Source organism: Pseudomonas sp. 22490, assembly GCF_052044465.1.
Taxonomy (GTDB): domain Bacteria; phylum Pseudomonadota; class Gammaproteobacteria; order Pseudomonadales; family Pseudomonadaceae; genus Pseudomonas; species Pseudomonas aeruginosa.
Genome location: NZ_JBQENS010000001.1, coordinates 1 through 115343, shown reverse-complemented (window position 1 = coordinate 115343; position 115343 = coordinate 1). Strand labels below are relative to the sequence as shown.

Genomic DNA, 115343 nt, shown 5'->3' with positions numbered 1-115343 from the left:
AACACTCTTTAAAGCTTTGAAGATGACTTGCCCGACGACCACGGCATTTAATTCTCAGATTGGGCAAGGATAATCACGAATATCGGTCACCTGAGGTATCCCACCCGCCGAAACCAAAACCAATCGGTAGGTATTTTCTTTAAAAGCATGAAATTACTGCAGGCTTATCCTCTTCCCTAAGTAAAACCTTTAAATACAATCCCACTTCTTGCCATCCCCCTCCCGCGTCATCCCCAAGCCATTCCCGTCGACGAGTAAAGAAAATGTGCGGTATCAGTGGATTTATCCAAAGACACACTGAAAAGACCCAAATGGTACAGATCATTGGCCAGATGACGGACAAGATCATTCATCGTGGCCCCGATGACAAAGGATATTGGTTGGATCATTCCATCGGCCTGGCGCTCGGCCACCGCCGCCTGGCCATACAGGACCTGTCGACGGCCGGACATCAGCCCATGCCGTCTGCATGCGGACGGTACGTCATAGTCTTCAATGGGGAGATCTACAATCATCTGGCACTCCGTGCCCTGCTCGGACCGCATCCCTGGAGGGGGCATTCCGACACCGAGACGCTGCTTGCCTGCTTCTCCGTCTGGGGTATGGAGAAAACCCTATCCAATATCACTGGCATGTTTTCCCTCGCACTTTTCGATAAAGAAACGAGTAAAATCTTCCTCATTCGTGACCGGCTAGGAGAAAAACCTTTATATTATGGGTGGCAGGGAAACTGTTTCCTGTTTTCCTCCGAGTTAAAGTCTCTGACCGTACACCCAGAGTTCCAAAAAGAGATCGACAGAGACAGCCTTGCAGCATTTCTACGTTTTGGATATTGCCCCACTCCCAACAGCATCTACAAAGGTATAAAAAAACTTCCGCCCGGGCATTACATTCAATTGAACCTGGCTAATGCTACGCCAGGTGAACTCATGGATCCGCTCCCCTACTGGTCTCTGAGCAAGGTCATCGCACAAGGGATCCATCAGCCATTCCAGGGAAGTGACTCAGAGGCCGTGGATGCCCTGCACCGGCAACTGTCCGCCAGCGTTACTTCGCAAATGCTCAGTGACGTACCTCTTGGCGCCTTCCTTAGCGGTGGCGTCGACAGCAGCACAATCGTGGCCCTTATGCAGGCTCGGCATTCCCGGCCCGTACAGACGTTCACCATTGGCTTCGACGAGCCCGGCTACAACGAAGCGGAACACGCCAAGGCTGTCGCCCAGCATCTCGGCACCCAGCACACCGAGCTTTACGTCAGGGCCGAAGACGCACTCGCGGTGGTGCCGTGTCTTCCCGGCATCTACTGCGAGCCCTTCGCCGATAGCTCACAGATACCGACCTACCTGATCAGTCGCCTGGCCAAGCAATCCGTAACGGTCGCTCTCACCGGCGATGGTGGCGATGAACTGTTTGCCGGCTACAATCGCTATCTCACGGCATGCCAGGCATGGAACAGGTTGCAACAGCTTCCACTGGTTGCCAGGATGACGCTCGCAAAACTGCTGAGCGCTCTGCCACCGGCGATGTGGGACAGCCTGTTCTCTCTCGCAAGCCCCTTGCTACCCTCGAAGTACCGTTTGCGCACACCAGGAGACAAGCTTCAGAAGCTCGCCGGTCTCATGGCGTTTTCCAGTGAAGAGGACTTCTACAAGGATCTGGTCAGCCACTGGAAGAAGCCTACGAACCTCGTCATCGGCAGCGAGGAATCGGCTTCCGTCTTTTGGAATCTTGACAGCCTCCCCGAGATGGAAAGCTTCGAACAATGGATGATGGCCATGGATACCCGGACCTACCTGGCCGATGACATACTGGCGAAGGTCGACCGCGCCGCAATGGCCACTAGCCTGGAAACCCGCGTCCCGCTCCTCGATCATCGCGTGGTCGAACTCGCCTGGAAAATGCCACTGAACCTGAAGATCAGAAATAACGACGGCAAGTGGTTGCTGCGCCAGGTTCTTTACCAGCACGTTCCCCGGGAACTGATCGAGCGTCCCAAGATGGGATTCGCCATCCCTCTGGACACCTGGCTGCGGGGACCGTTGCGGGAGTGGGCCGAAAGCCTCCTGGCTGAGGAACGCTTGAGACGCGAGGGCTACCTGCGCCCGGAGCCGATTCGGCGAGCCTGGCAGGAGCATCTCAGCGGAAAAAGAAACTGGCAAGGCCCGCTCTGGAATGTATTGATGTTCCAGGCTTGGCTGGAACATCAATGATCCAGCCACAGGGCCAGGGGTCGGCGTGAAGCGGGAAGAACCTGCTAACGGGAATCAGCGCTGGCGGATCTTCTCGACGATGGCGGTGGTGGAGCTGTTCTCCACTAGGCCGAGCACCCGTACCTCGCCGCCGTAGGCCCTGACGATCTGCGCGCCGACCACCTGCTCGACGCCGTAATCGCCGCCCTTGACCAGCACGTCCGGACGCACCTGCTCGAGCAGGCGCTCGGGAGTGTCTTCGGCGAAGCTCACCACCCAGTCCACCGCGCCGAGCCCGGCGAGTACCGCCATGCGCCGGTCCACCGAGTTGATCGGCCGGCCAACGCCCTTCAGGCGAGTGACCGAGGCGTCGTCGTTGACCCCGACGATCAGGCGGTCGCCCTGGGCGCGCGCCTGTTCGAGGTAGGTCACGTGGCCGGCGTGAAGGATGTCGAAGCAGCCATTGGTGAAGACGATCTTCTCGCCGTGGGCGCGGGCGTCTTCGATTGCCAACAGCAATTGCTCCAGGCCCAGCACGCCACGCTCGGAACCCTGCTCGCGCTGCACCGCGCGACGCAGTTCGGGCGCGCTGATCGCCGCGGTACCCAGCTTGCCGACCACGATGCCGGCGGCCAGGTTGGCCAGACCCACCGCGGAAGGCAGCTCCTCGCCGGCGGCAAGCGCCGCGGCCAGGGTGGAGATGACCGTATCGCCGGCACCGGTGACGTCGAACACTTCCCGCGCCCGCGCCGGCAGGTGCAGGGCCGGCTGGCCATGGCGGAGCAGGGTCATGCCATGCTCGCCGCGGGTCACCAGCAAGGCACCGAGGTCGAGTTCGCTCATCAGCGCCTGGCCCTTGGCGACCAGTTCGGCTTCGTCGGCGCAACGGCCGACGATGGTCTCGAATTCGGACAGGTTCGGGGTGATCAGGCTGGCGCCGCGATAGATGGCGAAGTCCTTGCCCTTGGGATCGGCCAGTACCGGAATGTTGCGCGCCCGCGCCGCCTGGATCAGCACCTGGTGGTTCTGTAGCGCGCCCTTGCCGTAGTCGGACAGCACCAGCACCTTGACCTTGGCCAGCAGCGACTCGACGTCCACGGCCAGGGCCGCCGCGTCGGTGCGGAACGGTTCCTCGAAGTCGACCCGCAGCAGTTGCTGGTGGCGACTCATGACCCGCAGCTTGACGATGGTCGGCTGGCTATCGATGCGCTGGAAGCGCGCGTCCACTCCAGCGGCCTTGAGGCTGTTGGCCAGGCTGTCGGCGGCCTCGTCGCGGCCGGTGACGCCGACCAGCAAGGCCTGCGCGCCCAGCGCGGCGATGTTCAGCGCGACGTTGGCGGCGCCGCCGGGGCGGTCCTCGTGCTGTTCGACGCGGACCACCGGCACCGGGGCCTCCGGCGAAATGCGCGAAGTCGCGCCATGCCAGTAGCGGTCGAGCATCACATCACCGACCACCAACACCGGGGCCTGGTCGAAACGGGGCATGGACAACTTCATGGGAACTCCAAACAACCTCTCGGGGCAGACGCCCAGTTTATCAGCCGACAGGCGCCGGCGCCTGCTCATCCAGTCCCATCGCGTGCAGCCGCGCATAATGGCCGTTCTGCGCCAGCAGCTCGGCGTGGCTGCCGCGCTCGACGATCTGCCCCTGGTCCATCACCAGGATCAGGTCGGCCTTCTCGATGGTCGACAGGCGGTGGGCGATCACCAGGGTGGTGCGCCCCTTCATCACTTCGTCCAGCGCCGCCTGGATATGCCGCTCCGACTCGGTGTCCAGCGCCGAGGTCGCCTCGTCGAGGATCAGCAGGGGCGCGTCCTTGAGCAGCGCCCGGGCGATCGCCAGACGCTGGCGCTGGCCGCCGGAAAGCAGCACGCCATTCTCGCCGACCTCGGTGTCGAAGCCTTGCGGCAGGTTGTCGATGAACTCCTTGGCGTTGGCAGCCTTCGCCGCCCGCTCGATTTCCTCGCGCGGCGCGCCAGCCAGGTCGCCGTAGGCGATGTTGTTGGCCACGCTGTCGTTGAACAGCGTGACCTGCTGGGTCACCAGGGCGATGTGGCGGCGCAGGTTGCGCAGGCGATAATCCTCGACTTCAACGCCATCAAGGAGGATCTTGCCGTCATTGTGCTGGTAAAAGCGCGGAACCAGGTTGGCCAGGGTCGATTTGCCGCTACCGGAACGGCCGACCAGGGCGATCATCTGCCCGGGCTCGGCGATGAAACTGATGTCATCCAGCACCTGCTTGTCGGTTCCGGGATAACGGAAGCTCAGGTTGCGCACTTCCAGGCGCCCGCTGACCCGCTCCTTCTCGACGGTACCCTGGTCTTCCTCCGCCGCTTCGTCGAGCTGCTCGAAGATGCTCTCGGCGCCGGCGACGCCGCGCTGGACCGTGGAACTGACCTCGGAAAGCTGGCGGATCGGCTTGGGCAACAGGCCCGCCGCGGTGATATAGGCCACCAGGTCGCCGGCCGAGGCGTCCCCGCGCAGCCACAACACGAGGAACATCAGTATCGCCATGGCGACGTAGATCACCAATTGCAGCATCGGCGTGTAGACCGCGCCGGTCTTGGTCATCCGCAACTGCTTGTCGGTATTGCTCTGGCTGGCGTCGAGGAAGCGCTTCTCTTCATAGGCTTCGCCGCCGAAGCTGCGCACTACCCGGTAGCCCTGGATGGTTTCCGAGGCGACGTGGGTGACGTCGCCCATGGCCACCTGGATCTTCTTGCTCTGCTTGCGGAACTTGCGGCTGGCGGTAGTCACCATCACCGCGATGACCGGCAGGATCGCCAGCATCACCAGGGTCAGCTTCCAGTTCATCCACAGCAGGTAGAGGAACAGGAAGACCACGGTCAGGCCCTCACGGATCACCACCTTGATGGCATCCGTGGCCGCTCCGGTGACCATGGTCACGTTGAAGGTGATGCGCGAGATCAGGTGGCCGGAGCTGTGCGTGTCGAAATAGCGGTTCGGCAGCACCAGCAGCTTGTTGAACAGGGCGACCCGCAGGTCATGCACCAGCCCCAGGGAAACCTTGGCCAGGAAGAAGTTGCCGAGGAACGAGCCCAGCCCCTGCCAGGCAGCGATCAGGATGATCAGCAACGGCACCGCGTAGACCAGGTGCAGGTCGCGCAACCAGGGCCACTGCACATTCGGAAACAATGCCGCGTCAGGATTGGAGAGGCCGTCGACGAAATACTTGAGGATGCCCGCCAGCATCGGCTGGGTCGAGGCGAAGATCAGGAAACCGACGATGCTGAGTAGGAACATTCCGATGTAGGGCTTTACGTAACCCAACAGGCGGAAATAGATCTTGAGACTGGAAGGTCCGGGATTCTGAGGACTATCGCTCATGGTTTCTTACATGCTGAAAAGGTCCCGGAGTGTAGCACAGGACCTCCATCACTCCGCCTGGAAGGCGTGTTGGGGTAAGATGGCGGGCCGTTCGTTCAGGAGCTCGCATGCGAGTCATAGACTACCCCTCCTACTTGCAGTTGCGTGACAACGCAGAAGTGCTGGAAGCCGATGGTCATGGGGACAAGGTTCTGCGTCTGCGCGACGGGTCCTTCCTCAAACTGTTTCGCCGCAAGCGCCTGATTTCCTCCGCAGCCCTGTTCCCCTATGCGGAGCGCTTCGCCCGCAACGCCAGCGAACTGGCGCGGCGCGGCATCGTTTGCCCGAAGGTGCTGGACGTATTGCGGATCCCACATATCCAGCGCGACGCGGTGCACTACGAGCCGCTACCGGGGCAGACCCTCCGCCAACTCGACCGCAACGACCCGGAGTGCGGCGACGCAGTCCGGACGCAACTGGGCGAGCTGATCGCCGCGCTGCACGCCAAGGGGGTGTACTTCCGCTCGCTGCACCTGGGCAACGTGGTGCGCACGCCGGAAGGCCGGATGGGCCTGATCGACATCGCCGACCTGCGGGTCCAGCGCTCGGCGCTCAGCGCCGCCCAGCGCATTCGCAATTTCAAGCACCTGCTGCGCTACGAACAGGATCGAACCTGGTTCCTCGACGACAGCGAGCACCTGGTGCTCAAGGCCTATCTCCGCAGCAGCCAGGTCCACTGGACACTCGAGCAGCTCCTCAAGCAACTGCAACTGGATTGAGCAAGGAATGTTCGCAGCTACCCGACTGACCCGTCTTCGTCACGATACCAGCCGCATCCTCAGCCACTGGATCCTGCCGCTGGGCTGGCTGGCCCTGCTCACCGGAATGTTCTGGGTCGGCGACCGTTCCGACTATCACCGGCTTTTCTATATCTTGCTGGCTGCACCGACGCTGCTGTACGTGATACTGCAACCGCGTCTGCTTCGCCCGCTAACGGGCTCGCCGCTGTTCATCGCCTTCCTCGCCTTCAGCAGCTACATGATGCTGAGCCTGTCCTGGTCGACCCCCGAGAACTCCACCGGCTCGCTGCTCAAGCGCCCCCTGTACATCGCCCTCCTGTTCTTCTGCGCCGCCATCCTGGCGCTCGAAGCTCCCCTCCGCCTCAAGACCGCGACCTGGCTGGCAGCCCTTGGCGCGGTGATCTCCGCGGCAGCCACCTTGCTGCAATACTACTGGGACGCCAACCCGCTGCGCCTTACCGGTTATGGCGCTCTCTATAACCCATTACTGAGCGCCCATGTCTATGGCGCCTTCACGGCACTCTGGCTGGCCTATTGGATGCAATCCCGCCCCATCCTGGCCCCCTTGCCACTGATATCTCTGGCGCTGCTCGGTGGCCTTCTCATCGCGACCGGTTCACGTACTCCCCTGGTAGGGCTCACAGCGGCCCTTATGTGGCTGGTCCTGGCCGGAGACAGGAAAAAAGCCCTCATCGCCCTGGCACTCGCCCTGGCTGGAGCGCTACTGGGCTACATCCTGTACCCGGAAGTGATCACCCAGAGAGGGGCATCGTTCCGCCCGGAAATCTGGGCCGACGCCCTACGCCAGATCAGCGAGCATCCATGGCTCGGACACGGCTACGATCATCCGATGCGAATCGTCCTGAGCAACGGCATGCTGCTCGCCGATCCGCACAACATCGAACTGGGTGTGCTTTTCGCTGGAGGGATCATCGGGCTCCTGCTGTGGGTAGCGATCTACGCACTGGCCTTCGGCTTCTCCTGGAAAAACCGGAAGTCTCCAGCCGTTCTGCTAGCCTCGACCTGGCTGGTGTTCGGCCTGGCAGCCGGACTCACGGAGGGCAACGCCTTCCTGCCCCGTCCCAAGGAACACTGGTTCCTGATCTGGATTCCCATGGCGCTGCTGTATGCGCTGTGGATCCAGCAAAGGTTCGCCGCCAGCAGGCGCGGTGAGGATATCGCCGCGCCTTGAGTGCGGCGATATCAGCGATCAGGAGAAAAACAGCCGCGCAATGCCACGGAAGGTCTTCTCGTTCCAGTACTTCAGCGGCAAGCCGGAGAGCAGCTCCCGGGCCAGTACCTTGTCCCGGTTCGAGCACTTGAGGAACATCGAATTGCGGAAGCGCATGATCACCTGCTCGTAATCGGGGTGATCGCTGAACTGGCTGTACGTCTTGAATACGTTGTCCACCATGAAACGGGCGTTCTTGTACGTATTGGTGGGATGCTTGCGGTACTGGGCGAGGACCTCGCCAAGAATGTCGATGACGTAGCCAGCCTTGGTCACCGCCAGTTCGATATAGACATCTTCCAGGCGTATGTCCGGATCGAAACCGCCGACCTTCTCCAGGGCTTCCCGCCGGAACATCAGGGTGGGCGCCATCGGGCCCGGCTTGCGGTCCAGGAACAGGTCATCGAAGTCGAGACGGCGGAAAGGCAGGTCGCGTTTGCGCTGCTCCTTTCCCGGCATGACCCGGCCATTGGAGTCGATGATCTCGATATTGCCCGCGCAGATACCTACCTCGGGCTTGTCCCACATGTGTGCCACCTGTTTCTCCAGGCGTTGCGGCAACATGATGTCGTCCGAACCGAAAGGCACGATGAGATTTCCCCGGGCCCTGGTGATCGCCTCGTTGAGCGTTCTCGACAGTCCCTGGTTCTGCTGGACCCTGAGGTCGAAGCCGTACTTCGCCTGGAGCCCGCGCAAAAGCTCGACGCTGCCATCGCTGGAACCATCGTCCACCACCAGCAGTTCCACGTTGCGGTATGTCTGCGCAGCCACGCTGGCGATGCTCGCTTCTATGTACTTTTCGTGGTTATAGGAAGCGATGATCACGGAAACCAATGGCTGCGAACCATCATCGACGAGCGCCATAACTACAACCTTACCTGTCCTTCACGTCCCCATTCAAAGCGCCAGACATGCATGAGCGATCCTGCGATCTTCATCGGTCCTACACCTCCCCCCAGCCCGGAAAAACAAGCTGAACAATAGCAAACACGCCTGAAGCCCCAGCTCTTTTCGGCTGCTACTCTCAGGTAAAAATACGTCGCCAGGTCTTCTCCAGCCATCCGGGACGCTCCGGCTCGCGCAACGCGGGCCGCATGGCCTCGACGATACTCTGACCGACAGCGGCGAAGCTGAATCGTTCGATGGCCAGCGCCTGGCCGCTTCGCGCGATCCGCTCGGCGAGAGCCGTATCGAGGCGCAGGATCGCGAGCTTTTCCTGGATGTCCGCCACCGAGCGATACAGCACGATATTCTCCATGTCCCGGAAACCCAAGGCCTCGTTTTCCCGCTCGCCCTGGTCGTAGGCCAGCAGTACGCAACCGCAGGCCATCGCCTCGAAATTCTTGATCATGTATTCGCCCATGCCGACATCCGCGCTGACGAAGAAACGGATGCGGTTGAGCGTGCGCAGGTACTCCTCGCCGGACTTGGTCTTGGTCACCAGCAGGTTCTCCACTCCGCCCAACTCGTCGAGCAGCGCCTTGCGTCCACTGTAAGCCACGCTGCCGGTACTGCCGACGAAGCCCAGCTCGATATCGCGCGCCAGGCCCAGGTCATGCAACAGGGTCTGGTCGTAGCCCTTGGGCACGAATACCGCGTCGAATCCCTCCTGGCGCAGGCGTTCGCTGACCGTATGGCCCGAACTGATCACCCGTGCCCAGGGCAGGCGCCGGTAATGGGCGCTGAACTTGCCGGTGTACTTGCAGGGAATGTAGTTCTGGTAGGCATCGTGCTCGAGGATCACCAGGTTGGGCACGCTGCGGATGAAGCGGACCTGGCGCATTTCCTTCTTGAAACGGAGGAAGAACAGGATGCGGTCGTAGCGCGAGACATCCACGTGCTTGCGGAAGTAGCCGCGCAGGTCGGCCTGCTCCTCGCTGCTCAGCCAGCGGGTATCGCACTCGCAATGGGCAGCGATGCCGTCGTACAGGCGATCCAGGATCGCGCGCTGCTCTTTCTGGACCAGAAACAGAACTTTCATCAGACCTTCATCCTCGCGGCTGCTCCGAAGCAGCATGGCGGCTCGAACCTTGCCGAACGCTCGACCCAAGCATCACGCCTCCCCATCCAGCGACTCCACCCAGAACAACTCGTGCCGACGCACCGCCTTGCGCATGAACTCGTCCTCGCCGTAAGCCGGCCAGCGACGCCCGGCGAGCCAGCCCTGCAGACGGCGGCGCAGACGGCGCTTGAACGGCGGCCTGGGTTGCAGGTCGTGCATCATGCCCAAGGCCATGGCCTTGTCCACCTGGCGCGTGCGCTCCAGCGCCAGCGTCCATGGCAGCAGCGGCGAGCATTCTTCGGTCAGCGGTGGCAGGCTGACCCCCATGTGCGCATCGCCCATCGGCCAGCGATCGTTGTCGTGCAGGTGATTGGCATAGTGCAACAATGCCTGCGGCTGCCAGTCCAGGCCCTGGAGCGCCTCGCGCACAGCCTCCTGGGCGCGGACATGGTCCGGGTGCGGATCGAAATGCGGATGAGGCAGGACGATGACCTCGGGACGTGCCAGCAGGATCAGCTCGCGGAGATCGGCCAGCAGATTGTTCCAGGTCGACAGGCCGTCGGCATCGCTGGCCAGGCGCAGGCGGTTGAACTGGCGGAACGGACGGATATCGGCGAGATCGGCCTCACGGGACGGCACCACCTCGCCCGGGTTCGCCTGCATGGCAGGCAATTGCAGGCAGAAATAACCCAGTTGCACGCAGCGCTCGGCCGGCACCCCACCCCACGTCGGCACGGCCTGGCTATCCCAGGCGCGCAGGCGGCCCTTCAGGCGCGCCGCAGCTATTCCGTCGAGGCCCATGCGGCGGTAATGCTCGGTTTCGATCTCGCCGGCGGTCAGGGTCACGATCCAGGCCTCGCGAGCCTGGCTGTAGAGGCCGAAGGCGGCCAGCTCGGCGTCGTCGGCATGCGGAGCGATGACCATCACCCGCCGATCACGGTAGTCGGGATGGCGCGCACGCCACAGGGTCGGTTCGCCGACCAGCCGGCAATGCCGGCCGCGCAGGCGAATCCGGCCCTCGCCCAGCGGCCCGGCCAGTCCCGTCAGGTTCAGGTAGCGCAAGCCGTTCACCCCACGTTCGAAAGCCTGGGCATCGGCCTCCGCGCCACCTTCCAGCAGCACCGAGGGTTCGAGGAAGCGCCCCAGCCAGCCAGCGCGCACGCCGATGCCAAGCACCAGCGTATCGCCTTCGCGCAGCTCACCGTCGACTCGCAGACGGCCATCCGCCAGGCGTACCGGCAGCGACTCGACCCCTTCCGCGAAACGGTAGCGGTAGTCCTCGCCCGGCGAATAGAACAGGTGATCGGCGAACCAGGCTTCGTGGGCGACCCACAGGGCCACGAGGAGGATCGGCAACAACCAGGGGCTGACCAGCAGACCGATGGCCAGCAATGCCAGCAGCGCAACCAGTAGGCCGATCCGCTTGTTGCGTCGATGACGCTTGAGCAACTGCTGCTTGCGTGCGCTCATGCTTCAGACCTGGAAGACCGGAGAAGGATGGCACCAGCGATCCTTGTATTCGCGGTCGGCGCGACCGAACGAATAGCGCAGGGGTTTGCCCAGCGCTCGCGCATCCTCCCAGGCGGCCTGGGTGTTCAGGTAACTGAGCACGCTGCCAGGGCTGAACTCGCGGGTCTGCGGATCGACGCCGCCGTTGATGTACTCGACGCTGAGCCAGCCCGGCGCTTCGGCGCGATACAGTACCTGGACCGCGATGGGCTGGTCGTTGAGCAGCAGGACCGAGCCGCGCAGCAATTCGCGCAGCCGCTCGAAGACCTCGGCCATGCGCTCCGCGCCGGTGGCAGGGAAACCCCAGCGACGCTGGAACAGTTCAAGATAGATGGCAGCGAACTCGGCCGGGGCGAAGCTGTCTGCCTGGCGCACCTGGCCACCGGCCTCCTCCACCAGGCGCACTTCGCGCCGCTGGTTATAGCGGAACTTCTTGGAGAAATCCTCGGGAGCACGAGCGAAAGCCAGTTGCTCGGTCTGAGGGCGCAGCGTGACGATGTTCCGCTCATGCAGCGCCGACAGGTAGCGTCCCGCATGGCGGAGGGCGATGCGGGCATCGCCGGCCACCGGCAGGATCAGTTCGGCGTTGCCCAGGTCGTACAGGCCCTTCTTGCCGCGCCGCTTGAGCACGTCCTTGGACAACGCCAGGTGGCGGCCCCAGGTCGGGATCGCCGCAACCAGTTCGCCAGCGCTCTCCCAACCCAGGTAACGCACCGGGATTCCAGCCATTTCGGCGAGCTGCTCGACCACCAGCGGGTGGGTCGCGACGCTGCCGCCGAAACGCTGCCAGGCCTGGGCGTAGGTCGGCGCGTCCACTTCGCGCCAACCGCGTTCGCGGAAGGCGCGCAACCTGTTCAGCATGCAGACTCCGAAGCGAAGCCGGCAATCGTCGGCAGGCGCCAGAATTCGCGGCGCACCGCAGCGTCGGAGAAGCGTGTCTCCAAGCGCTCGAGCATGAGCCGCGCACAGGCCTCGCGCTGGCGGCGGTCAAGCGCCGCCAGGTGGGTCAGGCCCTCGGCCAGGGCCGTCTCGTCGCCCAGCGGGAAGAGGATGCCGACCCCTTCCACCACTTCGCGGGCGCCGCCACAGGCGGTGGCGATCAGCGGTACACCGGCGACCATGGCCTCCAGCAGGACCATGCCGAACGGCTCGTGGTCGGAACTCAGGGCGAAGGCGTCGAACGCCTTGAAGTAGCGCCGTGCCTCTTCGACCTGGCCGAGGAACAGCACGCGCTCGCCGATACCCAGTTCGCAGGCCAGGTCCTTGAGCTGCTCTTCCAGGCGGCCGCTGCCGAGGATCGCCAGCAGGCTGTTCTGCGGCAGGCGCGGCAGCGCGGCGGCAAAGCCGCGCAGCAGGGTAGCCTGGTCCTTGTCCGGATGCAGGCGGCCGACGTTGCCGACCACCCAGGCCTCGTCGGGCAGGCGCAGTTGCCGGCGCGCACTCAGGCGCTCGACCTGCTCGGCCTGCAGCGCAGCGACGTCGATGCGGTTGTAGAGCGTCTCGATCCGCTCCGCCGGCCACTTCGGCAGGCAACGGCGGATATCGTCGCGCACCGCGTCGGACACCGCCAGCAGGCTCAGGCGCTTGCTCATCAGGCCGGCGAAGACCTTGCGCGACAACCGCTGGTAATCGCCGAAGGCGTGGTGCACGCCAACGATCGGCAGACGAGTGGCCAGGCTGGCGATCCAGATCGGCTTGAAGCGGTGCGCGATGCAGAAGCGGAAGTCGCGCGAACGGGCGATCTCGCGCAAGTCGCGGATCGCCTTCAGCTTGAGGCCACGGATGTCCCTGGAGCCGTACTCGAGGAACAGTACCTCGTCGGAGGCGCAACGCGCCGCCACCTCAGGATCGGAACGCCCGGTGAGGAACACCGTGGTGACCTTGTACGGGGTTCCGGCGAACAGGCTGGCGTACTGACGGGCACAGTCGAGGAAAGGCCCGTCGTAGCCGTGACAGAACTGCAGGACGCGAGGTTCAGCCGACCGAGTCATACCAGTCCACGCCCTCCTTCACGACCAGGATGTCCTCCATGATCAGGTACTGCAGATCGGAGCCGAAGAACATGTTCAGGGCGTCGGTCGGCGAGCAGATCATCGGTTCGCCACGGCGATTGAGCGAAGTGTTCAGGGCCACGCCGTTGCCGGTGAGGTTCTCCAGTTCCTTCATCAGGTCGTAGTAGCGCGGGTTGTACTCGCGCTTCAGCACCTGGGCGCGGGAGGTACCATCTTCGTGCACCACTTCCGGCACTCGCTCCTTCCACTCTTCGTTGACTTCGAAGGTGAAGGTCATGAACGGGGCCGGGTGGTCGATCTTGAACATCTGCGGGCCGACGGTATCCAGCATCGACGGGCAGAAGGGCCGCCAGCGCTCGCGGAACTTGATCTGCGCATTGATCCGGTCGGCCACGCCCGGCACGCTCGGGCAGCCGAGAATGGAGCGGCCACCGAGGGCACGCGGACCGAACTCCATGCGTCCCTGGAACCAGGCCACCGGGTTGCCGTCGGCAAGGATCCTGCCGATACGCCGGCTGCGGTTGTCGATCTTCTGCCACTGCGGCCTGGCCTCGTGACGGGCGCAGGCGGCGATGACGTCCTCGTTGGAATACTCCGGGCCGAGGTAGACGTGCTCCATCTTCTCCACCGGCACGCCGCGCTGGTGCGACACGTAGGCCGCCGCGCCGACCGCGGTGCCGGCGTCGCTGGCCGCCGGCTGGACGAACAGCTCCTTCACTTCGGGGCGCGAGATGATCTTCTGGTTGAGCTTGACGTTCAGCGCGCAGCCGCCGGCGAAAGCGACCTTGCCGGTCTCGCGGATGATATCGCCGAGGTAGTAGTCCATCATCTCCAGCGCGAGCTTCTCGAACAGCGCCTGGATGCTCGCGGCGTAATGGATGTAGGGATCGTCGGCGATGTCGCCTTCGCGCTTGGGCCCCAGCCACTCGATCAGCTTGGGCGAGAAGTAGTAGCCCTTGCCTTTCTCCTTGTAGCGGCGGAAGCCGATGACGTTGGCATAGTCGGTGTTGATCACCAGTTCGCCGTTCTCGAACTTGGCGAGACGGGAGAAATCGTACTTGCTGGCGTCACCGTAGGGCGCCATGCCCATGACCTTGAACTCGCCGTCGAGCATGTCGAAGCCGAGGTACTCGGTGATCGCGCCGTACAGGCCGCCCAGCGAATCCGGATCGTAGAACTCCTTGATCTTGTGGATCCTACCGTTCTCGCCCCAGCCGAAGAAAGTGGTGGCGTACTCGCCCTTGCCGTCGATGCCGAGGATCGCGGTCTTTTCCTTGAACCCCGAGCAATGGTAGGCACTGGAGGCGTGGGCAAGGTGGTGCTCGACCGGCTGGATCTTGATTTTCTTCAGGTCGAAGCCGAGTTGCTGCAGGCACCACTCGATGCGCTTGTAGTAACGCTTGTAGCGGCGGTTGCCGAGCAGGATCGCATCCAGCGCGCGATCCGGCGCGTAGGCGTAGCGCTTGGCGTAGTGCCAGCGGGCCTTTTCCATGATGCTGATGGGAGCGAAGGGAATCGCCACCACGTCGACATCGGCCGGCTCGATCCCTGCCTGCTCCAGGCAGAACTTCGCCGATTCGTAGGGCATGCGGTTCTTCGCGTGCTTGTCGCGCACGAAGCGCTCTTCCTCGACGGCCGCGACCAGCTTGCCGTCGATGTACAGGGCGGCGGACGGGTCATGGCTTACGGCGCCAGACAGGCCTAGGACGGTCAATGCCACGGTAGAACCTCTTCAAAGCAGCTCGCGGTTGCGGAGTGGGACCGACAACCGCGGCTTTCGTTTAACTCGTCGACCGCCGCAGGCGGTGGTCGTCGCTTGTCGTTCAAGCCCCGGCGGCGTCGCCGAGGCGGGGAATCCGTTGCTCCAGCAGCCGGTAGAGGCCGCTGTCCTGCGGCCAGTTGCGCAGGAAGCGCGCGCGGTCGCGGGCGTAGGCGCGGGCAAAGGACGCCTGGCTGTGATGCTTGCGCATCGCGTCCAGGTCGATCAGCGCCCATTCGCCGCCTTGTTCATGGGCCTGCCAGAACAGGTTGTGTCCCTTCAGGTCGCCGTGGCTGATGCGTTCGCGGATCAACGTCGAAAACAGCCGATCCAGTGCCGCCAACTCGGCTTCCGGTGGCGAAACGGCGCCATCGGGCATGTCCAGGCAAGGCTTAAAACGAGCGATTATATCCTGACCGCCGAGATAATCGGTAATCAGGTAGGCGCGCCCGCGCAGCCAGCACCAGCGCCGCTCCAGCATCGCCAGCGGACGGGCGGTGGCGATGCCGAGGAATTCCAGGCGGTTGCCTTCGCGCCAGGAGGCCCAGGCCCGGCTCGGCCGCCAGAAGCGCTTCAGCCAATGGACCCAGCCCTTGATGTTGTAGCGCTTGATGATCAGCGTGCGGCCGTTCGCTTCGACCCGGGCGACGGTGGCCGCGCCGCCGTCCTTGTAGACGTGGCCGGCGGCGATCAGGCGGTCCGCGTCCGCCAGCAGGGGCGCCATCGTCTCGGCCTCGCTGCGGCGGGCGGCGAACAGGCGGAACGGACCGCGCACGACGCTGAACAGGCTACAGTCGCGACCGACCTTCCTCAGCAGGTCGCGCACCCGCCAGCGGCGAACCTTGGCGATTTCCTTCTGCAAGGCTTCGAGCGGCAGCGCATGCTCGCCGTTGGCCAGCAGGTAATGCACCAGCAACTCCTCCAGGAAAGGATCGAGGAGCGCCGGCAACTGGGCGAAGAACACCCCGAGGTTTTCCAGCACTTTCTGTCGCGACAGCGGCTGGCCGGGAGTTTCCGCACGCACGCCGCCACCGTCGATGAGATACAGGCGGCCGGCGTGGCGCAACAGGTTGTCCAGGTGCAGGTCGTCCTGCCAGAGGCCCTTTGCATGCAGCTCGCCAATGGCTGCCAGGGCTTCGCCGAGCACCGCTTGCTGGGCATCGCCCAGCGGCGCCTGGGCCTCCACCGCACGCCAGGCGTCACCGAGGCTCTGCGCCGCGTCGAGGTAGTCGAACAGCAGCCAGCCGCCCTCGCCCTGCTGCAGCCCGTCGGCCAGCAGCGCCGGGGTGGTCAGCCCCTGGGCCGCGAGCAGACGCGCCCCTTCCAGTTCGCGCTGGAAATGCCGTGCGGCCTTGCCGCCCACCAGCAGCTTGGCCAGCACCTTGCGCCCACGCCATTCGCCGGCACCGACGTAGCGCTGCCCGGGCAGCACCCGCAGCAGACTGTCCAGGCGCAGTTCGGCAGCGCCAGCGCCATCCGCCAGGGTCACCCGCAATGGCAGTTGCGGGTGGCGCCCGGCGGCTTGCAGTTCGGCCAGTCTCATCGGCGCGACTCCTTGCGCCGACGGCGCTGGTCGAGAAGGCGATACCACTGCTCGACCTCGGCCGAGTCGAGGGGTTCGTCGACATAGGCGGAGATGAATTCGTGCACGTCCGCTTCGCTCCAGTCCGGGGCACGGCGCAGCATCGGCTCCAGGTCCTTGACCTGGTCGCGGCGGCCGAACCAGATCGGGCGGGTCTTCTCCAGGTCGATCAGGCAGGCCTCGAAGACACCATCGGCCCCCTCGCGGAGGAATACATGCTTGGGATAGAAGCAACCATGCATCTGTCCGGCGGCGTGCAGCTGGCGCGCCAGCCTGCCAACCGCCCGGAGAATCGCCCGGCGCCGCTCTTCGGCCAGGTCGTGCCAGGACGCCAGCCAGGTGTCCAGGTCCTGCCAACCGTCCAGGGCACGGGTCAGGAGGATCGCCTGGCGCTCTCCGCCGACCGCCTGCTGGGCGAAGAACGCCGCCTGCAGGGCGGGAATGCCCAGCGCCCGGTAGCGCTCGATGTTGCGGAACTCGCGGGCGAAGGTCGGCTCGCCCAGCGGATGGCGCAGGCTGCGGGTCAGGTGGTTGCTCTGGCGCTTCAGGTAGTAGGCGGAGTCGCCCAGGTCGAGGCGGTAGACGCTGCTCCAGCCACCCCGCTCGGTATTCGGTTCGTCCACGGCGTCCAGCTGCAAGGCCCACAGGGCGTCGAAGCTGTCCAGACGGTTGCGCTGGAGCAGGTCGTGGTCCTGCGCGGCGATGAAAACGCTCATTCGCGCCCCTCGAAGAAAGCCACCACCTGGCGAATACGCTTCTTGTCGGATTCGTTCAGGTGCCGGCGACGGCGATATTGCAGGTAGAAGCGCAGGCGCTGGGTGCGCGACAGGTGGTACTTGGCCACCTTGTCCAGGCAGGCCAGGTCCTTGGTGATCCGATAGCGCAGCATGAAGCTCCACCAGAACGCGCCGTTCGGGCAGTCGATGAAATACACCAGCGGCTGGTCGTCCACCAGCAGGTTGCGCCACTTCAGGTCGTTATGGGTGAAATGCTGGTCATGCATCAGGCGCGTAGCCTTGGCGATCTGCCGGCTGACGCCGTCCACCCAGCGCGGGTCCTTCAGGCGCGGATCCCGGTTGCAGGCGAGCACCGACAAGTCCTCGGTGCCCGGCAGCTCGCGGGTGATCATGGCGCCGCGCTGGAAGGCGCCGGCCTTGCGCTCCAGCCCCCAGGCGACCACTTCGGCGGTGGGAATGCCCCACTTCTCGAAGCGCTTGAGGTTCTGCCACTCGGCCTTGATCCGCGGTCGCGCCAGGTAGCGGCGCAGGCCCTTGCCGGCGCTGCGGTAGCGCTTGACGTAGTAACGCACGCCGTCGCGCTCGATGCGGATGACTTCGGACAACGGGTCGCGGGTCAGGCGCTCGCCCTCCAGGGCGAACACGCTATCGAGGCTACCGAAGTCGGCGGCCAGGTGACGGTAATCGGGTTCGAGGGTCCACCCCGCCATCAGAGCAGGTCTCCGTAACGCTGCTTGCGTTCGTAGAGTTTTTCCGCCTTGCGTTCCATCCAGGCCAGCAGGCCGGCCTCGTCGCGCAGTATCTCGCGCAACGGCCGGCGGAAATAGGTGCGCAGGAAGCGTAGCTTGTCGCGACGCGTCAGTCCGATGTCCAGCGCAGAGAAATACAATGCCGCCAGATCCTTGTTACGCCAGCGTTTCGGCGTGGCGTCGCGGGTCTGGGCACGGTGCAGATCGATCACCGAGAGGCGGAAATCGTCCGCGCTCACCGGCTTGTCGGTGTGCAACAGGAAATGACAGATGTAGCAGTCGCGATGGTTGACTCCGGCACGGTGCATGTCGCCGACCATCCGCGCCACCGCCTCGACCAGCGCGCGCTTGAGCCGCGGCGGTGGAGGACGTTCGCGCCAGTCCTGGGAGAACACCTCGAGGTCCACGGTCGGCGCCAGTTCCTCGGTGACGATGAAGGAATGCTGCCGCGCCGGATCGCTGCCGCGCTCGCCGTAGGCGACCGCGGTCATGGTCGCTACGCCGGCCTCGTGCAGGCGCCGGATGGCCTGCCACTCCTGGCGCGCGCCGAGCACCGGGAGCTTGGCGGTGAGCAGGTTCTTGGCGATCTCGCCCCAGCCGATGCCACGGTGGATCTTGACGAAGTAGCCACGCCCGTCGACCTCGGTGCGCAGGGTGCGGCGCCCTTCCAGTTCGCGGTAGACCTTGCCTTGCAGCGCCTCCACCGCCTCGAACGGGTCGCGCCCGTTCCACAGGCGCTTGAACGGCTCTTCCAGCACCAGCCTCATGAGGCCTCCCCGAGGATCAGATCGGCGGCGCGCTGCGGCATGCTGTAGAGGTCGGCGTGATCGGCGTAGGCCAGGCCATTGCGCGACCAGGCGGCGCGCGCCGGAGCGTCCTCCAGCATTTCCGCGAGCAGGCGGTTGAGACTGTCCTGCTCGAAGGGACTCGGCAGCACCCGCCCGGCGTCGGCCTCGGCGATGTAGTGGGCATAGCCGCAGACATCGGTCACCAACACCGGCAGGCCGGAGACCATCGCCTCCAGCAGCACCGTACCGGTGTTCTCGTTGTAGGCCGGGTGGATCAGCAGGTCGGCGCCGAGCAGGAAGCGCGGGATATCGCTGCGCCCCTTGAGGATCTGTACCTGGTCGTTGAGACCGAGGGCGGCGATCTGTAGCAGGAACGGCTTGGGATCGTCCTGGCCGATGGCGATCAGCCGGGTACGCCTGCGCAACGCCTTGGGCAGCGCGGCCAGCGCCTTCAGGCTGCGATCCAGGCCCTTGGTCTTGAAGCCGGAACCGATCTGCACCAGCAGCAGGTCGTCCTCCTCCAGGCCGAACTCGCGGCGGAATTCCGCACGCACGTCCGCGGCGTTGGCCGGCGCCCGGCGATCCTGGCTGATCCCCGGCGGCAGCAGATGGAAACGCTCGGCCTGGGTGCCGTAGTGCTTGACGAAGAGCGGCTGCTGCACCTCGGAGATCATCAGGATCTCGGTCTTCGAGGCCGGGTCGAACACTGCCCGTTCGTAGCCGGCGAAGTGGCGGTAGCGGCCCCACTGGCGGTACAGCGGGTTGCGCAAGGTCTGGGCCTTTTCCTCGAAACAGGCGTCGGCGGCGTAGTAGACATCCAGTCCGGGCATCTTGTTGAAGCCGATCACCCGCTGCACCGGGCGCCTGTCCAGGTCGGCGCGGACCCACGCGGTGAACTTCTCGTTGCGCCGGTGGTTGAAGATCGAGCGCACCGGGGCCACCAGCACTTCGAAGCCGTCCGGCACGTCGCCCTCCCAGATCAGGGTATAGACGCGGATGTCGTGCCCGCGCCGCTGGCATTCCAGGGCGATGCGCATGAAGTCACGCTGCAGGCCGCCGAAGGGGAAGTATTTGTAGAGGATGAACGCCAGGGTCATCGGAGGGTCTCCGGGGCCAGCAGCATGGCCTCCAGCTGGGTGGCCACGCGCTGGGGATTCAGCCGGGTGAAGCACAGCGGCTGTTCACGCTTGAGATCGAACAGTTTGCGATCCTCTTCGGTCGGCTGGTAGGTACAGGTCTTCTTCAGGCACGGCGCACAGGGGAAGTCGCTGCCCAGGTGGACCTGGGAACGCCCGTAGGCGCCGGTGAAGCCAGGATTGGTCGGGCCGAACAGCGACAGCGTCGGCACGTCCAGCGCCGCCGCCAGGTGACCGAGGCCGGTATCCACCGCCACGCAGGCGCGCGCGCCGGCAAGCACCTTGGCCATGCCGGCCAGGGATAATCTGGGGAGTACCGCGGCATTTTCCAACCCCGCCGCCAGGCGCCCGGCCCGCTCCCGCTCGGCGGCGCTGCCCCAGGGCAGGCGCACCGACCAGCCGCGCTCGCACATGCGCTCGGCCAGTTCGCGCCAGTAGGCTTCCGGCCAATGCTTGGTGTCCCAGGTAGTACCGTGCAGGAACACCAGGTACGGCGCGCCAGGGTCGGCGTCGGCCAACTGCTCGCGATCCAGGCCATAGTCACCGACCGACTCGGGCAACGGGTAGTCCAGCGCCTGGGCGAACAACTGGCGCGTGCGCTCCACCGCATGCTGTCCCCAGGCGACCGGATAGGCACGGCGATAGAAGCGGCTGGCGAGCGGCTCGCGCGCCGAGTCGCGATCGAGACCGGCGACCGGCGTCTTGCCCACGTAGCGGGTCAGCCAGGCACTCTTCAGCAGCCCCTGGGCGTCGATCACCAGGTCATAGTCGACTTCCTTCAGGCGCTGCTTGAAGCGCCGCCATTCGCCGTTGCGCAGGGTCTGCCAGAGGTTCTTGCGCCAGCGCCGGATCGCCACCGGGATCACCCGCGCCACCGCCGGATGCCAGGCGGGAATCTCGGCGAAACCTTCCTCCACCACCCAGTCGAACTGGATGCCGGGAATCGCCCGGGCGGCGTCGGTAAGCGCCGGCAGGGTGTGGATCACGTCGCCGAGGGACGAGGTCTTGACCAGCAGTACCCTCATCCGGCGACCTCGGCAGGGTCGCCGACCAGCCGCTCCAGGGCTTGCAATACCAGGCCAGGCGGCAGCTCGCGGAGGCAATTGTAGTGGCCGAAGCGACAGGTGCGCTCGAAGCACGGGCTGCACTCGAGACCGAGGCGGACGATCTCCACCCGGTCCGCCAGCGGCGGAGTGAACTGCGGCGAGGTGGAGCCATAGACGCCCACCAGCGGGCGATCCAGCGCGGCCGCCACGTGCATCAGGCCGGAATCGTTGGACACCACCGCGCCAGCGCAGGACATCAGGTCGATGGCCTCGGCCAGCGAAGTCTCCCCGGCAAGATTGAAGGACTCCTCGCGCAACCCCGGAATCAGGCGCTGGCGAATCTCCTCTCCACCGGGATGGTCGTTCTTCGAGCCGAACAGCCAGACCTGCCAGCCGGCACGGATCTTCGCCTCGGCGACCGCGGCGTAGTGTTCCGCCGGCCAGCGCTTGGCCTCGCCGAACTCGGCGCCGGGACAGAGCGCCAGCACCGGGCGGTCCAGGCTCAGGGCGAACTTGTCGAGCGCCGCCTGGCGGCTGCCGTCGTCGATCCGCAGGCGCGGCTGCGGATAGGGCTTCGGCAACTCCACGCCCGGCTCGAAGGCCAGGGCCATGAAGCGTTCGATCATCAGCGGATAGCGCTGCTTGTCGAGCTTGCGGATGTCATTGAGCAGCCCGTAGCGCATCTCGCCGCGCCAGCCGGTGCGCTTCGGTATTCCGGCGAACCAGGGCACCAGCGCCGACTTCAGCGAGTTGGGCAGCAGGATCGCCTGCTCGTACTGACCGCGCAGGCCGCGTCCGATCCGGCGCCGTGTGGCGACGTCCATCACCCCGTGGCCGAGCGGGAAGCTCAGGGCCTGACGCACCTCGGGCATGCGCTCGAGGATCGGTCGGCTCCACTCGGGCGCCAGCACGTCGATCACGCACTCGGGATGCCGCTGGCGCAGACACTGGAACAGGGTCTGCGCCATCACCATGTCCCCCACCCAGGAGGGACCTACGATCAGAATTCTCATTCAGGCTCCGGAAATGATCAGGGAGGCTTTCGCCTCCCTGTCACACCCTTCTTCGGTGCTTACTTGACCAGGGTACGCCACTCGGCGTGGGCCTCGGTCTTGCCGCTGACCAGGTCGAAATAGGCTTTCTGCAGCTTTTCGGTGACCGGGCCACGGCGGCCGGCGCCGATCTTGCGACCGTCCACTTCGCGGATCGGCGTGACTTCCGCGGCGGTGCCAGTGAAGAAGGCCTCGTCGGCGATGTACACCTCGTCGCGGGTGATGCGCTTCTCGACCAGTTTAAAACCGTGTTCGGCGGCCAGGGTCAGGATAGTGTTACGAGTGATGCCGTTCAGGCAGGCGGTGACTTCCGGGGTGTAGATCACGCCATCCTTGATGATGAAGATGTTCTCGCCGGAGCCTTCGGCCACGTAGCCTTCCGGATCGAGCATCATGGCCTCGTCGGCGCCGCCGGAGATCGCTTCCTGGAGGGCCAGCATCGAGTTGATGTAGGCGCCGTTGGACTTGGCGCGGGTCATCGAGATGTTGACGTGGTGGCGGGTGAAGGAACTGGTGCGCACCTTGATGCCTTGCTGCAGGGCTTCCTCGCCCATGTAGGCGCCCCAGCTCCAGGCGGCGATGATCACATGGACCTTCAGGCCGCTGGCGCGCAGGCCCATGCCTTCGCTTCCGTAGAACACCATCGGGCGGATATAGGCGCTTTCCAGGTTGTTCTCGCGCACGGCGGCGCGGGTCGCCTCGTTGATCTCGTCGCGGCTGTACGGGATCTGCATGTTCATGATGTGCGCGGAGTCGAACAGCCGGTCGGTATGCGCCTGCAGGCGGAAGATCGCCGTGCCCTGCGGGGTGTCGTAGGCGCGCACGCCCTCGAACACGCCCATTCCATAGTGCAGGGTATGGGTCAGCACGTGCGTGGTCGCGTCGCGCCACTGCACCAGTTCACCGTCATACCAGATCACGCCATCACGATCGGCCATCGACATAGTTGCCAGCTCCTTCAGATATTCGTTACGTACTTGCGTTACGTGCCTGAGTGGATCAGCCGAGCCGCAGCTCGCGCCAGATCCTGATCACTTCTCGCCGCTCCGTCTGGAAGTGCTCGCCGCTCACGACCCCGGCCTCCTTCTGTAGTGCCAGGCGGTGTGCGGCTGCGCGATAGGCCTTGTAGGCCTCCTGCAGGAGACGGACGTCCTCGCTGGCGATCAGGCCAGCCCGTTCCAGTCCTTCCAGAATGCGGATGTTATCGGTGAATTCGAGCAGCGCCGGGTGTTTTCCGGACCAAGCTAGAACCGCATATTGCACCATAAATTCGATATCGACGATACCACCGGCATCGTGCTTGAGATCGAAGGCTGCCGTGGCCTCGAAGGCATTCGAGGCGGTACCGGCGGCGGTCGCGCGGGTTCCCAGGTTGTCGCGCATCTTGGCGCGCATTTCGCTGACTTCGGTGCGCAACGCGTCGAGATCGCGCGGCCTCGCCAGCACCTCGGCACGTACCGCCTCGAAGCTCGCCTGCACCCGCCGGCAACCGGCCAGCACCCGGGCGCGGACCAACGCCTGGTGCTCCCAGGTCCAGGCCTCCTGCTCCTGGTAGCGCTGGAAGGCGCCCAGCGAACTCACCAGCAGGCCGGCCGCGCCGCTCGGACGCAGGCGCATGTCGACCTCGTAGAGGGTGCCGGATGGCGTCTGCGCGGTGAGGAAATGGATGATCTTCTGCCCCAGGCGGGTAAAGAACTGCGCGCCATCGATGGATTTGCCGCCATCGGTCTCGCAGTGGGGGTCGCCGTCATGGATGAACACCAGGTCGAGGTCCGAGCCATGGCCGAACTCCAGCCCGCCGACCTTGCCGTAGCCGACGATGACGAAGTCCGGATCGCACGGCGTGCCGTCGGCGCGCAACGGCCGGCCATGACGCTGCACCAACTGCCGCCAGGCCAGTTCGAGGACCTCGACGAGGATCGCCTCGGCCAGCCAGGTCAGGTAGTCGCTGACCTTCATCAACGGCAGCGTGCCGGCGATCTCCGAGGCCGCCACCCGCAGCCCGTGGGCCAGCTTGAAGTGACGAAGGGTCTCCATCTGCTGCTCGAGGTCGTCCTCGGGAATCCGCATCAGCCGTTCGCGCAGCTCGGCGGCCAGCTCGGCGGCCTGTGGAGGACGGAACAGGCGCCCCTCGTTGAGCAGCTCGTCGAGCAGGATCGGGAACCGCGCGATCTGCTCGGCAACCATCGGGCTGGCCGCGCAGAGGGTCAGCAGGCGCTCCAGCGCGCCGGGGTTCTCGGTCAGCAACACCAGGTAGGCGGAACGCCGCGCCACCGCTTCCACCAGCGGCAGGACCCGCTCCAGCACCAGGTCCGGCTGGGGGTTTTCCACGGTCATCGCCAGCAGGCGCGGAACGAAGGCATCCAGGCGCTCCCGGCCGAGACGCTGCATCGCTCGCACCTGGGGGCCGTGGCGCAGATCGCTGAGACGCTTCCAGGCCGCCTCGGCATCGACGAAGCCGGCGTCGGCCAGTTGCCGGCTGGCCGACTCCTCGTCCAGCGCCTCCTCCCACAGCGGGATCCACTCGGCGCCGACGCTGCCGCAGGCCGCCTCGCCGCTTTCGTCCTCGTCCGGGTCGGCGATCACCTGGCGGAAGTGCCAGTCGATGCGCGCCCGCCAGTGGCTCAGGCGCTCGTGGAATGCGGCCCAACTGGCGAAGCCCATGATGAAGGCCACGCGGATGCGGTCGTATTCGTCGCTGGGCAGCATTTGCGTCTGCCGGTCGGCCAGCGCCTGGATGGCATGCTCGGCGTAGCGCAGGAACTCGTAGCCGCCGCGCAGCTCCTCGACCACCGCCGGCGGCAGGTAGCCCTGCCCCTCCAGGGTCGCCAGCACTTTCAGCAGCGGCCGTTGCTGCAAGCTCAGGTCGCGCCCGCCATGGATCAACTGGAAGGCCTGGGCGATGAACTCCACCTCGCGGATACCGCCTTCGCCCAGCTTGATGTTTTCCGACATCCCCTTGCGCCGGACCTCCTGCTGGATCAGCTGCTTCATGGTGCGCAGCGCCTCGATGGCGGAAAAGTCCAGGTAGCGCCGATAGACGAACGGCCGCAGCATGCCGAGCAGTTGCTCGCCTGCCTGCTGGTCGCCGCCGACCACCCGCGCCTTGATCATCGCGTAGCGCTCCCAGTCGCGCCCCTGGTCCTGGTAGTACTGCTCCAGCGCGGCGAAGCTGTAGACCAGCGGTCCGCTGGAGCCGTAGGGACGCAGGCGCATGTCGACGCGGAAGACGAAGCCGTCGACGGTGATCGCATCCAGCGCCTTGATCAGCTTCTGCCCCAGGCGGGTGAAGAACTCCTGGTTGTCCAGCGAACGCTTCGCCCCCTCGGTCTCGCCGCCCTCCGGGTAACCGAAGATCAGGTCGATGTCCGACGACAGGTTGAGTTCCACCGCGCCCAGCTTGCCCATGCCGAGGACCACCATCCGCTGCGGTTCGCCGGAGCGCCGGCCGATCGGCGTGCCGAACTGCTCGCACTGGCGCCGATGGAGCCACTCGCAAGCCAGGTCGATGCAGGCGTCGGCCAGGGCCGACAGGTCGCGACAGGTTTCCGCCAGCGCGGCGCGGCGGGTCAGGTCGCGCCAGATGATGCGCAGTTGCTGGCGTGTGCGGAAACGTCGCAGGCGCCGACCGAGTTCGTCCTCGTCGGCGCAATCCTCCAGCCGCGCCTGCAACTGACTGCGCAGTTCGCCGGGCGCGTGGGGGTTCTCCAGCTCGCCGCGTTCGGCCAGTTCCAGCAGCATCGCCGGGTCGCGCACTGCCTGCTCGGCGACGAAATCGCTGGCCGCGGCGACCCGTCGGAAATCCTCCAGGCGCTCCTCGGGCCAGGCCTCCAGGCGGGCCAGGGCGGCGGCATCGAGGGCGGCGACAGCGGAGCGGAGGGCAGTCCCGGCGCGTTCGGCGGCGGGCAGCAGGGTGGCCGGCAGATTCGCCAGCGAAGGCAGGCTCATGGTCTATCCTGTTTGGGCTTCCGACCGAAGACCACAGGCTCGACGCACAACGTCGAAAAGGCTCTACATCGGGCCTTATAGCCTGACAGCGACAATCGAAATGTAGTTTTACTACTAAAAATTGTATCCAGAGGGCTGTTTCTCAGACTGATCTGTAGTAAAACTACAAGTCGCCGGGTACACCCCCGGAGAACATCCAAGAATTAGCTGCGGTCGCCCACGAGGCCGGCCGCTCACCTATGGCATCCGATTCTGGAAGCCTTTCCGCCCTGGAGCAAGCCATGCAAGACCTCGATCCCGTCGAAACCCAGGAATGGCTGGACGCCCTGGAGTCCGTACTCGACCGCGAAGGTGAAGACCGCGCTCATTACCTGATGACCCGCATGGGCGAGCTGGCCAGCCGTAGCGGCACCCAACTGCCCTACGCGATCACCACGCCCTATCGCAACACCATTCCGGTAACCCACGAAGCACGCATGCCCGGCGACCTGTTCATGGAACGCCGGATCCGCTCCCTGGTGCGCTGGAACGCCCTGGCGATGGTGATGCGGGCGAACAAGCACGACCCGGACCTGGGCGGCCACATCTCCACCTTCGCCTCCTCGGCGACCCTCTACGACATCGGCTTCAACTATTTCTTCCAGGCTCCCACCGACGAACACGGCGGCGACCTGGTGTTCTTCCAGGGCCACGCGTCCCCCGGCGTCTACGCCCGGGCCTTCCTCGAAGGCCGCATCAGCGAGGAACAACTGGAGAACTTCCGCCAGGAAGTGGACGGCAACGGCCTGTCCTCCTATCCGCACCCCTGGCTGATGCCAGACTTCTGGCAGTTCCCCACCGTATCCATGGGCCTTGGCCCGATCCAGGCGATCTACCAGGCACGTTTCATGAAGTACCTGGAAAGCCGCGGCTTCATCCCCGCCGGCAAGCAGAAGGTCTGGTGCTTCATGGGCGACGGCGAGTGCGACGAGCCGGAATCCCTCGGCGCGATCTCCCTGGCCGGCCGCGAGAAACTCGACAACCTGATCTTCGTCATCAACTGCAACCTGCAGCGCCTCGACGGCCCGGTCCGCGGCAACGCCAAGATAATCCAGGAGCTGGAAGGCGTGTTCCGCGGCGCCGAGTGGAACGTCAACAAGGTCATCTGGGGTCGCTTCTGGGACCCGCTGTTCGCCAAGGACACCGCCGGCCTGCTGCAACAGCGCATGGACGAGGTCATCGACGGCGAATACCAGAACTACAAGGCGAAAGACGGCGCCTACGTGCGCGAGCACTTCTTCGGCGCGCGTCCGGAACTGCTGGAAATGGTCAAGGACCTTTCCGACGAGGAAATCTGGAAGCTCAACCGCGGCGGCCACGACCCCTACAAGGTCTATGCGGCCTACCACCAGGCGGTCAACCACAAGGGCCAGCCGACCGTCATCCTGGCCAAGACCATCAAGGGCTACGGCACCGGCAGCGGCGAAGCGAAGAACATCGCGCACAACGTGAAGAAGGTCGACGTCGACAGCCTGCGCGCGTTCCGCGACAAGTTCGACATCCCGGTCAAGGACGCCGACCTGGAGAAGCTGCCGTTCTACAAGCCTGAAGAAGGCAGCGCCGAGGCCAAGTACCTGGCCGAGCGCCGCGCCGCGCTGGGCGGCTTCATGCCGGTGCGCCGGCAGAAGAGCATGAGCGTGCCGGTTCCGCCGCTGGAAACCCTGAAGGCCATGCTCGACGGCTCCGGCGATCGCGAGATCTCCACCACCATGGCCTTCGTGCGGATCATCTCGCAGCTGGTCAAGGACAAGGAACTCGGCCCGCGCATCGTCCCGATCGTCCCGGACGAGGCCCGTACCTTCGGCATGGAAGGCATGTTCCGCCAGCTCGGCATCTACTCCTCGGTCGGCCAGCTCTACGAGCCGGTGGACAAGGACCAGGTGATGTTCTACCGCGAGGACAAGAAGGGCCAGATCCTCGAGGAAGGCATCAACGAGGCCGGCGCCATGTCCAGCTGGATTGCCGCCGGTACCTCCTACAGCACCCACAACCAGCCGATGCTGCCGTTCTACATCTTCTATTCGATGTTCGGCTTCCAGCGCATCGGCGACCTGGCCTGGGCCGCCGGCGACAGCCGCGCGCACGGCTTCCTGATCGGCGGCACCGCCGGTCGCACCACGCTGAACGGCGAAGGCCTGCAGCACGAGGACGGCCACAGCCACCTGCTGGCCTCGACCATCCCGAACTGCCGCACCTACGATCCGACCTACGCCTACGAACTGGCGGTGATCATCCGCGAAGGCTCGCGGCAGATGATCGAAGAGCAGCAGGACATCTTCTACTACATCACCGTGATGAACGAGAACTACGTCCAGCCGGCCATGCCGAAGGGCGCAGAGGAAGGCATCATCAAGGGCATGTACCTCCTCGAGGAGGACAAGAAGGAAGCCGCTCACCACGTGCAACTGCTGGGCTCCGGCACCATCCTGCGCGAAGTCGAGGAAGCGGCCAAGCTGCTGCGCAACGACTTCGGCATCGGCGCCGACGTCTGGAGCGTGCCGAGCTTCAACGAGCTGCGTCGCGACGGCCTTGCCGTCGAGCGCTGGAACCGCCTGCATCCGGGCCAGAAGCCGAAGCAGAGCTACGTCGAGGAGTGCCTGGGCGGCCGTCGCGGCCCGGTGATCGCCTCCACCGACTACATGAAGCTCTACGCCGAGCAGATCCGCCAGTGGGTTCCCTCCAAGGAGTACAAGGTGCTCGGCACCGACGGCTTCGGCCGCAGCGACAGCCGCAAGAAGCTGCGCAACTTCTTCGAAGTGGATCGTCACTGGGTGGTGCTGGCCGCGCTCGAAGCGCTGGCCGATCGCGGCGATATCGAGCCGAAAGTGGTGGCCGAGGCCATCGCCAAGTACGGTATCGATCCGGAGAAGCGCAACCCGCTGGATTGCTAATTCGCTCCATACTCCCCTCGGCAGCGAGGGGTTTCGAGCACGCCGGCGCCGGCTCACAACGAACCAAGGACCAAAAGTCTTTGTTTTGCGCGCCGCACAGCGGTGGTGGCACGTAAAAGGAGAGGAATGTGAGCGAACTCATTCGCGTACCCGACATCGGCAACGGTGAGGGTGAAGTCATCGAGCTGCTGGTCAAGCCCGGCGACAAGGTCGAGGCCGATCAGAGCCTGCTGACCCTGGAATCCGACAAGGCCAGCATGGAAATCCCCAGTCCCAAGGCCGGGGTAGTGAAAAGCATCAAGGCGAAGGTCGGCGACACCTTGAAAGAAGGTGACGAAATCCTCGAGCTGGAAGTGGAAGGCGGCGAACAGCCTGCCGAAGCCAAGGCCGAGGCAGCGCCCGCCCAACCGGAAGCGCCGAAAGCCGAAGCGCCTGCTCCCGCCCCGAGCGAGAGCAAGCCGGCCGCCCCCGCCGCGGCCAGCGTCCAGGACATCAAGGTCCCGGACATCGGCTCGGCCGGCAAGGCCAACGTCATCGAAGTGATGGTCAAGGCCGGCGACACGGTCGAGGCCGACCAGTCGCTGATCACCCTGGAATCCGACAAGGCCAGCATGGAGATCCCCTCGCCGGCCTCCGGCGTGGTGGAAAGCGTCTCGATCAAGGTCGGTGACGAAGTCGGCACTGGCGACCTGATCCTCAAGCTGAAGGTGGAAGGCGCCGCTCCGGCAGCCGAAGAGCAACCGGCAGCCGCTCCGGCCCAGTCCGCGGCGCCCGCCGCCGAGCAGAAGCCCGCCGCGGCGGCCCCTGCGCCAGCCAAGGCCGATACCCCGGCTCCGGTCGGCGCACCCAGCCGCGATGGCGCCAAGGTCCACGCCGGCCCGGCGGTGCGCATGCTGGCGCGCGAGTTCGGCGTCGAGCTGAGCGAAGTGAAAGCCAGCGGTCCCAAGGGTCGCATCCTCAAGGAAGACGTCCAGGTCTTCGTCAAGGAGCAACTGCAGCGCGCCAAGTCCGGCGGTGCCGGCGCCACCGGCGGAGCCGGCATCCCGCCGATCCCGGAAGTCGACTTCAGCAAGTTCGGCGAAGTGGAAGAAGTGGCGATGACCCGCCTGATGCAGGTCGGCGCCGCCAACCTGCATCGCAGCTGGCTGAACGTGCCGCACGTGACCCAGTTCGACCAGTCGGACATCACCGACATGGAAGCCTTCCGCGTTGCCCAGAAGGCCGCGGCGGAGAAGGCCGGGGTCAAGCTGACCGTACTGCCGATCCTGCTCAAGGCCTGCGCCCACCTGCTCAAGGAACTGCCGGACTTCAACAGTTCGCTGGCCCCCAGCGGCAAGGCGCTGATCCGCAAGAAGTACGTACACATCGGCTTCGCCGTGGACACTCCGGACGGCCTGCTGGTCCCGGTGATCCGCGATGTCGACCGGAAGAGCCTCCTGCAACTGGCCGCCGAGGCCGCCGAGCTGGCCGACAAGGCCCGCAACAAGAAGCTCTCGGCCGATGCCATGCAGGGCGCCTGCTTCACCATCTCCAGTCTCGGCCACATCGGCGGCACCGGCTTCACGCCGATCGTCAACGCGCCGGAAGTGGCGATCCTCGGTGTGTCCAAGGCGACCATGCAGCCGGTATGGGACGGCAAGGCCTTCCAGCCGCGCCTGATGCTGCCGCTGTCGCTGTCCTACGACCATCGCGTGATCAACGGTGCCGCCGCGGCGCGCTTCACCAAGCGCCTGGGCGAGCTGCTGGCGGACATCCGCACCCTGCTCCTGTAATACCTGCGCCGCTCCCCACGGAGCGGCCAGCCCCTCTCGCGAGCATGCCACGCTCGTCTCTCGGCCCCACCGGATGGTGGGGCTTTTTTTGCCCGCCTGACGGCTCGGCGAAACTGCGTCCTGTCGTACCGCCAGCGAATGCCACAGGACCCGCAGGCGCGAGTTCGGCGCGCACGATGACAGGCGCTCGACGCCAACCCTCCCGGCGAAGCCAACCCTACGAAAAACAGGGCTTTTCCAGCGGCACCGCAGACCTCCGACCGTCCAGCGGTTTTTTCCCGGATACGCTTAACTTGGGCCCTGCCGGGCCGATACAGAGTTACTTGTCAGACCAATCGGCATAATGCACCCTTTGCCTGCACCCCATCGAAACGGGTCGAGGCCTCCCCCTCGCTCAGTACCTGGAATCAGCCTCGCATGAAAAGTCATCCCGATGCCGCCAGCCGTTCGGCGGCCGAGGTTGTCACGCAGCTACCCGTGCCGTCGCGGCTCGGGCTGCTGCGTTTCGAGCGGCTGAACGAGCCGAGCTGGGCACTGCTGTTCCTCGATCCTGCCTGCGAGCGCCAGCTCGGGCTGCCGGCGACTACCCTCTGCGCACTGCTCGATGCGCCTTACGCCAGCCTGATGGAACCCGAGGCCCGCCACCGCCTGCACGAGCAGATCCAGCAGCAACTGGTGAAGCGCCCGCACTACCAGGTGAGCTACAAGCTGCACACACCCAACGGCGTGCTGACCATGCTGGAGTTCGGCGAAGCCTTCCAGCAGCATGGCCGCCAGTTGCTGCACGGCTACCTGATGGTCGAGGAGCGAGCGGAGAGCGCCGAGCGCAGCGAACAGTTGCTCGACCTGGAATCGCAGAACCTGCGCCTGAAGGCGTCCCTGGACCTCTACCAGCGCTCCCAGGACGACCACCTGCAACACCTGCTGCGCTCGCGCACCCAGCAGAACCTGATCGTCCGCCTGGCCCGCCATCGCTACCTGTCCAGCGACCCGCTGCTGGAGGCTGCGCAACTGATCACCCAGGCCGCCTGCGAAGCCTACGGCACCGCGCGAGCCGGCATCTGGCGGCTGCTCGACGACCAGCGCCTGGAAGCGGTGACCGTCTACCGCCGCGACCTCGACCAGTACGAGAAGCCCCAGAGCATCGACGCCAGCCGCTACCCCGCCTACCTCGAGGCGGTACACAGCGGGCGCGCCATCGACGCCCACAACGCCCAGCGCGACCCACGCACCCAGGAACTCTACAAGGACTACCTGAGGCCGCTGGGCGTCAACGCCCTGCTCGACGCCACCATCCGCATCGGCGGCGAGGTGGTCGGCGTGCTGTGCCTGGAACACGCCGGCGAGAACCGCATGTGGCAGAGCGACGAGATCGCCTTCGCCGGGGAACTCGCCGACCAGTACGCGCAGGTCCTGATGAACCACGAGCGACGCAATGTCTCCAGCGCCCTGCACCTGTTCCAGCGCGCGGTGGAACAGAGCGCCAGCGCCTTCCTGCTGATCGACCGCGACGGCGTGGTGGAATACGTCAATCCGAGCTTCACCTCGATCACCCAGTACAGCGCCGACGAAGTGCGTAACCGACGCCTGTCCGAGCTTCCGGCGCTGGAGAACCTCAGCGAGCTGCTGTTCGACGCGCGTTCCGCGCTGACCCAGCAGAACAGCTGGCAGGGCGAGTTCCGCAGCCGCCGCAAGAACCACGAGCCTTACTGGGGCCAGTTGTCGCTGTCGAAGGTCTACGACGATCTCGGCGAGCTGACCCACTACATCGGCATCTACGAAGACATCACGCAGAACAAGCTGGCCCAGCAGCACATCGAGAAACTCGCCTACCGCGACAACCTCACCGGCCTGGCCAACCGGCACTATTTCATCGGCGCCCTCGAGGAACGCCTGGAAAGCAGCGGCGACCGCCCGCTCAGCCTGCTGCTGGTGGACATCGACAACTTCAAGCGGATCAATGACAGCCTCGGCCACCAGACCGGCGACAAGCTGCTGGTCAGCCTGGCCCGGCGCTTGCGCAGTTGCCTCGGCGACGGCGCCACCCTGGCGCGCTTCGCCAGCAACGAGTTCGCCGTGCTGCTCGACGACACCGCGGTGGAAAAGGGCGAAAGCATTGCCGCGCAGGTCCTGCACATGCTCGACAAGCCGCTGTTCGTCGACAACCAGTTGATCAACATCACCGGCTCCATCGGCCTGGCCAGCGCCCCGCAGCACGGCTGCGACCCGCAGACCCTGATGAAGTACGCCGGCCTGGCGCTGCACAAGGCCAAGGCCAACGGCAAGCACCAGGTCCAGGTGTTCACCGAGGCGCTGACCGCCGAGGCCAGCTACAAGCTGTTCGTCGAGAGCAACTTGCGCCGCGCCCTGGCGCAGAACGAACTGGCGGTGCACTACCAGCCCAAGCTGTGCCTGCGCAGCGGCCAGTTGCTCGGCCTGGAAGCCCTGCTGCGCTGGCAGCATCCGGAAAAAGGCATGATCCGCCCGGACCGCTTCATCAGCGTGGCCGAGGAAACCGGGCTGATCGTGCCGATCGGCAAGTGGGTGATCCGCGAAGCCTGTCGCCAGGCCCGCGAGCTGGCCGAGGCCGGGCTGGGCGAGCTGCAGATCGCCATCAACCTGTCGCCCAAGCAGTTCACCGACCCGGACCTGGTCGGCTCGATCGCGGCGATCCTCCACGAAGAGAACATCCCGGCCAGCCAGCTGGAACTGGAGCTCACCGAAAGCCTGCTGCTGGACGCCACCGACGATACCCGCCAGCAACTCGAACGCCTGAAGAGCCTCGGCCTGACCCTGGCGATGGACGACTTCGGCACCGGCTACTCGTCACTGAGCTACCTGAAGAAATTCCCCATCGACGTGATCAAGATCGACCGCAGCTTCATCAAGGACATCCCGGACAGCCAGGACGACATGGAAATCACCTCGGCGGTGATCGCCATGGCCCACAACCTCAAGCTCAAGGTAGTCGCCGAAGGCGTGGAGAGCGCCGAGCAACTGGCCTTCCTCCGGCGCAACCGCTGCGACATCGGCCAGGGCTACCTGTTCGACCGGCCGATCCCCAGCGACCTGCTCAATACCAGTCTGCTGCGCTATCCTTGCCGCACCCTGCACTGATCGCCCAGGCCTCCCCCGCCGGCGCGGAAAGGCTGTACTCTCTGTGCTCATCCGCGAGTCATTCGCCTACCCCCTGAGCAGGAGACGAGAGCCATGGTTCTGCGTTCTGAAATCCTCACCAAGAAAAGCGAGCTGCCCACGCCGGACCAGGCCCTGCCGGGTCGCGAAAGCGCCATGCCGGTGCCCGAAGCGCACTTCGTCAACGGCCGCCCGCTGACCGCGCCGTTCCCCGCCGGCCTGCAACAGGTGCTGTTCGGCATGGGCTGCTTCTGGGGCGCCGAGCGTCGCCTCTGGCAGCAACCGGGTGTCTGGGTGACCGCGGTGGGTTATGCCGGCGGCTACACGCCGAACCCGACCTACGACGAAGTCTGCTCCGGCCTGACCGGCCACAGCGAGGTCGTGCTGGTGGTCTACAACCCGCAGGAGACCAGCTTCGAACAGCTGCTCAAGGTATTCTGGGAAGCCCACGACCCGACCCAGGGCATGCGCCAGGGCGGCGACATCGGCACCCAGTACCGCTCGGTGATCTACACCTTCGACGCGGCCCAGAAGGCCGCGGCCATGGCCAGCCGGGAGAGCTTCCAGGCCGAACTGGCGAAAGCCGGCTACGACCGCATCACCACCGAGATCGCCGACGTCCCGCCCTTCTACTACGCCGAGGCCTACCACCAGCAGTACCTGGCGAAGAACCCCAACGGCTACTGCGGCCTGGGCGGCACCGGGGTGTGCCTGCCGGCCTGACGACTATTCCGCCACCAGCCAGTCGAGACGCCAGCCGCCCTGGCTCTGGGCCATGACCTCGGCCAGCCAGGGCAGCAGGTCGCGCAGTTCGTCCTCCAGCGGCCACGGCGGATTGACGATGGCCAGCCCGGAGCCGTTGAAACGCTCGGCGTCGTCGATCGGATGCACGTGCAGCTCGGCACGCAGCAGCTTCGGCGCGACGCTACGTTCCAGGGCCTGGTAGAAACGCTTGAGCTGGCGCTCGTCCTTGATCGGATACCAGATCACCACCACCGTCTGGCGCATCCGCCCGATCGCCTCGTCGAGCGCAGCGACACAACGCTGCAATTCGTCGGCCTGCTCGAACGGCGGATCGATCAGCAGCACCGCGCGCTTTTCCGGCGCCGGCAGGAACGCCCGCGGCAGCAGCCAACCGTCGCCCTGGTGCACGGCGACCCGCCGTTCGCCAGCCATGTTGGCCTTGAGCAGGCGGCCGTCCTCGGGATGCAGTTCGTTGAGCAGCACGCGGTCCTGGGCGCGGGTCAGGCGCCGTGCCAGTTCCGGCGAGCCCGGGTAGTAGCGCAGGGAGCCGTCCGGATTCAGGTGACGGATCACGTCCAGGTAATCGTCCAGTTGCTCGGGCAGGCCTTCGCGCTCCCACAGGCGGGCGATGCCCTGCTCCCACTCGCCGGTGCGGCTGGCCTCGTCACCCTGCAGGTCGTAGAGGCCGACCCCGGAATGGCTGTCCAGGTAGGCGTACGGCGTGTCCTTGCGCCCCAGCAGGGCGAAGATCCGCGCCAGCACCAGGTGCTTGAAGACATCGGCATGGTTGCCGGCGTGGTAAGCGTGACGATAGTTCATGATGACTGCTCCTTGGACAGCGCCAGGCAGCGCTGCTAGCCGGACCGCCCGGCCCCGGCGGATTCGCGCCGACCCCGCGTCGGCACAGGCCCTCGCCCATGGGCGAGGGGCGCGGATTCTACCAGCCTCCCGAGGCTTCGGCAGCGGTCTCGCCGTCGCAGGTTTGGCCCTTGTATCACGCATATCGATGTTGGTTGGCGACCTTCATTCACCAGCCTAGACTCGCTGGCACCCTGGCACCGCCTGCGACGGTCGATGCCTTCGCCGCGCCGCCCCACGATCCCCTTTCGCCGAGGTCGTCATGTCCGAAACCCTGCTCAGTTCCCGCAACCTGGCGTTCGAGCTGTACGAAGTCCTCGATGCCGAAGCCCTGACCCAGCGCCCGCGCTTCGCCGAACATAGCCGCGAAACCTTCGATGCCGCCCTCGGCACCGCGCGGAGCCTGGCGGAAAAGCTGTTCGCCCCGCACAACCGCAAGGGCGACGAACACGAGCCGCTCTATGAGAATGGCTCAGCCACGCTGATTCCGGAAGTGAAGCCGGCAGTGGATGCCTTCCTCGACGCCGGCTTCCTCAACGCCACCCGCAGCTTCGAGCAAGGCGGCATGCAGTTGCCGACCCTGCTGTCGCAGGCCTGCTTCGCCCACTTCCAGGCGGCCAACGTCGGTAGCTCGGCCTATCCGTTCCTGACCATGGGTGCCGCCAACCTGATCGAGAGCTTCGGCAGCGAGGAGCAGAAGCAGCGCTTCCTGCAACCGATGATCGAGGGCCGCTTCTTCGGCACCATGGCCCTCACCGAACCGCACGCCGGCTCCTCCCTCTCCGACATCCGCACCCGCGCCGAACCGGCCGCCGACGGCAGCTATCGGATCAAGGGCAACAAGATCTTCATCTCCGGCGGCGACCACCCGCTCTCCGAGAACATCGTGCATATGGTCCTGGCCAAGCTGCCGGATGCACCGCCGGGGGTGAAAGGCATCTCGCTGTTCATCGTGCCGAAGTTCCTGGTCAACGCCGACGGCAGCCTCGGGCCGCGCAACGACGTGATCCTCGCCGGCCTGTTCCACAAGATGGGTTATCGCGGCACCACCTCCACCGCGCTGAACTTCGGCGACAACGGCGCCTGCGTCGGCTACCTGGTGGGCAAGCCGCACCACGGCCTGGCCTACATGTTCCAGATGATGAACGAGGCGCGCATCGGCGTCGGCATGGGCGCGGTGATGCTTGGCTATGCCGGTTACCTCTATTCGCTGGAGTACGCCCGCGAACGCCCGCAGGGCCGCCTGCCGGACGGCAAGGACCCGAGCGCGCCACAGGTGGCGATCATCCGCCACGCCGACGTGCGGCGCATGCTGCTGACCCAGAAGGCCTATGTCGAAGGCGCCTTCGACCTGGGCCTGTACGCCGCGCGCCTGTTCGACGACAGCCAGACCCTGGAAGACGACGAACAGCGCCGCCAGGCCCACGACCTGCTCGACCTGCTGACCCCGATCGTCAAGTCCTGGCCCTCGGAGTTCTGCCTGAAGGCCAACGAGCTGGCGATCCAGATCCTCGGCGGCCACGGCTACACCCGCGAATACCCGGTGGAACAGTACTACCGCGACAATCGCCTGAACCCGATCCACGAAGGCACCCACGGCATCCAGTCCCTCGACCTGCTGGGACGCAAGGTCGGGCAGAACAATGGCGCCGGCCTGCGCCAGCTGACCCGCCTGATCCAGGATGCCTGCCGGCGCGCCGAAGCCCACCCATCCCTGGTCGCCCTGCGCCAGCCGCTGGAACGGCTGGTGGCGCGGCTGTCCGAGGTGACCCTGGCACTGCTCGGCGACCTGATGCAGGGCCAGGTCAACCAGGGCCTGGCCAACTCGGCGCTGTACCTGAAAGTGTTCGGCCATGCGGTGATCGGCTGGCGCTGGCTGGAGCAGGCGATCCGCGCCGAGGAAGGGCTGGCTCGCGGCGACTGCACCGACGCCGACTTCTATCGCGGCAAGTTGCAGGCCGCACGCTACTTCCTGACCTGGGAAGTGCCTGGCTGCCACCACGAACTGGCGCTGCTGGAGGCCCGCGACGACGTGTGTTCGAGCATGCAGGAAGAATGGTTCTGATCCTGCCTGCCCTTTCCCGCCCCGGTCACGTCCGGGGCTTTTTTATGTCCGGGCATGGACGCCGGGTTGCCGTTGCCTGGCGGCCACGCCGGCGAGTCCGCGCGCACTCGCCCGGACAACGCGAAAGCCTTGGAATTCCTTCGAAAAAAACCGCAGCCGCCCCTTTACAGTCCGCCAAATCCGCAGGTTAGAATCACTTGGCATGCGGCCTGCATCCTGTCTACGTAATTCCCCTACGTAAAACCGACCCGTAGCGTCGCCTTCCCCCTGTCCCGCCGCGAGGAGGCCGACCTTGGACGCCGTCACCGTCAATAATTTCTTCCTGATCGGGGCGGTGCTGGTCGGCATGAGCATCCTCGTCAGCTCGCTGTCCTCCCGCCTGGGCATCCCGATCCTGGTGATCTTCCTCGCCGTCGGCATGATCGCCGGCAACGACGGGGTCGGCGGCATCGTCTTCGACAACTATCCGATGGCCTACCTGGTGGGCAACCTGGCGCTCGCCGTGATCCTCCTCGACGGCGGCCTGCGCACCCGCGTCTCCAGCTTCCGCGTGGCGCTCTGGCCGGCATTGTCGCTGGCCACCCTGGGCGTGCTGGTGACCACCGGCCTGACCGGCATCGCGGCAGCCTGGCTGTTCGACCTGCACTGGATGGAAGGCCTGCTGATCGGCGCCATCGTCGGCTCCACCGACGCCGCCGCGGTGTTCTCCCTGCTCGGCGGCAAAGGTCTCAACGAGCGGGTCACCGCGACCCTGGAAATCGAATCGGGCAGCAACGACCCGATGGCGGTGTTCCTCACCGTGACCCTGATCGAGATGCTCGCCAGCGGCCAGACCGGCCTCAGCTGGGGCTTCGCCCTGCACCTGGTGCAGCAGTTCGGTCTCGGCGCCCTGCTCGGTCTTGGCGGCGGCTGGTTGCTGCTGCAACTGATCAACCGCATGCACCTGGCCGGCGGCCTCTACCCGTTGCTGGTGATCAGCGGCGGCCTGCTGGTGTTCGCCCTGGCCAACGCCGTCGGCGGCAGCGGCATCCTCGCCATCTACCTGTGCGGCCTGCTCCTCGGCAACCGCCCGATCCGCAGCCGCCACGGCATCCTGCACATGCTCGACGGCATGGCCTGGCTGGCGCAGATCGGCATGTTCCTGGTCCTCGGCCTGCTGGTCACCCCCCACGACCTGTGGCCGATCGCCCTGCCGGCACTGGCCCTGGCGCTGTGGATGATCCTGGTGGCACGACCGCTGTCGGTACTGATCGGACTGATCCCGTTCCGCGCCTTCCACGACCGCGAGAAAGCCTTCATCGCCTGGGTCGGCCTGCGCGGCGCGGTGCCGATCATCCTCGCGGTGTTCCCGCTGATGGCCGGCCTGCAGAACGCCCAGCTGTTCTTCAACGTGGCCTTCTTCATCGTCCTGGTCTCGCTGCTGGTGCAGGGCACCAGCCTGCCCTGGGCGGCCAGGCTGCTGCGGGTGGTGGTGCCGCCGGATCCGGCACCGATATCCCGCGCCGGCCTGGAGATCCACCCGACCAGCGAGTGGGAGCTGTTCGTCTACCACCTGAACAAGGAAAAGTGGTGCATTGGCGCCGCCCTGCGCGAGCTGAAGATGCCCGGCGGGACCCGGATCGCCGCGCTGTTCCGCGGCACCGAACTGCTCCACCCGTCGGGCAGCACCATCCTCGAGGCCGACGACATTCTCTGCGTGATCGGCCACGAACACGACCTGCCGGCCCTCGGCAAGCTGTTCAGCCAGGCGCCCGACCGGGGCCTCGGCGCGCGCTTCTTCGGCGACTTCGTGCTGGAAGGCGATGCCCAGCTGTCGGCGGTGGCCTCGCTCTACGGCCTGAAGCTCGACGGCATTGACGGCGAGCAAGCGCTGGGCCGCTTCATCGCCCACGAGATCGGCGGCGAAGCGGTGATCGGCGACCAGGTGGAGTGGAACGGCCTGACCTGGACCGTGGCCGCCCTGGAAGGCAACCGTATCCGCAAGGTCGGCGTGAAGTTTCCGGAAGGCCGCCCAGGGCCCGGACTTTTCCTCTGATTTCCTGTCGAATTCCCGTTCCGAGGCGCCTTGCGGCGCCTCGGAGCCACCACTAACCTGCATTCACCCTTCTTCGAGTCTCTTCTCGACCATGCCTGCCCTTCGCTCCCTGATCGCTATTCTTTTCCTCGGCCTCTGCCTTGCCAGTCCGCCGCTCCTCGCCCAGTCCGAGCCGCCCTCGGCCGAGGCCGTCCAGCAAAGCCTCGACAAGCTGGCCGAGCGCAAGCTCGCCGAAGCCGACCAGAAGGTCGCCAAGGCCAGCCTCGAACAGACCCTCAAGTTCCTCGCCGCGCGCGACGAAGCGCTGCAGAGCCTGGAGGACCTGAAAAAGCGCCTGAGCGACGCGCCCCGGCAGATCGAGGAAAACCAGCGCGAACTGGAGCGCCTGAAGAAGACCAAAGAACGTCCGGTCAGCGAACGCTACAGCGGCGAGAGCGCGGCCCGCCTGGAAATGCTGCTCAACGACCGCACCACCCAGCAGGCCGAGTGGCAGAAAGCCCTGGGCGAGGCCAACAGCCTGTCGATCACCGCCGAGACCCGTCCGGAACGAGCCCAGGCCGGCATCAGCAGCATGCAGGCACGGATCCTGGAAATCGGCTCGCTGCTCAAGGCCGGCAAGGAAAGCGGCAAGACGATCAACGCCGACCGTCGCGGCGAGCTGCTCGCCGAGCAGGCCGCATTGACCGTGCAGAGCCAGCTGTTGCGCCAGGAGCTGGCCGGCAACAACCTGCTGCAGGACCTCGGCAAGAGCCAGCACGATCTGCTCACCGAGAAGATCTCGCGCCTGGAAAAGGAAACCCTCGACCTGCAGGCGCTGATCAGCGAGAAGCGCCGCGAGCAGTCGGAAAAGACCGTCGCCGAGCTGTCCAAGGAAGGCGCCCAGGGGGCCGGCACCGACAGCCTGCTGAGCCAGGAGAACGCCAAGAACCTGCGTCTCTCCGACTACCTCCTGCGTGCCACCGACCGCCTCAACGTGCTCACCCGGCGCAACCTCGAGACCAAGCAGCAACTGGACAACCTGACCCAGTCCAACCAGGCCCTCGAGGAACAGATCAACGTCCTGCGCGGCAGCCTGCTGCTGTCGCGCATCCTCTACAAGCAGAAACAGGCGCTGCCCAAGATCAAGGCCGACCAGAGCCTGGCCGACGAGATCGCCGACCTGCGCCTCGGCCAGTTCGAACTGAACCAGGAACGCGACAAGCTGGCGACCCCGCAGCAATACCTGGACGACCTGCTCGCCCAGCAGCCCAGCGAGCAGGTCACGCCGGAACTGCGCAAGGATCTCGACACCCTGTTGGCAACCCGTTCCGAGTTGCTCGAACGGCTCAATCACGAACTCAACGCGCTGCTCAACGAAGCGATCACCTTGCAGTTGAACCAGAAACAGTTGCTTTCCACCAGCGAGAGCCTGCGCACCACCCTCGACGAGCAGATGTTCTGGATTCCCAGCAACCAGCCGCTCGACCTGTCCTGGTTCAAGATGACCCCGACCCTGCTGAAGAACCAGCTCACCGAGATCCCCTGGGGCTCCGGGGTGCGTGAACTGGGCGAAGGCCTGGTCGATCGGCCGCTGCTGTTCCTGCCGCTGTTCCTGCTGATCGCCGCGCTGCTGTGGAAACGCCGCTACCTGTACGACAAGCTGGCGGAGCTGAACGACGACATCGGCCACTTCAAGCGCGACAGCCAGTTGCATACCCCGCTGGCGATCCTGATCACCATCCTCCTCGCCCTGCCCGGCACCCTGACCTTCGCCGTTGCCGGGCTGGCCCTGCTGCTGGACGCCCGCGGCCAGAACGCCACCCTCGGCAGCGCCCTGCTGGAAATGGCCCAGGTCTGGCTGCTGTTCTACACCGCCCATCGCATCCTCACCCCGGGCGGCATCGCCGAGCGGCATTTCCACTGGAGCCGCGAACAGGTCGGCTTCCTCGACCGGCACCTGGTCCGCCTCGGCGTTGTGGTCCTGGCGCTGGTCGGCGTGGTGACGGTGGCCGAGCACCAGCCGGCGAGTCTGGCCGACGACGTGATCGGCATCGCCGTGGTCCTGCTCGGCTACGCGGCCATGGCCTGGCTGCTCAGCCGCCTGCTGTTCAGCAGCCCCGGCGACGAACGTCCGTCGCTGATCAAGATGATCGTCGGCATCCTCTTCACCGCGCTGCCGCTGGTGCTCTTCGTCGCGGTCTGCTTCGGCTACTACTACACCTCGCTGAAGCTCACCGACCGTCTCATCGATACCCTTTACCTGCTGCTGCTCTGGTTCGTCATCGAAGCCGCCTTCGTCCGCGGCCTGGGCGTGGCGGCCCGGCGCCTGGCCTACGCCCGGGCCCTGGCGAAACGGCAGAACGCGGCGAAGGAAGGCGTCGACGGCGAGACCAACGTCGAGGAGCCGACCCTCGGCATCGAGCAGATCAACCAGCAATCGCTGCGGCTGATCCGCCTGGCTCTGCTGATCGGCTTCATCGTCTGCCTGTACTGGGTCTGGGCCGACCTGATCAGCGTGATCTCCTACCTCGACAACGTCACCCTGTACCAGTACACCGCCGGCACCGGCGAAGCGGCCACCAGCGTGCCGATCAGCCTGCGCGACTTCCTCGCGGCGCTGGCCATCGCGGTGGTCACCGTGGCCCTGGCGCGCAACCTGCCCGGCCTGCTGGAAGTCCTGGTACTGCAGCGCCTGACCCTGGCCCAGGGCAGCGCCTACGCCACCACCACCCTGCTTTCCTACGCCATCAGCGGCATCGGCATCGTCAGCGCCCTGTCCACCCTCGGGGTCAGCTGGGACAAGCTGCAATGGCTGGTGGCGGCGCTCTCGGTAGGCCTCGGTTTCGGCCTGCAGGCGATCTTCTCCAACTTCGTCTCCGGCCTGATCATCCTCTTCGAGCGTCCGGTACGAATCGGCGACGTGGTGACCATCGGCAACCTGTCCGGCACGGTCAGCCGGATCCGCATCCGCGCCACCACCATCACCGATTTCGACCGCAAGGAGATCATCGTCCCGAACCAGACCTTCATCACCGGGCAACTGGTGAACTGGTCGCTGAGCGATACCGTGACCCGGGTCACCATCAAGATCGGCCTGGCCTACGAGACCGACCTGCCGCTGGCGCGCAAGCTGATGATGCAGGCGGTCAAGGAAAACCCGCGGGTACTGCGCGACCCGGAGCCGCTGCTGTACTTCCTGACCATCAGCGCCAGTACCTTCGACTACGAGCTGCGCTTCCACGTCCGCGAACTGGGCGACCGCAACCCCTCTACCGACGAGATCCTGACGAAGATCGCCACCAGCTTCCGCGAACACAAGATCGACATGGCTTTCAACCAGGTCGATGTGTTCGTCAAGAACCTCCAGGGCCAGCAGGTCCAGCTGTTCGTCGGCGAGCCGCAGCACAGCGGCGTCGGCAATCCGCCCGCGCTCAAGGGCCAGGACGGTCCCGCCGAACCGACCCGCTGAACCTCCGGGCCTGGACGCCCTCCGGCAATTCCCAGCACAATGCTCGGGAATTGCCGGAGGCCTCTCTTGAAATCACTCGACGACCTCGACTTCGACAACCGCTTCGCCCGCCTGGGCGACGCCTTCTCCACCGAAGTCCTGCCCGCCCCCATCGCCGAGCCGCGCCTGGTGGTAGCCAGCCCCGCCGCCCTGGCGCTGCTCGACCTGCCAGCGGAAACCAGCGACGAAGCGCTGTTCGCCGAACTGTTCGGCGGGCACAAGCTGTGGTCGGAGGCCGAGCCGCGGGCGATGGTGTATTCCGGCCACCAGTTCGGCTCCTATAACCCGCGCCTGGGCGACGGCCGCGGCCTGCTGCTCGGCGAGGTGATCAACCAGGCCGGCGAGCACTGGGACCTGCACCTCAAGGGCGCCGGCCAGACCCCCTACTCGCGGATGGGCGACGGGCGCGCCGTGCTGCGCTCGTCGATCCGCGAGTTCCTCGCCTCCGAAGCCCTTCCGGCACTGGGCATTCCCAGCAGCCGGGCGCTCTGCGTGATCGGTTCGAGCACGCCGGTCTGGCGCGAGAAGAAGGAAAGCGCGGCGACGCTGCTGCGCCTGGCGCCCAGCCACGTGCGCTTCGGTCACTTCGAATACTTCTACTACACCCGCCAGCACGACCAGTTGAAACAGTTGGCGGCGTTCGTTCTGGAACACCACTTCGCCGACTGCAACGCAGCCGAGCGGCCATACGCGGCGATGTTCCGCCAGGTCGTCGAGCGCAACGCCGAACTCATCGCCCGCTGGCAGGCCTATGGCTTCTGCCACGGGGTGATGAACACCGACAACATGTCGATCCTCGGCATTACCTTCGACTACGGGCCCTACGCCTTCCTCGACGATTTCGACGCCAATCACATCTGCAACCACTCCGACGACGCCGGCCGCTACTCCTTCAGCAACCAGGTACCGATCGCCCATTGGAACCTGGCCGCCCTGGCCCAGGCGCTGACGCCACTGGTGGAAGTGGACGAACTGCGCGCCAGCCTCGACCTGTTCCTGCCCCTCTACCAGGCCCACTACCTCGACCTGATGCGCCGGCGCCTGGGCCTGGGCGTCGCCGCGGAGAACGACCAGGCCCTGGTCCAGGAACTGTTGCAGCGCATGCAGGGCAGCGCGGTGGATTACTCGCTGTTCTTCCGCCGACTCGGCGAAGAAACTCCGGAGCGGGCGCTGGCCAGCCTGCGCGACGACTTCGTCGACCGCGAGGCCTTCGACCGCTGGGCCGAGGCCTACCGCCGGCGCGTCGAGGAAGAAGGCGGAGACCAGGAGTCGCGGCGCCGGCGCATGCACGCGGTCAATCCGCTCTATGTGCTGCGCAACTACCTGGCACAGCAGGCCATCGAAGCGGCCGAGCAGGGCGACTACACGGAAGTCCGCTTGCTGCACCAGGTACTGAGTCGCCCGTTCGAGGAACAGCCGGGCATGGAGCGCTTCACTCGGCGCCCGCCGGACTGGGGGCGGCACCTGGAAATCAGTTGCTCCTCCTGACGGGATGCCCTGACAGAACGGCGGCCGATAATGCCGCAATGGAATAAATACCTTCGGAAAACTTCTTAGACGCACTAAGAAAAGCCGATTATCTTCGCCGCCACACTTATTCCAGCCTGTTCTACCACCTCCTGTCAGGCGCCTTGCCGCATGAAGATACGCGACCTCGATCTCAGCCAGAGTTCGATCAACACCGAACACCAGGCGCTAGGTCTGCCTCCTGTCGAAGATTTCGTCACCCATCCGGACGACCACCCGGTACTGCGCGCCGCCATGTGGGCGGCGGTGCTGATCCTGGTCGGCCTGCTCGCCTTCCTGGCCTGGCGCCTGTTCTTCGACAACGGCGGCAGCAGCGGCTTCGAGATCATCGAGCAGGCCCTGACCAGCCGAGGTTTCTGGAGCGCGGTGGCGGTGGGCTTCTTCGCCCAGGTGATCGACGGTGCGCTGGGCATGGCCTACGGCATTACTGCCACCACCTTCCTGCTCAGCGCTGGCGCCACGCCGGCCGCCGCCAGCGCCAGCGTGCACATCGCCGAAGTGTTCACCACCGGCTTTTCCGGGATTTCCCACGTCAAGCTCGGCAACGTCAACAAGTCACTCTTCCTCCGCCTGCTGCTGCCGGGAATGATCGGCGCGGTGCTCGGCGCCGTGCTGATCACCCGCTTCGACGGCCACCAGCTCAAGCCCTTCATCTCCGCCTACCTGCTGCTGATGGGCCTGTACATCCTGAGCAAGGCCTACCGCCACGTGATCAAGCGCCGGGCACCGCGCCACGTGGCCAAGCTGGCACTCTTCGGCGGCTTCGTCGATGCCGCCGGCGGCGGCGGCTGGGGCCCGGTGGTCACCAGCAGCCTGATCGGCTCGGGTAGCGACCCGCGCACCACCATCGGCTCGGTGAACTTCGCCGAGTTCTTCCTGACCATCGCCAGCGCCACCTCCTTCATCCTCCTCGCCGGCCAGCCGGACACCTGGAAGATGGTCGCCGGACTGGTCTTCGGCGGCCTGTTCGCCGCGCCGTTCGCCGCCCTGCTGTGCAAGAAGCTTTCGCCGCGCACCCTGCTGGTCATCGTCGGCACCCTGATCACCCTGATCAGCGCCTACAACATCTACATCGGCCTGCGCTGACAGGCATAAGCGGCGAACACAACGATCTAACCAGGCACGCTTTTCCTTGCCCGGGCGCATTGACCCGCCCGGCGCGCTTTCCCATGCTGCGTCCTTCCAATCTGCCCGAAGGAACGCTGCATGAAACTGGAAACCCTGGCCGTCCACGCCGGCTACAGCCCTGACCCGACCACCCGCGCGGTGGCGGTGCCGATCTACCAGACCACCTCCTACGCTTTCGACGACACCCAGCATGGCGCCGACCTGTTCGACCTGAAGGTACCGGGCAACATCTACACACGGATCATGAACCCCACCAACGATGTACTGGAACAGCGCGTCGCGGCGCTGGAAGGCGGGGTCGGGGCGCTGGCGGTGGCCTCGGGGATGGCGGCTATCACCTACGCGATCCAGACCGTCGCCGAGGCCGGCGACAACATCGTCTCGGTGGCCAAGCTCTACGGCGGCACCTACAACCTGCTGGCCCACACCCTGCCACGCATCGGCATCCAGGCGCGCTTCGCCGCCCACGACGACATCGCCGCCCTGGAAGCGCTGATCGACGAGCGGACCAAGGCCGTGTTCTGCGAAACCATCGGCAACCCGGCGGGCAACATCATCGACCTGCAGGCACTGGCCGACGCCGCTCACCGCCACGGCGTACCGCTGATCGTCGACAACACGGTAGCCACCCCGGTGCTCTGCCGGCCGTTCGAGCACGGTGCCGACATCATCGTGCACTCGCTGACCAAGTACATGGGCGGCCACGGCACCAGCATCGGCGGGATCGTGGTCGACTCCGGCAAATTCGACTGGGCGGCGAACAAGTCGCGCTTCCCGCTGCTGAACACGCCCGATCCGTCCTACCACGGCGTCACCTACACCGAGGCCTTCGGACCCGCCGCCTTCATCGGCCGCTGCCGGGTGGTACCGCTGCGCAACATGGGCGCGGCGCTCTCGCCATTCAACGCCTTCCTCATCCTCCAAGGCCTGGAGACCCTGGCGCTGCGCATGGAGCGCCACTGCGACAACGCCCTCGCCGTAGCCCGCTACCTGCAACAACATCCGCAGGTGGCCTGGGTGAAATACGCCGGCCTCGCCGACAACCCCGAGCACGCCCTGGCCCGGCGCTACCTGGGGGGCCGCCCGGCGGCGATCCTGTCCTTCGGCATCCAGGGCGGCAGCGCCGCCGGCGCGCGCTTCATCGACGCCTTGAAGCTGGTGGTGCGGCTGGTCAACATCGGCGACGCCAAGTCCCTGGCCTGCCACCCGGCGAGCACCACCCACCGCCAGTTGAACGCGGAGGAACTGGCCCGCGCCGGAGTCTCCGACGACATGGTGCGGCTGTCGATCGGCATCGAGCACATCGACGACATCCTCGCCGACCTCGACCAGGCCCTGGCCGCCGCCGCACGCTGAGCGGATCGGTCAGTCCGGGCGAGCGTTTCGGTCCTTGCCCGGCCTGGCCGGCCGGCTAGTCTGGCTGGGATCCCCGACATGGAGAGCGCCATGCCACTGCCCACCGAACTCGCCAGGCACCTGACCGAAGAAAAGATCGCCTTCGTCCAGCGCAGCGGACTCAGGGCGGAAGTCCTCGAACCCGGCTACGTGCGCCTGCGCATGCCGGGCGCCGGCAACGAGAACCACATCGGCAGCATGTACGCCGGGGCGCTCTTCACCCTCGCCGAAATTCCCGGTGGCGCGCTGTTCCTGACCAGCTTCGACAGCGCCCGCTTCTATCCCATCGTCAAGGAGATGACCTTGCGCTTCCGCCGCCCGGCCAAGGGCGACATACGCGTCGAGGCACGCCTGGATGCCGAGCGCATCCGCCAACTGGAAACCGAGGCTGGAGAGCGCGGCAAGGCCGAATACAGCCTCGAACTGCAACTCACCGACGAGCAGGGGGAGGTGGTGGCGGAAAGCACCGCGCTGTACCAGCTACGCAGCCACGCGCGGCCCTGACTGGCAGATTTCGCAGGGCCCGGCGAAGGTTTTTTCTGCCATGGATCAAGGTCCGTAGCGAGCTGCGGCGCGACAGTGGGGAAGCCAGCGTAGCCATCCCACGGAGTCCGCCATGATCCGCCACCTCCTGGTCGCCCACGACCTCACCCCGGAAGCCGACGTCGCCCTCGCCCGCGCCGCCCAGTTGGCCCGCCAGCACGATGCGCGGGTCAGCCTGCTGCACGTGTACGACCCGGGGCTATCGGCGTCGGCGGTGAAGACCGTCAGCGCCATGCTGCAGCTCAAGCGCAAGGAGGCCGGCCTCGACGAGGACAGCGCCATCCACCTGTTCAGGGGCCAGCCGATCGACGGCATCCTGCAGCAGACCCGGGCGCTCGAACCGGACCTGTTGCTGATGGGCGCACACCACCAGAAGACCTTCGAACGCTTCGGCAACACCACCCTCGACCAGGTGGTGCGGCGCAGCCGGGTGCCGGTGCTGCTCGCCGTGCGCGAGGCGGACGAACCCTACCGCCAGGCGCTCAGCGCCCTGGACTTTTCCCAGTGCGCCTGTACCGCGCTGCGCCAGGCCTACCGCCTGCTGCCGGTGGAAGCCGACCTGCACGCCCTGCACGTGTTCGAGTCCCCCGACGACAGCGTGCTCGGCCTGCCCAGGCAGAATGCCGCGCACCTGGCCACCCAGGCCGGGCTGATCGAACAATTGCTGAGCGACGAGCAGGAGCGCCTGCCGGGCGTCGGGCCGCAGCTGAGCCACGAAGTGGTTCCCGGCGTGCTGCCGTACAGCCTGGACGCCGCGTTGAAGCAGCGCCAGCCGGAGCTGCTCGCCCTCGGCCGGCACAGCCGCAACGCGCTGATGCAGGCGCTGCTCGGCAACCTGGCGCAACGTTACCTGCGCCAGCCGAGCTGCGACGTCCTGGTTACCTCGTAGAAGCGCTGCCGCAGAGGCTGCTCAGCTTTCGAGCAGCCCGTGCAACTCGACGAACTGCTGGGTCAACTTGTGCCGCGGTTCGAGGAAGATCAGCGGGGTGCAAGCCTGGTGCGACTCGCGCATCTTCACCGAGCTCATCAGGTACACCGGCAGCACCGGCAGTTCCTCCGCCACCAGTTCGTCGAGCAGTTGCTGCGGCAGGCTGGCGCGCGGCTGGAACTGGTTGACCACGATGCCCTCGACCTGCAGGTCTTCGTTGTGGTCGTCGCGCAGTTCCTCGATCTCCTGGAGAAGGCCATACAGCGCCTGGCGGGAGAAGCTGTCGCAATCGAAGGGGATCAGGCAGCGATCGGCAGCGATCAGCGCAGATACCGTGTAGAAATTCAGTGCCGGCGGTGTATCCAGGTAGATCCGGTCGTAGTCTTCGTCCAGTTCGTCCAGCAATTTGCACAGCTTGTTGATCTTGTGCTTCGACTCCAGCTTCGGCTGCAGGTCGGCCAGTTCGGGGCTGGAGGTGACGATGTGCAGGTTGTCGAACGGCGTCTCGTAGATCTCGACCCTGCCCTTCTTGCTGAAGGGCCCGGAAGACAAGGTCTGCTTGAAGAAGTCGGCGATCCCCACCGGCAGGTCCTCGCCGGTCAGTCCGGTCAGGTAGTGCGTGGAGTTGGCCTGGGCGTCCAGGTCCACCAGCAGGGTGCGATAGCCCTCCGCCGCGCTGACCGCCGCCAGGTTGCAGGCGATGCTGGACTTGCCTACCCCGCCTTTCTGATTGAACACCACGCGCCGCATGGGAAATCTCCGTGAGCCGAGCCTGATCCCGGATGATAGGCAAAGCCGCGGGCAAGCGCGAGCGCCGTCTCGGTCCTGACGTAGAGCGGTTCAGCGCCGGCGCAGGCTGGCCGCCTCACGGGTCACCAGGTCGATGAAGGACAGCGCCAGCGGCGAGCCCTCGTTCTGCCGACGGACCAGCCATACCGCAGTCGTCGCCTCGGGATCGCTCAGGGTGCGGTAGACCACGCCGTCGACCCGGGTGCGGCGGAACGACGCCGGCAGGATCGACACCCCCAGTCCGGCCGAGACCAGGCCGATGATGGTCATCGCCTCGCTGGCCTCCTGGGCGATGCGCGGGCTGAAGCCGGCCTGTCGGGTCAGGGCGATGACCTGGTCGTAGAGCCCGGTGCCGTAGCTGCGCGGGAAGAACACGAAGGGCTCCTCGGCCAGGGCGGCGATGGCCAGGCCATCCTCGCTGCCGGCCGCCAGCGGATGGTCGGCCCGCAGCACCGCCACCAGCGGTTCGCGGAACAACTCCACCCAATGCACCGCATCCGGCAGCGCCAGCGGGCGGATCACGCCCACCTGCAGGCTTTCCTCGAGCAGCGCCTTGAGTACCTGGCGGCTGCTCATTTCCTGCAGGTCGAGGTGTACGTCCGGACAGGCCTTGCGGAAGGCATGGATGCTGCTGGGTATGGTCGAGGTGAAGGGTGCCGAGGAAGTGAAACCGATCTTCAGCTCGCCCAGTTCCCCCAGGTGGGCCCGACGCGCCAGCAACACCGCCTTGTCTACCTGGGCCAGCACCTGGCGGGACTCGTCGAGGAACAGCCGGCCGGCGTCGGTGAGTTCGACGCGGCGGTTGGTGCGCTCGAACAGGCGCGCACCGATTTCCTCCTCCAGCGCCTGGATCTGCTGGCTCAACGGCGGCTGGGAGATCCCCAGGCGCTCGGCGGCGCGGCCGAAGTGCAGCTCCTCGGCGACGGCGATGAAATAGCGCAGGTGCCTGAGTTCCAAGCGGCCCCTCCTATTAGGTGTTTTTACATATCAATCGTGTCGAGCAATATATTGGAAATCATATAAACCTATCTATATCCTTTGCCACATAACCTCCAACAACGACCCCTTGTCCCTGAAATCCAGGTGGCGCGGCCTCGTTGTGCCTGCTCGCCACCGTCCCCAGAGGTGCCCCGTGAGCAATCCGCAAGTCCGGCCACAGGCCGAAGAAGAACCCGCGTTAATCGAGGCGGCCCGCGAAGCAGCCAACGAGGTGCTGGAAGCCGCCACCGAAGTCGAACGCTATATCGAGAAAGGCACCCCGCAGTTCATGCGCACCTCCCTGGCGCTGTTCTCCGGCGGTTTCGCCACCTTTGCCCTGCTCTACTGCATCCAGCCGATGATGCCGGTGCTGTCCAAGGCGTTTTCCATCAGCGCCGCGGAAAGCAGCCTGGCATTGTCCGTCGCCACCGCCATGCTCGCCCTTGGCCTGCTGGTCACCGGCCCGATCTCCGACGCGATCGGCCGCAAGCCGGTGATGGTCGTCTCGCTGCTGGCCGCCGCGCTGTTCACCCTCGGCAGCGCGGTGATGCCCACCTGGCATGGCGTGCTGCTGATGCGCGCGCTGGTCGGGCTGTCCTTGAGCGGCCTGGCCGCGGTGGCGATGACCTATCTCAGCGAAGAGATCCATCCGCAGCACATCGGCTTGTCGATGGGCCTGTACATCGGCGGCAACGCCATCGGCGGGATGAGCGGACGCCTGATCAGCGGCGTCCTGGTCGATTTCATCTCCTGGCATGCCGCACTGGCGGTCCTCGGCGGCCTGGCCCTGGTCGCCGCGCTGGTGTTCTGGCGCGTGCTGCCCGAATCGAAACACTTCCGGCCGGCACCGCTGAAGCCGGCGACCCTGCTCAACGGCTACCGCTTGCACTTCCGCGACGCCGGACTGCCCTGGCTGTTCCTGATCGGCTTCCTGCTGATGGGCAGCTTCGTCACCCTGTTCAACTACATCGGCTACCGCCTGCTGGCCGAGCCCTACCACATGAGCCAGGCGGTGGTCGGCGTGCTCTCGGTGGTTTACCTCTCGGGCATCTACAGCTCGGCCTGGGTCGGTTCGCTGGCCGACAAGCTGGGGCGACGCAAGGTGCTCTGGGCGGTCATCCTGCTGATGCTCGGCGGCCTGCTGCTGACCCTGTTCGAGCCGATCCCGCTGATGCTCGCCGGCCTGCTGCTATTCACCTTCGGCTTCTTCGGCGCGCACTCGGTGGCGAGCAGTTGGATCGGGCGCCGCGCCCTGCGCGCCAAGGGCCAGGCCTCGTCGCTCTACCTGTTCAGCTACTACGTCGGCTCGAGCCTGGCCGGCACCCTCGGCGGGGTGTTCTGGCATTACTACGGCTGGAACGGCATCGGGCTGTTCATCGGCTCGCTGCTGGTGGTCGCGGTATTGGTCTCGCTGCACCTGGCGCGCCTGCCGGCCCTGCCTGGCAACACCCTGGCGCAGGCCGCCCACTGAGTTCGATGCGCCGGTCTCCCGGCGCCTTCACTCCGACCAGAAGCGTACTCCGGTCAGTTCTTCCGATAGCGCCCACAGCCGCGCGGCCAGCCCCAGGTCGCGCGCATTCCGCGGAATCCGCGCCGCCGCCGGATAACCGCGGGTTTCCAGCCAGCGATCCGGGCCGACATAGGCGCCGCCATACCAGCGCTGTTCGGTCAGCGCGGAAAGTGCCGGCAACGCCCCCATCTCCGCCGATTGCGCGAACGCTCCGTTGGCCACCTTCATCGCCCAGCGTCCCAGGCGCGAACCGGACATCGCCGGCGCCGCGTACTGCAGGTTGGTCGCCGCGTAGCCCGGATGCGCCGCCTGGCTCTGCAGAAGCACGCCCCGCTGGCCGGCGCGGCGCTGCAACTCCAGGCTGAACAGCAGATTGGCCTGCTTGCTGTGGCAATAGGCGAGATAGCGGTTGTAGCCGCGCTCGGCGTTGAGGTCGTCGAGCGGCAGCCGGCCGAACTGGTTGAAACCGCTGGTCATGCCCACCACCCTGGGCCGTGGAGCGGCCAGCAACGACTCCAGCAGCAGTCCCGTAAGGGCGAAGTGGCCGAGGTGATTGGTGCCCATCTGCATCTCGAAACCGTCGCGGGTACGCCGCAGGGGCAGGAACATCACTCCGGCGTTGTTGAACAAGAGATCGAGGCGTGCGTGGCGCTGACGGAAACCGGCGGCGCAGGCGCGGATCGAGGCGAGGTCGGCCAGGTCGAGATCGGCCAGCTCCAGGCGTGCCTGGGGATACTCGTCGAGGATCGCCCGCCGCGCCCGCTCCGCCTGTTCGCGATTGCGGCAGGCCATCACCACGGTCGCCCCTTTGCCGGCCAGCGTGCGCGCCGCCTGCCAACCCAGGCCGCTGTTGGCGCCGGTGACCAGCGCCAGGCGCCCGGCCAGTTGTGGAATGTTGCGTCGTGCCCAGGGATGCATCGCTCGTTCTCCGCTTGACTGCGTTGCCGGGCAGTATCGCGGCACCAGCCAATGCAGCGGCAGACGCGCTCGCGCCAGACTGCCGATCATTTCGGGCCAGGACACGCCAGCATGAGCCGCCGCACGGACTCCGACGCACCGACCATCACCGCCGCCTACCCGCGCCTGCTGCTCGGCCTGCTGGAGGAACGCGGCCTGGACGGACGCGCGCTGCTACGGGAAATCGGTCTGTCGACGCTGCGACTGGAAGAGCCGGAAGCACGCGTCACATCGCAGCAGTACCAGGCGATCGCCGCCGCGGCGCTCGCGCTGAGCGGCGACCCCGGCCTCGGCGCACAGCTCGCCTTGCGCACGCCTCCCACCGCCCATGGCAGCCTGGGCTACGCGATGATGGCCTCGGCGACGCTCGGCGATGCCTTGTGCCTGGCGCTGCGCTACATGCCGCTGCTGCAGGGCAACGTCGAAATCAGCCTGCTGCGCGAGGACGAGCAGGTGATCCTGCGCCTGCTGCCAGGCCCCGCGCTCCCGCCGGCACTGCACCGGTACTTCAGCGAAGCCCTGCTGATCGGCCTGTATCGCTCCGGCGCCTGGCTGCTCGGCGAACCGGCCCTGGTCGGCAGGCTCGACTTCGACTATCCCGAACCTGCCGTGCCTGTGCCGCTGCCGCAGTGCCGCTACGACCAGGCCCACGTCCAGCTGGTGTTCCCCGCCATCCTGCTCGCCCGCTCGCTACCGATGGCCGATCCGGCTGCGTTGCGCCGCGCCCGCGAACACTGCGAGCGCGAACTGGCGCTGCTCGATGCCGGCCGCCGGGACATCTGCGCCCGCGTGCGGCTGGAGCTGGAACGCCAGGAACAGCGCTTCCCCAACCTGGAGGAAGTAGCCGCGCGCCTGCACCTGTCCAGCCGCAGCCTCAAGCGGCATCTGCATGACGCCGGCACCAGCTTTCGCCAGTTGCTCGGTCAGGCTCGCCAGCGCCAGGCCTTGCGATTGCTGCGGCGTCCCGAGGTGTCGTTGCAGCGTATCGCCCTGTACCTGGGTTACAGCGATCCAACCAACTTCACCCGCGCCTTCAAGCGCTGGACCGGCGAGCCGCCGAGCGACACCCGCGCCCGCCTGCTGGGCGGGCAACCAGTTTCACGAACAAATGCCAAGCGCTCGACAAATCCCTCGCGTTTCCCTTGAGCGCGGCAAGCGCTGTTCTATGCTGCTGCGGCCGGCATCCGGCCGGCCTCGACAGCGATATGAAAGGGACTTTATGAAACCAGCGATCAAGCGCGCCTGCCTGCTCGGCACGGCACTGTTCTCCCTCTGCGCCAGCGCAGCCCAGGCGGCCGGCGTTCTGGTAGGAACCTGGGACCTGCGGGGCAACGGCCAGCTCGCCGCGGTCTACCGCGACGGCGCCAACCTGCAGGTGGTGGAAGGCGGCAGCACCCGCAACTACAGCTTCGGCAACGTGGTCTGGTCGGTCTTCGGCGCCACCGATACCGACGGCCAGCCCGGCGCGGAAATCCTGGTCAAGGCCGGTCCCGACCTGGTGATCGTTTCCCACGCCAGCACCACCCAGCGCAAGTACCCGGTAGGCAACGTCTCCTGGGCGATCATGCGCGCCACCGACGTCGACAACGTCGCCGGCGACGAAGTCATCCTCAGCATCGGCAACGGCGTGCGCACCGTATTCGATCGCACCCGTACGCAACGCGACGCCACCTTCAGCTACAACGGCACCTGGGGCCTGTTCGACGTCGCCGACGTGGACGGCGCGCCGGGCAAGGAACTGGTGCTGAACATGGGCAACGGCGTCAAGGTCATCGACCCGCGCACCAGTGGCGCCAAGGACTTCACCTTCAGCGGCTACCACGCGCTCGCACAGATCGCCGACCTCGACGGCCAGCCCGGCGCGGAGATCATCGGCCGCACCAGCACCGGCATCTACGTGATCAGCAACGCCAGTTCCCGCAAGGAATACAACATCGGCGCCAGCGCCTGGGCACTCTATGGCGGCACCGCGGACACCGACGGCAAGCCGGGCAACGAGCTGATCGTGGTGATGCAGGGCAAGGTGCGGGTCATCCACCACGCCAGCGGCGCCAGCAGCGACTACCGCATCGGCGACGTCAACTACAGCATCGATTCGGTGGCCGACATGGATGGCCAGCCGGGCGCGGAAATCCTCGTGCGCGACGCCAACGGCAAGCTGTTCGTGATCAACGACCGCACCGGCAAGGTAAGCAGTTGAGCCGGGCGGGTTGCGTAGGGCGGGTACGCCACCGGCGCGACCCCGCCAGCCAACGCGCCGGAGGGCCGTCGGCCCGCGCATGAAAAAAGGGGAGCCTCGGCTCCCCTTCTTTCGTTCCGGCTCAGCCGTGGTACTGCGCCGACAGCTCGTGCACCGCCTCGAAGAAGGCGCCGGCATGGGCCGGGTCGACTTCCGGGGTGATGCCGTGGCCAAGATTGAACACATGCCCCGTACCCTTGCCGTAGGCCGCCAGGATCCGCGCGACTTCGGCGCGGATCGCCGCCGGATTGGCGTAGAGCACCGAGGGATCCATGTTGCCTTGCAGGGCTACGCGCTCACCGACACGGGCCCGGGCGCTGCCGATGTCGCAGGTCCAGTCCAGGCCCAGCGCCTCGGCGCCGACCTCGGCCATCGACTCCAGCCACAGGCCGCCTCCCTTGGTGAAGAGGATCACCGGCACCCGGCGTCCGTCGTGCTCGCGGATCAATCCATCGACGATCTTGCGCATGTAGGTCAGGGAGAACTCCTGGTAGGCCGCCGCCGACAGGCTGCCGCCCCATGAGTCGAAGATCTGCACCGCCTGGGCGCCGGCGTGGATCTGCCCGTTGAGGTAGCTGGTCACCGATTGCGCCAGCTTGTCCAGCAGAGCGTGCATGGCCTGAGGGTTGTCGTAGAGCATCGCCTTGGACTTGCGGAAGTCCTTGCTCGAGCCGCCCTCGACCATGTAGGTGGCGAGGGTCCAGGGGCTGCCGGAGAAGCCGATCAGCGGTACGCGGCCGTTCAGCTCGCGGCGGATGGTGCGCACGGCATCCATCACATAGCCCAGGTCCTGTTCCGGATCGGGAACCGGCAGCGCCTCGATGTCGGCCAGCGACGAGACCACCTTGCGGAAGCGCGGGCCTTCGCCGGTCTCGAAGTACAGGCCCTGGCCCATGGCATCGGGAATGGTCAGGATATCGGAGAAGAGGATCGCGGCGTCCAGCTGCGGGTAACGGTCCAGCGGCTGCAGGGTCACTTCGCAGGCCAGCTCCGGGTTCATGCACAGGCTCATGAAATCGCCGGCCTTGGCACGGGTGGCACGGTATTCCGGCAGGTAACGACCGGCCTGGCGCATCATCCAGACGGGGGTGACATCGACGGGCTGCTTGAGCAGGGCGCGGAGGAAGCGGTCGTTCTTCAGGGCAGTCATAACGGCATCCGATCAAAGGCTGCTGGCTTCACGCGGGCGCGTGCGGAAGGGGGTTATCCACAGGCCGGCGGGCGAAAAGGGCCGCTATTGTCGCAAAGCACAAAACAAAAGGCACGGCGGGGGCCGTGCCTTTTGTCTATCGCGGTGATTTGTCGCAGCGCCGGTGGCGCCGCGGGTCAGACGCCAAGGTAGTCGAGGATGCCTTCGGCCGCGGTACGTCCTTCGAAGATCGCCGTCACCACCAGGTCGGAACCACGGACCATGTCGCCACCGGCGAAGATCTTCGGGTTGCTGGTCTGGTGCTTGAACTGCGCCTGCGCCGGAGCCACCACGCGGCCCTGGCTGTCGGTGGCGATCTCGAAGCGCTCGAACCACGGCGCCGGACTCGGCCGGAAGCCGAAGGCGATCAGCACGGCTTCCGCCGGGATGATCTCCTCGGATCCGGGGATCGGTTCGGGGCTGCGGCGGCCGCGGGCGTCCGGCTCGCCGAGACGGGTCTCGACCACCTTCACGCCTTCCACCCGGTCCTCGCCGACGATGGCGATGGGCTGGCGGTTGAAGAGGAACTTCACGCCCTCTTCCTTGGCGTTCTTCACTTCCTTGCGCGAGCCCGGCATGTTTTCTTCGTCACGGCGATAGGCACAGGTCACCGACTTGGCGCCCTGGCGGATCGAAGTGCGGTTGCAGTCCATCGCGGTGTCGCCGCCGCCCAGGACCACCACGCGCTTGCCCTTCATGTCGACGAAGTCCTCGGCCGACTTCTCGAAGCCGAGGTTGCGGTTCACGTTGGCGATCAGGAAGTCCAGGGCGTCGTGTACGCCCGGCAGGTCCTCGCCGGGGAAACCGCCCTTCATGTAGGTGTAGGTGCCCATCCCCATGAACACGGCATCGTACTCATCGAGCAACTGCTCCATGGTCACGTCCTTGCCGATCTCGGTGTTCAGGCGAAACTCGATGCCCATGCCGGTGAACACCTCGCGGCGACGGCTGAGGACGTGCTTCTCCAGCTTGAACTCGGGAATGCCGAAGGTCAGCAGGCCGCCGATCTCCGGGTTGCGGTCGAACACCACCGGGGTCACGCCGTTGCGCACCAGCACGTCGGCGCAGCCGAGGCCGGCCGGGCCGGCGCCGATCACCGCGACGCGCCTGCCGGTCGGCTTAACCTTGGACAGGTCCGGACGCCAGCCCATGGCGAAGGCCGTATCGGTGATGTACTTCTCCACCGAGCCGATGGTCACCGCGCCAAAACCGTCGTTGAGGGTGCAGGCGCCCTCGCAGAGGCGATCCTGCGGGCAGACCCGGCCGCAGACTTCCGGCAGGGTGTTGGTCTGGTGCGACAGTTCGGCGGCGGCCAGGATGTTGCCTTCGGAAACCAGCTTCAGCCAGTTAGGGATGAAGTTGTGCACCGGGCATTTCCACTCGCAGTACGGGTTGCCGCAGCCCAGGCAGCGGTGGGCCTGGTCGGCGGCCTGCTGCGGCTTGAACAGGTCGTGGATCTCCACGAACTCGCGCTTGCGCTGGCGCAGCAGCTTCTTCTTCGGGTCCTTGCGCCCGACTTCGATGAACTGGAAGTCGTTGTTCAGGCGGTCGGAATTCAGACGTTCAGACATATCGAAACCTCATCACAACTTCGGGCGCTTATTGCGGGTTGGCACGGGTGCTGGTCAGCAGCGAACCGAGGCTGGCCGCCTTCGGTTTCACCAGCCAGAACCGACGCAGGTAGTCATCCAGGTTTTCCAGGATGTTCGCGCCCCACTCGCTTGCCGTTTCGTTCACGTACTCGACCAGGACCTTGCGCAGGTGGCTGCGATAGGCCTCCATCGCCTCGCCGCTGATCCGCTGGATTTCCACCAGCTCGTGGTTCACGCGGTCGACGAAAGTGTTGTCCATGTCGAGGACGTAGGCGAAGCCCCCGGTCATGCCGGAGCCGAAGTTGTAGCCGGTCTTGCCCAGCACGCAGACGAAACCGCCGGTCATGTATTCGCAGCAGTGGTCGCCGGTACCTTCCACCACCGCATGGGAACCGGAGTTGCGCACGGCGAAGCGCTCGCCGGCGGTTCCGGCGGCGAACAGCTTGCCGCCGGTGGCGCCGTACAGGCAGGTGTTGCCGACGATGGCAGATTCCTGGGTCTTGAACGGACTGCCCTTGGGCGGGGTGATCACCAGCTTGCCGCCGGTCATGCCCTTGCCTACGTAGTCGTTGGCGTCGCCTTCCAGGTACAGGTGCAGGCCACCGGCGTTCCACACGCCGAAGCTCTGTCCCGCGGTGCCCTTGAAACGGAACACCACCGGTGCCTTGGCCATGCCCTGGTTGCCGTGCAGGCGGGCGATCTCGCCGGATACCCGCGCGCCGATGGATCGGTCGCAGTTGCAGATGTCCAGCTCGTACTCGCCGCCGCTCAGGCCTTCGATGGCGGCCTTCGACAGCTCGACCATCTTCTCGGCCAGCAGGCCCTGGTCGAACGGCGGGTTTTTCTCCACCTCGCAGAACTGCGGCTTGTCGGCCGGGATCAGCTCACTGCCCAGCAACGGAGCGAGATCCAGATTCTGCTGCTTGGCGGTCTCGCCGGGGAGGATCTCCAGCAGGTCGGTGCGGCCGATCAGCTCGCCCAGGCTGCGCACGCCGAGGCGCGCCAGCCACTCGCGGGTTTCCGTGGCGATGAAGGTGAAGAAGTTGATCACCATCGCGGTGGTGCCGATGAAGTGGTCCTTGCGCAACTTGTCGTTCTGCGTCGCCACGCCGGTGGCGCAGTTGTTCAGGTGGCAGATGCGCAGGTACTTGCAGCCCAGGGCGATCATCGGCGCGGTACCGAAGCCGAAGCTCTCGGCGCCGAGAATGGCCGCCTTGATCACGTCCAGGCCGGTCTTCAGGCCGCCATCGGTCTGCACCCGGACCTTGCCGCGCAGGTCGTTGCCGCGCAGGGTCTGGTGGGTTTCCGCCAGGCCCAGTTCCCAGGGCGAGCCGGCGTACTTGATCGAGGTGATCGGCGAGGCGCCGGTACCGCCGTCGTAGCCGGAGATGGTGATCAGGTCCGCATAGGCCTTGGCCACGCCGGCGGCGATGGTGCCGACGCCCGGCTCGGATACCAGCTTCACCGATACCAGCGCCTGCGGGTTGACCTGCTTGAGGTCGAAGATCAGCTGCGCCAGGTCTTCGATGGAGTAGATGTCGTGGTGCGGCGGCGGCGAGATCAGGGTCACGCCGGGCACCGCATAGCGCAGGCGGGCGATCAGGCCGTTGACCTTGCCGCCCGGCAACTGGCCGCCCTCGCCGGGCTTGGCGCCCTGGGCCACCTTGATCTGCAGGACCTCGGCGTTGACCAGGTATTCCGGGGTCACGCCGAAGCGGCCGGTAGCCACCTGCTTGATCTTCGAACTCTTCAGCGTGCCGTAGCGCGCCGGGTCCTCGCCGCCCTCGCCGGAGTTGGAGCGACCGCCCAGGGTGTTCATCGCCTCGGCCAGCGCCTCGTGGGCCTCCGGCGACAGCGCGCCAAGGGAAATCCCGGCGGCATCGAAGCGCTTGAAGATGGCTTCCAGCGGCTCCACCTCGTCGAGCGCCAGCGGCTGCGCGGCGGTCTTCACCTGCAACAGGTCGCGGATCATCGACACTGGGCGCTGGTCCACCAGCGCGGTGTATTCCTTGAACTTCTCGTAGTCGCCCTGCTGCACGGCAGCCTGCAGGGTATTCACCACATCCGGGTTGTAGGCGTGGTATTCGCCGCCATAGACGAATTTCAGCAAGCCGCCCTGCTGGATCGGCTTGCGGTTGCTCCAGGCCTCGGCGGCCAGGAGCTTCTGCTCGTTCTCGATATCGACGAAGCGCGCGCCCTGGATGCGGCTGGCGACTCCGGTGAAGCACAGGTCGGTGACCTCGTCGGACAGGCCCACCGCCTCGAACAGCTGCGCGCCACGGTAGGACGCGACGGTGGAGATGCCCATCTTCGAGAGAATCTTCATCAGGCCCTTGGAGATCCCCTTGCGGTAGTACTTGAACACCTCGTAGAGGTCGCCCAGCACTTCACCGGTGCGGATCAGGTCGGCCAGCACCTCGTAGGCGAGGAACGGATAGACCGCCGAGGCGCCGAAGCCGATCAGCACCGCGAAATGGTGCGGATCGCGGGCGGTGGCGGTCTCCACCAGGATGTTGGAGTCGCAGCGCAGCCCGGTCTGCACCAGGCGGTGGTGCACCGCACCGACGGCCAGGGCAGCATGCACCGGCAGTTTGCCGGGAGCGATATGGCGGTCGCTGAGGATCAGCAGCACCTTGCCGCCGCGCACGGCTTCCTCGGCCTGGTCGGCGATGTTGCGCACCGCGGCCTCCAGGCCCATCGACTCGTCGTAGTTGAGGTCGATGAAGTGGCGGTCGAAGCCCGGGCGGTCCAGGGTCATGATGGTCCGCCACTTCGCCGGCGAGATCACCGGAGTGGTGAGGATCGCCTGGTTGGCATGGTGCGGGGCTTCCTCGAAGATGTTCTGCTCGACGCCCAGGCAGGTTTCCAGGGACATCACGATGGCTTCGCGCAGCGGGTCGATCGGCGGGTTGGTGACCTGGGCGAATTGCTGGCGGAAGTAATCGTACGGAGAGCGGATGCGCCGGGAGAGGATCGCCATCGGCGTATCGTCGCCCATGGAGCCCACCGCTTCCTGGCCCTGCTCGCCGAGCGGACGCAGCACCTGGTCACGCTCCTCGAAGGTGACCTGGAACATCTTCATGAATTGCTTGAGCTGGTCGGCGTCGTAGCTGGCCACGCCATGGTCGTCGTCCAGGGTCGCCTGGATGCGCAGGGCATTCTGCCGCAGCCATTGCTTGTAGGGATGGCGCGACTTCAGGCGGTTGTCGATGTCGTCGCTGTGCAGGACCTGGCCGGTCTCGGTGTCCACCGCGAGGATCTGCCCCGGACCGACGCGACCCTTGGCGATGACGTCCTCGGGCTTGTAGTCCCAGACGCCGATCTCCGAGGCCAGGGTGATGTAGCCGTTCTTCGTGGTGACCCAGCGCGACGGGCGCAGGCCATTGCGGTCGAGCAGGCAGACGGCATAGCGACCGTCGGTCAGCACGACGCCGGCGGGGCCATCCCAGGGCTCCATGTGCAGCGAGTTGTACTCGTAGAACGCGCGCAGGTCGGCGTCCATGGTCTCGACATTCTGCCAGGCCGGCGGGATGATCATGCGCAGGCCGCGGAACAGGTCCATGCCGCCGGTGACCATCAGTTCGAGCATGTTGTCCATGCTCGACGAGTCGGAGCCGACGCGGTTCACCAGCGGGCCTAGCTCTTCCAGGTCGGGGATCAGTTCGTTGGTGAACTTGGTCCGCCGCGCCTGGGCCCAGTTGCGGTTGCCGGTGATGGTGTTGATCTCGCCGTTGTGGGCGAGGAAGCGGAAAGGCTGCGCCAGCGGCCATTTCGGCAGGGTGTTGGTGGAGAAGCGCTGGTGGAATACGCAGATCGCGGTCTGCAGGCGCTCGTCGCCAAGGTCCGGATAGAAGGCGGCCAGGTCGGCCGGCATCATCAGGCCCTTGTAGATGATGGTCTTGTGCGAAAAGCTGCAGATGTAGTGGTCGCTGTCGGCGGCGTTGGCCACCGACGAGCGGCGCCGTGCGCTGAACAGCTTGATGGCGAAGTCCTGGTCGCTCAGGCCGGCGCCGCCGATGAACACCTGTTCGATCTGCGGCAGGCGCTCCAGCGCCAGGCGGCCGAGAACGCTGGTATCGATCGGCACCTTGCGCCAGCCGACCAGCTCCAGTCCGGCGGCGACGATCTCGCGATTCATGTTCTCGCGTGCCGCCTCGGCTTTCACCGGGTCCTGGTTGAAGAACACCATGCCCACCGCGTATTGCTCGGGCAGGTCGACAGAAAAGGCTTCCCTGGCGACGGCACGCAGGAACAGGTCGGGCTTCTGGATCAGCAGCCCGCAGCCGTCCCCGGTCTTGCCATCGGCATTGATCCCACCGCGGTGGGTCATGCAGGTCAGTGCTTCGATTGCGGTTTGCAGAAGTTGATGGCTCGGCTCGCCCTGCATATGGGCGATCAGGCCAAATCCGCAGTTATCCTTGAACGTTTCAGGATGGTACAGACCTGCTTTCATAAGGAACTCTCACCGGCAAAACTTTTTTAGTCATCTACTTCGCCTGTCACCCGCTCATGCGGCGAGTTTTCGACAGGCAAAGGGAGGCCATTGTACATAGGTGCACAAGGCCTCACAAATTTTGCGGCGAGAAAATGAAATTCAATGTCGCCAAAATGAAAGACGAAACCCGCCGGTCATGCTAACGACTAGCGAGTTTCGTCAAGAGGCGACGGCAGGTCGGATCAATGCGCCTGGCCGATCTCCTGCTGGATGCTGGCGAAGGTACGCGGCCACGGCTTGCCGGCCTGCACCTTGGACGGCAGTTTTTTCACTGCGGCCAGGGCGGCGGCACGGTTCGGGAAGCTGCCATAGGTGACGACGTAGAACGGCTTGCCTTGCAGGGTTTTCTTGAAGTAGCGGAAATCGCCGCCGCCCTGCTGGCGAATGAACGCCTGGGCATTGGCTTCGGAGCCGGTACCGAGGATCTGCAGGGCGAAGTTACCACCAGACTGGTTGCGATACCACTGACTTCCCGCACCGCCACCGCTGGCCGGCTTGGCGGCCGGAGCCGGGGCCGGCTTCGCCGCGGCGGTGGTGGCCGGCTTGCTCGCCGCCGGCTTGGCCGGAGCCGGGGCCGGCTTGCTGGCCGGGGCGCTGGCGACCGGCGCGGCCGGTGCCGGGGTCTGCGCCGGAGTCGGGGTCGCCGCAGGCGCGGTCGGTTCGGTCGGCGCCGGCGGCACCGGATGCATCGGCGTGACGCCGTTGTTGGCCAGCGGCGTCACCGGAGGAGCCGAGCTGGAAACGGTAGGCGGCACCGCGGCGGACGGCAGGCCGCCTTCGTCGTCGCCACCTTGCCCGGCGGCCTGGGCCAGCGGCTCGCGAATGACCGGCTGCGACTCGCCGACCAACGGTAGCGGCAACGGCTGGCTGGAGCCGTTGAACTCCACGGCCGGGCCGCTGCCCGGCTGCTGGGCCTGGGCCGGCGTACCACCATTCATGGACAATTCGGTAGAGGCGGTCTGCGGCGCCTCCGGCTTGCTCTTGCCTTGCATGAACCAGGCGGCGATCACGCCGATGGCCACGACCGCAAGAATCACCAGATGCTTCTTGGGCAAGTTGAAAGACCCTCCGGTTGCCTTGCGCGCTGCGCCACGATTGGCCAGCATCGCTTCGATCAGGGCATCGCGGGCGACCTGGTTGATCGCTCCCGGCCAGCCTTCCGACTGCTCGTGGATGTCCACCAGCAGGTCGTTGGAAATCAGCTCGATGCCCTGCCCGGCGCCCTCGAGACGCTGGGCCAGGTAGTCGCGGGTTTCCTCTTCGCTGTATGGCTGCAATTCGATGGCATGGAAGCGCTCCTCACCCTCGGAAAACACCTCCAGGCGCGGCAGCAACGACGGCTCACCGAACAGGAATACATGCAGGCGTCCCTCGTTGGTGCCGGAAGCCAGCAGCAACAGCACTTCCAGCGCGCTGTCCTGGAGCTGTTCGGCATCGTCCACCATCAGGTAGACGTCCTGCCCGGTGATCGCCAGCTGCGCCACCTTGGTCAGGATCGCCTCCAGGCTCGCCTGGTTGATGCTCAGGCCCTGCGCCACCTGGCGCAGCAACGAAGTCTCGTCGGCGGCGGTGCGCGCCGAGATCACCACGCTGAGGACCGCATCCTTGTTGGTGCTGGCCACCAGCGCCTGGCGCAGCAGGGTCTTGCCGCTGCCCAGGGGCCCGGTGACCAGCAGCAGGAGCTGGCTGTAGCGGGCCAGATGGTGCAACTGGCCGAGCACCGGCTTGCGCTGCGCCGGGAAGAACTTGAAACCCGGAACGCGCGGCGCGAACGGGTCGTGACTGAATTGGTAGTGGCCCAGGAAGGCCTCATCGGCATGCAAGCTGGTCATGGGACCTCATTCATCTCCAAGCTGGTCGGCCAAGGCCCGATAGTCGGTGCGCAGGGTCGCGTCCAAGATCTCACGGGGAAAATCGCCGGTGACCACGGCATTCCCCAGTCCTTGCAGCAAAACCAGACGCAGGCGGCCATCGAGCACTTTCTTGTCGACGGCCATGTGTTCCATAAAATCTTCCGCCGTCATCTCGGCCGGCGGTACCACGGGCAGGCCAGCCCGGCGCAGCAGGCGGATACCGCGATCGCGCTCGGCGGCGCTCAGCCAACCCAACCGATGCGACATCTCGAGTGCCATCACGGTTCCCGCCCCTACCGCTTCGCCGTGCAGCCAGACGCCGTAACCCTGCTGGGTCTCGATCGCATGACCGAAGGTATGGCCGAGGTTCAGCGTGGCACGCACGCCCGACTCGCGCTCGTCGGCGCCCACCACGCGGGCCTTCGCCGCGCAAGAGCGCTCGATGGCCTCGGTGACAACGGTCGGCTCCAGTGCCAGCAAGGCATCCATGTGCTCTTCCAGCCAGGTGATGAACGGTTCGTCGCAAATGAAACCGTACTTGATCACCTCCGCCAGCCCGGCGGACAGCTCGCGGGACGGCAGCGTCTTCAGCGACGCGGTGTCGATGACCACCGCCTGGGGCTGGTAGAACGCACCGATCATATTCTTGCCCAACGGATGGTTGATCCCGGTCTTGCCGCCCACCGAGGAGTCGACCTGGGACAACAGGGTGGTCGGCACCTGGATGAAGTTGACCCCACGCTGGTAGCAGGCCGCGGCGAAACCGGCCATGTCACCGATGACGCCGCCGCCCAGGGCGATCAGGGTAGTCTTGCGGTCATGCCGCTCCTTCAGCAGGGCATCGAAGATCAGTTGCAGGGTTTCCCACTGCTTGTAGGCCTCGCCGTCGGGCAGCACCACAGGGGTGACCTCATGGCCTTGCAGTGCCTTGAGCAGGGTTTCCAGATAGAGAGGAGCGACCGTTTCGTTGCTGATCACCGCGACCCGGCGACCGACGATATGCGGCGCGAACCAGCGGGCGTCGCCCAGCAGGTTTTCACCGATGTAAATGGGATAGCTACGCTCGCCTAGATCGACGTGAAGTGTGCGCATGAGGCCCCCAGACAGGAAAGGGCAATAGGATAACGCAATTCGCCGCGCCTCAGCGGGGCGGCAACTTGCGCAGGCGTTCGAGAATTTCCTGGACGACCAGGCGCGGCGGCCTTTCGTCGGTCTCCACCACCACATCGGCGATTTCGCGGTAGAGCGGATCGCGCAGCGCCATCAGGTCGCGGAGGATCTGTCCCGGGTTGGGCTTCTGCAACAAGGGGCGGTTGCGGTCCCGCGCCGTGCGCGCGATCTGGTGCTCGACCGAGGCATGCAGGTACACAACCCGGCCACCGGCGCGCAGCACCTGGCGGTTACCGTCGCGCATCACCGCCCCGCCGCCGGTGGCGATCACCATGCCGTCGGCGGCGCAGAGTTCGGTGAGCATGGCCTGCTCGCGCTCGCGGAAACCGACCTCGCCCTCGACATCGAAGATCCATGGGATATTCGCGCCGCACCGCTGTTCGATCTCCTTGTCGGAGTCCTTGAACGCGAGATGCAGCTCCTTGGCGAGCAGGCGCCCGATGGTGCTCTTTCCAGCACCCATCGGGCCGACGAGGATCAGGTTGACCACGTTGTTCGATATCAGCGACCGATTGCGATGGCCTGATTATTCATGATCCGCGGTGTCAGGAAAACCAGAAGTTCGTTTTTCACGTCCGAGACCGTATCGCGCCGGAACAGCCGCCCCAGGTAAGGCAGGTCGCCGAGGAACGGCACCTTGTCCACCGACTTGCTCTGGGTGTTGCTGAACACGCCGCCGATGACGATGGTCTCGCCGTCGTTGACCAGGATCTTGGCGTTCACCTCGTTCTTGTTGATCGGCGGTACGCCGTTCAGTGCGCGATCGAAGTCCGGCGCATCCTTGGTCACCTTCACTTCGACGATGATCCGGTTGTCCGGGGTGATCTGCGGGGTCACCTCGAGGGACAGCGCGGCCTCCTTGAACGAGGTGCTGGTAGCGCCACTGGAGCTGGCCTCCTGGTAGGGTACTTCCTGGCCCTTGAGGATCTTCGCGGTTTCCTTGTCCGAGGTCACGACCTTAGGCTGGGAGACGATCTCGCCGTTGCCGGTCTTTTCCATCGCCGACAGTTGCAGGTCGAGGATGATGTTGTCGGTGATGAAGCCGATGCCGATTCCGGAGGTGGCATCCTTGGCGCCGATGTCGACGAACGGCGACGGCGACTTGCTGGTTCCCGTGGTGGGGAAAGTACAGTTGCCGGCGATCGGGCCGCAGTTCATGCCGTCCTCGTCCTTGATCCCGATATTGCCGTCCTTGCCGTAGCCTCTCCAGTTGCCCTTGTGATAAGCGCCGCCCCAGCGCACACCGAGACTCTTGTCGTAACCGACGTTGGCCTCGACGATGCGTGCCTCGATCATCACCTGGCGCACCGGAATATCCAGCTGCGAAACGATCCGCCGCAGTTCGTCCAGTCGCTCCTGGGGCTGATAGGCGATGATGCTGTTGGTGCGGTCGTCGACGGTGATCGAGCCGCGCCCGCCTTCCTTGCCTTCCTGGCCACCATCGCTGGTCACCGACTGGAACAGCTTGGCGATGTCCGCGGCCTTGGCGTAGTTCACCTGGATCAGTTCCCGGCGCAGTGGCGCCAACTCGGCGATCTGCTTCTGCGCTTCCAGCTCCTGGCGCTCACGGGCGGCGATCTCGTCGGCCGGGGCCACCAGCAGTACGTTGCCGAGCTTGCGCTTGTCCAGGCCCTTGGTCTTCAGTACCAGGTCCAGCGCCTGGTCCCACGGCACGTTCTGCAGGCGCAGGGTGATATTGCCCTGCACGGTATCCGAGGCCACCAGATTCAGGTCGGTGAAGTCGGCGATCAGTTGCAGTACCGAACGCACGTCGATGTCCTGGAAGTTCAGCGACAGTTTCTCGCCGGTATAGGCGAAATTGTCCTTCTTGCGCCGCTCGGCATCTTCCGTGGTCATCGGCTTGATGCTGACGGTCAGGCGATTGTCGGTCTGGTAGACCAGGTAGTCGTAGAGCCCGCTCGGCTCGATGGTGATGCTGGTACGGTCGGATTGCGCGCTGGCGTTGACGAACTGCACCGGCGTGGCGAAGTCCTTGACGTCCAGGCGAACCCGCAGCGCATCCGGCAGCTGGGTCTTGGCGAAGTCCAGGCGGATCTTGCCGCCCTGCTCCTGGATATCCGGGCTCAAGGTCGGGTCGGACAGGTCGATGACCACGTTGCCCTCGCCCTTTTCGCCACGCTGGAAATCGATGTTGCGGATGGCACGACCCGCCGGCACGTACGGCTTGGGTTTGATCGGCTGGGCATAGCTGGCCGGAGCCGGGCTTGCCTTGACCGGAGCGGTAGAAGCGACGCTGGCGCCGGTCGGCGAATTGCCGACCACCACGAAGAGGTTGTTGCCTTCCACCCGGGTGGTGTAGGACGACAGCGCGGTCAGGTTGATGATCAACCGTGTGCGATCCTTCGCCTCGACCACCGTGACGCTGCGCGTATTGCCCACGCTCAGCTCGCGGTTCTTGGTGCCGAGCTTGTTCTGCACCCCCGGCAGATCGAGGGCGATTCGCGCCGGCTGCTCGATGGTATAGCCACGCGGCGCGGCGACGGGCTCGTCGAACTGCAGCTTTAGCTCGACCCGGTCGCCAGGCAGCGCCGCCACGTCGAGTTTCTCCAGGTCCGCGGCGAGCAATGCCGGCGCGAACATGGCGGCCAGCAAAGCGATCCCGAGGCGCGAGAGGCCACTGTTCATCGTCCGACTCCGTTGTACAGACTGCTGTTGGTTATGCATGTTTTTCCCCGCCCTCAGGAGCGTTCCTTGAGAGTCAGGCTGCGCGGACGCTCCAGCCAGTTCCCCTCTCCGTCAGGAACGATTTCGATCACGTCTATTTTTCCTTCGCTGATGCCGACGACCTTGCCGTCGTTGCGCCCCAGGTAGTCCCCGACCCTCACCCGGTGCACGCCACCCGCGCCCTTCACCAGGGCGAAGGTGCCCTGGGCGTTGGACAGGGTGCCGACCATCTCGAAGGTCTCGATGTTGAAGCCTTCCAGGAACTGCTTGACCCGCGTCTCGTCGGGCTTGATCACCTTGTTGCCCTTCTGCCGCACGGTCAGGTCGATCTTCACCGGCGGCTGGAACGGGCTGCGTAGCGACGCGGCGCTATAGGTGAAGGCCTCGTACGGCTGGAACTTCGGCAACGGCTCGATGGTGCCCTTGGGCCGGGCGCGAACCTCGTCCATGTAGGACTGCAGATCGGCGAAATCGGAACCGCCGCCGCATCCGGCCAGGCTGGCGAGCAGCAGGCTGCTCAGAATCAGGCGGGCTCTCATTTCTTCAGCCCCTTGTCGTTGTAGCGATAGGTCTTGGCCAGGATGCTCATGCGCAGCTTGGACGTGCTGCCGGGCGCGACCGGCTTGATCTCGAAGTCATGCAGGGTGACGATCCGCGGCAGGCTGGACACGCCGCTGACGAAGGTCGCCAAGTCGTGGTAGCCGCCGACCACGCTGATCTGGATCGGCAGCTCGATGTAGAACTGCTGGGCAACCTCGGGAAGCAGCTTGATTTCCTCGAACTCCAGGCCGCTGCCCAGGCCGGTACGAGTGATGTCCTCGAGCAGCCCGGGTACCTCGGTGTCGCTGGGCAACTGCCGCAGCAAGGCGCCAAAGGACTCTTCCATCTCCTTCATCTGTGCCTTGTAGGCTTCCAGGTTCGCGGCCTGGAAGGCCTTGGTGGAGAACTGCTGCTTGAGCGTCTCCTCTTCCGCGGCCTGCTGTTCGAGCTGAGCCTGCATGTCACTCAGATGGAAGTTGTAGCCCAGCGCCAGGACCGCCGCGGTCAGCAGCACGCAGACGATGACCTTGACCGCCGCCGGCCAGGAACCGATGTTGTTCAGGTCGAGATCGTTGATATCGATCTTGCGCAGACTTTCCAGGGAACTGGCCAGACTCATTTCTTGGCTCCTTGCGCAACCCCATGCTTCGCCTTGGCGTCTTCCTCGCCGGGCTGCGTCTGCTGCACGGTCAGTTGGAACACGTTGGCCTGGTCCACCGCGCCCTGGGTCACCGCCTTGACCTCGTTCAGGGTCGGGGCGGTCAGCCACTCGGACGCGTCCATGTTGCGCATGAGATTGGAAACGCGGTTGTTGGACTCGGCCGCGCCGGCGATGGCGATGTTCTTGCCGGTCATCTTCAGGTCGGTGAAATACACGCCGTCGGGCAAGGTCCGCACGAGCTGGTCGAACACCCGTCCGATGATGGGACGGTTGCCCTGCAGGTCCTGGATGATCTTCATCCGCTCGAGCAATTGCTGGCGCCGCGACTTCAGTTCGCTGATTTCCTTGATCCGGGCGTCGAGTACGACGATTTCCTTGCGCAGGAAGTCGTTGCGGGCGTTCTGGTTCTCGATGGCCGCGGTGAAGTACTGGTCGCCAAGGAATACCAGCGCAGCCGATGCCACCAGGACGCCGCCAAGAATCACCAGGAACTGCTGCTTGCGCTGCTCGCGCAGCTCTTCGCGCCAGGGTAGAAGGTTGATCCGTGCCATCAGTCGAAACTCCTCAACGCCAGGCCGCAGGCGATCATCAACGCCGGAGCGTCGCTGGCCAGGGCGCCGGCATTCACCTTGCCGTTCAGCGCCATGTCGGCGAACGGGTTGGCGACCAGGGTCGGGGTGCCGATCTTCTGCTGGATCAACCGATCGAGATCCTGGATAGACGCCGTACCGCCCGCCAGGACGATGTAGTCGACGTCGTTGAACTGTCCGGCGGCGAAGAAGAACTGCAGCGAGCGGGAAACCTGCTGCACCACGGCGTCCTTGAACGGACGCAGAACCTCGCTGTCGTAGTCATCCGGAAGACCGCCCTGCTTCTTGGCGAGACCGGCTTCCTCCACCGAGAGTCCGTAACGCCGCTGGATCTCCTCGGTGAGCTGGCGACCGCCGAACAGCTGTTCGCGGGTATAGATGGTGCGTCCGTTGTGCAGGACGCTCAGGGTGGTCATGGTCGCGCCGATGTCCACTACCGCCACGGTCAACTGGTCGGTGTCGGCACCCAGCTGGCTGCTCAGCAGCGCATAGGAGCGCTCCAGCGCGTAGGCCTCGACGTCGACCACCTTGGCGGTCAGGCCGGCCAGCGCCAGGGCCGCTTCGCGAACCTCGACGTTTTCTTTCCGACAGGCGGCCAGGAGTACGTCCACGCGCTCGGGATTGCGCGCGGAGAGCCCCTGGACCTCGAAGTCGATGGCGACTTCCTCCAGCGGATAGGGGATGTACTGGTCGGCCTCGATCTTCAGCTGGTTTTCCAGTTCATCCTCGGAAAGCCCGGCCTCCATCTCGATGGTCTTGGTGATCACCGCCGAACCGGCGACGGCGACCACGGCCGACTTCAGGTTGGTTTTCGCCTTGACCAGCACCCGTGACAACGCCTGGCCGACCCCTTCCAGCTCGACGATGTTCTTTTCCACGACTGCATTCGGCGGAAGCGGCTCGACGGCATAGGCCTCCACTTTGTAGCGGCCTCCGGAGCGGCTCAACTCAAGGAGCTTTACCGAGGTCGAGCTGATGTCGATCCCCAGCAAGGTGTTCGCTTTCTTCTTTATGAGCCCTAGCACGACCAATTCCCTATTAGCGTTCAATACTTACGAACGATTCTTCTTTTTTCACATTAGATACCAGAGCCGAAGGCCAGGCAAATGGCTAGGTCACAGAAAAATTGCTTATAATGTGAACAGCTTTTGCCTTTTTCCTGTCCTATTCGCTTAACTCTTTCTTTTTCCTGGAAATCCGAATCTACCCATGCGCCTGCTGAAGTTCCTGTGGTGGACTTGCGTCACCCTGATTTGTGGAGTGCTGCTCAGTTTCAGCGGCGCCTATCTCTATCTGAGTCCCAGCCTGCCCTCGGTGGAAGCTCTGCGTAACGTCCAGCTGCAGATCCCCCTCAAGGTCTACAGCGAGGACGGCAAGCTGATCTCCGAGTTCGGCGAGATGCGCCGGACGCCGATCCGCTTCGCCGACATCCCGCAGGACTTCATCCATGCCCTGCTGTCCGCCGAGGACGACAATTTCGCCAACCATTATGGCGTCGATGTGAAAAGCCTAATGCGCGCCGCCGCGCAATTATTGAAAAGCGGTCACATCCAGACTGGCGGCAGCACCATCACCATGCAGGTAGCGAAGAACTACTTCCTTACCAATGAAAGAAGCTTCTCGCGAAAGATCAATGAAATCCTCCTGGCCCTGCAGATCGAGCGACAGCTGACCAAGGACGAGATCCTCGAGCTCTACGTCAACAAGATCTACCTGGGCAACCGTGCCTATGGCATCGAGGCTGCCGCACAGGTCTATTACGGCAAGCCGATCAAAGACTTGAGCCTGGCCGAGATGGCGATGATCGCCGGCCTGCCGAAAGCGCCCTCGCGCTACAACCCGCTGGTCAACCCGACCCGCAGTACGGAGCGGCGCAACTGGATCCTCGAGCGCATGCTCAAGCTCGGCTTCATCGACCAGCAACGCTACCAGGCCGCCGTCGAGGAGCCGATCAACGCCTCCTACCACGTGCAGACCCCCGAACTGAATGCGCCCTACATCGCCGAGATGGCCCGTGCCGAGATGGTCGGCCGCTACGGCAGCGAGGCCTATACCGAGGGCTACAAGGTCATCACCACGGTCCGCAGCGACCTGCAGAACGCCGCCAGCCAATCGGTCCGCGACGGCCTCATCGACTATGACCAGCGCCACGGCTACCGCGGCCCGGAGACCCGCCTGCCGGGCCAGACCCGCGACGCCTGGCTCAAGCACCTGGGCCAGCAGCGCAGCATCGGCGGCCTGGAGCCGGCGATCGTCACCCAGGTGGAAAAGAGCGGGATCATGGTGATGACCCGCGACGGCAAGGAAGAAGCCGTGACCTGGGACAGCATGAAATGGGCACGCCCCTTCCTCAGCAACAACAGCATGGGCCCGATGCCGCGCCAGCCCGCCGACGTGGCCCAGGCCGGCGACCAGATCCGCGTGCAGCGCCAGGAAGACGGCACCCTGCGCTTCGTACAGATTCCCGCCGCACAGAGCGCGCTGATCTCCCTTGACCCGAAGGACGGGGCGATCCGCTCGCTGGTCGGCGGCTTCTCCTTCGAGCAGAGCAACTACAACCGCGCGATCCAGGCCAAGCGCCAGCCGGGCTCCAGTTTCAAGCCGTTCATCTACAGCGCGGCCCTGGACAACGGCTTCACCGCCGCCAGCCTGGTCAACGATGCGCCGATCGTGTTCGTCGACGAGTACCTGGACAAGGTCTGGCGACCGAAGAACGACACCAATACCTTCCTCGGCCCGATCCCGCTGCGCGAAGCCCTGTACAAGTCCCGCAACATGGTCTCGATCCGCGTCCTGCAGGGCCTGGGCATCGAGCGGGCGATCAGCTACATCACCAAGTTCGGCTTCCAGCGCGACGAACTGCCGCGCAACTTCTCCCTGGCCCTGGGTACCGCGACAGTCACACCGATGGAAATCGCCGGCGCCTGGAGCGTATTCGCCAACGGCGGCTACAAGGTCAATCCGTACGTCATCGAACGCATCGAGAGCCGCGACGGACAGGTGCTGTACCAGGCCAATCCGCCCCGCGTGCCGGTGGAAGAACAGGTCGCTGCGCCGGATGCGGAAGACGCCGGGAATCCTGGTGACCCCGAGCATCCGGAGAGCGCCGAAGGCGAAGGTTCGATCGAAGCCCAGCAAGTCGCCGCCAAGGCCCAGACCACCTTCGAGCCGACCCCGGCCGAGCGGATCATCGATGCCCGTACCGCCTATATCATGACCAGCATGCTGCAGGACGTGATCAAGCGCGGTACCGGGCGTCGCGCCCTGGCGCTGAAGCGCACCGACCTGGCCGGCAAGACCGGCACCACCAACGATTCCAAGGATGGCTGGTTCTCCGGCTACAACTCCGACTACGTGACCAGCGTCTGGGTCGGCTTCGACCAGCCGGAGACCCTGGGTCGCCGCGAGTACGGCGGTACCGTCGCGCTGCCGATCTGGATCAGGTACATGGGCTTCGCCCTCAAGGACAAGCCGATGCACACCATGGCCGAGCCGCCAGGCATCGTCAGCCTGCGCATCGACCCGGTGACCGGCCGTTCGGCCGCGCCGGGCACTCCCGGCGCCTATTTCGAGATGTTCAAGAACGAGGATACCCCGCCCTCGGTCAATGAACTGCCGCCAGGCAGCTTCCCTGGCAGCCCGCTGCCGGATGACGAAGGCGCGCCGATCGACCTGTTCTGAACCGGCCGGCGCCTGCGCTTCGTTGGCGACGACGGGAGCGCGAGGCGCAGGCAAAAAGAAACCCCGCCAAGGCGGGGTTTCTTTTTATCCGGCGGATCGATCGATCAGCCGTTGAAGACGTCGTCCACCGATTTCAGCGGATAGTTCTTCGGATACGGCAGGGTAGCCACGCCGGTCTCGATGGCAGCCTTGGCCACGGCATCGGAGACCACGGTGATCAGGCGCTTGTCCATCGGCTTCGGAATGATGTACTCGCGGCCGAATTCCAGCTTGTCCACGCCATAGGCGGCGCAGACGTCTTCCGGGACCGGCTGCTTGGCCAGGTCGCGCAGGGCCAGGGCGGCGGCGATCTTCATCTCTTCGTTGATGCGCGTGGCACGTACGTCCAGGGCACCACGGAAGATGAAGGGGAAACCGAGCACGTTGTTGACCTGGTTCGGATAGTCGGAACGACCGGTAGCCATGATCACGTCGTTACGGGTGGCATGGGCCAGTTCCGGCTTGATCTCCGGGTCCGGGTTCGAGCAGGCGAACACGATCGGGTTCGGCGCCATGCGCTTGAGGTCTTCCGGCTCCAGCAGGTTGGCGCCGGACAGGCCGACGAACACGTCGGCGCCCTCCAGGGCGTCGGCCAGGGTGCGCTTGTCGGTCTCGGTGGCGAACACCGACTTGTACTGGTTCAGGTCGTCGCGACCGGCGTGGATCACGCCCTTGCGGTCGATCATGTAGATGTTCTCAACCTTGGCGCCCATGCTCACCAGCAGCTTCATGCAGGAGATGGCGGCAGCGCCGGCGCCGAGGCAGACGATCTTCGCTTCTTCCAGCTTCTTGCCGGCCAGTTCCAGCGCGTTGAGCATGCCCGCCGCGGTAACGATGGCGGTGCCGTGCTGGTCATCGTGGAACACCGGGATGTCGCACTGTTCGATCAGCGCGCGCTCGATCTCGAAACACTCGGGAGCCTTGATGTCCTCGAGGTTGATACCGCCGAAGGTGATGGAAATACGCTTGACGGTATCGATGAAAGCCTGCGGGCTCTCGGCGTCGACCTCGATGTCGAACACGTCGATGCCGGCGAAGCGCTTGAACAGCACACCCTTGCCTTCCATCACCGGCTTGGAGGCCAGCGGGCCGAGGTTACCCAGGCCGAGAATCGCGGTGCCGTCGGAAATCACTGCCACCAGGTTGCCCTTGCCGGTGTACTGGTAGGCCAGCTCGGCATCGCGGGCGATTTCACGCACCGGCTCGGCGACACCCGGGCTGTAGGCCAGGGACAGGTCCCGGGCGGTAGCGGTGGGTTTGGTCAGCTCGACACTCAGTTTTCCCGGACGGGGTTGTGCGTGATATTCGAGGGCAGCGGTTTTAAGATCGGACATTTGGGCACTTCCGCTTTATTGCTTGTTGGACAGACGGGGCGACCGAGCATACGCAAGAAGACGACGCCCCACAAGATCGTCAGGACCCGGCTGTCAAGACCTCTAGCGTACGACTTTAAGCCAATCGCCCGGACGGGGTTCACCGCTCGGATAAAGGTCATTCAGCAGACGCAGACGAGCCACGGAGTCACTCAATGACCCCTCGCCGCCAGCCGCCAATTGCTCCAGCGTCTGCCCCGCCTTGACCTGCACCAGGTGCAGGCGTCGCGGCTGCGCCAGGGCCCGCTCCTTGTCGCGCAGCGGACGGAAGCTGCGGATCACGCTGAGGAAGCGGTCGTCCTGGGTCTCCAGGGAACCGACCTTGACCACGCCGACGAACAGGTAGGCGCGGTCGCCCTGGTAGATCACAGCAACCCGTCGCGCCGGGTTGCCTGGCACCACCGCCGTGTAGCCGTTCAGTCCTGCCTGCTTCAGCGACTCTTCCTGGGCCAGCCGTTGCCCGGCGTTCTTGCGCAGGAACTCCGCGGGCGTCAGGCGGGAATCATGGGGCACCAGCTTCATGCCGATGAACGACTGCTCGTCCGCCGGATAGCCAAGCAGGGCACTGGGCTGGTTGAGGATCTTCCAGCCCGCCGGATAGCTCAGGGTGAAGTCCAGCTCGGCATGGTAGAAGTTCTGCCCGCGACGCACCCCGGCCGATGCCGAGTCGCCGAACGGCATGCCTTCCAGATGGCGAAGAAAGACCTCGCGCCCCACTTCCTGCTGTCCGTTGGCCAGTTGCCGGGCCGGGCCGACCACTTCCTGCAGACGCCGGTCGTTGTCCGGATGGGTATCGAACAACCCGTGGTAGCCGCCGGCCTGTACCGCCTGGCCATTGCGCGCAGCCTCTTCGCGAGCGAAGTCCTCCTGGTTCTTCAGCACCCGCACCACCTGGATCATCGCCGTCGGATCGTAGCCGGCGCGGGCCAGGTACTGAGCGCCGAGACCATCGGCTTCCAGTTCCATGTCACGCCCGTAGCCGCGGACGAAGGCCGTGCCGAGCACGTTGGCCAGGTCGCCGGCGGCACCGACCCCGGTGCCGATCGCCACCGCCTGGCCAAGGATGTTCCAGGCGCTGGCCTGGCTCTGCTGGCGCACGCTGTGGCGCGCCGTGACGTGGCCGACCTCATGACCGAGCACCGCGGCCAGTTCGGCCTCGGAGCCAAGGTAGGCGATCAGTCCGCGATGGATATAGATGTAGCCGCCCGGCAGGGCGAAGGCGTTGATGTCCGGCGAATCGATGACGGTGAAATGATATTGCAGATTGCTGCGGTGGCTGCTGCGGGCGACCCGCTCGCCTACCCGTTGCACGTAGGCCTGGAGCTTTTCATCGTTGTAGCGGGGGAACTGCTTGAGGATTTCCTGGTTGTAGCGAGCGCCCATGCCGAGTTCCTGCTGCTCGCTCATCATCACGAAATCGCTCTTGCCGGTGGCCGGGTTCACCGCGCAGCCGCCCAGCGCGCCGACTCCCAGCAACAGCAGCAGGAGCCAGGCGGTCTTCATGGCAACCATTCCAGCATCGCCGGATCGGTCACCGACATCTGCCAGCGCGCCTTGCCGGCCGGCACAGCGCCACGGCGGGAACGATCGACCACCCAGCCACGCACTTCCAGCGAACGTCCCGCCATCTGCATCACCCGTTTCGCATCGAACGCCTTGAGCACCTTCGGCTCGATCCGCAGGACCAGCGGACCGTCCATCTCCAGCCAGATACCGCCCCGGTTGCGTTCGACCTCGAGCACCCGCCCGCGGACCACGGCGAAGCCGCTCTGCGCCAGTCGATCGAGCGAAAGCACCGGCGAACGCTTCCATACACCCAGATTAGCCGAACGCGCTGCACGTTCCGCCGCTTGCTGACAGGCCGTCAGCTCGGTGTTCGGCGCGACCGCCACCAGGTAGCCCAGGCCCTCGCCGAGCAGGCGCGCCTCGAGGTTGGCGCCGCTGGCATCGAACAGGTGCGCCAGGGTCCGCCCGTAGTGATCGCGGGCCTGGCGGCCCGGCTGCAGGGCGAGACGCCCGTCGCTGGCCGATACCAGCGCCTGCAGTCGCTGCTTCGCGGCTTCGGCGAAGGGCTCGGTGGTGCGACCGTTGTGCGCCAGCTCAGGCGCGTTGATACCGATCAGCCGCACGCTGCGGCCATCGCGCAGGCGCACGGTATCGCCGTCCACCACCCGCGCCACCTCGACGTTCTGCAAGGCGCCGGTAGGCCGGCAGGCCTCCGCCGCACCGGCGAAGGCGGAAACCACGGACATGAAAAAGGCGCCCACCAGGGACGCCTTTCTCGGTACAGCGACAAGTAGCATTGCGCGCGTTCGCGGCAAGCGGCTTACTTGGTGGCGCCGAATACGCCGAAACGCTGCTTGAAGCGGTCGATACGGCCGCCGGTGTCCAGCACCTTCTGCTTGCCGGTGTAGAACGGGTGGCATTCGGAGCACACGTCCAGATGGATCGGCTTGCACAGGGTGGAACGGGTCTTGATGACGTTACCGCAGCTGCAGGTAGCTTCGATAGCTTCGTAAGTCGGATGGATGTCCGCTTTCATGATTCAATCCTCGAGGCGTTGTGTGCCGCCACCCAGCGCGTTTACCAGGCACCGCACGTAATTAAGGGCGTGGATCATACCAGACCGATTCATCTATGCAAGCGACCCCGCCCGCCGGTCGTCTGCTAACATCGCCGGCCCAGTCCTCGTTTCCTTCATCCCCGGAAGCCGCTGAGTGTCAGACCTGATCCTACGCCTAGCCCTGCCTTCGCCACTCCGCCGCCTGTTCGACTACCGCGCGCCCCGCGGCATTCCGCGCAGCGCCCTACAGCCGGGGATTCGCCTGCTGCTGCCGTTCGGGCGCCGGGAGCTGGTTGGCGTTCTGATAGAGGTGACGGACCGTTCCGAAGTACCCGAAGACAAGCTCAAGCCTGCCCTCAGGGTACTCGACGCCAAGCCGCCGATGCCGGCGCACCTGCTCGAACTCTGTCGCTGGACCGCCCAGTACTACCAGCACAGCCTCGGCGACACCCTGTCCTGGGCGCTGCCCAACCTGTTGCGCCAGGGCGAGCCGGCCGAGGCGCGCCAGCAGCGCTTCTGGCATGCCACCGCGCAATCCAGCCTCGACGATCCGCGCCTGGCCCGGGCGCCGCGCCAGCGCCAGGCCCTGGCGATTCTCAAGCAGCATCCGCACGGGGTGTCCCATGAGTTGCTGAACCAGTTGCAGATAAACAAGGACAGCCTCGACCTGCTCAAGGAAAAAGGCTTGGTCGAACTGGAGGTGCGGCGCCACAGCACCCCGCCGCGCGAAGGCGGCTGGCTGGCCCAGGCGGAGTTGCCGCTGAACCCCGAGCAGCGCGCCGCCTTCGAGGCGGTTCGCGCCAGCCACGGCGGTTTCCATTGCTTCCTGCTGGCCGGGGTCACCGGCAGCGGCAAGACCGAGGTCTACCTGCAACTGATCCGCGAAACCCTGGCCGCAGGCCGCCAGGCCCTGGTGCTGATTCCCGAGATCAACCTGGGGCCGCAGACCCTGGCGCGTTTCGAACGCCGCTTCAACGCGCGCATCGCCCTGCTGCATTCGGCCCTGACCGACCGCGAGCGCCTCGACGCCTGGCTCGCCGCCCGGGATGGCGAGGCCGACATCGTCATCGGCACCCGTTCGGCACTGTTCACTCCATTGAAGCGGCCGGGACTGATCATCGTCGACGAGGAACACGACGCCTCCTATAAACAGCAGGACGGCCTGCGCTACCACGCCCGCGACCTGGCACTGGTACGCGCACGCCTGGAGAACGTGCCGATCCTGCTCGGTTCGGCCACGCCCGCCCTGGAAAGCCTGCACAACGCCCAGGCCGGCCGCTACGGCCTGCTGCGCCTGACCCAGCGCGCCGGTGGCGCGCACCCGCCGAAATTCATCCGCCTCGACGTGAAGAGCATGCCGCTCGACGCCGGCCTTTCCCGCCCGCTGCAACAGGCCATCGGCGATACCCTGGCGGCCGGCCAGCAGGTCCTGGTGTTCCTCAACCGCCGCGGCTTCGCTCCGACCCTGCTTTGCCACGACTGCGGCTGGATCAGCCAATGCCCGCGCTGCGACGCGCGGATGACCGTGCACCAGGGCAGCGGCGAGTTGCGCTGCCACCACTGCGACCACCGCCAGCGGCCGCCGATGAACTGCCCGCAGTGCGGCAAGCTCGACCTGCGTCCGGTAGGCGCCGGCACCGAGCGCGCCGAGGAACGCCTGCGGATTCTCTTCCCGAACCATCCGGTGCTGCGCATCGACCGCGACAGCACCTCGCGCAAGCACGCCATGCGCGACCTCTTCGCCACCATCAACAGCGGTGAGCCATGCATCCTGGTCGGCACCCAGATGCTCGCCAAGGGGCACCACTTCCCACGGGTCACCCTGGTGGCGATCCTCGATGCCGATGGCGGCCTGTTTTCCGCCGACTTCCGCGCCAGCGAACGCATGGCCCAGCAGATCGTCCAGGTCGCCGGCCGCGCAGGACGCGCCGAGGAGCCCGGACGGGTACTGATCCAGACCCACCTGGCCGATCACCCGCTGCTGGTCCAGCTCACCGAGGACGGCTACTTCGCCTTTGCCGAACAGGCCCTCAGCGAACGCCGCGCCGCCGGCCTGCCGCCCTTCGCCCACCTCGCCCTGCTGCGCGCCGAAGCGCACAAGCCGGGCCAGGCGGAAGCCTTCCTCGACAGCGCCTGCAGTGCCGCCGAGCAATTGCTCGAGCAGATGGGCGGACCGGAGGTGGAACTGCTCGGGCCGGTGCCCGCGCCCATGGAGCGGCGTGCCGGCAAGCACCGCGCGCAACTGCTGCTGCAGTGCATGAGCCGGGCGCCGCTGCATCGCCTGCTGACGCCCTGGCTGCAGAGCCTCGAACAGTTGCCCGGCGGGCGCCAGGTGCGCTGGTCGCTCGATATCGATCCGATCGACCTGTTCTGAGCGCCTTCCAGGAAGACGCCCCGCTTGACTGGGGTCAGCCGGAATCCGCGATGTCCGGCGCAAACTGTCGGCTAATCGCCGCAACGGTTGGCAACGCCTGTCCGCCCACGGATAATGCGCGGTTCTGAGCCTCGACCGGCCACCCCGCGCACATCGCGGGGAGTGAACTTCGGAGCGCCGCATCCGCCGGCCCTTCCCCTGCCCGACCGTCGCGCGCCGCCCCTCTGCCCGCGAGCACGGAGAAAAACGATGAAAGACACGATTCGCCAGCTGATCCAGCAAGCCCTCGACCAACTGACCGCGGACGGCACCCTGCCCGCCGGCCTGACCCCGGACATCCAGGTGGAGAACACCAAGGACCGTAGCCACGGCGATTTCGCCAGCAACATCGCCATGATGCTGGCCAAGCCGGCCGGGATGAAGCCGCGCGACCTGGCCGCCAGGCTGGTCGAGGCAATCCCCGCCCACGAGCAACTGGCCAAGGTGGAGATCGCCGGCCCCGGCTTCCTCAACTTCTTCCAGGATCACGTCTGGCTCGCCGCCAGCCTCGACCGCGCCCTCGCCGACGAACGTCTCGGCGTGCGCAAGGCAGGCCCGGCGCAGCGCGTGGTGATCGACCTGTCCTCGCCGAACCTGGCCAAGGAAATGCACGTCGGCCACCTGCGCTCGACCATCATCGGCGACGCCGTCGCGCGCGTCCTCGAGTTCCTCGGCGACACGGTGATCCGGCAGAACCATGTCGGCGACTGGGGCACCCAGTTCGGCATGCTGCTCGCCTACCTGGAAGAGCAACCGGTCGACGCCGAGGCCGAGCTGCACGACCTGGAGGTCTTCTACCGCGCGGCGAAGAAACGCTTCGACGAGTCTCCCGAATTCGCCGACCGCGCCCGCGAACTGGTAGTCAAGCTGCAGGCCGGCGACCCCGACTGCCTGCGCCTGTGGACCCGCTTCAACGAGATTTCCCTGTCGCACTGCCAGAAGGTCTACGACCGTCTCGGCGTGAAGCTGAGCATGGCCGACGTCATGGGCGAGAGCGCCTACAACGACGACCTCGCCCAGGTGGTCGCCGACCTGACCGCCAAGGGCCTGCTCACCGAAGACAACGGCGCGTTGTGCGTCTTCCTCGAAGAGTTCAAGAACGCCGAGGGCAATCCGCTCCCGGTGATCGTGCAGAAGGCCGGCGGCGGCTACCTCTACGCCACCACCGACCTCGCCGCCATGCGTTATCGGCACAACGTGCTGCACGCCGACCGCGTGCTGTACTTCGTCGACCAGCGCCAGGCCCTGCACTTCCAGCAGGTCTTCGAAGTGGCGCGGCGCGCCGGTTTCGTTCCGGCCGGCATGGAGCTGGAGCATATGGGCTTCGGCACCATGAACGGCGCCGACGGCCGTCCGTTCAAGACCCGCGACGGCGGTACGGTGAAGCTGATCGACCTGCTGGAAGAGGCCGAGAGCCGCGCCTATGCGCTGGTCAAGGAACGCAACGAGCAGCGCGCCGAGCGTGGCGAGGAGCCGTTCGACGAGGTCCAGCTGCGCGAGATCGGCCGGGTGGTGGGGATCGACTCGGTGAAGTACGCCGACCTGTCCAAGCACCGCACCAGCGACTACAGCTTCAACTTCGAACTGATGCTGAGCTTCGAAGGCAACACCGCACCCTACCTGCTCTACGCCTGCACCCGCGTGGCCAGCGTCTTCCGCAAGCTCGGCCAGGGCCGCGAGCAACTGGGCGGGAAGATCGTCCTCGAGCAGCCCCAGGAGCTGGCCCTGGCCGCACAGCTGGCGCAGTTCGGCGACCTGATCAACAACGTCGCGCTCAAGGGCGTGCCGCACCTGCTCTGCGCCTACCTGTACGAGTTGGCCGGGCTGTTCTCCAGCTTCTACGAGCATTGCCCGATCCTCACCGCCGAGGACCCGGCGCAGAAGGACAGCCGCCTGCGTCTCGCCGCGCTGACCGGCCGTACCCTGGAACAGGGCCTGGAGCTGCTCGGTCTGAAGACTCTGGAACGCATGTAATCGAACCCGCCCGAACAGGAGTCCGGGAACCCCCATGGCAAAGAAGAAACCCGCCCCCAAGCGCGGCGCCAGCCGCTACCAGGCGCCCGCCGCGAAGAACGGCGTTCCCGGCTGGGTCTGGCTGGTCGCCGGCCTGGCCATCGGCGGCTTCATCATGTTCCTGATGAAGCTCGAACCCGGGCGCAAGGACGTCCAGCGCGAACGCCCGGACGCCCAGCGCCCGGCCGCCGTGCAGGGCAAGCAGCCGCAGCAGAACGGCCAGGCCCAGCAGCCCGCGCAAACGCAGACGCCGGCCCAGGCCAAGCCGAAGTACGAGTTCTACACCCTGCTGCCGGAGTCCGAGGTCGTGGTGCCGCCGGAAGCGGTACCGGAGAAGGCCCCGCCGCCGCCCACCCCCGCCGAGCTGGCCAAGGCCGACGAAGCGCGGGCCAAGGCCGCACTCGCCGGGCAGGTGCCACCGCCGCTGCCGAAAGCGGTGGTCGCCGCCAGCACGCAGTTCTTCCTGCAGGCCGGCTCGTTCCGCAAGCAGTCCGACGCCGACCGCGTGCGCGCGCAGATCATCCTGCTCGGGCAGTCGGTGAACGTCGAGGCCGGCAACGTCCGCGACGAGACCTGGTACCGGGTGATGGTCGGCCCGTTCAACAGCCGCGACCAGTTGTCCCAGGCGCAGAAGACACTGTCCTCCAACGGCTTCAGCAACCTGCTGTTACAGCAACGCAAGGCCCGCTGAACGCGGGCCACGCCGTGCGTTCCGACGCACGGCGGTGCGTGCGGTTGAAAAGCCGCGGATCGCCCCTATATCTCCCAGCATTCCGGGCATTCGGCCCCGCAGTGTGGAGATTTCCCCCTTGACCACCATCGTATCTGTCCGCCGCAACGGCAAAGTCGTCATGGGCGGCGACGGCCAGGTTTCCCTGGGCAACACCGTGATGAAAGGCAACGCCAAGAAGGTCCGGCGCCTGTATCACGGTCAGGTACTGGCCGGTTTCGCCGGCGCCACCGCCGATGCCTTCACCCTGTTCGAACGCTTCGAGCAGCAACTGGAGAAACACCAGGGGCACCTGGTCCGCGCCGCCGTCGAACTGGCCAAGGACTGGCGCACCGACCGCTCCCTGAGCCGCCTCGAAGCCATGCTCGCGGTCGCCAACAAGGATGCCTCGCTGATCATCACCGGCAACGGCGACGTGGTCGAACCCGAACACGGCCTGATCGCCATGGGCTCCGGCGGCGGCTTCGCCCAGGCCGCGGCCCTGGCCCTGCTGCAGCACAACGCCGAGCTGAGCGCTCGGGAAGTCGCCGAGACCGCGCTGAACATCGCCGGCTCGATCTGCGTCTTCACCAACCAGAACCTGACCATCGAGGAGCTGGACAGCGCCGTCTGAAGCGCTCGTCCCCCGCTGGAGTAAACGAATGTCCATGACGCCCCGCGAGATCGTCCACGAACTCAACCGCCACATCATCGGCCAGGACGACGCCAAGCGCGCCGTCGCCATCGCCCTGCGCAACCGCTGGCGACGCATGCAACTGCCGGCCGAGCTGCGCGCCGAGGTAACACCGAAGAACATCCTCATGATCGGCCCCACCGGCGTCGGAAAGACCGAGATCGCCCGCCGCCTGGCGCGCCTGGCGAACGCGCCGTTCATCAAGGTCGAGGCGACCAAGTTCACCGAGGTCGGCTATGTCGGACGCGACGTCGAATCGATCATCCGCGATCTCGCCGACGCCGCGGTGAAGATGCTCCGCGAACAGGAGATCCAGAAGGTCAAGTATCGCGCCGAGGACGCCGCCGAAGAGCGCATCCTCGATGCCCTGCTGCCGGCCGCGCGTCCCGCCATGGGCTTCGGCGACGAGCCGGCACGCGAGGACAGCAACACCCGCCAGCTGTTCCGCAAGCGCCTGCGCGAAGGCCAGCTGGACGACAAGGAAATCGACATCGAGGTGGCCGACAACCCGGCCGGCGTGGAGATCATGGCCCCGCCCGGCATGGAGGAGATGACCAACCAGTTGCAGAACCTGTTCTCCGGCATGAGCAAGGGCAAGAAGAAGACCCGCAAGCTGAAGGTCGCCGAGGCCCTGAAGCTGATCCGCGACGAAGAGGCGGTGCGCCTGGTCAACGAGGAAGAGCTCAAGGCACGCGCCCTGGAGGCGGTCGAGCAGCACGGCATCGTCTTCATCGACGAGATCGACAAGATCGCCAAGCGCGCCAACGCCGGCGGCGCCGACGTCTCCCGCGAGGGCGTACAGCGCGACCTGCTGCCGCTGATCGAGGGCTGCACGGTGAACACCAAGCTGGGCATGGTCAAGACCGACCACATCCTGTTCATCGCCTCCGGCGCCTTCCACCTGAGCAAGCCGAGCGACCTGGTTCCCGAGCTGCAGGGCCGCCTGCCGATCCGCGTGGAGCTCAAGGCCCTCAGTCCGAACGATTTCGAGCGCATCCTCACCGAGCCGCATGCCTCGCTCACCGAGCAGTACCGCGAGTTGCTGAAGACCGAGGGGCTGGCCATCGAGTTCGCCGAGGACGGCATCAAGCGCCTTGCCGAGATCGCCTGGCAGGTCAACGAGAAGACCGAGAACATCGGTGCCCGCCGCCTGCATACGCTGCTCGAGCGGCTGCTGGAAGAGGTCTCGTTCAGCGCCGCCGACCTGGCCAGCGAGCATAGCGACAAGCCGATCCTGATCGATGCCGGCTACGTCAACAGCCACCTCGGCGAGCTGGCCGAGGACGAGGACCTGTCCCGCTACATCCTTTGACCACCGCCGCCGCCACGGCCAACACCGTGGCGGCGGGCCGCGCGGTCCCGAACCGGGGTATCCTTGTACTCCGCCCTTCCGCGAGTCCGATGCGATGCGTATCCCTTCCGCCATCCAGCTGCACAAAGCCTCGAAGACCCTGACCCTGCGCTACGGCGAGGATAGCTACGACCTGCCTGCCGAGTTCCTCCGCGTGCATTCGCCCTCGGCCGAGGTCCAGGGCCACGGCAACCCGGTATTGCAGTACGGCAAGCTGAACGTCGGCCTGGTCGGCGTCGAACCCGCCGGCCAGTACGCACTGAAGCTGAGCTTCGACGACGGCCACGACAGCGGCCTGTTCACCTGGGACTACCTGTACGAGCTGGCGACCCGCAAGGACCAGCTATGGGCCGACTACCTGGCGGAGCTGGCCAGCGCCGGCAAGTCGCGCGACCCCGACGAGTCGGTCGTCAAGCTGATGCTCTGAAGCGCCGGGCCGAGTGCCCCTTCGCGGCACACGGCATCCAGGCGATTTTTCCCCGCTGCCCCGAACGAGGGCACGTCATTTGCAACATTCGCCCCGCAGACTGCCAGACCAGACATCCGGTCGGCGCGGTCGCCACGGCGAATGTCCTACCCTGCACGGCAGCAACGCTCTAGTCCGCAGGTCGGCCGCTCGCCGGGCCAGCCACGCCGGCCACCGATGCTTCTGCCAGCTTGCACGCCAGCGGAAACTCGCGTAACCAAGACGGTGCAGCCCCTTGTCCGGGTTCCCTTCCCTGACGTGCGTCCGCCCCGCCCTGAAACGTGCGGGTGGGCTGGTAGTCGAGCAGTAGCCGGCCGGACACCTGGTCCCCGGTTTCGTTGCGGTCCCCTGTTTCGCCTCGAACAATGGAGCGTTGCCGATGAGTCAGAAGAACAATAACGAGCTTCCCAAGCAAGCCGCGGAAAACACGCTGAACCTGAATCCGGTGATCGGCATCCGGGGCAAGGACCTGCTCACCTCCGCGCGCATGGTCCTGCTCCAGGCGGTGCGCCAGCCGCTGCACAGCGCCAGGCACGTGGCGCATTTCAGCCTGGAGCTGAAGAACGTCCTGCTCGGCCAGTCGGAGCTACGCCCAGGCGATGACGACCGACGCTTTTCCGATCCGGCCTGGAGCCAGAATCCGCTGTACAAGCGCTACATGCAGACCTACCTGGCCTGGCGCAAGGAGCTGCACAGCTGGATCAGCCACAGCGACCTGTCGCCGCAGGACATCAGTCGTGGCCAGTTCGTCATCAACCTGCTGACCGAGGCGATGTCGCCGACCAACAGCCTGAGCAACCCGGCGGCGGTCAAGCGCTTCTTCGAGACCGGCGGCAAGAGCCTGCTGGACGGCCTCGGCCACCTGGCCAAGGACCTGGTGAACAACGGCGGGATGCCGAGCCAGGTGGACATGGACGCCTTCGAGGTGGGCAAGAACCTGGCCACCACCGAGGGCGCCGTGGTGTTCCGCAACGACGTGCTGGAACTGATCCAGTACCGGCCGATCACCGAGTCGGTGCACGAACGCCCGCTGCTGGTGGTGCCGCCGCAGATCAACAAGTTCTACGTCTTCGACCTGTCGCCGGACAAGAGCCTGGCGCGCTTCTGCCTGCGCAACGGCGTGCAGACCTTCATCGTCAGTTGGCGCAACCCGACCAAGTCGCAGCGCGAATGGGGCCTGACCACCTATATCGAGGCGCTCAAGGAGGCCATCGAGGTAGTCCTGTCGATCACCGGCAGCAAGGACCTCAACCTCCTCGGCGCCTGCTCCGGCGGGATCACCACCGCGACCCTGGTCGGCCACTACGTGGCCAGCGGCGAGAAGAAGGTCAACGCCTTCACCCAACTGGTCAGCGTGCTCGACTTCGAACTGAATACCCAGGTCGCGCTGTTCGCCGACGAGAAGACTCTGGAGGCCGCCAAGCGTCGTTCCTACCAGTCCGGCGTGCTGGAGGGCAAGGACATGGCCAAGGTGTTCGCCTGGATGCGCCCCAACGACCTGATCTGGAACTACTGGGTCAACAACTACCTGCTCGGCAACCAGCCGCCGGCGTTCGACATCCTCTACTGGAACAACGACACCACGCGCCTGCCCGCCGCGCTGCACGGCGAGTTCGTCGAACTGTTCAAGAGCAACCCGCTGAACCGCCCCGGCGCCCTGGAGGTCTCCGGCACGCCCATCGACCTGAAGCAGGTGACTTGCGACTTCTACTGTGTCGCCGGTCTGAACGACCACATCACCCCCTGGGAGTCGTGCTACAAGTCGGCCAGGCTGCTGGGTGGCAAGTGCGAGTTCATCCTCTCCAACAGCGGTCACATCCAGAGCATCCTCAACCCACCGGGCAACCCCAAGGCACGCTTCATGACCAATCCGGAACTGCCCGCCGAGCCCAAGGCCTGGCTGGAACAGGCCGGCAAGCACGCCGACTCGTGGTGGTTGCACTGGCAGCAATGGCTGGCCGAACGCTCCGGCAAGACCCGCAAGGCGCCCGCCAGCCTGGGCAACAAGACCTATCCGGCCGGCGAAGCCGCGCCCGGAACCTACGTGCATGAACGATGAAAAGCGACCAGCCTGAAGAACAGCCGCAGGAGCGATCCGCGGCCTCCGCCGACGAAACCCCGCCAGCGCCTCCGGCGCGGCCCCGTGCCGCGCGGAAGCCGGCCAGGCCCCGTATCGCCGAGCCCGCGGCTGCGCCGCCGAGGACCCCGAGCATGCCCCAGCCCTTCGTCTTCCGGACCATCGACCTCGACGGCCAGACCATCCGCACCGCAGTGCGGCCGGGCAAGGAAGGAAGCACTCCGCTGCTGATCTTCAACGGCATAGGCGCCAACCTGGAACTGGTGTTCCCCTTCGTCCAGGCGCTCGACCCGGAACTGGAGGTGATCGCCTTCGACGTTCCCGGCGTCGGCGGTTCCTCGACGCCCAGCGTGCCCTACCGCTTTCCCGGCCTGGCCAAGCTGGCGGCGCGGATGCTCGACTACCTGGACTACGGCCAGGTCAACGCGATCGGCGTGTCCTGGGGCGGCGCGCTGGCCCAGCAGTTCGCCCACGACTATCCGGAACGCTGCAAGAAGCTGATCCTCGCCGCCACTTCGGCTGGCGCGGTGATGGTGCCAGGCAAGCCGAAGGTACTGATGCGCATGGCCAGCCCGCGGCGCTACATCCAGCCCTCCTATGGCGTACACATCGCCCCGGACATCTACGGCGGGGCCTTCCGCCGCGACCCCAAGCTGGCCATGGCGCATGCCAGCAAGGTGCGTTCGTCGGGCAAGCTGGGCTACTACTGGCAACTGTTCGCCGGGCTCGGCTGGACCAGCATCCACTGGCTGCATAGGATCCGCCAGCCGACCCTGGTGCTGGCCGGCGACGACGACCCGATCATCCCGCTGATCAACATGCGTGTGCTGGCCTGGCGCATTCCCAACGCCGAACTGCACGTGATCGACGACGGCCACCTGTTCCTGGTGACCCGCGCCGAATCGGTGGCGCCGATCATCATGAAGTTCCTCGCCGAGGAGCGCCGTCGCGCCGTCATGCACCCTCGTCCGTTCCTGCCCAAGACCGGCTGAACTGCTGCACGGGCAACACCAGGGCAGCAGACACTGCTTCGTCATGGTGCAGGTGCATAGCCAATGTTCCGCAACGGCGCATGGCGCCTGGCTTCGCCGCGACAGCGCAAGCTCTGCGACGCCCCTCCCGGCGTTGTGGTACAGCGCTTGCTGCCCCACTGTCGGGCGGCATCCTCCCTGTTCAGGCAGGTGTGCGGTTCTGCCCCGGGTGAAACGGAATTCACAGGCTATAACTGAGTATTCCGAGCCAGGGGACGATCGCCCGTGGCATCCAGACTGTGGTCCTACGACGGAGTGTGGTCCATGCGAGAAAAGCAGGAATCGGGTAGCGTGCCGGTGCCCGCCGAGTTCATGAGTGCACAGAGCGCCATCGTCGGCCTGCGCGGCAAGGACCTGCTGACGACGGTCCGCAGCCTGGCTGTCCACGGCCTGCGCCAGCCGCTGCACAGTGCGCGGCACCTGGTCGCCTTCGGAGGCCAGTTGGGCAAGGTGCTGCTGGGCGACACCCTGCACCAGCCGAACCCACAGGACGCCCGCTTCCAGGATCCATCCTGGCGCCTCAATCCCTTCTACCGGCGCACCCTGCAGGCCTACCTGGCGTGGCAGAAGCAACTGCTCGCCTGGATCGACGAAAGCAACCTGGACTGCGACGATCGCGCCCGCGCCCGCTTCCTCGTCGCCTTGCTCTCCGACGCCGTGGCACCCAGCAACAGCCTGATCAATCCACTGGCGGTAAAGGAACTGTTCAATACCGGCGGGATCAGCCTGCTCAATGGCGTCCGCCACCTGCTCGAAGACCTGGTGCACAACGGCGGCATGCCCAGCCAGGTGAACAAGACCGCCTTCGAGATCGGTCGCAACCTCGCCACCACGCAAGGCGCGGTGGTGTTCCGCAACGAGGTGCTGGAGCTGATCCAGTACAAGCCGCTGGGCGAGCGCCAGTACGCCAAGCCCCTGCTGATCGTGCCGCCGCAGATCAACAAGTACTACATCTTCGACCTGTCGCCGGAAAAGAGCTTCGTCCAGTACGCCCTGAAGAACAACCTGCAGGTCTTCGTCATCAGTTGGCGCAACCCCGACGCCCAGCACCGCGAATGGGGCCTGAGCACCTATGTCGAGGCCCTCGACCAGGCCATCGAGGTCAGCCGCGAGATCACCGGCAGCCGCAGCGTGAACCTGGCCGGCGCCTGCGCCGGCGGGCTCACCGTGGCCGCCTTGCTCGGCCACCTGCAGGTACGCCGGCAACTGCGCAAGGTCAGTAGCGTCACCTACCTGGTCAGCCTGCTCGACAGCCAGATGGAAAGCCCGGCGATGCTCTTCGCCGACGAGCAGACCCTGGAGAGCAGCAAGCGCCGCTCCTACCAGCATGGCGTGCTGGACGGGCGCGACATGGCCAAGGTGTTCGCCTGGATGCGCCCCAACGACCTGATCTGGAACTACTGGGTCAACAACTACCTGCTCGGCAGGCAGCCGCCGGCGTTCGACATCCTCTACTGGAACAACGACAACACGCGGCTGCCCGCGGCGTTCCACGGCGAACTGCTCGACCTGTTCAAGCACAACCCGCTGACCCGCCCGGGCGCGCTGGAGGTCAGCGGGACCGCGGTGGACCTGGGCAAGGTGGCGATCGACAGCTTCCACGTCGCCGGCATCACCGACCACATCACGCCCTGGGACGCGGTCTATCGCTCGGCCCTCCTGCTGGGCGGCCAGCGCCGCTTCATCCTGTCCAACAGCGGGCACATCCAGAGCATCCTCAACCCTCCCGGAAACCCCAAGGCCTGCTACTTCGAGAACGACAAGCTGAGCAGCGATCCACGCGCCTGGTACTACGACGCCAAGCGCGAAGAGGGCAGCTGGTGGCCGGTCTGGCTGGGCTGGCTGCAGGAGCGCTCGGGCGAGCTGGGCAACCCTGACTTCAACCTTGGCAGCGCCGCGCATCCGCCCCTCGAAGCGGCCCCGGGCACCTACGTGCATATACGCTGAAAGATCCGGCCCGGGCGCCTGGAGCCGGGCACCTCCATCCCCAGAAGAAGTCCGGATGAAGACACGCGACCGAATCCTCGAATGCTCGCTGTTGCTGTTCAACGAACAGGGCGAGCCCAACGTCTCGACACTGGAGATCGCCAACGAACTGGGCATCAGCCCGGGCAATCTCTACTACCACTTCCATGGCAAGGAACCGCTGGTGATGGCGCTGTTCGAGCGGTTCCAGGCCGAGTTGGCGCCGCTGCTCGATCCGCCCGAGGAGGTGCGCCTGGGCGCGGAGGACTACTGGCTGTTCCTGCACCTGATCGTCGAGCGCCTCGCCCACTACCGCTTCCTGTTCCAGGACCTGTCCAACCTGACCGGGCGCCTGCCACGGCTGGCTCGCGGCATCCGTACCTGGCTCGGCGCGCTGAAGCGGACCCTGGCCACCCTGCTGGCCCGCCTCAAGGCCGACCGGCAGTTGCGCAGCGACGCGCCGGCACTCGGGCAACTGGTCGAACAGATCACCCTGACCCTGCTGTTCTCCCTGGATTACCAGCGGGTACTGGGCAGCAAGGGCGAGGTGCGCACGGTGGTCTACCAGATCATGATGCTGGTCGCCCCGCATCTGCGCAGCGAGGCCCAACGCTCGGCGGAAAGCCTGGCGCAGCGCTACCTGGGACCGGAATGAAAAACGCCCGGCGAGTGCCGGGCGTGTGCCTTGCCGCCAGGACTCAGCCCTGGCTGCTCGGCGTCGCCGGAGCGTTCGCTGCCGGAGCGCTGGCAGCCGGTGTGGCGGCGGGGGCAGCGGGCGCGCTCGAAGACGCGGCGGGAGCGGCCGGTTTCGCCGCGGCGGGCTTGGCTGCCGGCTTCTTCGCCGCAGGCTTTTTCGCAGCCGGCTTGGCGGCAGGTTTCGCCGCGGGCTTGGCGGCGGTCGCAGCGGCCGGCTTGGCTGCCGGCTTCGCGGCAGGCTTGGCTGCGGCAGGTTTCGCAGCAGGCTTCGCCGCGGCCTTGGCTGCCGGCTTGGTCGCCGGTTTCGCTGCGGCCTTCGCAGTCGGTTTGGCGGCGGGCTTGGCTGCCGGCTTGGCGGCCGCGGTTTTCGCCGCGGTTTTTTTCGCCGCGGGTTTCGCCGCGGGTTTCGCCGCAGGCTTGGCGGCGGCCTTGGCTGCCGGTTTAGCTGCCGGCTTGGCCGCTGCGGTTTTCGCCGCGGGCTTGGCAGCCGGTTTCGCCGCAGGCTTGGCCGCTGCCTTCGCCGCCGGCTTGACGCTGACGCCGGTGAGTTTCTCGATCTGCTTGGTCAGCGTATCGACCTTGCTGTGCAGCTCCTTCACCTCGTTGCGGCTCGGCACGCCGAGACGCGAGATGGCGCTGTTCAGGCGCTTGTCGAAAGCTTCCTCGAGCTCGCTCCACTTGCCGAGCGCACGGTCCCGAACCTCGTCGACCTTGCTCTTCGCAGAGCGGGCGGAAGCCTTCGCCGCACCGACCTGCGCGTCCACATCGGACTTCGCTTCTTTTTCAGCCTTCTCGCCGTCTTTCACCAAGGTCTCGAACAGCTTGCTGCCGTCCTTGCTGACCTTCGAGTAGGCCCCCAGACCAGCCAGCCAGATCTGCCGCGAGTATTTCTCGATCTCGCCGATCCAACTGGACTCTTTTTCGCTCTTCTTCTTGCCAGCCATCCTGCTCTCCTTATTGGGTTCTCGCGACACGCTCGAGCACTGCGCTCAGCTCATCCAGCTTAGCAGAGAGTGCTTCGACATCGTTCCGGGAAGGTATGCCTATCCGGTTCAACGTGCTAGCGACACGGCTGTCGAATGCCTGCTCGATCCTGTCGAGCTGGTCTTCGACTTTTCCCTTCACCGAAGAGAGGCCGGTCTTGACACTGTCATTGGCCGAATCGACCTGACTTGTGACCAGCGATTTGCCTTTTTTCTCCAGGGCTTCGCCAGCTTTCACCAATTCCTTGAAGTAGTCGCTGCCTTCGGTGCCCAGGCGGGAATACGCACCCAGGCCGGCAAGCCAGATCTGGCGGGCATAGTGGCGGATCTCGGAGACCAGGGAAGTGGATTCGGAAACGGTCTTTTTCTTCAGGGCAATCTTGGCCATGGGGCACCTCACGCTCGTTGGGTTGAAGAAACCGCAGGCGCCGCCGGAACGCTGGCAGCGTGAGAGCAAGGTATCGGGGAAAATTAGAAACCGCATACTAAGCGGAAGATGGGCGCCGCCAGGACGGCGAACGCCCGGCGGGATCAGGCCAGCGCCTTGTCCAGCGCCTTCTCGATCTCGCCCTTGAGCAGGCCGCTCATGGCCGACAGCATCAGGCCGAGCTTGACGTCCACCGCGACCTTGTCCGCCCCCACCGCGATCCTGCCGTCGACGCCACTGCGTTTGAAGGTCAGCTCGTCGCCCTGCCATTCGCACTGCACGCCGTGCTCCTTCGCCAGACGTTCGGCCAGTTTCTCCGCCTTGGCCCGTGCGGCGTCCAGCCCCAGGCTGTGCGGACGTTCGATGTGGATACGCGACATGGATCGACTCCTGATTGCAGATCGGAAAAACTATACGCGGCCAGACAAAACACCGCACCCGCGCCGTCGGACGGCGGCACAGCACTTTCCCCACATCCTGTTAGAATGCCCGGCATTCTTTCCAGGTGAGAACGTCATGAACGATCCCCGCAAAGGCGCCGACGCCGAACCCACCACCCACTTCGGCTACCAGAACGTTCCGGAAAGCCAGAAGGCGAAGAAGGTCGCCGAGGTATTTCACTCGGTGGCAGCCAAGTACGACCTGATGAACGACCTGATGTCCGGTGGCATCCATCGCCTGTGGAAGCGCTTCACCATCGAGCTGTCCGGCGTGCGCAGCGGGAACCGCGTGCTCGACATCGCCGGCGGCACCGGCGACCTGACCCGGCAGTTCTCGCGCCTGGTCGGCCCGACCGGCGAGGTGGTGCTGGCCGACATCAACGCCTCGATGCTCAAGGTCGGCCGCGACAAGCTGCTCGACAAGGGCGTCTCCGGCAACGTCAGCTTCGTCCAGGCGGACGCCGAGAAGCTGCCCTTCCCGGACAACCACTTCGACTGCGTGACCATCGCCTTCGGCCTGCGCAACGTCACCCACAAGGACGAAGCGATCCGCTCCATGCTGCGCGTGCTCAAGCCCGGTGGCCGCCTGCTGGTGCTGGAGTTCTCCAAGCCGAGCAGCAACCTGCTGTCCAAGGCCTACGACGCCTATTCGTTCAGCCTGCTGCCGCTGATGGGCAAGCTGGTCACCAACGACTCCGAGAGCTATCGCTACCTGGCCGAGTCGATCCGCATGCACCCCGACCAGGAAACCCTGAAGGCGATGATGGTGGAAGCCGGCTTCGACCGCGTGACCTACCACAACATGACCGGCGGCATCGTCGCCCTGCACCGCGGTATCAAGCCTTAACCGAGGGCGCGCCGATGAGCTCGCTGCTGATCCAGGCCGTGCTGGCCGCCGCCGAAACCGGCATCAATCGCGTCCTGCGCCTCGACGGGACAGCGCTGCCGCGCCTGCGCAGGCTTTCCGCCAAGGTCATCGAGGTCGACTGCCTGAGCCCGCCGCTGCGGATCTTCATCCTGCCCGCCGGCGACGGCCTGCACTTCGCCGCGCAGCATGAGGCGGAGGTCGACTGCACCCTGCGTGCGCCGGCCGGCAACCTCCTGCACCTGGCCCTGGCGCGCGACAAGACCCGCGTCCTGCACAGCCCGGAAGTCAGCATGGACGGCGACAGCGCGGCCCTGCTGGAACTGGCCGGCATCCTGCAGAGCCTGGAGCTGGACTGGGAGTACGAACTGTCGCGCTGGCTCGGCCCGCTCGCCACCCAGGTGCTCGGCAGCGGCCTGCGCGACGCTTCGCGCTGGAGCGCGCAGAGCCTGCACAGCCTGCGCCTGAACCTGGCCGACTACCTTGCCGAGGAAAGCCGTACGCTGGTCGGCCAGCACGAAGCCGAAGCACGCTTCGCCGAACTGGACCAGCTGAAGCTGGCCCTCGATCGTCTCGACGCGCGCGTCGGACGCCTCAGCCAAAAGACCAAGCCCGACGCATGAAGCTCCTCGCTGTCCGCCGCCTCCTGCGCATCCAGCGCGTCGTCATCCGCTACCGCCTGGACGACCTGATCCTCGAACTGCCGATGCTGCCCTGGTGGCTGCGCCTGCTCGGTGCCACCCTGCCCTGGCGCTGGCTGCCGCGGCGCAAGCTGGAACTGACCCGCGGCGCGCGCCTGCGCCTGGCACTGCAGGACCTCGGACCGATCTTCATCAAGTTCGGCCAGATTCTCTCCACCCGCCGCGACCTGCTGCCCGACGACATCGCCAACGAACTGGCCTGGCTGCAGGACAAGGTGCCGCCCTTCCCGCCGGAGCTGGCGGTCAAGCGCATCGAGGAACAGCTGGGCGCGAAGATCGAACAGGTCTTCGCCCGCTTCGAACGCGAACCGCTGGCCTCCGCCTCGGTGGCCCAGGTCCACGCCGCGCGCCTGAAGAGCGGCGAGGAAGTGGTGGTGAAGGTGATCCGGCCGAACCTGGAACCGGTGATCCGCTCCGACATCGCCTGGCTGTTCATCCTCGCCCGCCTCGCCGAGCGGGTCTCCAGCGAGGCGCGGCGCCTGCACCCGGTGGAAGTGGTCAGCGACTACGAGAAGACCATCGTCGACGAACTCGACCTGCTCCGCGAGGCGGCCAACGCCTCGCAGCTGCGACGCAACTTCGAAGGCTCGCCGCTGCTCTACGTGCCACAGGTCTACTGGGACTGGTGCCGGCCCAAGGTGCTGGTGATGGAGCGCATCTACGGCATCCCGGTGACCGACCTGGAAACCCTGCGCGACCAGCGCACCGACTTCAAGGCACTGGCCGAGCGCGGCGTGGAGATCTTCTTCACCCAGGTGTTCCGCGACAGCTTTTTCCATGCCGACATGCACCCCGGCAACATCTTCGTCAGCACCCGCGCGCCCTGGAGCCCGCAATACATCGCGGTGGACTGCGGCATCGTCGGCAGCCTGACCGACGAGGACCAGGACTACCTGGCGCGCAACCTGATCGCCTTCTTCAAGCGCGACTACCGCAAGGTCGCCCAACTGCATATCGACTCCGGCTGGGTACCGGCGGAAACCAAGGTCAACGACTTCGAGGCGGCGATCCGCACCGTCTGCGAACCGATCTTCGAGAAGCCGCTGAAGGACATCTCCTTCGGCCAGGTCCTGCTGCGCCTGTTCCAGACCGCGCGTCGTTTCAACATGGAGATCCAGCCGCAACTGGTGCTGCTGCAGAAGACCCTGCTGAACATCGAAGGCCTCGGCCGCCAGCTCTACCCGGAACTCGACCTGTGGGCCACCGCCCAGCCGTTCCTGGAGCGCTGGATGCGCGAACGGGTCAGCCCGAAGCAGTTGCTGCGCAATTTCCAGCAACAGGTCGAGCAGGTGCCGCACCTATCGCAAATGGCCCGCGACACCCTCGAACGCCTGTCACAACCGCACGCCCACAATGCGCCGCCGCCGGAGTGGAAAGGTTCCCGCCACGACTGGCTCGGGCGCCTGGTGGGCGCGGTGCTGCTGGTCGGCGCCGCCGAGGTCGGCCTGGGCCAGCAGCTGGAAGCCTGGCCGGCGTGGGTGATGCTGGCCGGCGGGGTGTTCCTGATCCTGCGCCGCTAGCGCCGCGCACGGCCACTAGGCCCGCGCCGATAGCCAGTCGCGCTCCCGGCTGGCACACTACTCCCATTTCCGCCGGAAACGCGCGCAACGTACCGGCAACGAACGTGGAAAGACCATGAAAGACTGGCTGGATGAGATTCACTGGAACGCCGACGGCCTGGTCCCGGCGATCGCCCAGGATCACGAGACCGGGCGCGTGCTGATGATGGCCTGGATGAACCGCGAGGCGCTGGCCCTGACCGCCAGCGAGAACCGTGCAATCTATTGGTCGCGTTCGCGTGGCAAGCTGTGGCGCAAGGGCGAGGAGTCCGGGCACGTGCAGAAGCTGCACGAACTGCGTCTGGACTGCGACGCCGACGTGGTCATCCTGATGGTCGAGCAGGTCGGCGGGATCGCCTGCCATACCGGCCGGGAAAGCTGTTTCTACCGCGTCTTCGAGAACGGCGCCTGGAAGACCGTCGATCCGGTGCTGAAGGACCCGGACGCTATCTACGAACACGCAGGACACCACCATGAGTGACACCCTGACCCGCCTGGCGGCGGTGCTCGAGGAGCGCAAGAACGCCGCGCCCGACAGCTCCTACGTGGCCAGTCTGTACCACAAGGGCCTGAACAAGATCCTGGAGAAGGTCGGCGAGGAGTCGGTGGAAACCATCATCGCCGCCAAGGATGCCGCAGCCAGCGGCGACTGCCAGGACCTGATCTACGAAACCGCCGACCTCTGGTTCCACTCGCTGGTGATGCTCTCGGCCCTCGGCCAGCATCCGCAAGCCGTGCTGGACGAACTGGAGCGCCGCTTCGGCCTTTCCGGCCACGCCGAGAAAGCCGCCCGCCAACCATCGGCCTGAACCTATACATTGCGAGGAATACGACATGGGCATTTTTGACTGGAAACACTGGATCGTCATCCTGATCGTCGTGGTACTGGTGTTCGGCACCAAGCGCCTGAAGAACCTCGGTTCCGACGTCGGCGAAGCGATCAAGGGCTTCCGCAAGGCGGTGAACACCGAGGAAGACGACAAGAAGGACCAGCCCGCCGCCCAGCCGGCCCAACCGCTGAACCAGCCGCACACCATCGACGCCCAGGCGCAGAAGGTCGAAGAGCCGGCGCGCAAGGACTGACGGGTAGCCATCGATGTTCGGAATCAGCTTCAGCGAACTGTTGCTGGTCGGGTTGGTCGCCCTGCTGGTGCTCGGCCCCGAGCGCCTGCCGGGCGCCGCACGTACCGCCGGCCTGTGGATCGGCCGCCTGAAGCGCAGTTTCAATACCATCAAGCAGGAAGTGGAACGGGAAATCGGCGCGGACGAGATCCGCCGGCAACTGCACAACGAGCACATCCTCTCGATGGAGCGCGAAGCGCAGAAGCTGCTGGCCCCGCTGACCGGCCAGAATCCCTCGCAGGAACCCCAGCCGCCGACGGTCGAGAGCCCGGCGCCGCCGAGCGTACCCACGCCGCCGCCGACCAGCACGCCTGCGGTTCCGCCCGCGGACGCCGCGGCACCGCCGGCAGTCGCTGCCTCCACTCCCCCTTCGCCACCGTCCGAGACGCCGCGTAATCCATGAGCGCCGATAAACCCGAGCAGCCCGAGCACGACCAGGAAATGCCCCTGGTCTCGCACCTGACCGAACTGCGTACGCGCCTGCTGCGCAGCGTGGCGGCGATCTTCCTGATCTTCGCCGGCCTGTTCTACTTCTCGCAGAAGATCTACACCCTGGTCTCCGAGCCGTTGCGCCGCTTCCTTCCGGAAGGCACCAGCATGATCGCCACCGACGTCGCCTCGCCGTTCCTCGCGCCGTTCAAGCTGACCATGGTGGTGGCGCTGTTCCTCGCCATGCCGGTGATCCTCGCGCAGGTCTGGGGCTTCATCGCGCCCGGCCTGTACAAGCACGAGAAGCGCGTGGCGCTGCCGCTGCTGGTGTCCAGCATCATCCTGTTCTACGCCGGGATGGCCTTCGCCTACTTCCTGGTGTTCCCGATGATCTTCCACTTCTTCGCCAGCGTGACGCCCGAGGGCGTGGCGATGATGACGGACATCAACAGCTACCTGGACTTCGTCCTGACTCTGTTCTTCGCCTTCGGCGTCGCCTTCGAGATCCCGGTGGCCACGGTGCTGCTGATCTGGATCGGAGTGGTCGACGTCGAGTACCTGAAGAAGATCCGCCCGTACGTGATCATCGGCTGTTTCGTGGTCGGCATGGTCCTGACCCCGCCGGACATCTTCTCCCAGACCATGCTCGCGGTGCCGATGTGGCTGCTGTTCGAGATCGGCCTGCTGTTCGGCCGCCTGGTACGCAAGCGCGGCGAGCATCCGGACGACCAACCGGCCAGCGACGGCGACCAGCCTCCGGCCACCCGCCAGTGAACCTGCTGCTCCTCGACGACGCCGACTTCGTGTCGGCGGATCGTGCGGTCCTGCACGATCGCCGCCTCAAGCACCTGCACGAAGTGCACCGCGCCGAGAACGGCGACACCCTGCGGGTCGGCCGCCTCGGCGGCTGGATGGGCGAAGGTCGCCTGCTGAAGCTCGACGCCAGCGAGGCGACCCTGGAAGTGCACTTCGACCAGCCGCCGCCGGCCAAGCTGCCGATCACCCTGCTGCTGGCCTTGCCGCGACCGAAGATGCTCCGCCGGGTGTTGCAGACCATCGCCGCGATGGGCGTACCGAAGCTGGTGCTGCTGAACAGCTACCGCGTGGAAAAGAGCTTCTGGCAGACCCCGTTCCTCGACCCGGCGGCGATCCGCGAGAACCTGGTCCTCGGCCTGGAGCAGGCCCGCGATACGGTGCTGCCGGAAATCATCGTCGAGAAGCGCTTCAAACCCTTCGTCGAAGACCGCCTGCCGGCCCTGGCCGCCGGCAGCCTCGGCCTGGTCGGCCATCCCGGTCCCTGGCCGGCCTGTCCGCGCGCGGTGGAGAAGCCGGTGACCCTGGCGATCGGCCCGGAAGGCGGCTGGATTCCCTACGAGGTCGACAAGCTGCGCGAAGCCGGACTGCATCCGGTGCAGCTCGGCGAACGCATCCTGCGCGTGGAAACCGCGGTCAGCGCCCTGCTTGCGCGGTTGTTCTGAAAAAACTCCGGTAAAAGACTGAAGGTTTTCCCCGCCCGGCCGACATCCTCTGTCGCGCAGGGCTCCGCACGACAACCATAAGACCTCGCCCGCCGGCCACGTACCGGCCCTCCGCGCCCGCACGCCGGACGCGACGACGCTGAGCCATTACCTGTTCCGCCACGCCATGGGGCTGCCAACCCAGGGTGTCGCACTGCCTGGAGTAATGACGATGTACGATTGGTGGGTTCTCCAACTGGCCAAGCTGAGCGTCAGCCGCAAGCTGATGGTCGGTTTCGGTGTCCTCCTCGCGCTGCTTCTGCTGGTGGTGATCAGCAGCAACCGCACCCTCACGCACCAGACCGCCCTCAGCGAGCAGCTCGCCGAAGTCGCCAGCCTGATGGAACAGACCCAGCAAGCCGAACAAGGCCGCCTGGCATTCGAAGCCGGCAGCGACCCGCGCCAGGCCGAGCAGGTCCGCCAGACCCTGGCCGGGATGCTCCAGCGCCTGCAGGCGCTGCGCGACAGCGAGCTCGACCCGGCCGCCCTGGCCCACCAGGCCGAAGCCATCGAAGCCTACCGCAAGGCTTTCGACGACCTCGCCGCAGCCGATCAGCAACGCAGCGCCGCCCGTGGTGTGCTGGTGGGCACTGCACAGCAGGCGCTGGACAGCTTCGCCCGCCTCGAGGAACTGATGGACGCCAGCCTCGCGCAGCAGGCCGGCGACCCGCAGGCGTTGCAACGTAGCCGTGCGGTGGCCGACCTGCACCAACAGTTGCTCATGGTGCGTTACCAGGTGCGCGGCTACGTCTTCGAACGCAGCGACAAGGCCGAGCAGGCCGCGTTCGCCGCGTTCGACGCCCTCCGCCAGGCCGCCACGACGCTGCGTGGCCAGTTGCCCGGCGAGGCCGATGCGGCGCTGGAACAGGCCATGGGCAGCCTCCAGGGCTATCGTGGCGGGATCGAGCAGTTCCGTGCCGGCGTCATCCGCACGCGCCAGGCGCAGCAAGCGATGCAAAGCAGCACCCAGGATATGGCCCGGGCCGGCCGGACCCTCACCGAAGCCGGTCGCCAATTGCGCGAGAGCACCGCCAGCCGCGACCGCGCCAGCCTCTGGCTGATCGCCGCGCTGGCCCTGGCCTTCGGCTGCGTCGCCGGCTGGGCGATCAACCGGCAGATCGTCCGGCCGCTGGACGAAGCCCTCGCGCAGGCCGAGGCCATCGCCGCCGGCGACCTCGGCAAGCGTCCGCAGAATCCCCTGACCCTCCAGCGCCGCGACGAACTGGGCCAGTTGCAGCGAGTCATGCAGCGCATGGGCGACAGCCTGCGCGAGCTGGTCGGGCGGATCGGCGACGGCGTCAGCCAGTTGGCCAGCTCCGCCGAGGAACTCTCGGCGGTCACCGAGCAGACCCGCGCCGGGGTCAACAGCCAGAAAGTGGAGACCGACCAGGTCGCCACCGCCATGCACGAGATGGCCGCCACCGTGCAGGACGTCGCGCGCAACGCCGAACTGGCTTCCCAGGCCGCTCGCCAGGCCGACGAAGAGGCGCGCCAGGGCGACGCGGTGGTCGACCAGGCGGTGACCCGCATCGAGCGCCTGGCTAGCGAAATGGACGTTTCCAGCGAAGCCATGGCGCGCCTGAAGAACGAGAGCGAGCAGATCGGCAGCGTCCTCGACGTGATCAAGTCGGTGGCCGAGCAAACCAACCTGCTGGCGCTCAACGCAGCCATCGAAGCGGCACGCGCCGGCGACGCCGGACGCGGCTTCGCGGTGGTCGCCGACGAGGTCCGCGGCCTGGCCCAGCGCACCCAGCAGTCCACCGCCGAGATCGAGGGCCTGATCCAGCGTCTCCAGCAGGGCGCCGGCGAAGCCGCCGAACGCCTGGAGAACAGCCGCTCGCTGACCGCCAGCACGGTGGAACTGGCGCGCCGCGCCGGCGCCGCGCTGGACAGCATCACCCGCACCGTCTCCGACATCCAGAACATGAACCTGCAGATCGCCACTGCCGCGGAGCAACAGAGCACGGTGGCCGAGGAGATCAACCGCAGCGTCCTCAGCGTACGCGACGTCGCCGAGCAGTCGGCCGCCGCCAGCGAGCAGACCGCCGCCTCCAGCGGCGAGCTGGCGCGCCTGGGCACGCAGTTGCAGGCACAGGTGGGACGCTTCCGCCTGTAACATCCCGAGAGGATCCTCCTTGCATCGGCAGCCCCTCCCGTCCATCGAAAGCGGACAGGAGGGGCACCTTTGCGTAGGATCAGGCTTTCGCCTTTTGGGAGATGACGCCATGCGCCCGATGACCATCGATATCGACGAACTGGCCTTCGCCCTGGATACCCCGGGAATCGACCACTACCTCGACCTGTACAGCGGCAAGGTGCTGCTGATCTCCGCCGAGGCGCCCGATCCCGAACTGGACGCATTGCTGGAAAACGAGCCGGAACGCCTGCTGCTGATCGACCCGCTGAGCACCACCCAGTCGCTGGGACTGATGCAGGATTTCCTCCGCGAGGTGGAAGAGCCGCACGCCTATGCGACGCTCGCCAACGCGCTGCAGAGCCGCAAGCCGTTCAAGGCCTTCAAGCACTCTCTGATGGAGTACCCGGAACTGTTGCAGGACTGGTACCGCTACCAGAACGAGCGCCTGCGCGAATGGGCGCTGGACTGGCTGGAGGACAACGATATCCAGCCGGCCGCGCGGCAGAGTCCGACGTCGCTCCTGCCGCCGCCGGGCAAGCCGTTCGCCTAGCGCGGTACTAGAGGACCTGGCGGAGGAAGGCCTGGGCCCGCGGGTCCTGCGGATTGTCGAAGAACTGCGCCGGCGGCGCGTCCTCCAGCAGCTTGCCGTGGTCGAAGAACAGCACGCGGTCGGCCACTTCGCGGGCAAAGCCCATCTCGTGGGTCACGCAGACCATGGTCATGCCTTCCACGGCCAGGGTCTTCATGACGTCGAGGACTTCGCCGACCATCTCCGGATCGAGCGCCGAGGTCGGTTCGTCGAACAGCATCACCTTGGGGTCCATGCACAACGCCCGAGCGATCGCCACGCGCTGCTGCTGGCCGCCGGACAGGCGCGAGGGATATTCGTCGGCCTTCTGCCCGATACCGACCTTGGCCAGCAGCGCCCGCGCCTTGGCCTCGCGCTCGGCCTTGCCGCGCTTGCGCACCACGCGCTGGGCCAGGCAGAGGTTCTCGAGCACGGTCATGTGCGGGAACAGGTTGAAATGCTGGAACACCATGCCGACTTCGCGGCGGTAGGCATTGATGTCGGTCCTCGGGTCGGCCAGGTCGACGCCGTCGATGCTCACCGAGCCTTCGTCGAACTCCTCCAGGCCGTTCAGGCAGCGCAGGAAGGTCGACTTGCCGGAACCGGACGGACCGATCACCACCAGTACCTCGCCTCTGGCCACGCGGGTACTCACGTCGTCCACCGCGCGCACTACCTGGCCGCGGGTATCGAAGACCTTCAGCAGGTTGCGTACTTCAATCACTTTGTCCGAGCCTCCGCTCCAGTCGGGATGCCATGTGCGAAAGGGGCAGGTTCAACAGCAGGTACAACGCGGCGACGCAGAACCAGATCTCGAAGGTGGAGAACGAGGTGGTGATCGCCTCGCGGCCGCTCTTGGTCAGTTCGGTGATGGCGATCACCGAGACCAGCGAGGTGTCCTTGACCAGGCTGATGAACTGCCCGGCCAGCGGCGGCAGCACGCGCTTGAAGGCCTGCGGCAGGATCACGTAGCGCATCGACTGGCCGGCGTTCAGGCCCAGGGAGCGGGCGGCCTCGTTCTGTCCGCGGGCGATGGACTGCACGCCGGCCCGGATGATCTCGGCCACGTAGGCGCCGGTGAACAGCGCCAGCGCCGCAACCCCGGCGAACTCGCGGGACAGGTTGAGCACGGTGCCGATGAAGAAGTAGAAGATGAAGATCTGCACCAGCAACGGCGTGCCGCGCACCAGCTCGACGTAGATCGTCGACAGGTCGTGCAGGGTCGGGTTCTTCGACAGCCGGCAGAGGCCGGCGACCAGGCCGATAGCCAGACCGATGGCACCGGACACCAGCGATAGCCAGAGGGTGGTCCACAGGCCCCAGAGCAGTGGGCCGGCGGCCCAGTGGCGGGTCACCCCGACCGCGTCGCCCTCGGCCACGTCGTCGCCTTCGGAGAATTGCAGGCTGTCCTGGGCGACGGTCACGACCTGCTTCTCGCCGCTCTCGCCAAGCAGCGTGACGCGCGCGTCCCTGCCCTGTTCCTCGATAGCCTCGACCCGGCCGATCTCGTTGGCCCGTAAAGGCTCCTCGGCCTGGTAGGCGAAGTACTGCGGAACGCGGTTCCAGCGCCATTCATAGGAAATCAGCGAGGTGGAGAACCACAGCGCCCAGGCCAGGACCAGCAGGATCAGCCCGGTCAGCAGGTGCCAGGGCCAGACGGAACGTTTCTTCTTGGTCACGGAAACTCTCTCGAACGATGGAATGCGCAGGTACGACGGCCCCCTTCGCGGGGGCCGTCAGCGGTTCATTCCATTTCCTTCAGCCACTCGGTGTTCTTGAACCACTTGTCGTGGATGCGCTGATAGGTGCCGTCTTCGCGGATCTGATGGAGGAAGTTGTTGATGAAATTGATGCTGTCGTAGTCGCCTTTCTTCAGGCCGAACGCCAGCGGCTCGTAGGTGAACGGCTGGTCGAGGTAGACCAGCTTGCCGGCGCCGAACTTGCTCACCGCCACCACGTTGTAGGGCGAGTCGTAGATGAAGGCGTCGGCCTTGCCGTTGACCACGTCCATCACCGCTTCCGGCTCGTTGTCGAAGCCGTGGTACTTGGCCTTGCTGATCAGCTTGCGGGCAACGATCTCACCGGTGGTGCCGATCTTCGAGGTGATGCTGTACTGCGGATCGTTCAGGTCCTTGTAGGACTTGATCTTGCCTTCCAGTTCCTTGCGCACCAGCAGGGTCTGGCCGACCACGATGAAGGGCTCGGAGAAGTTCAGGCGCAGGTTGCGCTCCTGGGTCAGGGTCATGCCCGAGCCGATCATGTCGAACTTGTCGGTCAGCAGCGCCGGGATGATGCCGTCGTAGCTGGTGGAGACCAGCTCCAGCTTGACGCCCATGGACTTGGCCATGGCCTTGAGCAGGTCGACTTCGAAGCCGATGATCTGGCCACGCTTGTTGGTCATCTCGAACGGCATGTAGGTCGGGTCCATGCCGACCCGCAGGGTGCCGCGCTTGACCGCGTCCTCCACCGCGCCGGCCGCCTGGACCGAAGCCACGCCCACCAGGGCGCAGACGCCCAGAACCAATGAAGCAAGATACTTTTTCATTCCCCAATCCCCAGCAGTCTTAGAAACACAGTCGTCGAACGGATGCTCTCGTCGTGTCGCCGTCCCGGGCGGGCAGCAGGCCATGACCGGCTGCGCAAAAGGCGGCCGATAGTACCTCAGCTGGCGAACGATACGAGACTTTCTGGATTGCCGGCGCAGGGTAACAGCAGCGCCGCACGGGGAAAACAGGCAAGAAACAGACCATGCCCCCGGCGGCGCTCCGCCGGGGGCATGGGATCAGGACTGGGCGGCGGGCAGCAGGCCGGCGTCGCCGGGCACTACCTGGGCCAGCGGTACGCTGGCGGCGTGGGGGTCGTCCGCCTCGGCCTTGCGCCAGCGGCCGAGCCAGTCGTCGCGGTCCTCTTCCCAGACCCGCGTATGCAGGCGCGAAAGTGCTACCGGGTCACTCAACAGAGCCAGGCGCGTGGTGCCGTCGAGCTGTTCCGGGCCCTTATCGATGGCCTTGCCGATACGCTCGCCGCGCACCGTCTCGATGGCTTGCGCACGGTTGTGGCGAGCCGTGCCCATGGCGCAGGCCAGGGCGTTGAGCAACGGATCGACGGCGGCCTTGAGGAAGCCATCCTTGAGCGCATGCCAGCGGTTCTCGTAGGTGTACTCGTCGGTGGCGCGCAGCTCGCGCGGCGTGTCGTACTCCTCCGGGATCAGGAACAGCTTTTCGTCGCGGGCGCGCAGGCCCAGCTTCACCCGGCTGGAGATCACCGATACCGGGATCGACAGGATCAGCGAACCGACGATCGGCGACAGCCACCACAGGAAGCGCGGGTTGAGCCAGGCCACCAGCAGGGTCCAGGCGATACCCAGCAGGGTCTGCATGCCGTGCCGGCGGATCGCCTCGCTCCAGGGCGTGGCGTCGTCGTCGCGCTGCGGCGAGTTCCACTGCACCGACCAGCCGAGGAAGGCGGCCAGCACGAAGCGGGTGTGGAAGAGCATGCGCACCGGCGCCAGCAGCACCGAGAAGAACATCTCCAGGAGCATGCTCAGGGTCACCCGGATCACCCCGCCGAAACCCTTGGCGCCCTTGGCCCAGATCAGCATTACGCTGAGCAGCTTGGGCAGGAACAACAGGGTCAGGGTGGTGGAGAACAACGCGATGGCCTTCTCCGGATGCCACTGCGGCCAGATCGGGAACAGCTGCCGCGGTTCCAGGAAGTACTGCGGCTCCATCAGTTGGTGCACCGCCAGCAGCGCGGTGGAAAGCACCAGGAAGAAGAACCACAACGGCGCCGACAGGTAGGACATGACCCCGGTGAGGAACACCGCGCGGTGCACCGGGTGCATGCCCTTGACCAGGAACAGGCGGAAGTTCATCAGGTTGCCGTGGCACCAGCGGCGGTCGCGCTTGAGTTCGTCGAGCAGGTTCGGCGGCAGTTCTTCGTAGCTGCCGTCGAGGTCGTAGGCGATCCACACGCCCCAGCCGGCACGGCGCATCAACGCAGCCTCGACGAAGTCGTGGGACAGGATCGCGCCGGCGAACGAGCCCTTGCCCGGCAACGGCGCCAGGGCGCAGTGGTCGATGAAGGGCTGCATGCGGATGATCGCGTTGTGGCCCCAGTAGTGCGACTCGCCGAGTTGCCAGAAGTGCAGGCCGGCGGTGAACAGCGGGCCGTAGACGCGGGTGGCGAACTGCTGCATGCGCGCATACAGGGTGTCCATGCCGGACGCCTTCGGCGCGGTCTGGATGATCCCCGCCTCAGGATTGGCCTCCATCAGGCGTACCAGCTTGGCCAGGCAGTCGCCGCTCATCACGCTGTCGGCGTCCATCACCACCATGTAGCGGTAGTCGCCGCCCCAGCGCCGGCAGAAGTCGTCGATGTTGCCGCTCTTGCGCTTCACCCGACGCCGGCGGCGACGGTAGAAGATCTTGCCGAAGCCCTTGGTCTCGCGGCACAGCTCGAGCCAGGCCTGCTGCTCGGCGACGGCGATATCCGGGTCGTTGGTGTCGCTGAGGACGAAGAAGTCGAAGCGCTCCATCTCGCCGGTGGCGGCCATCGACTCGACGGTCGCCCGCAGGCCGGCGAATACCCGCGGCACGTCTTCGTTGCAGATCGGCATGACGATCGCCGTGCGGGCGTCGGCGGCGATCGGCTCGCTGCCGGCGCTGCTGCCGGAGATCCGGTAGCGGTCACGCCCGGTGAGCAGCTCCCAGAAGCCCATCAGCGCGGTCCAGAAGCCGGCCGAGACCCAGCAGAAGAGGATCGCGAAGAGCGCCAGGATGCCGAACTGGATGACATAGGGCAGCACCTGCTGGACGGTATCCAGCAGGCTCTGCTGGGCCAGCTCCTCCAGGTCGACGAAGGCCCAGCCCTGGTAGGGCAGGATGCCTTTCATGTAGTAGGTGGCGACCGAGGTCTGCGCCAGCATCAACAACAGCAGGATGAACCGGCGCAGCGAGCCGACCCGCTGCCAGCGGGCCCGCGGCAGGGCACGCTTGGGCTTGGGCGGGTTGCTGCGTCCGGTCAGCCGACGCCAGCCGCGCACCAGGATGTTGGTGCGCCAGGGCTCGGGAATCACCTTGGTACGGCGGATCGGCGGGGAAATCTTGAGGAAAGTGCGACCCCGGGCGTCGACGCCGAACATCTCGGCGTCGTCCAGCTCAGGGGTGCCCAGCTGCAGGCGGGCGCGTACCGAGGCCAGGGCGGGATCGCCCCCGGCATCGGCAGCGGCGCCTTCCGCTCCCGCCAGGCGAGCGTGCAGCTCGGAGAAGGAAGCGGACTCGCCAAGTCGCTCCCGCTCCTCTTCCGCCAGGGGAAGATGAGCGAGGTAGTCGGCCAGCGGTGCTTTCGTAGTGGATGGGTTATTCATCGGCAGGCAGCTGATAGCTCCAGGTTTCGCTCAGTGGCTTCTGCGCCTCGTCGACCAGCGCCGCGCGCATTTCCACCGGCTTCTTCGGATCCTTGACCTTGATCCGCAGCGTCAGGCGCCAGCCTTTCAGGACCGGGTTGTAACGCAGGCTGTTCTCCACCACCTCGGCGTTGCTGTCGGTGCTGACCTGGGTGGTCACCGGCGCGTCCGGCGCCAGGTCCTTCAGGGCCGGCCCTTCGAAGTCGACGACCAGGGCGGTGCTGCCGTCCTGCTGGCGGATCAGGTTCTTCTGCTTCACGTCGCCGACCGAGCGCATGGTCTGCTTGACCCAGGAGGATTTCGGGTCGTGCAGCTCGTCTTCATCCATGGTCCAGTGCAGGCGGTAGGCGAAGTCCAGCGGCTTTCCGACCTCAGGCTGGGTCTCGGGGTTCCAGAACGCGACGATATTGTCGTTGGTTTCGTCCGGGGTCGGGATTTCCACCAGTTCCACGGTGCCCTTGCCCCAGTCGCCCTTCGGCTCGATCCAGGCGCTCGGACGCAGGTCGTAGCGGTCGTCCAGGTCTTCGTAGCGGGAGAACTCGCGGCCGCGCTGGAGCAGGCCGAAGCCTTTCGGGTTCTCCACGCTGAAGGTGCTCACCGACAGGTGCTTCGGATTGTTCAGCGGACGCCACAGCCACTCGCCGTTGCCGGCATGGATCTGCAGACCGCTGGAGTCATGCAGCTCGGGCCGGAAGTTGTGCTGCTCGGACGGCTGGTTGGAGCCGAACAGGTACATGCTGGTCAGCGGCGCCAGGCCCAGTTTGCTGACCTTGTCGCGGAGGAACACGCGGGCCTGGACATCCATCACCGCATCCTTGCCCGGACGCAGCACGAAGCGGTAGGCGCCGGTGGCCCGCGGCGAGTCGAGCAGGGCGTAGATCACCAGTTGCTTGTCCTGCGCCTTCGGCCGCTCGATCCAGAATTCGCGGAAGCGCGGGAACTCTTCGCCCGAAGGCAGCGCGGTATCGATCGCCAGGCCGCGCGCCGACAGACCGTAGACCTGGCCCTTGCCGACCACGCGGAAGTAGCTCGCGCCAAGGAAGGTGGCGATCTCGTCCTGCTTGTCGGCCTTGTTGATCGGATAGAGCACGCGGAAACCGGCATAGCCGAGATCCTTGGTGGCATTCTCGTCGAACTTCAGGGATCCGAAATCGAATTTGGTGCGATCGTACTTGATCGGCTTGACCGTGGTAGCGGTCACCTCGTTGATCTTCACCGGCGTGTCGAAGTGCATGCCCTGGTGATAGAAGCTCAGCTTGAACGGCGTCTTCAGCTTGCCCCAGTAGGCGCGCTCGTTGATAAAACGGATCTGCTGGTAATCGGCGAATTTCATTTCGCTGAATTCCGATGGCAGGTTGCTGGTCGGCGCGGAATACTTGTCGCCGGCCAGGTCCTTGGCCTTGCTCGCCACGTCGTCGATGCTGAACGCCCATACCGGGGCGGCGACGAATGCCAGCGCGGTCGAGCCGGCAAGCAGCAGGGTGCGCACGCGGGCGCGGAAATCGGTGTTTGAAACGGAACGGAAAATCACGAGGCCCCCTCGTCCGTGAACATGAATTACTGAAGACGCCCTGACCGTTCAGGGGTCTCCGACGGCACCGGAGTGCCGGTCGAACATGGTTTCGCCACATTCGCTGCCAAACCCGATAGATAGCCAGATTTGGCGCGATCTGACAAAAAGAATGCCTGTTTCCAGTCATTCGCGTTACGTGCACCGGGCCTGGAAAACCAGGGGGCATGCCGCTCGTCGGCTAGCGACCCCAGAGGTTCCGACCCTGCCCGGGCGGAATGATTCCCGTCCATTGGGTTGCAGGACGCCCCGCCCGGCATCGGGATGCCGGCCGGCCTGTCCTGTACAGCATGAAATCGGCGTGCGGATGATGCACCGAGGTTGTGACAAAAGGCCATGTATCTGTCACAAAAATTCACCGTTCCGGCCCCGCCATCCCTCCCTGAAGCACCTTGGGGACAATCCCCTCGACGCCGATCAACTCTCCAGCAGGAAGGTCACCGGCCCGTCGTTGACCAGGTGCACCTGCATGTCGGCGCCGAAACGCCCGGTCGCCACCTGCGGATAGGCCTCCCGCGCCAGTTTCACCAGGTGCTCGAACACCGTCTCTCCTTGCGCCGGCGGCGCCGCGCTGGAGAAGCTCGGACGCAGTCCGCTGCGGGTGTTCGCCGCCAGGGTGAATTGCGAGACCAGCAGCAAGCCGCCCTGCACGTCCAGCAAGGACCGGTTCATCTTGCCCTCGTCGTCGCCGAACACCCTGTAGTTGAGCAGCTTGTGCAGCATCTTCGCCGCGCAACGCTCGCCATCCTCGGGCTCGACCCCGACCAGCACCAGCAGGCCGCGATCGATGGAGCCGACGATTTCGCCGCCAACCTCCACCCGAGCCGCGCCGACGCGCTGCAGCAATGCCTTCATTCGGCCTCCGGCGGCAGGTCGAGCAGTCGCCGGCCGATCTCGTTGGTGGCGCGCACCAGCGCATCGACTATCCCCGGCTCGCTGGCGGTATGCCCGGCGTCGCGGATGATCTGCAGTTCGCTGTTCGGCCAGGCCTGGTGCAGGGCCCAGGCATTGTCCAGCGGACAGATGGCGTCGTAGCGGCCATGCACGATCACGCCAGGCAGATGGGCGATGCGGTGCATGTCCTCGAGCAACTGGTTGGGCCTGAGGAAGCCCTGGTTGACGAAGAAGTGGTTCTCGATGCGCGAGATCGACAGCGCCCTGCCCGGCTCGGTGAAGCGGTCCACCACCATGGGGTTGGGGCGCAGCGTGGCGGTGCGGCCCTCCCAGGTCGACCAGGCCTTGGCAGCGTGCATCTGGGCGATCTGGTCGCTACCGGTCAGGCGCTTGTGGAAGGCCGCCAGCAGGTCGCCGCGCTCTTCCGGCGGGATCGGCGCGACATAGTCTTCCCAATAGTCGGGGAACAGGCGGCTGGCGCCTTCCTGGTAGAACCAGTGGATGTCCTGCGGACGGCAGAGGAAGATGCCGCGCAGGATCAGCGCATGGACCCGCTCGGGATGGGTCTGCGCGTAGGCCAGCGACAGGGTCGAGCCCCAGGAACCGCCGAACAGCACCCACTTCTCGATACCCAGGTGCTCGCGCAGGCGCTCCATGTCCGCCACCAGCTCCCAGGTGCTGTTCTTCTCCAGGCTGGCGTGGGGCGTGGAACGGCCGCAACCGCGCTGGTCGAAGGTGACGATACGGTAGAGGTTGGGATCGAAGAAGCGGCGCGACAGGGCATCGCAACCGGAGCCGGGGCCGCCGTGGACGAAGACGACCGGCAGTCCGTCCGGCGAACCGCTTTCGTCGGCATACAGCACATGCGGTTCGTCGACGGCCAGCTCGTGGCGAGCGTAGGGTTTAATTTCCGGATACAGAACTAGCATGATGCGCTCCCGAGGCGATGTGTTCGGCCCCCGGCGCAAACGTCGACAGCGGGGCCCGTCCTTTGCTCTGCCGCGCATGATACTTCGGCGCCGGGAAAAAAACCGAGCGGCTTTCATGTCCGCCCCGGTAGAGGGGAAACCATCAATCCAAGCAACGGCGCCTGGCGCCGGGAGAACGAGCATGGCCGAGGCCTTGCGACACCGTATCCGCGCCGCCGGCCTGCTGGTGGTGGAGCAACGCATCCTGCTGGTCCGCCACGAGGTCGGCGGCGACATCTACTGGATTCCGCCCGGCGGCGGCTTCGAGTCGGAATGCGACGAATCGACGAAGGATACCGTCCGGCGCGAGTTTTTCGAGGAGACCGGCCTGCGGGTGGACGTCGGCCCGCTGGTCTACGTGCGCGAATTCGCCGAACCCGCCGCCGGGCGCTTCCACATGGAGCTGTTCTACCGCATCGACGCCTGGCGTGGCGAGCCGACCCTGGCCAACCTGAAGGGCCTGGGCGGCGACGAGTTCGATATCCGCGAGGTCGGCTGGATCGCCCGCGACGAACTGCCTGGCCTGCCGTCGTTCTATCCGGCCGAACTGGCCGACGACGTCTGGTCGCGCCTGGACGCGCCGACGCCGTCGATCCGCCACCTCGGCCTGCAGCGCTAGACGCTCACTGCACCGGATCGCTGGTGGGGTTCTCGAGGATCGCCTTCAGCTCCGCGGTCATGGGAAACTCCAGGTTCAACCCCTTGGGCGGGATCGGCTGCTGGAACCAGCGCTGGTAGATGCCCTGTATCTCGCCCGAGCGATACAGCCCGGCCAGGGTCTCGTTGACCAGGGCAAGGAACTGCGGGTCGTCCTTGCGCACCATGCAGCTGTAGATCTCCCGCGATTGCGGCTCGCCGACCACCACCCAGTCGTGCGGCTGGCGCGCCTTGGCGCGTTCGCCGTAGAGCAGCGCATCGTCCATGTAGAAGGCCACCGCGCGACCCGATTGCAGCATCTGGAAGGCTTCGCCGTGGTCCTTGGCGCTGACCACGTTCATCCCCAGCTTGTGTTCGGCGTTGTAGTTCTTCAGGTAGCGCTCGTTGGTGGTGCCGGCGGTGGTCACCACGTTCTTGCCCTTGAGGTCGTCGAAGTGGGCGATGCCGCTGTCCTTGCGGGTCAGCAACTGGCCCTTGACGTAGATGAAGCCGTAGGAGAACGCCACCTGTTTCTGCCGCTCGGCGGTGACCCCGGTGGAGCCGCACTCCAGGTCGACGGTGCCATTCTGCACCAGAGGGATACGGGTCTGCGAAGTGACCAGGTTGTACTTCACCTTGAGTTCCGGCTTGCCGAGGGTGCTTTTGAGCCGCTCCACCACCTTGTCGGCCAGTTCCACCGAATAGCCCATGGGCTGGCCGCTGTTATCGCCAAGGTAGGAGAAAGGCACCGAGGCATCGCGATAACCCAGGGTTATCGTGCCGTTGTCGGCAACCTTCTTCAGGGTGCCGCTGAGTTCCTCGGCCTGCGCGGCGCCGATGGCGAGCGACAGGGAGAGTGCGAGAGTGCTGGATACAAGGATTTTCATCGGAGGTTCTGCCTCTTTTTTCTTATGGCTATGGAAAGTAAGTCAGCCCCTGGCCGCCACCACGGTGATCTCCACCAGCACCGACGGACGCGCCAGCTCCGCCTGGACGGTGGTCCGGCTGGGCGCCTGGCCGGTCGGCAACCACTGGGTCCAGACCTCGTTCAGGGCGGCGAAATCGCGGGCGATGTCCTTCAGGTAGATGGTCGCGCTGAGGATACGCTCCTTGCGCGACCCGGCCTCGGCCAGCAGCGCGTCGATCTTCGCCAGCACCTCGCGGGTCTGGCCATGGATATCCTCGGCCTGGCCCGGCACCTGGCCGGAAAGAAATACCAGGGCGTCGAAGCAGACCGCGGCGGACAGGCGGTCGTTGGTGGCGATACGGGTCGGTTCCATGGGAGTGCTCCAGGTCGAGGGGAATTCAGCCAGCCAGCGCGCCGCGCGGAAGCAGGCCAGAGGTATCGATGCTCGGCGGGCGGCGGCCGATCTGCTCGGCCAGCAGGCGCCCGCTGCCGCAGGCCAGGGTGAAGCCGAGCGCGCCGTGGCCGAGGTTGAGCCAGAGGTTGCGGTAGCCGCCGTTGCCCACCAGCGGTACCCCGGTGGGCGTGGCCGGGCGCATGCCGGCCCATTCGACGGCGGCGTCGAAATCGCCGCCCTGCGGGAACGTGTCTCGCGCCTGCTGGCGCAGCAGTGCCAGGCGCGCGGGCTCGAGGCCGGGGTCGAAGCCGACGATGTCGACCATCGCGGCGATCCGCAGCCGCTCGCCGATTCGCGCGTAGACGATCTTGCGGTCGTAATCGGTGATGCTGGTATCCGGCGCGCGGTGCTGCGCGCCGACCGGCAGGGTCAGGCTATAGCCCTTGAGCGGGTATAGCGGCAGGCGCAGGCCCGGCAGCATCAATTCAGCGCTGCGGTAGCCGGCGGCCAGCACCACATGATCGGCCTCGATGAGATCGCCGCCGACCTCGACGCCACGCACCGCCGCGCCGCCCTCGACGATCTTCGTCACCCTGCGGCCATGCAGTTGCCGGCAATGTCCGGAAGCCTGCAAGCGCTCGGCAAGTTGCACGCAGAAGGCATGGCAGTCGGCGACCTCCTCGTCCGGCGTGTGGATGCCGCCGACGAAGGGCGCGTCGGACAGGGCCGGCTCCAACTCGCGGCACTCGGCGGTGGACAGGACGAATTGCGCCGAGGGATCGGCCAGGCCCTGGCGGGCCCGCGCAAAGCTGGCCGGTTGGCGAAACGCCACCAGCTTGCCGTTGCGCCGCCAGTCGAAGCCATCGAGGCCATCCTCCTCGCGCCAGTCCTGCAGGGTGCGCTGGCTGAGCAATGCCAGGCGCAGCAGGTGCGCGGCATTGCGGCGGTTCAGCGAGCCGCGGCAGGCCGCGAGGAAGCCCAGCAGCCAGCGCCACTGCGCCGGATCAAGACGCGGCCGCAGGCGCAACGGCGCATCGTTGCGCAGCAGCCAGCCGAGCGCCTGGGCCGGCACGCCGCTGTCGGCCAATGGCGCCACGTAGCGATAGGACAACTGCCCGCCATTGGCGTAGCTGGTTTCCAGCCCGCCCCGCTCGCGCGCTTCCACCAGGGTCACGTCGAATCCTTCGCGAACCAGGGCGTAGGCCGTGGCCAGGCCGACCACGCCGGCGCCGATGATGCAAACCCGCTGAGCCATGACAATCGTTATCCAGGTGTTTTCCAGGGCTTCGACGATAGGCGCGGATGACAGCGGTAGGACAATGAATAAAGATGGCCAGGGTATAAATCCAGGTTATGGGATCGCGCCGATGAAGCTCCGCCATATCGAAGTGTTCCAGGCGATCCGCCAGGCTGGCTCGGTCAGCGGCGCCGCACAGTTGCTGCATGTGTCCCAACCGGCGGTGAGCAAGGTCCTGCAGCACGCCGAGCAGCAACTGGGCTTCCCGCTGTTCTTGCGAGTGCGCGGCAAGCTGCTGGCGACTCCGGAAGCGCTGGAACTGGAGCGCGAAGTGGCCAAGCTCAGCGATAGCCTGCAGGCGGTGCGGCGCCTGGCGCAGAACCTGCGGCGCCAGCCGGGCCACAGCCTGCGCATCGGCGCCACCCCGGCCCTGGCGCTGTCGCTGCTGCCGCGGGCGATCGGCGAATGGAGCGCGCGCTATCCGCAGAGCGGCTGCGAACTGGCCACCTTGCATTCGCGCGAGCTGGTGCAGGGCCTGCTGATGCGCGAACTGGACCTGGCCCTGAGCCTGAAGCAGCCGGAACACCCCGGCCTGCGCGGCGAAGCCATCGCCAGCGGCGTATTGGTGGCCCTGGCGCCGCGCGAACACTGGCCCGAAGCGGAACGCCGGCAGCCGCTGAGCCTGGCCGGGCTGGCCGGCGAAGCGCTGATCGGGCTGTCCACCGCCGACCCGCTGTTCGCCCGCCTGGAGGATTACCTCAGCGCCGTGGAGCCACCGCCGCAGGTGAAGATCGCCGTGCAGACCTACGCCCTCGCCCGCGCCCTGGTGGAGGCTGGGGCGGGCCTGGCGCTGGTCGATCCCTTCACCGCCCTCGGCGCCGACCCGCACAGCACCGCGATCCGCCCATTAAGCCCGGCCTTCCCGGTCACCCTCTACGCCATCACCCGCGCCGACGAAACCCCGCCGCACACCCTCGCTCCGCTGCTGCGGATGCTCGCCCGCCAGGCCGAGGAGCGTTTGCGGGCCGTGCAGATGTAGCATTTGCCGCCTGGCCTGCCGCTGGAAACCTTGGACGTCGTTCTGGCCCACGCCTCGCGTACTTACCGCTCCGGCTTCCAGTCTGGGTGGTCCGCGTCGTAGCCCTGGGTGGGGTGAGGAGGCAGAGGATGGTCTTCTATCAGATGGGGGAAACGTAAGTCAGGGTCGGCCTCAAGCTTTTTGTAGATTGAATAATACGCTTCTTGCAACTTTTCGTCGGGGGCGTACCACATTGCACTTGCAGGAGGAGTCTCACTTCCGAAGACTCGTGATAGGAAAAAAGCCGCGCTCTTGCCCCCCTGAGAGACTGACGCCTGATAATAAACCAGTGCCTTTGGGAAATTGTGCTCCACTATCTTGTAATACGCTCCCAACTCATAATTAGCCGGCGCATAGCCCTGGCTAGCAGCACAGTGAGTATACGCCAACCCCAAATCCTTTTTTTTGGCCACATATATATAAAGCTTACCTAGTTCGGTTAGCGCCGGCGGATTTCCTAGGCTAGCAGCCTTATCAAGAAAAGTAAGTCCGTCAGTTGCAGGATTCTTGACCCCGGCACGATTACCGATCATTGCCCCCATATTATAGAAACCTTGAGGAATCTTCAGATCGATCATTTTCTGGTAAAGGTCTAGAGCTTTCTGAGTGTCCTTCTCCACACCTCCCGGCCAACCGGTACGATAGAGGTTCGCCAAGTTATGCATGGCCTTCCAGTGGCCACGCTCCACTGCCTTGCTGTAAAGCTCGACGATACGGCCCCAGGGCCGCAGAGTATCGGGCTTGGCCAAGGCGGCTGCTTCGCGGTACCA

At 65.8% G+C, this 115343-nt stretch carries 92 protein-coding genes; 42 read left to right on the top strand and 50 right to left on the bottom strand.

What is annotated here, in order from left to right; translation table 11 throughout:
• The first annotated feature begins 263 nt into the window (after positions 1-263).
• Positions 264-2210, top strand: coding sequence for an asparagine synthase (glutamine-hydrolyzing) (asnB, locus tag ACTJJX_RS00460; protein WP_016253977.1), 1947 nt, complete (start codon positions 264-266; stop codon positions 2208-2210).
• A gap of 54 nt (positions 2211-2264) precedes the next feature.
• Here the strand turns inward: asnB and hldE are convergent, their stop codons facing one another.
• Complete coding sequence (gene hldE, locus ACTJJX_RS00455) at positions 2265-3686, bottom strand: bifunctional D-glycero-beta-D-manno-heptose-7-phosphate kinase/D-glycero-beta-D-manno-heptose 1-phosphate adenylyltransferase HldE (protein WP_003161995.1); 1422 nt, start codon at positions 3684-3686, stop codon at positions 2265-2267.
• 40 nt (positions 3687-3726) lie between these two features.
• On the bottom strand, positions 3727-5538 hold the full coding sequence (msbA, locus tag ACTJJX_RS00450; protein ID WP_003114544.1) for a lipid A export permease/ATP-binding protein MsbA: 1812 nt from the start codon (positions 5536-5538) through the stop codon (positions 3727-3729).
• Positions 5539-5645: 107 nt separating this feature from the next.
• Here msbA and ACTJJX_RS00445 point away from each other — a divergent pair, with 107 nt between their 5' ends.
• Together ACTJJX_RS00445 and waaL are read left to right on the top strand one after the other, a co-directional pair.
• Complete coding sequence (locus ACTJJX_RS00445; protein WP_003114545.1) at positions 5646-6296, top strand: hypothetical protein; 651 nt, start codon at positions 5646-5648, stop codon at positions 6294-6296.
• Between the two features lie 7 nt (positions 6297-6303).
• Positions 6304-7509 carry an O-antigen ligase WaaL gene (waaL, locus tag ACTJJX_RS00440; RefSeq protein WP_003123592.1) on the top strand — a complete coding sequence of 402 codons (1206 nt, stop codon included), beginning with the start codon at positions 6304-6306 and terminating at the stop codon, positions 7507-7509.
• Positions 7510-7527: 18 nt separating this feature from the next.
• Here waaL and wapR read toward each other — a convergent pair whose 3' ends face one another.
• From wapR to glnE, 15 genes are all read right to left on the bottom strand, one after another.
• Entirely contained in the window at positions 7528-8412 is an 885-nt protein-coding gene (wapR, locus tag ACTJJX_RS00435) for an alpha-1,3-rhamnosyltransferase (RefSeq protein ID WP_003114547.1), read from the bottom strand.
• Positions 8413-8572: 160 nt separating this feature from the next.
• Entirely contained in the window at positions 8573-9529 is a 957-nt protein-coding gene (locus tag ACTJJX_RS00430; RefSeq protein ID WP_003114548.1) for a glycosyltransferase family protein, read from the bottom strand.
• Between the two features lie 72 nt (positions 9530-9601).
• Positions 9602-11020, bottom strand: coding sequence for a PIG-L deacetylase family protein (locus tag ACTJJX_RS00425; protein ID WP_016852208.1), 1419 nt, complete (start codon positions 11018-11020; stop codon positions 9602-9604).
• A 3-nt stretch (positions 11021-11023) separates the two neighbouring features.
• Entirely contained in the window at positions 11024-11920 is an 897-nt protein-coding gene (locus ACTJJX_RS00420) for an antimicrobial resistance protein Mig-14 (RefSeq protein ID WP_003114550.1), read from the bottom strand.
• A complete protein-coding gene (locus tag ACTJJX_RS00415) occupies positions 11914-13050 on the bottom strand; it encodes a glycosyltransferase (RefSeq protein WP_003109898.1) in 1137 nt (378 codons plus the stop codon). Before ACTJJX_RS00415 ends, ACTJJX_RS00420 begins: the two co-directional genes overlap by 7 nt.
• Positions 13034-14791 carry a carbamoyltransferase family protein gene (locus ACTJJX_RS00410; protein ID WP_003095766.1) on the bottom strand — a complete coding sequence of 586 codons (1758 nt, stop codon included), beginning with the start codon at positions 14789-14791 and terminating at the stop codon, positions 13034-13036. The genes ACTJJX_RS00415 and ACTJJX_RS00410 overlap by 17 nt, the downstream gene beginning before the upstream one ends.
• Before the next feature lie 103 nt (positions 14792-14894).
• On the bottom strand, positions 14895-16373 hold the full coding sequence (locus ACTJJX_RS00405) for a lipopolysaccharide kinase InaA family protein (RefSeq protein WP_003123597.1): 1479 nt from the start codon (positions 16371-16373) through the stop codon (positions 14895-14897).
• Positions 16370-17128 (bottom strand): lipopolysaccharide kinase InaA family protein, encoded by a 759-nt coding sequence (locus tag ACTJJX_RS00400; RefSeq protein ID WP_003095770.1) that lies wholly within the window; start codon positions 17126-17128, stop codon positions 16370-16372. Before ACTJJX_RS00400 ends, ACTJJX_RS00405 begins: the two co-directional genes overlap by 4 nt.
• The gene (locus tag ACTJJX_RS00395; protein ID WP_003095773.1) at positions 17125-17859 is read right to left on the bottom strand and encodes a lipopolysaccharide kinase InaA family protein; all 735 of its coding nucleotides are present in this window, start codon (positions 17857-17859) and stop codon (positions 17125-17127) included. The genes ACTJJX_RS00400 and ACTJJX_RS00395 overlap by 4 nt, the downstream gene beginning before the upstream one ends.
• Positions 17859-18665 carry a lipopolysaccharide core heptose(I) kinase RfaP gene (gene rfaP / locus ACTJJX_RS00390; protein ID WP_003114553.1) on the bottom strand — a complete coding sequence of 269 codons (807 nt, stop codon included), beginning with the start codon at positions 18663-18665 and terminating at the stop codon, positions 17859-17861. The genes ACTJJX_RS00395 and rfaP overlap by 1 nt, the downstream gene beginning before the upstream one ends.
• Positions 18662-19783 carry a glycosyltransferase family 4 protein gene (locus ACTJJX_RS00385; RefSeq protein WP_023082433.1) on the bottom strand — a complete coding sequence of 374 codons (1122 nt, stop codon included), beginning with the start codon at positions 19781-19783 and terminating at the stop codon, positions 18662-18664. Before ACTJJX_RS00385 ends, rfaP begins: the two co-directional genes overlap by 4 nt.
• The gene (gene waaC / locus ACTJJX_RS00380) at positions 19780-20847 is read right to left on the bottom strand and encodes a lipopolysaccharide heptosyltransferase I (RefSeq protein WP_003116147.1); all 1068 of its coding nucleotides are present in this window, start codon (positions 20845-20847) and stop codon (positions 19780-19782) included. Before waaC ends, ACTJJX_RS00385 begins: the two co-directional genes overlap by 4 nt.
• The gene (gene waaF, locus ACTJJX_RS00375) at positions 20844-21881 is read right to left on the bottom strand and encodes a lipopolysaccharide heptosyltransferase II (protein WP_003109905.1); all 1038 of its coding nucleotides are present in this window, start codon (positions 21879-21881) and stop codon (positions 20844-20846) included. The genes waaC and waaF overlap by 4 nt, the downstream gene beginning before the upstream one ends.
• Positions 21882-21940: 59 nt before the next feature.
• Positions 21941-22864: a branched-chain-amino-acid transaminase gene (ilvE, locus tag ACTJJX_RS00370; RefSeq protein WP_003095783.1), complete on the bottom strand. Its 924-nt coding sequence runs from the start codon at positions 22862-22864 to the stop codon at positions 21941-21943.
• Between the two features lie 55 nt (positions 22865-22919).
• Positions 22920-25868: a bifunctional [glutamate--ammonia ligase]-adenylyl-L-tyrosine phosphorylase/[glutamate--ammonia-ligase] adenylyltransferase gene (gene glnE / locus ACTJJX_RS00365; RefSeq protein WP_016852209.1), complete on the bottom strand. Its 2949-nt coding sequence runs from the start codon at positions 25866-25868 to the stop codon at positions 22920-22922.
• Positions 25869-26149: 281 nt separating this feature from the next.
• Here glnE and aceE point away from each other — a divergent pair, with 281 nt between their 5' ends.
• The 4 genes from aceE (at position 26150) to msrA (ending at position 34428) form a co-directional block, all read left to right on the top strand.
• Entirely contained in the window at positions 26150-28798 is a 2649-nt protein-coding gene (aceE, locus tag ACTJJX_RS00360; protein WP_003114556.1) for a pyruvate dehydrogenase (acetyl-transferring), homodimeric type, read from the top strand.
• Positions 28799-28926: 128 nt separating this feature from the next.
• Positions 28927-30570, top strand: coding sequence for a dihydrolipoyllysine-residue acetyltransferase (gene aceF / locus ACTJJX_RS00355; protein WP_015503765.1), 1644 nt, complete (start codon positions 28927-28929; stop codon positions 30568-30570).
• A gap of 417 nt (positions 30571-30987) precedes the next feature.
• The gene (gene dipA / locus ACTJJX_RS00350; RefSeq protein WP_003114559.1) at positions 30988-33687 is read left to right on the top strand and encodes a phosphodiesterase DipA; all 2700 of its coding nucleotides are present in this window, start codon (positions 30988-30990) and stop codon (positions 33685-33687) included.
• 93 nt (positions 33688-33780) lie between these two features.
• Complete coding sequence (gene msrA / locus ACTJJX_RS00345; RefSeq protein WP_003095789.1) at positions 33781-34428, top strand: peptide-methionine (S)-S-oxide reductase MsrA; 648 nt, start codon at positions 33781-33783, stop codon at positions 34426-34428.
• Positions 34429-34431: 3 nt separating this feature from the next.
• On the opposite strand, the gene ACTJJX_RS00340 is transcribed toward msrA, so the two are convergent.
• Positions 34432-35268, bottom strand: coding sequence for a 23S rRNA (adenine(2030)-N(6))-methyltransferase RlmJ (locus tag ACTJJX_RS00340; protein WP_003095790.1), 837 nt, complete (start codon positions 35266-35268; stop codon positions 34432-34434).
• 301 nt (positions 35269-35569) lie between these two features.
• Here ACTJJX_RS00340 and ACTJJX_RS00335 point away from each other — a divergent pair, with 301 nt between their 5' ends.
• The 8 genes from ACTJJX_RS00335 (at position 35570) to ACTJJX_RS00300 (ending at position 48376) form a co-directional block, all read left to right on the top strand.
• Positions 35570-37372, top strand: coding sequence for an acyl-CoA dehydrogenase (locus ACTJJX_RS00335; protein WP_003106479.1), 1803 nt, complete (start codon positions 35570-35572; stop codon positions 37370-37372).
• A gap of 292 nt (positions 37373-37664) precedes the next feature.
• Positions 37665-39407, top strand: a complete 1743-nt coding sequence (locus tag ACTJJX_RS00330) for a potassium/proton antiporter (protein ID WP_003106481.1) — start codon at positions 37665-37667, stop codon at positions 39405-39407.
• A gap of 91 nt (positions 39408-39498) precedes the next feature.
• Positions 39499-42855 carry a mechanosensitive channel MscK gene (mscK, locus tag ACTJJX_RS00325; RefSeq protein WP_003103675.1) on the top strand — a complete coding sequence of 1119 codons (3357 nt, stop codon included), beginning with the start codon at positions 39499-39501 and terminating at the stop codon, positions 42853-42855.
• A gap of 66 nt (positions 42856-42921) precedes the next feature.
• Positions 42922-44382 (top strand): protein adenylyltransferase SelO, encoded by a 1461-nt coding sequence (gene selO / locus ACTJJX_RS00320; RefSeq protein WP_003135708.1) that lies wholly within the window; start codon positions 42922-42924, stop codon positions 44380-44382.
• A gap of 150 nt (positions 44383-44532) precedes the next feature.
• On the top strand, positions 44533-45507 hold the full coding sequence (locus ACTJJX_RS00315) for a sulfite exporter TauE/SafE family protein (RefSeq protein ID WP_003103681.1): 975 nt from the start codon (positions 44533-44535) through the stop codon (positions 45505-45507).
• A 120-nt stretch (positions 45508-45627) separates the two neighbouring features.
• A complete protein-coding gene (locus ACTJJX_RS00310; RefSeq protein WP_003116143.1) occupies positions 45628-46905 on the top strand; it encodes a bifunctional O-acetylhomoserine aminocarboxypropyltransferase/cysteine synthase in 1278 nt (425 codons plus the stop codon).
• 90 nt (positions 46906-46995) lie between these two features.
• A complete protein-coding gene (locus ACTJJX_RS00305; protein WP_003116142.1) occupies positions 46996-47448 on the top strand; it encodes a YiiD C-terminal domain-containing protein in 453 nt (150 codons plus the stop codon).
• 112 nt (positions 47449-47560) lie between these two features.
• Positions 47561-48376 carry a universal stress protein gene (locus ACTJJX_RS00300; protein WP_003161256.1) on the top strand — a complete coding sequence of 272 codons (816 nt, stop codon included), beginning with the start codon at positions 47561-47563 and terminating at the stop codon, positions 48374-48376.
• A gap of 21 nt (positions 48377-48397) precedes the next feature.
• Here the strand turns inward: ACTJJX_RS00300 and ACTJJX_RS00295 are convergent, their stop codons facing one another.
• The gene (locus tag ACTJJX_RS00295; RefSeq protein ID WP_016852210.1) at positions 48398-49165 is read right to left on the bottom strand and encodes a ParA family protein; all 768 of its coding nucleotides are present in this window, start codon (positions 49163-49165) and stop codon (positions 48398-48400) included.
• 90 nt (positions 49166-49255) lie between these two features.
• Complete coding sequence (locus ACTJJX_RS00290; protein WP_016852211.1) at positions 49256-50161, bottom strand: LysR family transcriptional regulator; 906 nt, start codon at positions 50159-50161, stop codon at positions 49256-49258.
• Between the two features lie 175 nt (positions 50162-50336).
• Between ACTJJX_RS00290 and ACTJJX_RS00285 the strand changes: the two genes are divergently transcribed.
• Entirely contained in the window at positions 50337-51653 is a 1317-nt protein-coding gene (locus tag ACTJJX_RS00285) for an MFS transporter (protein WP_003103690.1), read from the top strand.
• 27 nt (positions 51654-51680) lie between these two features.
• On the opposite strand, the gene ACTJJX_RS00280 is transcribed toward ACTJJX_RS00285, so the two are convergent.
• Entirely contained in the window at positions 51681-52610 is a 930-nt protein-coding gene (locus ACTJJX_RS00280) for an oxidoreductase (protein WP_016852212.1), read from the bottom strand.
• 111 nt (positions 52611-52721) lie between these two features.
• On the opposite strand from ACTJJX_RS00280, the gene ACTJJX_RS00275 reads away from it, so the two are divergent.
• Entirely contained in the window at positions 52722-53795 is a 1074-nt protein-coding gene (locus ACTJJX_RS00275; protein ID WP_003146385.1) for an AraC family transcriptional regulator, read from the top strand.
• Between the two features lie 73 nt (positions 53796-53868).
• A complete protein-coding gene (locus tag ACTJJX_RS00270) occupies positions 53869-54849 on the top strand; it encodes a hypothetical protein (protein ID WP_003103696.1) in 981 nt (326 codons plus the stop codon).
• A 121-nt stretch (positions 54850-54970) separates the two neighbouring features.
• On the opposite strand, the gene hemE is transcribed toward ACTJJX_RS00270, so the two are convergent.
• From hemE to pilM, 11 genes are all read right to left on the bottom strand, one after another.
• Positions 54971-56038 carry a uroporphyrinogen decarboxylase gene (gene hemE / locus ACTJJX_RS00265; RefSeq protein ID WP_003103698.1) on the bottom strand — a complete coding sequence of 356 codons (1068 nt, stop codon included), beginning with the start codon at positions 56036-56038 and terminating at the stop codon, positions 54971-54973.
• Between the two features lie 176 nt (positions 56039-56214).
• Positions 56215-57648 carry an FAD-dependent oxidoreductase gene (locus ACTJJX_RS00260; protein WP_003095829.1) on the bottom strand — a complete coding sequence of 478 codons (1434 nt, stop codon included), beginning with the start codon at positions 57646-57648 and terminating at the stop codon, positions 56215-56217.
• A gap of 28 nt (positions 57649-57676) precedes the next feature.
• The gene (gltB, locus tag ACTJJX_RS00255; RefSeq protein WP_003103700.1) at positions 57677-62122 is read right to left on the bottom strand and encodes a glutamate synthase large subunit; all 4446 of its coding nucleotides are present in this window, start codon (positions 62120-62122) and stop codon (positions 57677-57679) included.
• A 224-nt stretch (positions 62123-62346) separates the two neighbouring features.
• Complete coding sequence (locus tag ACTJJX_RS00250; protein WP_003116139.1) at positions 62347-63996, bottom strand: AAA family ATPase; 1650 nt, start codon at positions 63994-63996, stop codon at positions 62347-62349.
• Between the two features lie 6 nt (positions 63997-64002).
• Positions 64003-65109: a 3-dehydroquinate synthase gene (aroB, locus tag ACTJJX_RS00245; protein WP_003107839.1), complete on the bottom strand. Its 1107-nt coding sequence runs from the start codon at positions 65107-65109 to the stop codon at positions 64003-64005.
• 49 nt (positions 65110-65158) lie between these two features.
• Complete coding sequence (gene aroK / locus ACTJJX_RS00240; RefSeq protein ID WP_003095833.1) at positions 65159-65677, bottom strand: shikimate kinase AroK; 519 nt, start codon at positions 65675-65677, stop codon at positions 65159-65161.
• Between the two features lie 11 nt (positions 65678-65688).
• Positions 65689-67833: a type 4a pilus secretin PilQ gene (pilQ, locus tag ACTJJX_RS00235; protein WP_003103267.1), complete on the bottom strand. Its 2145-nt coding sequence runs from the start codon at positions 67831-67833 to the stop codon at positions 65689-65691.
• Between the two features lie 53 nt (positions 67834-67886).
• A complete protein-coding gene (gene pilP, locus ACTJJX_RS00230; RefSeq protein WP_003095836.1) occupies positions 67887-68411 on the bottom strand; it encodes a type 4a pilus biogenesis lipoprotein PilP in 525 nt (174 codons plus the stop codon).
• Positions 68408-69031: a type 4a pilus biogenesis protein PilO gene (gene pilO, locus ACTJJX_RS00225; RefSeq protein ID WP_003103268.1), complete on the bottom strand. Its 624-nt coding sequence runs from the start codon at positions 69029-69031 to the stop codon at positions 68408-68410. The genes pilP and pilO overlap by 4 nt, the downstream gene beginning before the upstream one ends.
• Positions 69028-69624 (bottom strand): type 4a pilus biogenesis protein PilN, encoded by a 597-nt coding sequence (gene pilN, locus ACTJJX_RS00220; protein ID WP_003095839.1) that lies wholly within the window; start codon positions 69622-69624, stop codon positions 69028-69030. Before pilN ends, pilO begins: the two co-directional genes overlap by 4 nt.
• Entirely contained in the window at positions 69624-70688 is a 1065-nt protein-coding gene (gene pilM, locus ACTJJX_RS00215; protein WP_003110888.1) for a type IV pilus assembly protein PilM, read from the bottom strand. Before pilM ends, pilN begins: the two co-directional genes overlap by 1 nt.
• A 184-nt stretch (positions 70689-70872) precedes the next feature.
• Between pilM and ACTJJX_RS00210 the strand changes: the two genes are divergently transcribed.
• Positions 70873-73344 (top strand): penicillin-binding protein 1A, encoded by a 2472-nt coding sequence (locus ACTJJX_RS00210; protein ID WP_003095841.1) that lies wholly within the window; start codon positions 70873-70875, stop codon positions 73342-73344.
• A 104-nt stretch (positions 73345-73448) separates the two neighbouring features.
• Here ACTJJX_RS00210 and ACTJJX_RS00205 read toward each other — a convergent pair whose 3' ends face one another.
• The 4 genes from ACTJJX_RS00205 to rpmE form a co-directional block, all read right to left on the bottom strand.
• On the bottom strand, positions 73449-74717 hold the full coding sequence (locus ACTJJX_RS00205) for a malic enzyme (RefSeq protein WP_003103278.1): 1269 nt from the start codon (positions 74715-74717) through the stop codon (positions 73449-73451).
• Positions 74718-74819: 102 nt separating this feature from the next.
• Positions 74820-76259 (bottom strand): M48 family metalloprotease, encoded by a 1440-nt coding sequence (locus ACTJJX_RS00200; protein ID WP_003095844.1) that lies wholly within the window; start codon positions 76257-76259, stop codon positions 74820-74822.
• The gene (locus ACTJJX_RS00195; protein WP_009877201.1) at positions 76256-77008 is read right to left on the bottom strand and encodes a thermonuclease family protein; all 753 of its coding nucleotides are present in this window, start codon (positions 77006-77008) and stop codon (positions 76256-76258) included. The genes ACTJJX_RS00200 and ACTJJX_RS00195 overlap by 4 nt, the downstream gene beginning before the upstream one ends.
• A 74-nt stretch (positions 77009-77082) precedes the next feature.
• Positions 77083-77298, bottom strand: coding sequence for a 50S ribosomal protein L31 (gene rpmE, locus ACTJJX_RS00190; protein ID WP_003095846.1), 216 nt, complete (start codon positions 77296-77298; stop codon positions 77083-77085).
• 175 nt (positions 77299-77473) lie between these two features.
• On the opposite strand from rpmE, the gene ACTJJX_RS00185 reads away from it, so the two are divergent.
• The 10 genes from ACTJJX_RS00185 (at position 77474) to ACTJJX_RS00140 (ending at position 90693) form a co-directional block, all read left to right on the top strand.
• A complete protein-coding gene (locus ACTJJX_RS00185) occupies positions 77474-79693 on the top strand; it encodes a primosomal protein N' (RefSeq protein WP_003103282.1) in 2220 nt (739 codons plus the stop codon).
• 249 nt (positions 79694-79942) lie between these two features.
• Positions 79943-81706, top strand: a complete 1764-nt coding sequence (gene argS, locus ACTJJX_RS00180) for an arginine--tRNA ligase (protein ID WP_003110892.1) — start codon at positions 79943-79945, stop codon at positions 81704-81706.
• 34 nt (positions 81707-81740) lie between these two features.
• Positions 81741-82436 carry an SPOR domain-containing protein gene (locus ACTJJX_RS00175; protein WP_003095850.1) on the top strand — a complete coding sequence of 232 codons (696 nt, stop codon included), beginning with the start codon at positions 81741-81743 and terminating at the stop codon, positions 82434-82436.
• 118 nt (positions 82437-82554) lie between these two features.
• Entirely contained in the window at positions 82555-83088 is a 534-nt protein-coding gene (gene hslV / locus ACTJJX_RS00170) for an ATP-dependent protease subunit HslV (protein WP_003095852.1), read from the top strand.
• Positions 83089-83116: 28 nt separating this feature from the next.
• Positions 83117-84460 (top strand): ATP-dependent protease ATPase subunit HslU, encoded by a 1344-nt coding sequence (gene hslU / locus ACTJJX_RS00165; RefSeq protein WP_003095854.1) that lies wholly within the window; start codon positions 83117-83119, stop codon positions 84458-84460.
• Positions 84461-84554: 94 nt separating this feature from the next.
• The gene (locus ACTJJX_RS00160) at positions 84555-84926 is read left to right on the top strand and encodes a gamma-butyrobetaine hydroxylase-like domain-containing protein (RefSeq protein WP_003095857.1); all 372 of its coding nucleotides are present in this window, start codon (positions 84555-84557) and stop codon (positions 84924-84926) included.
• Between the two features lie 418 nt (positions 84927-85344).
• Positions 85345-87024 carry a class II poly(R)-hydroxyalkanoic acid synthase gene (phaC, locus tag ACTJJX_RS00155; RefSeq protein WP_003095864.1) on the top strand — a complete coding sequence of 560 codons (1680 nt, stop codon included), beginning with the start codon at positions 85345-85347 and terminating at the stop codon, positions 87022-87024.
• A gap of 152 nt (positions 87025-87176) precedes the next feature.
• On the top strand, positions 87177-88034 hold the full coding sequence (gene phaZ / locus ACTJJX_RS00150) for a poly(3-hydroxyalkanoate) depolymerase (protein WP_003095866.1): 858 nt from the start codon (positions 87177-87179) through the stop codon (positions 88032-88034).
• Positions 88035-88337: 303 nt separating this feature from the next.
• Complete coding sequence (gene phaC / locus ACTJJX_RS00145) at positions 88338-90020, top strand: class II poly(R)-hydroxyalkanoic acid synthase (protein ID WP_003103289.1); 1683 nt, start codon at positions 88338-88340, stop codon at positions 90018-90020.
• A gap of 55 nt (positions 90021-90075) precedes the next feature.
• A complete protein-coding gene (locus ACTJJX_RS00140) occupies positions 90076-90693 on the top strand; it encodes a TetR/AcrR family transcriptional regulator (protein ID WP_003103292.1) in 618 nt (205 codons plus the stop codon).
• Positions 90694-90736: 43 nt separating this feature from the next.
• Here ACTJJX_RS00140 and ACTJJX_RS00135 read toward each other — a convergent pair whose 3' ends face one another.
• From ACTJJX_RS00135 to ACTJJX_RS00125, 3 genes are all read right to left on the bottom strand, one after another.
• On the bottom strand, positions 90737-91678 hold the full coding sequence (locus ACTJJX_RS00135; RefSeq protein WP_003158385.1) for a phasin family protein: 942 nt from the start codon (positions 91676-91678) through the stop codon (positions 90737-90739).
• A gap of 10 nt (positions 91679-91688) precedes the next feature.
• The gene (locus tag ACTJJX_RS00130; protein ID WP_003103463.1) at positions 91689-92105 is read right to left on the bottom strand and encodes a phasin family protein; all 417 of its coding nucleotides are present in this window, start codon (positions 92103-92105) and stop codon (positions 91689-91691) included.
• A 143-nt stretch (positions 92106-92248) separates the two neighbouring features.
• On the bottom strand, positions 92249-92524 hold the full coding sequence (locus ACTJJX_RS00125; RefSeq protein ID WP_003095874.1) for a polyhydroxyalkanoic acid system family protein: 276 nt from the start codon (positions 92522-92524) through the stop codon (positions 92249-92251).
• 136 nt (positions 92525-92660) lie between these two features.
• Between ACTJJX_RS00125 and ubiE the strand changes: the two genes are divergently transcribed.
• From ubiE to ACTJJX_RS00070, 11 genes are all read left to right on the top strand, one after another.
• Positions 92661-93431, top strand: coding sequence for a bifunctional demethylmenaquinone methyltransferase/2-methoxy-6-polyprenyl-1,4-benzoquinol methylase UbiE (gene ubiE, locus ACTJJX_RS00120; RefSeq protein ID WP_003103462.1), 771 nt, complete (start codon positions 92661-92663; stop codon positions 93429-93431).
• 14 nt (positions 93432-93445) lie between these two features.
• A complete protein-coding gene (locus tag ACTJJX_RS00115; protein WP_003103460.1) occupies positions 93446-94072 on the top strand; it encodes a ubiquinone biosynthesis accessory factor UbiJ in 627 nt (208 codons plus the stop codon).
• Entirely contained in the window at positions 94069-95670 is a 1602-nt protein-coding gene (gene ubiB / locus ACTJJX_RS00110) for a ubiquinone biosynthesis regulatory protein kinase UbiB (protein WP_003095885.1), read from the top strand. Before ACTJJX_RS00115 ends, ubiB begins: the two co-directional genes overlap by 4 nt.
• A 115-nt stretch (positions 95671-95785) precedes the next feature.
• Positions 95786-96190 (top strand): phosphoribosyl-AMP cyclohydrolase, encoded by a 405-nt coding sequence (gene hisI, locus ACTJJX_RS00105; RefSeq protein WP_003095888.1) that lies wholly within the window; start codon positions 95786-95788, stop codon positions 96188-96190.
• Positions 96183-96518 (top strand): phosphoribosyl-ATP diphosphatase, encoded by a 336-nt coding sequence (locus tag ACTJJX_RS00100; protein ID WP_003103458.1) that lies wholly within the window; start codon positions 96183-96185, stop codon positions 96516-96518. Before hisI ends, ACTJJX_RS00100 begins: the two co-directional genes overlap by 8 nt.
• A 25-nt stretch (positions 96519-96543) precedes the next feature.
• The gene (locus tag ACTJJX_RS00095; RefSeq protein WP_003095893.1) at positions 96544-96792 is read left to right on the top strand and encodes a twin-arginine translocase TatA/TatE family subunit; all 249 of its coding nucleotides are present in this window, start codon (positions 96544-96546) and stop codon (positions 96790-96792) included.
• Between the two features lie 13 nt (positions 96793-96805).
• Positions 96806-97234, top strand: a complete 429-nt coding sequence (tatB, locus tag ACTJJX_RS00090; RefSeq protein WP_003103456.1) for a Sec-independent protein translocase protein TatB — start codon at positions 96806-96808, stop codon at positions 97232-97234.
• On the top strand, positions 97231-98034 hold the full coding sequence (tatC, locus tag ACTJJX_RS00085; RefSeq protein ID WP_003095896.1) for a twin-arginine translocase subunit TatC: 804 nt from the start codon (positions 97231-97233) through the stop codon (positions 98032-98034). Before tatB ends, tatC begins: the two co-directional genes overlap by 4 nt.
• Complete coding sequence (locus tag ACTJJX_RS00080; protein WP_003103454.1) at positions 98031-98738, top strand: 16S rRNA (uracil(1498)-N(3))-methyltransferase; 708 nt, start codon at positions 98031-98033, stop codon at positions 98736-98738. The genes tatC and ACTJJX_RS00080 overlap by 4 nt, the downstream gene beginning before the upstream one ends.
• Before the next feature lie 211 nt (positions 98739-98949).
• Positions 98950-100893 carry a methyl-accepting chemotaxis protein gene (locus tag ACTJJX_RS00075; protein ID WP_003103452.1) on the top strand — a complete coding sequence of 648 codons (1944 nt, stop codon included), beginning with the start codon at positions 98950-98952 and terminating at the stop codon, positions 100891-100893.
• 109 nt (positions 100894-101002) lie between these two features.
• On the top strand, positions 101003-101464 hold the full coding sequence (locus ACTJJX_RS00070; RefSeq protein WP_003095904.1) for a UPF0158 family protein: 462 nt from the start codon (positions 101003-101005) through the stop codon (positions 101462-101464).
• Between the two features lie 7 nt (positions 101465-101471).
• Here the strand turns inward: ACTJJX_RS00070 and ACTJJX_RS00065 are convergent, their stop codons facing one another.
• The 7 genes from ACTJJX_RS00065 to pip form a co-directional block, all read right to left on the bottom strand.
• Entirely contained in the window at positions 101472-102206 is a 735-nt protein-coding gene (locus tag ACTJJX_RS00065; protein ID WP_003095906.1) for an amino acid ABC transporter ATP-binding protein, read from the bottom strand.
• A complete protein-coding gene (locus tag ACTJJX_RS00060) occupies positions 102199-103161 on the bottom strand; it encodes an amino acid ABC transporter permease (RefSeq protein ID WP_003103450.1) in 963 nt (320 codons plus the stop codon). Before ACTJJX_RS00060 ends, ACTJJX_RS00065 begins: the two co-directional genes overlap by 8 nt.
• A gap of 65 nt (positions 103162-103226) precedes the next feature.
• Positions 103227-104027, bottom strand: coding sequence for a transporter substrate-binding domain-containing protein (locus ACTJJX_RS00055; RefSeq protein WP_003095910.1), 801 nt, complete (start codon positions 104025-104027; stop codon positions 103227-103229).
• A 237-nt stretch (positions 104028-104264) separates the two neighbouring features.
• Complete coding sequence (gene mdoH, locus ACTJJX_RS00050) at positions 104265-106850, bottom strand: glucans biosynthesis glucosyltransferase MdoH (protein ID WP_016852214.1); 2586 nt, start codon at positions 106848-106850, stop codon at positions 104265-104267.
• Entirely contained in the window at positions 106843-108420 is a 1578-nt protein-coding gene (locus ACTJJX_RS00045; protein WP_003095915.1) for a glucan biosynthesis protein G, read from the bottom strand. The genes mdoH and ACTJJX_RS00045 overlap by 8 nt, the downstream gene beginning before the upstream one ends.
• Before the next feature lie 456 nt (positions 108421-108876).
• Positions 108877-109314, bottom strand: coding sequence for a D-aminoacyl-tRNA deacylase (dtd, locus tag ACTJJX_RS00040; RefSeq protein ID WP_003095916.1), 438 nt, complete (start codon positions 109312-109314; stop codon positions 108877-108879).
• Positions 109311-110282 carry a prolyl aminopeptidase gene (gene pip / locus ACTJJX_RS00035; protein ID WP_003095918.1) on the bottom strand — a complete coding sequence of 324 codons (972 nt, stop codon included), beginning with the start codon at positions 110280-110282 and terminating at the stop codon, positions 109311-109313. The genes dtd and pip overlap by 4 nt, the downstream gene beginning before the upstream one ends.
• A gap of 181 nt (positions 110283-110463) precedes the next feature.
• Here pip and ACTJJX_RS00030 point away from each other — a divergent pair, with 181 nt between their 5' ends.
• Positions 110464-110940 carry an NUDIX domain-containing protein gene (locus ACTJJX_RS00030; RefSeq protein WP_003095920.1) on the top strand — a complete coding sequence of 159 codons (477 nt, stop codon included), beginning with the start codon at positions 110464-110466 and terminating at the stop codon, positions 110938-110940.
• Positions 110941-110944: 4 nt separating this feature from the next.
• On the opposite strand, the gene ACTJJX_RS00025 is transcribed toward ACTJJX_RS00030, so the two are convergent.
• Genes ACTJJX_RS00025 through ACTJJX_RS00015 form a run of 3 tightly spaced genes read right to left on the bottom strand, consistent with a single transcriptional unit; the run spans position 110945 to position 113513 of the window.
• Positions 110945-111844 carry a transporter substrate-binding domain-containing protein gene (locus ACTJJX_RS00025; RefSeq protein WP_003103446.1) on the bottom strand — a complete coding sequence of 300 codons (900 nt, stop codon included), beginning with the start codon at positions 111842-111844 and terminating at the stop codon, positions 110945-110947.
• A gap of 42 nt (positions 111845-111886) precedes the next feature.
• Positions 111887-112237, bottom strand: coding sequence for a RidA family protein (locus ACTJJX_RS00020; RefSeq protein WP_003095925.1), 351 nt, complete (start codon positions 112235-112237; stop codon positions 111887-111889).
• 25 nt (positions 112238-112262) lie between these two features.
• The gene (locus ACTJJX_RS00015; RefSeq protein WP_016852215.1) at positions 112263-113513 is read right to left on the bottom strand and encodes a D-amino acid dehydrogenase; all 1251 of its coding nucleotides are present in this window, start codon (positions 113511-113513) and stop codon (positions 112263-112265) included.
• Positions 113514-113577: 64 nt separating this feature from the next.
• On the opposite strand from ACTJJX_RS00015, the gene ACTJJX_RS00010 reads away from it, so the two are divergent.
• On the top strand, positions 113578-114534 hold the full coding sequence (locus tag ACTJJX_RS00010; RefSeq protein WP_003121218.1) for a LysR family transcriptional regulator: 957 nt from the start codon (positions 113578-113580) through the stop codon (positions 114532-114534).
• Positions 114535-114596: 62 nt separating this feature from the next.
• On the opposite strand, the gene ACTJJX_RS00005 is transcribed toward ACTJJX_RS00010, so the two are convergent.
• A partial coding sequence (locus ACTJJX_RS00005; protein ID WP_049353700.1) for a tetratricopeptide repeat protein occupies positions 114597-115343 on the bottom strand: 747 nt, incomplete at its 5' end.

Bases quoted from the DNA above. Each gene is read 5' to 3' on its own strand.
- msbA (WP_003114544.1), bottom strand. From the start codon at position 5,538: ATGAGCGATAGTCCTCAGAATCCCGGACCTTCCAGTCTCAAGATCTAT.
- ACTJJX_RS00415 (WP_003109898.1), bottom strand. From the start codon at position 13,050: ATGACTCGGTCGGCTGAACCTCGCGTCCTGCAGTTCTGTCACGGCTAC.
- ACTJJX_RS00055 (WP_003095910.1), bottom strand. From the start codon at position 104,027: ATGAAAAAGTATCTTGCTTCATTGGTTCTGGGCGTCTGCGCCCTGGTG.
- ACTJJX_RS00385 (WP_023082433.1), bottom strand. From the start codon at position 19,783: ATGACCCTGGCGTTCATCCTCTACAAATACTTCCCCTTCGGCGGCCTG.
- gltB (WP_003103700.1), bottom strand. From the start codon at position 62,122: ATGAAAGCAGGTCTGTACCATCCTGAAACGTTCAAGGATAACTGCGGA.
- rfaP (WP_003114553.1), bottom strand. From the start codon at position 18,665: ATGAGGCTGGTGCTGGAAGAGCCGTTCAAGCGCCTGTGGAACGGGCGC.
- ACTJJX_RS00140 (WP_003103292.1), top strand. From the start codon at position 90,076: ATGAAGACACGCGACCGAATCCTCGAATGCTCGCTGTTGCTGTTCAAC.
- ACTJJX_RS00195 (WP_009877201.1), bottom strand. From the start codon at position 77,008: ATGTCCGTGGTTTCCGCCTTCGCCGGTGCGGCGGAGGCCTGCCGGCCT.
- msrA (WP_003095789.1), top strand. From the start codon at position 33,781: ATGGTTCTGCGTTCTGAAATCCTCACCAAGAAAAGCGAGCTGCCCACG.
- phaC (WP_003103289.1), top strand. From the start codon at position 88,338: ATGCGAGAAAAGCAGGAATCGGGTAGCGTGCCGGTGCCCGCCGAGTTC.
- ACTJJX_RS00020 (WP_003095925.1), bottom strand. From the start codon at position 112,237: ATGGAACCGACCCGTATCGCCACCAACGACCGCCTGTCCGCCGCGGTC.
- hisI (WP_003095888.1), top strand. From the start codon at position 95,786: ATGAAAGACTGGCTGGATGAGATTCACTGGAACGCCGACGGCCTGGTC.
- ACTJJX_RS00275 (WP_003146385.1), top strand. From the start codon at position 52,722: ATGAGCCGCCGCACGGACTCCGACGCACCGACCATCACCGCCGCCTAC.
- ACTJJX_RS00270 (WP_003103696.1), top strand. From the start codon at position 53,869: ATGAAACCAGCGATCAAGCGCGCCTGCCTGCTCGGCACGGCACTGTTC.
- ACTJJX_RS00015 (WP_016852215.1), bottom strand. From the start codon at position 113,513: ATGGCTCAGCGGGTTTGCATCATCGGCGCCGGCGTGGTCGGCCTGGCC.
- pilP (WP_003095836.1), bottom strand. From the start codon at position 68,411: ATGAGAGCCCGCCTGATTCTGAGCAGCCTGCTGCTCGCCAGCCTGGCC.
- ACTJJX_RS00200 (WP_003095844.1), bottom strand. From the start codon at position 76,259: ATGAAGACCGCCTGGCTCCTGCTGCTGTTGCTGGGAGTCGGCGCGCTG.
- ACTJJX_RS00075 (WP_003103452.1), top strand. From the start codon at position 98,950: ATGTACGATTGGTGGGTTCTCCAACTGGCCAAGCTGAGCGTCAGCCGC.
- waaF (WP_003109905.1), bottom strand. From the start codon at position 21,881: ATGAGAATTCTGATCGTAGGTCCCTCCTGGGTGGGGGACATGGTGATG.
- ACTJJX_RS00250 (WP_003116139.1), bottom strand. From the start codon at position 63,996: ATGACCAGCTTGCATGCCGATGAGGCCTTCCTGGGCCACTACCAATTC.
- hslU (WP_003095854.1), top strand. From the start codon at position 83,117: ATGTCCATGACGCCCCGCGAGATCGTCCACGAACTCAACCGCCACATC.
- ACTJJX_RS00295 (WP_016852210.1), bottom strand. From the start codon at position 49,165: ATGCGGCGCGTGGTGTTCAATCAGAAAGGCGGGGTAGGCAAGTCCAGC.
- ACTJJX_RS00305 (WP_003116142.1), top strand. From the start codon at position 46,996: ATGCCACTGCCCACCGAACTCGCCAGGCACCTGACCGAAGAAAAGATC.
- dtd (WP_003095916.1), bottom strand. From the start codon at position 109,314: ATGAAGGCATTGCTGCAGCGCGTCGGCGCGGCTCGGGTGGAGGTTGGC.
- ACTJJX_RS00260 (WP_003095829.1), bottom strand. From the start codon at position 57,648: ATGTCTGAACGTCTGAATTCCGACCGCCTGAACAACGACTTCCAGTTC.
- dipA (WP_003114559.1), top strand. From the start codon at position 30,988: ATGAAAAGTCATCCCGATGCCGCCAGCCGTTCGGCGGCCGAGGTTGTC.
- ACTJJX_RS00280 (WP_016852212.1), bottom strand. From the start codon at position 52,610: ATGCATCCCTGGGCACGACGCAACATTCCACAACTGGCCGGGCGCCTG.
- ACTJJX_RS00125 (WP_003095874.1), bottom strand. From the start codon at position 92,524: ATGTCGCGTATCCACATCGAACGTCCGCACAGCCTGGGGCTGGACGCC.
- pilN (WP_003095839.1), bottom strand. From the start codon at position 69,624: ATGGCACGGATCAACCTTCTACCCTGGCGCGAAGAGCTGCGCGAGCAG.
- ACTJJX_RS00400 (WP_003095770.1), bottom strand. From the start codon at position 17,128: ATGAGCGTTTTCATCGCCGCGCAGGACCACGACCTGCTCCAGCGCAAC.
- ACTJJX_RS00310 (WP_003116143.1), top strand. From the start codon at position 45,628: ATGAAACTGGAAACCCTGGCCGTCCACGCCGGCTACAGCCCTGACCCG.
- phaC (WP_003095864.1), top strand. From the start codon at position 85,345: ATGAGTCAGAAGAACAATAACGAGCTTCCCAAGCAAGCCGCGGAAAAC.
- ACTJJX_RS00430 (WP_003114548.1), bottom strand. From the start codon at position 9,529: ATGAAAGTTCTGTTTCTGGTCCAGAAAGAGCAGCGCGCGATCCTGGAT.
- tatC (WP_003095896.1), top strand. From the start codon at position 97,231: ATGAGCGCCGATAAACCCGAGCAGCCCGAGCACGACCAGGAAATGCCC.
- ACTJJX_RS00130 (WP_003103463.1), bottom strand. From the start codon at position 92,105: ATGGCCAAGATTGCCCTGAAGAAAAAGACCGTTTCCGAATCCACTTCC.
- ACTJJX_RS00340 (WP_003095790.1), bottom strand. From the start codon at position 35,268: ATGAACTATCGTCACGCTTACCACGCCGGCAACCATGCCGATGTCTTC.
- ACTJJX_RS00030 (WP_003095920.1), top strand. From the start codon at position 110,464: ATGGCCGAGGCCTTGCGACACCGTATCCGCGCCGCCGGCCTGCTGGTG.
- aroB (WP_003107839.1), bottom strand. From the start codon at position 65,109: ATGCGCACACTTCACGTCGATCTAGGCGAGCGTAGCTATCCCATTTAC.
- pip (WP_003095918.1), bottom strand. From the start codon at position 110,282: ATGCTAGTTCTGTATCCGGAAATTAAACCCTACGCTCGCCACGAGCTG.
- wapR (WP_003114547.1), bottom strand. From the start codon at position 8,412: ATGGCGCTCGTCGATGATGGTTCGCAGCCATTGGTTTCCGTGATCATC.
- ubiB (WP_003095885.1), top strand. From the start codon at position 94,069: ATGAAGCTCCTCGCTGTCCGCCGCCTCCTGCGCATCCAGCGCGTCGTC.
- ACTJJX_RS00300 (WP_003161256.1), top strand. From the start codon at position 47,561: ATGATCCGCCACCTCCTGGTCGCCCACGACCTCACCCCGGAAGCCGAC.
- ACTJJX_RS00010 (WP_003121218.1), top strand. From the start codon at position 113,578: ATGAATAAAGATGGCCAGGGTATAAATCCAGGTTATGGGATCGCGCCG.
- pilQ (WP_003103267.1), bottom strand. From the start codon at position 67,833: ATGAACAGTGGCCTCTCGCGCCTCGGGATCGCTTTGCTGGCCGCCATG.
- phaZ (WP_003095866.1), top strand. From the start codon at position 87,177: ATGCCCCAGCCCTTCGTCTTCCGGACCATCGACCTCGACGGCCAGACC.
- ACTJJX_RS00175 (WP_003095850.1), top strand. From the start codon at position 81,741: ATGGCAAAGAAGAAACCCGCCCCCAAGCGCGGCGCCAGCCGCTACCAG.
- waaL (WP_003123592.1), top strand. From the start codon at position 6,304: ATGTTCGCAGCTACCCGACTGACCCGTCTTCGTCACGATACCAGCCGC.
- ilvE (WP_003095783.1), bottom strand. From the start codon at position 22,864: ATGTCGATGGCCGATCGTGATGGCGTGATCTGGTATGACGGTGAACTG.
- ACTJJX_RS00420 (WP_003114550.1), bottom strand. From the start codon at position 11,920: ATGCTGAACAGGTTGCGCGCCTTCCGCGAACGCGGTTGGCGCGAAGTG.
- mdoH (WP_016852214.1), bottom strand. From the start codon at position 106,850: ATGAATAACCCATCCACTACGAAAGCACCGCTGGCCGACTACCTCGCT.
- ACTJJX_RS00425 (WP_016852208.1), bottom strand. From the start codon at position 11,020: ATGAGCGCACGCAAGCAGCAGTTGCTCAAGCGTCATCGACGCAACAAG.
- ACTJJX_RS00025 (WP_003103446.1), bottom strand. From the start codon at position 111,844: ATGAAAATCCTTGTATCCAGCACTCTCGCACTCTCCCTGTCGCTCGCC.
- waaC (WP_003116147.1), bottom strand. From the start codon at position 20,847: ATGAGGGTACTGCTGGTCAAGACCTCGTCCCTCGGCGACGTGATCCAC.
- ubiE (WP_003103462.1), top strand. From the start codon at position 92,661: ATGAACGATCCCCGCAAAGGCGCCGACGCCGAACCCACCACCCACTTC.
- hldE (WP_003161995.1), bottom strand. From the start codon at position 3,686: ATGAAGTTGTCCATGCCCCGTTTCGACCAGGCCCCGGTGTTGGTGGTC.
- ACTJJX_RS00115 (WP_003103460.1), top strand. From the start codon at position 93,446: ATGAGCTCGCTGCTGATCCAGGCCGTGCTGGCCGCCGCCGAAACCGGC.
- ACTJJX_RS00100 (WP_003103458.1), top strand. From the start codon at position 96,183: ATGAGTGACACCCTGACCCGCCTGGCGGCGGTGCTCGAGGAGCGCAAG.
- ACTJJX_RS00070 (WP_003095904.1), top strand. From the start codon at position 101,003: ATGCGCCCGATGACCATCGATATCGACGAACTGGCCTTCGCCCTGGAT.
- glnE (WP_016852209.1), bottom strand. From the start codon at position 25,868: ATGAGCCTGCCTTCGCTGGCGAATCTGCCGGCCACCCTGCTGCCCGCC.
- ACTJJX_RS00335 (WP_003106479.1), top strand. From the start codon at position 35,570: ATGTCCGAAACCCTGCTCAGTTCCCGCAACCTGGCGTTCGAGCTGTAC.
- aceE (WP_003114556.1), top strand. From the start codon at position 26,150: ATGCAAGACCTCGATCCCGTCGAAACCCAGGAATGGCTGGACGCCCTG.
- ACTJJX_RS00405 (WP_003123597.1), bottom strand. From the start codon at position 16,373: ATGAGACTGGCCGAACTGCAAGCCGCCGGGCGCCACCCGCAACTGCCA.
- tatB (WP_003103456.1), top strand. From the start codon at position 96,806: ATGTTCGGAATCAGCTTCAGCGAACTGTTGCTGGTCGGGTTGGTCGCC.
- ACTJJX_RS00205 (WP_003103278.1), bottom strand. From the start codon at position 74,717: ATGTCCGATCTTAAAACCGCTGCCCTCGAATATCACGCACAACCCCGT.
- rpmE (WP_003095846.1), bottom strand. From the start codon at position 77,298: ATGAAAGCGGACATCCATCCGACTTACGAAGCTATCGAAGCTACCTGC.
- ACTJJX_RS00135 (WP_003158385.1), bottom strand. From the start codon at position 91,678: ATGGCTGGCAAGAAGAAGAGCGAAAAAGAGTCCAGTTGGATCGGCGAG.
- ACTJJX_RS00445 (WP_003114545.1), top strand. From the start codon at position 5,646: ATGCGAGTCATAGACTACCCCTCCTACTTGCAGTTGCGTGACAACGCA.
- ACTJJX_RS00315 (WP_003103681.1), top strand. From the start codon at position 44,533: ATGAAGATACGCGACCTCGATCTCAGCCAGAGTTCGATCAACACCGAA.
- pilO (WP_003103268.1), bottom strand. From the start codon at position 69,031: ATGAGTCTGGCCAGTTCCCTGGAAAGTCTGCGCAAGATCGATATCAAC.
- hemE (WP_003103698.1), bottom strand. From the start codon at position 56,038: ATGACTGCCCTGAAGAACGACCGCTTCCTCCGCGCCCTGCTCAAGCAG.
- ACTJJX_RS00095 (WP_003095893.1), top strand. From the start codon at position 96,544: ATGGGCATTTTTGACTGGAAACACTGGATCGTCATCCTGATCGTCGTG.
- ACTJJX_RS00160 (WP_003095857.1), top strand. From the start codon at position 84,555: ATGCGTATCCCTTCCGCCATCCAGCTGCACAAAGCCTCGAAGACCCTG.
- ACTJJX_RS00395 (WP_003095773.1), bottom strand. From the start codon at position 17,859: ATGGCGGGGTGGACCCTCGAACCCGATTACCGTCACCTGGCCGCCGAC.
- argS (WP_003110892.1), top strand. From the start codon at position 79,943: ATGAAAGACACGATTCGCCAGCTGATCCAGCAAGCCCTCGACCAACTG.
- mscK (WP_003103675.1), top strand. From the start codon at position 39,499: ATGCCTGCCCTTCGCTCCCTGATCGCTATTCTTTTCCTCGGCCTCTGC.
- ACTJJX_RS00210 (WP_003095841.1), top strand. From the start codon at position 70,873: ATGCGCCTGCTGAAGTTCCTGTGGTGGACTTGCGTCACCCTGATTTGT.
- asnB (WP_016253977.1), top strand. From the start codon at position 264: ATGTGCGGTATCAGTGGATTTATCCAAAGACACACTGAAAAGACCCAA.